General features: G+C 71.6%; 111 protein-coding genes, 2 tRNA genes, 5 pseudogenes and 1 riboswitch (2 of these 119 only partly in view). Of the genes and pseudogenes, 52 read left to right on the top strand and 66 right to left on the bottom strand.

Annotated elements, in window-relative coordinates; translation table 11 throughout:
* From LN251_RS20280 to LN251_RS20255, 6 genes are all read right to left on the bottom strand, one after another.
* Positions 1-623 carry the 5' portion of an FxsB family cyclophane-forming radical SAM/SPASM peptide maturase gene (locus LN251_RS20280; protein WP_458245632.1) on the bottom strand. The gene continues 541 nt to the left of window position 1, outside the view, so only the first 623 of its 1,164 coding nucleotides appear in the window; it begins with the start codon at positions 621-623; the stop codon falls past the left edge of the window.
* Between the two features lie 145 nt (positions 624-768).
* Complete coding sequence (gene fxsA / locus LN251_RS20275) at positions 769-945, bottom strand: FxSxx-COOH cyclophane-containing RiPP peptide (protein ID WP_458245631.1); 177 nt, start codon at positions 943-945, stop codon at positions 769-771.
* A gap of 18 nt (positions 946-963) precedes the next feature.
* Positions 964-4,329, bottom strand: a complete 3,366-nt coding sequence (locus LN251_RS20270; RefSeq protein ID WP_458245630.1) for an SAV_2336 N-terminal domain-related protein — start codon at positions 4,327-4,329, stop codon at positions 964-966.
* 7 nt (positions 4,330-4,336) lie between these two features.
* Complete coding sequence (locus tag LN251_RS20265) at positions 4,337-5,362, bottom strand: AAA family ATPase (RefSeq protein ID WP_458245629.1); 1,026 nt, start codon at positions 5,360-5,362, stop codon at positions 4,337-4,339.
* Positions 5,363-5,474: 112 nt separating this feature from the next.
* On the bottom strand, positions 5,475-7,478 hold the full coding sequence (locus tag LN251_RS20260) for a VMAP-C domain-containing protein (RefSeq protein ID WP_458245628.1): 2,004 nt from the start codon (positions 7,476-7,478) through the stop codon (positions 5,475-5,477).
* Positions 7,479-7,546: 68 nt separating this feature from the next.
* Positions 7,547-8,038: a CU044_2847 family protein gene (locus LN251_RS20255; RefSeq protein WP_458245627.1), complete on the bottom strand. Its 492-nt coding sequence runs from the start codon at positions 8,036-8,038 to the stop codon at positions 7,547-7,549.
* 384 nt (positions 8,039-8,422) lie between these two features.
* On the opposite strand from LN251_RS20255, the gene LN251_RS20250 reads away from it, so the two are divergent.
* Positions 8,423-8,602, top strand: a complete 180-nt coding sequence (locus LN251_RS20250; protein ID WP_383677852.1) for a DUF6104 family protein — start codon at positions 8,423-8,425, stop codon at positions 8,600-8,602.
* A gap of 161 nt (positions 8,603-8,763) precedes the next feature.
* Here LN251_RS20250 and LN251_RS20245 read toward each other — a convergent pair whose 3' ends face one another.
* A complete protein-coding gene (locus LN251_RS20245; RefSeq protein ID WP_458245626.1) occupies positions 8,764-9,606 on the bottom strand; it encodes a hypothetical protein in 843 nt (280 codons plus the stop codon).
* Positions 9,607-9,752: 146 nt separating this feature from the next.
* Between LN251_RS20245 and LN251_RS20240 the strand changes: the two genes are divergently transcribed.
* Both LN251_RS20240 and LN251_RS20235 read left to right on the top strand, forming a co-directional pair.
* On the top strand, positions 9,753-10,775 hold the full coding sequence (locus LN251_RS20240; RefSeq protein WP_458245625.1) for a DUF4097 family beta strand repeat-containing protein: 1,023 nt from the start codon (positions 9,753-9,755) through the stop codon (positions 10,773-10,775).
* A gap of 1 nt (position 10,776) precedes the next feature.
* Complete coding sequence (locus LN251_RS20235; RefSeq protein WP_458245624.1) at positions 10,777-11,835, top strand: helix-turn-helix transcriptional regulator; 1,059 nt, start codon at positions 10,777-10,779, stop codon at positions 11,833-11,835.
* Positions 11,836-12,061: 226 nt separating this feature from the next.
* On the opposite strand, the gene LN251_RS20230 is transcribed toward LN251_RS20235, so the two are convergent.
* The 4 genes from LN251_RS20230 to LN251_RS20215 form a co-directional block, all read right to left on the bottom strand.
* Positions 12,062-12,634, bottom strand: coding sequence for a Clp protease N-terminal domain-containing protein (locus LN251_RS20230; RefSeq protein WP_458245623.1), 573 nt, complete (start codon positions 12,632-12,634; stop codon positions 12,062-12,064).
* Positions 12,634-12,843 (bottom strand): helix-turn-helix domain-containing protein, encoded by a 210-nt coding sequence (locus tag LN251_RS20225; protein WP_016437953.1) that lies wholly within the window; start codon positions 12,841-12,843, stop codon positions 12,634-12,636. Before LN251_RS20225 ends, LN251_RS20230 begins: the two co-directional genes overlap by 1 nt.
* Positions 12,844-12,953: 110 nt before the next feature.
* Positions 12,954-13,919 (bottom strand): zinc-binding dehydrogenase, encoded by a 966-nt coding sequence (locus tag LN251_RS20220; protein WP_458245622.1) that lies wholly within the window; start codon positions 13,917-13,919, stop codon positions 12,954-12,956.
* A gap of 186 nt (positions 13,920-14,105) precedes the next feature.
* Entirely contained in the window at positions 14,106-15,329 is a 1,224-nt protein-coding gene (locus LN251_RS20215) for an NAD(P)-dependent malic enzyme (protein ID WP_458245621.1), read from the bottom strand.
* Positions 15,330-15,899: 570 nt separating this feature from the next.
* Here LN251_RS20215 and LN251_RS20210 point away from each other — a divergent pair.
* Genes LN251_RS20210 through LN251_RS20200 form a run of 3 tightly spaced genes read left to right on the top strand, consistent with a single transcriptional unit; the run spans position 15,900 to position 18,621 of the window.
* Positions 15,900-16,862 carry an ABC transporter substrate-binding protein gene (locus LN251_RS20210; protein ID WP_458245620.1) on the top strand — a complete coding sequence of 321 codons (963 nt, stop codon included), beginning with the start codon at positions 15,900-15,902 and terminating at the stop codon, positions 16,860-16,862.
* 32 nt (positions 16,863-16,894) lie between these two features.
* Positions 16,895-17,824 carry an amino acid ABC transporter permease gene (locus LN251_RS20205; RefSeq protein ID WP_404161503.1) on the top strand — a complete coding sequence of 310 codons (930 nt, stop codon included), beginning with the start codon at positions 16,895-16,897 and terminating at the stop codon, positions 17,822-17,824.
* Positions 17,821-18,621 carry an amino acid ABC transporter ATP-binding protein gene (locus LN251_RS20200; protein ID WP_458245619.1) on the top strand — a complete coding sequence of 267 codons (801 nt, stop codon included), beginning with the start codon at positions 17,821-17,823 and terminating at the stop codon, positions 18,619-18,621. Before LN251_RS20205 ends, LN251_RS20200 begins: the two co-directional genes overlap by 4 nt.
* A gap of 199 nt (positions 18,622-18,820) precedes the next feature.
* On the opposite strand, the gene LN251_RS20195 is transcribed toward LN251_RS20200, so the two are convergent.
* Positions 18,821-19,603 (bottom strand): class I SAM-dependent methyltransferase, encoded by a 783-nt coding sequence (locus LN251_RS20195; RefSeq protein ID WP_458245618.1) that lies wholly within the window; start codon positions 19,601-19,603, stop codon positions 18,821-18,823.
* Positions 19,604-19,702: 99 nt separating this feature from the next.
* Between LN251_RS20195 and LN251_RS20190 the strand changes: the two genes are divergently transcribed.
* Positions 19,703-20,332 (top strand): CGNR zinc finger domain-containing protein, encoded by a 630-nt coding sequence (locus tag LN251_RS20190; protein WP_458245617.1) that lies wholly within the window; start codon positions 19,703-19,705, stop codon positions 20,330-20,332.
* On the opposite strand, the gene sodX is transcribed toward LN251_RS20190, so the two are convergent.
* The gene (gene sodX / locus LN251_RS20185; RefSeq protein WP_058928182.1) at positions 20,236-20,670 is read right to left on the bottom strand and encodes a nickel-type superoxide dismutase maturation protease; all 435 of its coding nucleotides are present in this window, start codon (positions 20,668-20,670) and stop codon (positions 20,236-20,238) included. The two genes, LN251_RS20190 and sodX, sit on opposite strands and share 97 nt — an antisense overlap.
* Positions 20,671-20,815: 145 nt before the next feature.
* Here sodX and sodN point away from each other — a divergent pair, with 145 nt between their 5' ends.
* Positions 20,816-21,211 (top strand): superoxide dismutase, Ni, encoded by a 396-nt coding sequence (gene sodN / locus LN251_RS20180; protein WP_023546844.1) that lies wholly within the window; start codon positions 20,816-20,818, stop codon positions 21,209-21,211.
* A 204-nt stretch (positions 21,212-21,415) separates the two neighbouring features.
* On the opposite strand, the pseudogene LN251_RS20175 reads toward sodN, so the two are convergent.
* Positions 21,416-21,616: pseudogene (locus tag LN251_RS20175) on the bottom strand (inorganic phosphate transporter); the annotation flags it as partial.
* 17 nt (positions 21,617-21,633) lie between these two features.
* Between LN251_RS20175 and LN251_RS20170 the strand changes: the two are divergent.
* A complete protein-coding gene (locus tag LN251_RS20170; protein WP_458245616.1) occupies positions 21,634-22,026 on the top strand; it encodes a helix-turn-helix transcriptional regulator in 393 nt (130 codons plus the stop codon).
* A 27-nt stretch (positions 22,027-22,053) separates the two neighbouring features.
* The gene (locus tag LN251_RS20165) at positions 22,054-22,467 is read left to right on the top strand and encodes a VOC family protein (RefSeq protein WP_458245615.1); all 414 of its coding nucleotides are present in this window, start codon (positions 22,054-22,056) and stop codon (positions 22,465-22,467) included.
* On the opposite strand, the gene LN251_RS20160 is transcribed toward LN251_RS20165, so the two are convergent.
* The 6 genes and pseudogenes from LN251_RS20160 to LN251_RS20135 form a co-directional block, all read right to left on the bottom strand.
* On the bottom strand, positions 22,448-22,684 hold the full coding sequence (locus tag LN251_RS20160; protein ID WP_458245614.1) for a hypothetical protein: 237 nt from the start codon (positions 22,682-22,684) through the stop codon (positions 22,448-22,450). The two genes, LN251_RS20165 and LN251_RS20160, sit on opposite strands and share 20 nt — an antisense overlap.
* Positions 22,681-22,998: a DUF952 domain-containing protein gene (locus tag LN251_RS20155; RefSeq protein WP_458245613.1), complete on the bottom strand. Its 318-nt coding sequence runs from the start codon at positions 22,996-22,998 to the stop codon at positions 22,681-22,683. Before LN251_RS20155 ends, LN251_RS20160 begins: the two co-directional genes overlap by 4 nt.
* Positions 22,999-23,062: 64 nt before the next feature.
* Positions 23,063-23,257: a hypothetical protein gene (locus LN251_RS20150; protein ID WP_458245612.1), complete on the bottom strand. Its 195-nt coding sequence runs from the start codon at positions 23,255-23,257 to the stop codon at positions 23,063-23,065.
* 79 nt (positions 23,258-23,336) lie between these two features.
* Positions 23,337-23,929: pseudogene (locus LN251_RS20145) on the bottom strand (GNAT family N-acetyltransferase).
* A gap of 199 nt (positions 23,930-24,128) precedes the next feature.
* Complete coding sequence (locus LN251_RS20140) at positions 24,129-25,247, bottom strand: family 2 encapsulin nanocompartment cargo protein polyprenyl transferase (protein WP_458245611.1); 1,119 nt, start codon at positions 25,245-25,247, stop codon at positions 24,129-24,131.
* Between the two features lie 112 nt (positions 25,248-25,359).
* A complete protein-coding gene (locus tag LN251_RS20135) occupies positions 25,360-26,766 on the bottom strand; it encodes a family 2B encapsulin nanocompartment shell protein (protein WP_458245610.1) in 1,407 nt (468 codons plus the stop codon).
* A 294-nt stretch (positions 26,767-27,060) separates the two neighbouring features.
* Here LN251_RS20135 and LN251_RS20130 point away from each other — a divergent pair, with 294 nt between their 5' ends.
* Together LN251_RS20130 and LN251_RS20125 are read left to right on the top strand one after the other, a co-directional pair.
* On the top strand, positions 27,061-27,651 hold the full coding sequence (locus LN251_RS20130) for an N-acetylmuramoyl-L-alanine amidase (RefSeq protein ID WP_458245609.1): 591 nt from the start codon (positions 27,061-27,063) through the stop codon (positions 27,649-27,651).
* A 22-nt stretch (positions 27,652-27,673) separates the two neighbouring features.
* Complete coding sequence (locus LN251_RS20125; RefSeq protein ID WP_458245608.1) at positions 27,674-28,570, top strand: 1-aminocyclopropane-1-carboxylate deaminase/D-cysteine desulfhydrase; 897 nt, start codon at positions 27,674-27,676, stop codon at positions 28,568-28,570.
* Here the strand turns inward: LN251_RS20125 and LN251_RS20120 are convergent.
* Positions 28,567-30,171, bottom strand: coding sequence for a Na+/H+ antiporter (locus tag LN251_RS20120; protein WP_450710726.1), 1,605 nt, complete (start codon positions 30,169-30,171; stop codon positions 28,567-28,569). The two genes, LN251_RS20125 and LN251_RS20120, sit on opposite strands and share 4 nt — an antisense overlap.
* Positions 30,172-30,257: 86 nt before the next feature.
* Here LN251_RS20120 and LN251_RS20115 point away from each other — a divergent pair, with 86 nt between their 5' ends.
* The 3 genes from LN251_RS20115 to LN251_RS20105 all read left to right on the top strand — a co-directional run bounded on the left by LN251_RS20115 (position 30,258) and on the right by LN251_RS20105 (position 32,340).
* Positions 30,258-30,518, top strand: a complete 261-nt coding sequence (locus tag LN251_RS20115; protein WP_142142397.1) for a UBP-type zinc finger domain-containing protein — start codon at positions 30,258-30,260, stop codon at positions 30,516-30,518.
* A 269-nt stretch (positions 30,519-30,787) separates the two neighbouring features.
* Entirely contained in the window at positions 30,788-31,201 is a 414-nt protein-coding gene (locus tag LN251_RS20110) for an ATP-binding protein (protein WP_004925829.1), read from the top strand.
* Positions 31,198-32,340 carry an RNA polymerase sigma factor SigF gene (locus LN251_RS20105; protein ID WP_458245607.1) on the top strand — a complete coding sequence of 381 codons (1,143 nt, stop codon included), beginning with the start codon at positions 31,198-31,200 and terminating at the stop codon, positions 32,338-32,340. The genes LN251_RS20110 and LN251_RS20105 overlap by 4 nt, the downstream gene beginning before the upstream one ends.
* Positions 32,341-32,367: 27 nt before the next feature.
* Here LN251_RS20105 and LN251_RS20100 read toward each other — a convergent pair whose 3' ends face one another.
* Complete coding sequence (locus LN251_RS20100; protein WP_458245606.1) at positions 32,368-32,817, bottom strand: hypothetical protein; 450 nt, start codon at positions 32,815-32,817, stop codon at positions 32,368-32,370.
* A gap of 140 nt (positions 32,818-32,957) precedes the next feature.
* Here LN251_RS20100 and LN251_RS20095 point away from each other — a divergent pair, with 140 nt between their 5' ends.
* On the top strand, positions 32,958-33,926 hold the full coding sequence (locus LN251_RS20095) for a diacylglycerol/lipid kinase family protein (RefSeq protein ID WP_458245605.1): 969 nt from the start codon (positions 32,958-32,960) through the stop codon (positions 33,924-33,926).
* A 319-nt stretch (positions 33,927-34,245) separates the two neighbouring features.
* Positions 34,246-34,503, top strand: a complete 258-nt coding sequence (locus LN251_RS20090) for a WhiB family transcriptional regulator (RefSeq protein WP_006142322.1) — start codon at positions 34,246-34,248, stop codon at positions 34,501-34,503.
* 232 nt (positions 34,504-34,735) lie between these two features.
* Here LN251_RS20090 and LN251_RS20085 read toward each other — a convergent pair whose 3' ends face one another.
* From LN251_RS20085 to LN251_RS20075, 3 genes are all read right to left on the bottom strand, one after another.
* On the bottom strand, positions 34,736-36,211 hold the full coding sequence (locus LN251_RS20085; protein ID WP_458245604.1) for a sensor histidine kinase: 1,476 nt from the start codon (positions 36,209-36,211) through the stop codon (positions 34,736-34,738).
* 363 nt (positions 36,212-36,574) lie between these two features.
* The gene (locus LN251_RS20080) at positions 36,575-37,207 is read right to left on the bottom strand and encodes a TetR/AcrR family transcriptional regulator (RefSeq protein WP_458245603.1); all 633 of its coding nucleotides are present in this window, start codon (positions 37,205-37,207) and stop codon (positions 36,575-36,577) included.
* Between the two features lie 85 nt (positions 37,208-37,292).
* Positions 37,293-38,363, bottom strand: a complete 1,071-nt coding sequence (locus LN251_RS20075) for an SIS domain-containing protein (RefSeq protein ID WP_458245602.1) — start codon at positions 38,361-38,363, stop codon at positions 37,293-37,295.
* 218 nt (positions 38,364-38,581) lie between these two features.
* Between LN251_RS20075 and nagB the strand changes: the two genes are divergently transcribed.
* Complete coding sequence (gene nagB, locus LN251_RS20070; RefSeq protein WP_458245601.1) at positions 38,582-39,367, top strand: glucosamine-6-phosphate deaminase; 786 nt, start codon at positions 38,582-38,584, stop codon at positions 39,365-39,367.
* A gap of 142 nt (positions 39,368-39,509) precedes the next feature.
* Here nagB and LN251_RS20065 read toward each other — a convergent pair whose 3' ends face one another.
* From LN251_RS20065 to LN251_RS20050, 4 genes are all read right to left on the bottom strand, one after another.
* Positions 39,510-40,997 (bottom strand): glycoside hydrolase family 3 protein, encoded by a 1,488-nt coding sequence (locus LN251_RS20065; RefSeq protein ID WP_458245600.1) that lies wholly within the window; start codon positions 40,995-40,997, stop codon positions 39,510-39,512.
* 9 nt (positions 40,998-41,006) lie between these two features.
* Positions 41,007-41,861: a carbohydrate ABC transporter permease gene (locus LN251_RS20060; RefSeq protein WP_458246758.1), complete on the bottom strand. Its 855-nt coding sequence runs from the start codon at positions 41,859-41,861 to the stop codon at positions 41,007-41,009.
* Positions 41,862-41,866: 5 nt separating this feature from the next.
* Positions 41,867-42,856 (bottom strand): carbohydrate ABC transporter permease, encoded by a 990-nt coding sequence (locus tag LN251_RS20055; protein ID WP_458245599.1) that lies wholly within the window; start codon positions 42,854-42,856, stop codon positions 41,867-41,869.
* Positions 42,857-42,929: 73 nt separating this feature from the next.
* Positions 42,930-44,210 carry an extracellular solute-binding protein gene (locus tag LN251_RS20050; protein WP_458245598.1) on the bottom strand — a complete coding sequence of 427 codons (1,281 nt, stop codon included), beginning with the start codon at positions 44,208-44,210 and terminating at the stop codon, positions 42,930-42,932.
* A gap of 308 nt (positions 44,211-44,518) precedes the next feature.
* On the opposite strand from LN251_RS20050, the gene LN251_RS20045 reads away from it, so the two are divergent.
* The 11 genes and pseudogenes from LN251_RS20045 to LN251_RS19995 all read left to right on the top strand — a co-directional run bounded on the left by LN251_RS20045 (position 44,519) and on the right by LN251_RS19995 (position 55,420).
* A complete protein-coding gene (locus LN251_RS20045) occupies positions 44,519-45,283 on the top strand; it encodes a GntR family transcriptional regulator (RefSeq protein ID WP_058923303.1) in 765 nt (254 codons plus the stop codon).
* A gap of 74 nt (positions 45,284-45,357) precedes the next feature.
* Positions 45,358-47,502, top strand: coding sequence for a carbon starvation CstA family protein (locus LN251_RS20040; protein WP_458245597.1), 2,145 nt, complete (start codon positions 45,358-45,360; stop codon positions 47,500-47,502).
* Positions 47,483-47,674: a YbdD/YjiX family protein gene (locus tag LN251_RS20035; RefSeq protein WP_200705408.1), complete on the top strand. Its 192-nt coding sequence runs from the start codon at positions 47,483-47,485 to the stop codon at positions 47,672-47,674. Before LN251_RS20040 ends, LN251_RS20035 begins: the two co-directional genes overlap by 20 nt.
* Before the next feature lie 135 nt (positions 47,675-47,809).
* The gene (locus LN251_RS20030) at positions 47,810-48,073 is read left to right on the top strand and encodes a DUF3311 domain-containing protein (protein WP_249839632.1); all 264 of its coding nucleotides are present in this window, start codon (positions 47,810-47,812) and stop codon (positions 48,071-48,073) included.
* A complete protein-coding gene (gene mctP / locus LN251_RS20025) occupies positions 48,070-49,707 on the top strand; it encodes a monocarboxylate uptake permease MctP (protein WP_249839633.1) in 1,638 nt (545 codons plus the stop codon). The genes LN251_RS20030 and mctP overlap by 4 nt, the downstream gene beginning before the upstream one ends.
* 83 nt (positions 49,708-49,790) lie before the next feature.
* Positions 49,791-50,292, top strand: a pseudogene (locus LN251_RS20020) (GNAT family N-acetyltransferase).
* Positions 50,293-50,354: 62 nt separating this feature from the next.
* A riboswitch (cobalamin riboswitch) is annotated at positions 50,355-50,483 on the top strand.
* Between the two features lie 122 nt (positions 50,484-50,605).
* Complete coding sequence (locus tag LN251_RS20015; protein ID WP_458245596.1) at positions 50,606-52,954, top strand: ribonucleoside-diphosphate reductase subunit alpha; 2,349 nt, start codon at positions 50,606-50,608, stop codon at positions 52,952-52,954.
* Between the two features lie 56 nt (positions 52,955-53,010).
* Positions 53,011-54,018 (top strand): ribonucleotide-diphosphate reductase subunit beta, encoded by a 1,008-nt coding sequence (locus LN251_RS20010; protein ID WP_458245595.1) that lies wholly within the window; start codon positions 53,011-53,013, stop codon positions 54,016-54,018.
* A gap of 26 nt (positions 54,019-54,044) precedes the next feature.
* Positions 54,045-54,638, top strand: coding sequence for a nucleotidyltransferase family protein (locus tag LN251_RS20005; protein ID WP_458245594.1), 594 nt, complete (start codon positions 54,045-54,047; stop codon positions 54,636-54,638).
* Positions 54,635-54,826 (top strand): annotated as a pseudogene (locus LN251_RS20000) (hypothetical protein); the annotation flags it as partial. The gene LN251_RS20005 and the pseudogene LN251_RS20000, both read left to right, overlap by 4 nt.
* 111 nt (positions 54,827-54,937) lie before the next feature.
* Complete coding sequence (locus tag LN251_RS19995; protein WP_458245593.1) at positions 54,938-55,420, top strand: hypothetical protein; 483 nt, start codon at positions 54,938-54,940, stop codon at positions 55,418-55,420.
* Here LN251_RS19995 and LN251_RS19990 read toward each other — a convergent pair.
* Positions 55,387-55,605 (bottom strand): hypothetical protein, encoded by a 219-nt coding sequence (locus LN251_RS19990; RefSeq protein ID WP_162494003.1) that lies wholly within the window; start codon positions 55,603-55,605, stop codon positions 55,387-55,389. The genes LN251_RS19995 and LN251_RS19990 overlap by 34 nt on opposite strands.
* A 93-nt stretch (positions 55,606-55,698) precedes the next feature.
* Here LN251_RS19990 and LN251_RS19985 point away from each other — a divergent pair, with 93 nt between their 5' ends.
* Entirely contained in the window at positions 55,699-56,664 is a 966-nt protein-coding gene (locus LN251_RS19985) for a GlxA family transcriptional regulator (protein WP_249839640.1), read from the top strand.
* A gap of 6 nt (positions 56,665-56,670) precedes the next feature.
* Here LN251_RS19985 and LN251_RS19980 read toward each other — a convergent pair whose 3' ends face one another.
* The 10 genes from LN251_RS19980 to LN251_RS19935 form a co-directional block, all read right to left on the bottom strand.
* Positions 56,671-58,047, bottom strand: coding sequence for a bifunctional albaflavenone monooxygenase/terpene synthase (locus LN251_RS19980; protein WP_458245592.1), 1,377 nt, complete (start codon positions 58,045-58,047; stop codon positions 56,671-56,673).
* Positions 58,044-59,093: an epi-isozizaene synthase gene (cyc1, locus tag LN251_RS19975; RefSeq protein ID WP_458246757.1), complete on the bottom strand. Its 1,050-nt coding sequence runs from the start codon at positions 59,091-59,093 to the stop codon at positions 58,044-58,046. Before cyc1 ends, LN251_RS19980 begins: the two co-directional genes overlap by 4 nt.
* Before the next feature lie 316 nt (positions 59,094-59,409).
* Positions 59,410-60,060: a peptide deformylase gene (gene def, locus LN251_RS19970; protein ID WP_458245591.1), complete on the bottom strand. Its 651-nt coding sequence runs from the start codon at positions 60,058-60,060 to the stop codon at positions 59,410-59,412.
* A 97-nt stretch (positions 60,061-60,157) separates the two neighbouring features.
* Positions 60,158-61,138: a tetratricopeptide repeat protein gene (locus LN251_RS19965; protein ID WP_058923317.1), complete on the bottom strand. Its 981-nt coding sequence runs from the start codon at positions 61,136-61,138 to the stop codon at positions 60,158-60,160.
* A gap of 110 nt (positions 61,139-61,248) precedes the next feature.
* Positions 61,249-62,556, bottom strand: coding sequence for an HD-GYP domain-containing protein (locus tag LN251_RS19960; protein WP_458245590.1), 1,308 nt, complete (start codon positions 62,554-62,556; stop codon positions 61,249-61,251).
* Positions 62,469-63,779, bottom strand: a complete 1,311-nt coding sequence (locus LN251_RS19955; protein ID WP_458245589.1) for an HD-GYP domain-containing protein — start codon at positions 63,777-63,779, stop codon at positions 62,469-62,471. Before LN251_RS19955 ends, LN251_RS19960 begins: the two co-directional genes overlap by 88 nt.
* A 167-nt stretch (positions 63,780-63,946) precedes the next feature.
* Complete coding sequence (rsrA, locus tag LN251_RS19950) at positions 63,947-64,258, bottom strand: mycothiol system anti-sigma-R factor (RefSeq protein ID WP_362993530.1); 312 nt, start codon at positions 64,256-64,258, stop codon at positions 63,947-63,949.
* Positions 64,255-64,938, bottom strand: a complete 684-nt coding sequence (gene sigR, locus LN251_RS19945) for an RNA polymerase sigma factor SigR (protein WP_058923321.1) — start codon at positions 64,936-64,938, stop codon at positions 64,255-64,257. Before sigR ends, rsrA begins: the two co-directional genes overlap by 4 nt.
* Before the next feature lie 258 nt (positions 64,939-65,196).
* Entirely contained in the window at positions 65,197-65,826 is a 630-nt protein-coding gene (locus LN251_RS19940; protein ID WP_458245588.1) for an alpha/beta hydrolase family protein, read from the bottom strand.
* Between the two features lies 1 nt (position 65,827).
* Entirely contained in the window at positions 65,828-66,646 is an 819-nt protein-coding gene (locus LN251_RS19935) for an SOS response-associated peptidase (protein WP_458245587.1), read from the bottom strand.
* A 170-nt stretch (positions 66,647-66,816) separates the two neighbouring features.
* Between LN251_RS19935 and LN251_RS19930 the strand changes: the two genes are divergently transcribed.
* The 6 genes and pseudogenes from LN251_RS19930 (at position 66,817) to LN251_RS19905 (ending at position 72,941) form a co-directional block, all read left to right on the top strand.
* Positions 66,817-68,130 (top strand): NAD(P)/FAD-dependent oxidoreductase, encoded by a 1,314-nt coding sequence (locus LN251_RS19930; protein WP_458245586.1) that lies wholly within the window; start codon positions 66,817-66,819, stop codon positions 68,128-68,130.
* Positions 68,127-68,885 (top strand): DUF1365 domain-containing protein, encoded by a 759-nt coding sequence (locus tag LN251_RS19925; RefSeq protein ID WP_458245585.1) that lies wholly within the window; start codon positions 68,127-68,129, stop codon positions 68,883-68,885. The genes LN251_RS19930 and LN251_RS19925 overlap by 4 nt, the downstream gene beginning before the upstream one ends.
* Complete coding sequence (locus LN251_RS19920) at positions 68,882-70,150, top strand: class I SAM-dependent methyltransferase (RefSeq protein ID WP_458245584.1); 1,269 nt, start codon at positions 68,882-68,884, stop codon at positions 70,148-70,150. The genes LN251_RS19925 and LN251_RS19920 overlap by 4 nt, the downstream gene beginning before the upstream one ends.
* Positions 70,147-71,462, top strand: a pseudogene (locus LN251_RS19915) (class I SAM-dependent methyltransferase). Before LN251_RS19920 ends, LN251_RS19915 begins: the two are co-directional and overlap by 4 nt.
* Entirely contained in the window at positions 71,459-72,271 is an 813-nt protein-coding gene (locus LN251_RS19910) for a DUF1295 domain-containing protein (RefSeq protein ID WP_458245583.1), read from the top strand. The pseudogene LN251_RS19915 and the gene LN251_RS19910 overlap by 4 nt, the downstream one beginning before the upstream one ends.
* 1 nt (position 72,272) lies before the next feature.
* Positions 72,273-72,941, top strand: a complete 669-nt coding sequence (locus LN251_RS19905; protein WP_458245582.1) for an alpha/beta fold hydrolase — start codon at positions 72,273-72,275, stop codon at positions 72,939-72,941.
* 332 nt (positions 72,942-73,273) lie between these two features.
* Here the strand turns inward: LN251_RS19905 and LN251_RS19900 are convergent, their stop codons facing one another.
* The 4 genes from LN251_RS19900 to LN251_RS19885 form a co-directional block, all read right to left on the bottom strand.
* On the bottom strand, positions 73,274-73,459 hold the full coding sequence (locus tag LN251_RS19900) for a hypothetical protein (RefSeq protein ID WP_063824556.1): 186 nt from the start codon (positions 73,457-73,459) through the stop codon (positions 73,274-73,276).
* Between the two features lie 45 nt (positions 73,460-73,504).
* Positions 73,505-74,017, bottom strand: a complete 513-nt coding sequence (locus LN251_RS19895) for an Asp23/Gls24 family envelope stress response protein (protein WP_458245581.1) — start codon at positions 74,015-74,017, stop codon at positions 73,505-73,507.
* Between the two features lie 129 nt (positions 74,018-74,146).
* On the bottom strand, positions 74,147-74,806 hold the full coding sequence (locus LN251_RS19890) for a fasciclin domain-containing protein (RefSeq protein ID WP_458246756.1): 660 nt from the start codon (positions 74,804-74,806) through the stop codon (positions 74,147-74,149).
* A gap of 76 nt (positions 74,807-74,882) precedes the next feature.
* Positions 74,883-76,481: a molybdopterin-dependent oxidoreductase gene (locus tag LN251_RS19885; protein WP_458245580.1), complete on the bottom strand. Its 1,599-nt coding sequence runs from the start codon at positions 76,479-76,481 to the stop codon at positions 74,883-74,885.
* Between the two features lie 249 nt (positions 76,482-76,730).
* Between LN251_RS19885 and LN251_RS19880 the strand changes: the two genes are divergently transcribed.
* From LN251_RS19880 to LN251_RS19870, 3 genes are read left to right on the top strand one after another with little or no spacing between them, the layout of a single operon-like run.
* Positions 76,731-77,315, top strand: a complete 585-nt coding sequence (locus tag LN251_RS19880) for an RNA polymerase sigma factor (protein WP_458245579.1) — start codon at positions 76,731-76,733, stop codon at positions 77,313-77,315.
* Positions 77,312-77,944 (top strand): Asp23/Gls24 family envelope stress response protein, encoded by a 633-nt coding sequence (locus LN251_RS19875; protein WP_458245578.1) that lies wholly within the window; start codon positions 77,312-77,314, stop codon positions 77,942-77,944. The genes LN251_RS19880 and LN251_RS19875 overlap by 4 nt, the downstream gene beginning before the upstream one ends.
* Positions 77,941-78,285 carry an Asp23/Gls24 family envelope stress response protein gene (locus LN251_RS19870; RefSeq protein WP_458245577.1) on the top strand — a complete coding sequence of 115 codons (345 nt, stop codon included), beginning with the start codon at positions 77,941-77,943 and terminating at the stop codon, positions 78,283-78,285. Before LN251_RS19875 ends, LN251_RS19870 begins: the two co-directional genes overlap by 4 nt.
* A 30-nt stretch (positions 78,286-78,315) precedes the next feature.
* Here LN251_RS19870 and LN251_RS19865 read toward each other — a convergent pair whose 3' ends face one another.
* Together LN251_RS19865 and LN251_RS19860 are read right to left on the bottom strand one after the other, a co-directional pair.
* Positions 78,316-79,068: an anti-sigma factor gene (locus tag LN251_RS19865; protein ID WP_458245576.1), complete on the bottom strand. Its 753-nt coding sequence runs from the start codon at positions 79,066-79,068 to the stop codon at positions 78,316-78,318.
* Positions 79,065-79,649: a sigma-70 family RNA polymerase sigma factor gene (locus tag LN251_RS19860; protein WP_058923340.1), complete on the bottom strand. Its 585-nt coding sequence runs from the start codon at positions 79,647-79,649 to the stop codon at positions 79,065-79,067. Before LN251_RS19860 ends, LN251_RS19865 begins: the two co-directional genes overlap by 4 nt.
* 302 nt (positions 79,650-79,951) lie before the next feature.
* Here LN251_RS19860 and LN251_RS19855 point away from each other — a divergent pair, with 302 nt between their 5' ends.
* The 4 genes from LN251_RS19855 (at position 79,952) to LN251_RS19840 (ending at position 83,536) form a co-directional block, all read left to right on the top strand.
* Positions 79,952-80,671 carry a M50 family metallopeptidase gene (locus LN251_RS19855; RefSeq protein ID WP_458245575.1) on the top strand — a complete coding sequence of 240 codons (720 nt, stop codon included), beginning with the start codon at positions 79,952-79,954 and terminating at the stop codon, positions 80,669-80,671.
* Positions 80,672-80,795: 124 nt separating this feature from the next.
* Complete coding sequence (gene aroA, locus LN251_RS19850) at positions 80,796-82,112, top strand: 3-phosphoshikimate 1-carboxyvinyltransferase (RefSeq protein ID WP_458245574.1); 1,317 nt, start codon at positions 80,796-80,798, stop codon at positions 82,110-82,112.
* A 13-nt stretch (positions 82,113-82,125) separates the two neighbouring features.
* Positions 82,126-83,136 (top strand): ribosome small subunit-dependent GTPase A, encoded by a 1,011-nt coding sequence (rsgA, locus tag LN251_RS19845; protein ID WP_458245573.1) that lies wholly within the window; start codon positions 82,126-82,128, stop codon positions 83,134-83,136.
* Between the two features lie 76 nt (positions 83,137-83,212).
* Entirely contained in the window at positions 83,213-83,536 is a 324-nt protein-coding gene (locus tag LN251_RS19840; protein ID WP_058923344.1) for a DMT family transporter, read from the top strand.
* A 32-nt stretch (positions 83,537-83,568) separates the two neighbouring features.
* Here the strand turns inward: LN251_RS19840 and LN251_RS19835 are convergent, their stop codons facing one another.
* Positions 83,569-84,174 carry a TetR/AcrR family transcriptional regulator gene (locus LN251_RS19835; protein ID WP_458245572.1) on the bottom strand — a complete coding sequence of 202 codons (606 nt, stop codon included), beginning with the start codon at positions 84,172-84,174 and terminating at the stop codon, positions 83,569-83,571.
* A 165-nt stretch (positions 84,175-84,339) separates the two neighbouring features.
* Between LN251_RS19835 and hisN the strand changes: the two genes are divergently transcribed.
* From hisN to LN251_RS19820, 3 genes are all read left to right on the top strand, one after another.
* Positions 84,340-85,140: a histidinol-phosphatase gene (gene hisN / locus LN251_RS19830; RefSeq protein WP_058923345.1), complete on the top strand. Its 801-nt coding sequence runs from the start codon at positions 84,340-84,342 to the stop codon at positions 85,138-85,140.
* A gap of 159 nt (positions 85,141-85,299) precedes the next feature.
* Entirely contained in the window at positions 85,300-85,698 is a 399-nt protein-coding gene (locus LN251_RS19825) for a CBS domain-containing protein (RefSeq protein ID WP_058923346.1), read from the top strand.
* A 69-nt stretch (positions 85,699-85,767) separates the two neighbouring features.
* On the top strand, positions 85,768-86,181 hold the full coding sequence (locus tag LN251_RS19820) for a Fur family transcriptional regulator (protein WP_058923347.1): 414 nt from the start codon (positions 85,768-85,770) through the stop codon (positions 86,179-86,181).
* A gap of 97 nt (positions 86,182-86,278) precedes the next feature.
* On the opposite strand, the gene LN251_RS19815 is transcribed toward LN251_RS19820, so the two are convergent.
* From LN251_RS19815 to LN251_RS19800, 4 genes are all read right to left on the bottom strand, one after another.
* Positions 86,279-86,352: transfer RNA gene (locus LN251_RS19815), tRNA-Met, on the bottom strand.
* A 196-nt stretch (positions 86,353-86,548) separates the two neighbouring features.
* Positions 86,549-88,366 carry a tetratricopeptide repeat protein gene (locus LN251_RS19810; protein WP_458245571.1) on the bottom strand — a complete coding sequence of 606 codons (1,818 nt, stop codon included), beginning with the start codon at positions 88,364-88,366 and terminating at the stop codon, positions 86,549-86,551.
* A gap of 205 nt (positions 88,367-88,571) precedes the next feature.
* Positions 88,572-88,645, bottom strand: a tRNA-Met gene (locus tag LN251_RS19805).
* A gap of 42 nt (positions 88,646-88,687) precedes the next feature.
* Positions 88,688-91,657, bottom strand: a complete 2,970-nt coding sequence (locus LN251_RS19800; RefSeq protein WP_458245570.1) for a UPF0182 family membrane protein — start codon at positions 91,655-91,657, stop codon at positions 88,688-88,690.
* A 142-nt stretch (positions 91,658-91,799) separates the two neighbouring features.
* On the opposite strand from LN251_RS19800, the gene LN251_RS19795 reads away from it, so the two are divergent.
* Positions 91,800-92,342: a PPA1309 family protein gene (locus LN251_RS19795; RefSeq protein WP_458245569.1), complete on the top strand. Its 543-nt coding sequence runs from the start codon at positions 91,800-91,802 to the stop codon at positions 92,340-92,342.
* 117 nt (positions 92,343-92,459) lie between these two features.
* On the opposite strand, the gene LN251_RS19790 is transcribed toward LN251_RS19795, so the two are convergent.
* The 4 genes from LN251_RS19790 to LN251_RS19775 form a co-directional block, all read right to left on the bottom strand.
* Positions 92,460-93,557 carry a YlbL family protein gene (locus LN251_RS19790; RefSeq protein ID WP_458245568.1) on the bottom strand — a complete coding sequence of 366 codons (1,098 nt, stop codon included), beginning with the start codon at positions 93,555-93,557 and terminating at the stop codon, positions 92,460-92,462.
* Positions 93,558-93,609: 52 nt separating this feature from the next.
* Entirely contained in the window at positions 93,610-93,774 is a 165-nt protein-coding gene (locus LN251_RS19785; protein WP_200702410.1) for a hypothetical protein, read from the bottom strand.
* A 139-nt stretch (positions 93,775-93,913) separates the two neighbouring features.
* Positions 93,914-94,375, bottom strand: a complete 462-nt coding sequence (locus LN251_RS19780; RefSeq protein WP_058923353.1) for a molybdenum cofactor biosynthesis protein MoaE — start codon at positions 94,373-94,375, stop codon at positions 93,914-93,916.
* A 121-nt stretch (positions 94,376-94,496) separates the two neighbouring features.
* A complete protein-coding gene (locus LN251_RS19775) occupies positions 94,497-95,609 on the bottom strand; it encodes an SDR family oxidoreductase (RefSeq protein WP_383678253.1) in 1,113 nt (370 codons plus the stop codon).
* Between the two features lie 191 nt (positions 95,610-95,800).
* On the opposite strand from LN251_RS19775, the gene LN251_RS19770 reads away from it, so the two are divergent.
* Both LN251_RS19770 and LN251_RS19765 read left to right on the top strand, forming a co-directional pair.
* Entirely contained in the window at positions 95,801-97,225 is a 1,425-nt protein-coding gene (locus LN251_RS19770; RefSeq protein WP_058923355.1) for a zinc-dependent metalloprotease, read from the top strand.
* On the top strand, positions 97,222-97,743 hold the full coding sequence (locus LN251_RS19765) for an NUDIX hydrolase (RefSeq protein WP_458245567.1): 522 nt from the start codon (positions 97,222-97,224) through the stop codon (positions 97,741-97,743). The genes LN251_RS19770 and LN251_RS19765 overlap by 4 nt, the downstream gene beginning before the upstream one ends.
* A gap of 44 nt (positions 97,744-97,787) precedes the next feature.
* On the opposite strand, the gene LN251_RS19760 is transcribed toward LN251_RS19765, so the two are convergent.
* The 4 genes from LN251_RS19760 to LN251_RS19745 form a co-directional block, all read right to left on the bottom strand.
* Positions 97,788-98,543 (bottom strand): AIM24 family protein, encoded by a 756-nt coding sequence (locus tag LN251_RS19760; protein ID WP_458245566.1) that lies wholly within the window; start codon positions 98,541-98,543, stop codon positions 97,788-97,790.
* 18 nt (positions 98,544-98,561) lie between these two features.
* The gene (locus tag LN251_RS19755; protein ID WP_058923358.1) at positions 98,562-99,242 is read right to left on the bottom strand and encodes an AIM24 family protein; all 681 of its coding nucleotides are present in this window, start codon (positions 99,240-99,242) and stop codon (positions 98,562-98,564) included.
* Positions 99,243-99,253: 11 nt separating this feature from the next.
* The gene (locus tag LN251_RS19750) at positions 99,254-100,924 is read right to left on the bottom strand and encodes a TerD family protein (protein WP_458245565.1); all 1,671 of its coding nucleotides are present in this window, start codon (positions 100,922-100,924) and stop codon (positions 99,254-99,256) included.
* Positions 100,925-101,047: 123 nt separating this feature from the next.
* The gene (locus tag LN251_RS19745; RefSeq protein WP_058923360.1) at positions 101,048-101,644 is read right to left on the bottom strand and encodes a M48 metallopeptidase family protein; all 597 of its coding nucleotides are present in this window, start codon (positions 101,642-101,644) and stop codon (positions 101,048-101,050) included.
* A 284-nt stretch (positions 101,645-101,928) separates the two neighbouring features.
* Between LN251_RS19745 and LN251_RS19740 the strand changes: the two genes are divergently transcribed.
* Both LN251_RS19740 and LN251_RS19735 read left to right on the top strand, forming a co-directional pair.
* A complete protein-coding gene (locus tag LN251_RS19740; RefSeq protein WP_458245564.1) occupies positions 101,929-103,140 on the top strand; it encodes a TOMM precursor leader peptide-binding protein in 1,212 nt (403 codons plus the stop codon).
* Positions 103,133-104,497, top strand: coding sequence for an ABC1 kinase family protein (locus tag LN251_RS19735; RefSeq protein ID WP_458245563.1), 1,365 nt, complete (start codon positions 103,133-103,135; stop codon positions 104,495-104,497). The genes LN251_RS19740 and LN251_RS19735 overlap by 8 nt, the downstream gene beginning before the upstream one ends.
* Before the next feature lies 1 nt (position 104,498).
* On the opposite strand, the gene LN251_RS19730 is transcribed toward LN251_RS19735, so the two are convergent.
* From LN251_RS19730 to LN251_RS19710, 5 genes are all read right to left on the bottom strand, one after another.
* Positions 104,499-104,708 carry a hypothetical protein gene (locus LN251_RS19730; RefSeq protein WP_458245562.1) on the bottom strand — a complete coding sequence of 70 codons (210 nt, stop codon included), beginning with the start codon at positions 104,706-104,708 and terminating at the stop codon, positions 104,499-104,501.
* A gap of 131 nt (positions 104,709-104,839) precedes the next feature.
* Complete coding sequence (locus tag LN251_RS19725) at positions 104,840-105,166, bottom strand: hypothetical protein (protein WP_362991593.1); 327 nt, start codon at positions 105,164-105,166, stop codon at positions 104,840-104,842.
* The gene (locus LN251_RS19720; protein WP_030038270.1) at positions 105,163-105,531 is read right to left on the bottom strand and encodes a WhiB family transcriptional regulator; all 369 of its coding nucleotides are present in this window, start codon (positions 105,529-105,531) and stop codon (positions 105,163-105,165) included. The genes LN251_RS19725 and LN251_RS19720 overlap by 4 nt, the downstream gene beginning before the upstream one ends.
* Before the next feature lie 178 nt (positions 105,532-105,709).
* A complete protein-coding gene (locus LN251_RS19715) occupies positions 105,710-106,030 on the bottom strand; it encodes a hypothetical protein (protein WP_458245561.1) in 321 nt (106 codons plus the stop codon).
* A 164-nt stretch (positions 106,031-106,194) separates the two neighbouring features.
* Positions 106,195-108,393: an ATP-dependent DNA helicase UvrD2 gene (locus tag LN251_RS19710; protein WP_458245560.1), complete on the bottom strand. Its 2,199-nt coding sequence runs from the start codon at positions 108,391-108,393 to the stop codon at positions 106,195-106,197.
* A 247-nt stretch (positions 108,394-108,640) separates the two neighbouring features.
* Here LN251_RS19710 and LN251_RS19705 point away from each other — a divergent pair, with 247 nt between their 5' ends.
* A complete protein-coding gene (locus tag LN251_RS19705) occupies positions 108,641-108,883 on the top strand; it encodes a mycoredoxin (protein ID WP_058923365.1) in 243 nt (80 codons plus the stop codon).
* Between the two features lie 85 nt (positions 108,884-108,968).
* Here LN251_RS19705 and nudC read toward each other — a convergent pair whose 3' ends face one another.
* Both nudC and LN251_RS19695 read right to left on the bottom strand, forming a co-directional pair.
* Positions 108,969-109,910 carry an NAD(+) diphosphatase gene (gene nudC, locus LN251_RS19700; protein ID WP_458245559.1) on the bottom strand — a complete coding sequence of 314 codons (942 nt, stop codon included), beginning with the start codon at positions 109,908-109,910 and terminating at the stop codon, positions 108,969-108,971.
* 156 nt (positions 109,911-110,066) lie between these two features.
* A protein-coding gene (locus tag LN251_RS19695; RefSeq protein ID WP_458245558.1) for a dipeptidase crosses the window boundary here: on the bottom strand, positions 110,067-110,890 show its 3' portion. The gene runs 580 nt beyond the window's last position; the window shows 824 of its 1,404 coding nt (coding positions 581-1,404); the start codon falls outside the window, past its right edge; its stop codon occupies positions 110,067-110,069.

Raw genomic sequence — 110,890 nt, 5'->3', positions numbered from 1 at the left:
TTGCCGTGCGGCAGCAGCAGGTCCAGGGCGGGTGGGCGCAGCTCCAGCAGCGACTCGTACGTCTGCACGGCGTCCACCGTCGGGTCCACGACGGTGAGAATGCCTGCGTACGCCTCGGGGAAACGCTCGGCGAGGAGCCGCACACCGCGTTCGGCCGCGGGCCAGGAGGGGCGTCCGGCACGGTCGACGCGACGCGCGTTGTGCGCGGCGGTGCCACCGTCGAGGCTGATGCCGACACGGACGCCGGCGTCGGCGAGGACGGCGAGCCGCCCGGTGGTGAGCAGCGTGGCGTTGGTCTGGACGATGGCGTGGACCGCGCAGCCGTGGGGCACCCGGTCGCGGACGAGGGCGGCGAAGCGGGCCAGCGTGTCGGCTCCGGCGAGCAGGGGTTCGCCACCGTGCAGGACCAGAGAGAGGGCGGGCAGGGCGTACGCGCGCGCGTGTTCGGCGATGCGGTGCGCGGTGCGCTCCAGGACGGCGGTCGAAGCCCGCGCGGGGCGGGTGCGCCACGTGGTGTCGGGGCCCTCGTAGAGATAGCAGTAGGTGCAGGCCAGATTGCAACGGCCGTGCACCTTGACGACGAACTGCCGGAAGGGGTGTGGGGAAGCCGCCCGTTCAGACACTCCAGCACCCCCATGCCGTGGAGTCCGCGCCGACTGTGGCAGACATTCCCGCGCCTTCCCGCGAAGCGGTCCGGCGCACACGCCACCCAATCAAGAATGACCGATTCGATCGATGTTTCGACCGAAACAGTCACTCATCGATCGGTCAGAGGGCGCTGCCGAATCCCCACAGCATCTCGGCGGGCCACGCGGCCCGCTCCGTCAGCTCGTCCAGTACCTCACGCAGCACCGGATGCTCCACACGGCCCAACTCCTCCAGATCCAGCGCCAGGAGATCCGGAAGCGGCTCCCGCTCCCCCTCGGCGTCGACGCGCACGTCCATGACCAAGCCCCTCTCCCCTCAACCTGCCCCGGACAGCCGTTCGGCGGTCTCCTGCGGCGTGGGCCCGCCGGACACCACACTGCCCTCGGGCAGTCTCGCCCACTCCGCCCGAGCCGCCCGGTAGGCCTCGCGCGCCGCCCGTGGCCGAGCGGCCGCCTCATAGGACATACCCCGCCAGTGGTGGGCCTGCGCACGCAACTGCACGGCCTCCTGCCGCCGCCGATCCGTCTCGGCCACGCCCTCCGCCTCGCGCGCCGCCTCCGCCGCGTCCCGGAAGGCGTCGACCGCCAGATCCAGCCGCGCCGGGCGGCGCAGACTGCGGAAGGCCTCGTACTGGACCTCGCCGAGGTCGAGCAGACAGTGCGCCGCGAGCAGCGGCTCGTCCGCGTCGGCGGCGGCGAGCCCGAAGAGGTGCTCGGCCTCGCGCAGATCGACCCGGTCGCCGCGGGAGCGGTAGCGCAGCATCAGGGCGCGGCCCAGCAGCAGCAGCCGACGGGCGGCCCAGCGGCTCCCCGACGGAGTCTCCATCCGGCAGTCCCGCAGCACGCGTATCGCCCGGGACACGAAGTACGGGGCGCGGGGGGCGCTTTCCGTACCCGCGAGCCGCAGCAGAACCTCCCCCCACTCGGCGAGCACGTCGGCGTGCGCGGGTGCGTCACGCGACATGCGCTGCGCGGCCTGGTCGAAACGATCGGCGGCCAGTTCGAGATCGGCGTTGTCCCCCGACTCCGCGTACCGGGCCACAGCGACCCGCCCGGCACGGGTGAGCACGGCGGCACGCTGGCCCTGCTCCCGGACGGCGGCCAGCGCCTCGTCCACCCGGCTCCTGGCCTCCTGGAGCGGGCCGCCGGCGCCGAGCAGCGCGTCGACGAGGTCGAGCAGCACAGCCACTCGCTCGCGGACGGCGTCCGCGCCGTCCGGTTCGGGCAGGGTCTCCAACGCGCTGCGCAGCGATCGCGCGGCCTGCTCGGCGTAGAGCCCGGACTGGACAGGGTCCACCGTGGCCCCGGAAAGCCGCAGCAGTATCCGGCCGTGGGCCAGCGGCAGTCCGGTCGGACGGCTGCGGCGGTCGGGCCAGACGTCGGCGAACGCCTCCAGCATGCCTACGGCGCCCTGCAGCAGCGCACTGTCGCCGCCCAGCCGCCATTGCGTCTCAAGACCTCGCACCCGCTCCAGGGTGAGCGTCAGGGCCTCGTCCTCGTCGAGTCCCGGGGCGGCGCAGGCGACGGCGTACTCCCGGTCGGCTCGGCTGAGCAGATCCAGCGCTCCCGGCAGGTCTCCGCGCCGTTTGCGGTCGGCGGCGGCGGCCCGCAGCACCCGCGCCAGAACTCCCCGCTCCCGCAGCGCGTGCGGATGCGCCACCGCCCGCTCCGCCGCCGTCTCCGCCTCGCGCAGCAGTTCCGGACCGCCCTGGACCTCCCACAGCCGCAGGACACAACGGGCGTACTCGGCCCAGAGCTCGAAGTCCCGGCCGGCGGGGCGTTCGTGTTCGGCGGCGCCGCGCAGGAGTTGTACGGCGTCGATGAGGTCCTGCACCATGCCCTCGCGGTCGAAGCGCTCGGCGAGCGCGCGGGCACGGGTGACGGCGGGATGGGCGGGGCGGTCCGCGGCGGGGTCGGCGCGCTCCCGGCTGCCGTAGAGCGCGAACTGTTCGGGCAGCGGCATGAAGCGCTCCAGGACACGGGCGGCGACCTCGGCGAAGGGCTGGGGGACGAGCGTCGTACCGTTGTCGCCGTTCTCCGTTCGGTAGCCGCCGGGGGCGTAGGGGCGTCCGGTTCCCTGGTCGCCGAGCTGGGCGAGGGCGAGGGCCGGGAAGTTGGGGCCGCCCTTGCCGAAGCGGGCCTCGATGTACTCGGAGCAGTGCTTGAGAACCAGCATGGCCTCGTCCTGGCCAAGTGGCGCGAGGAGCGACTCGCGGACGCCCGGCGCGAACTCGTACCACTGGTCGTCGTCCCTGCCATGGTCCTCCAGCGCCCGCGAGACCAGGCCGCTGAGCAGGACCTCGGCGAGTTCGGAGGGTCCGGAGTCGGGCAGCATGGTGCGTTGCACCAGCTGCATCACCGGCAGGCAGAGCGGGGCAGCCGCCAGGTAGACGGCGAGGCGGCCGGCGGCCGCGGAGGCGGTGGAGCGGAAGCGGCTGACGAGCTCCAGGACGGAGGGCCGCCGGCCCGGGCGGCCGGCGGCCGCGGACGGCTGGTCGGCGCGCACCCAGCCCACGGCCCCGTCCACGGGCCCGGCGCCGGCTCCCGACAGCAACCGCGCCCAGGCGCCGAGGGGCACCGGCTCGGGCGGCAGCACAGGCACCGGCAGCGCCCCGCGGCGGCCCCGGGCGGCGGGCCCGGTCTGGGTGCGCACGCGCAGCGCGGCGGCGCCGCCCAAGGTCTCGCCGCGCTGCAACTCGCCGTAGGTGACCGGAAACCTGGTGCGGTTCCACATGCGCTGCGGCAGCGGCTGCAGCACGGCGGCGGGTGCCTGCCGGGCGAGGTGATGAAGCAACCGGTGAGCGTGGCCGCTGTGCCAGAGCGGGCCCGCGCAGTCGCTGACGAGGAGGGTGATCTGGCGGCCGGAGGGATCGCTCAGCCGGTCGGCGGAGTGCAGCGGGGCGGCGTGCGGCTCGGGGCTGCGGCTGACGGCCGGTTCTCCGTCCGGCCCTTCGTGCACATAGCTGACCTGGATGTCCCAGAAGGCGCCCAACTGTCCGAAGACCTGTTCCAGTTCGGCGAACATCCGGTCCCACACCCGCATCGACGACGAGGCGTCCATGACCAGTTGCAGCCGAGCGTCGGCCCGGGTCACCGCTCGGAACACCGGCAGCACGAGCCCGCCGGCTCTGGCGCTCCGCTCGGCGGTCTCCGTCTCGTCCAGCACCGAGCGCAGTGGCGGGGCCGCGCTGCGGTAGCCCTGCAACGGCCGCAGGGCGCGCTGGAGTTCGAGCGGGGCGGGAAAGGCAGGGGCCGCGGGCACCCCGACGGGCAGCGGTGTCGTCCGGCCGGACCCGGCGAGGCTGCCGTCCCGGGGCACGGGGTACAGGGCCACGCGCCTGTCACCGGTCTGGTCGAACAGCTGTGGCTCGGGCAGGGCGGGTTGGCGCCGCTGCCGGGCCGGCGGCGGGGCGAGCTCGGCGGGGACGGCCGGTGCCGGGCGGGAAGGTGTGCCGGGGGCGGATGCCTCCGGCTCCTCGGTGCCGGTGGTGGACCGTGCCCACCGCGCCAGCCAGAGCGCGTCGCACAGCCCCTTCGCGTCGGGATCGAGGCCGATCCCCCGCAGCCGGGCGATCAGTTCGGCGATGGGGTCGCCCCCGGGCGCGGCGGTCTCCCCGGTCCCGGGCCCGGCGTCGGGCGTACCGGGAGCCCCGGGATTACGACCCACCGCCTCCTCGGGCATCACCGGGTCACCTCGGGCGGTCGAGCCGCTGGATGAGCAGGTCGGCGAGACGGTCGCGACTCGGCGGGACGGCCGCGTCGGTGAGGTAGATCGCGTTCAACAGCTGGTCGGCGGCAAGCAGTTCGCTGCGCGAGCGCTCCAGAAAGCGGTTGATGAGGTCGTCGCCGGCGCGGGCAGCCTCGCCGCCGAGGTGGGCACGGACGAAGGTGGCGAGCCGGTTGTGGTCGGGTCGGCCGAGTTCGAGGTGGATGCAGCGGCGCATCAGCGGGGCCGGAAAGTCGCGTTCGCCGTTGCTGGTCAGGACCACGAACGGGAAGGCGCGGCAGCGCACCCGGCCGTCACGGACGCGCACCTTGGCGCCGTCGGCGGTGAGGACCTCCGCCTCGCCGTCCGGTAACCGGTCGGCCACCCGCTCCAGTTCCGGTATCGCGAACTCGCCCTCCTCCAGCACGTTGAGCAGGTCATTGGGCAGATCGATGTCGCTCTTGTCCAGTTCGTCGATGAGCAGGACGCGCGGGGTGTCGGAGGGCAGCAGGGCGGTGCCGAGCGGTCCGAGCCGGATGTAGCTGCCGATGCCCTCGACCGCGCCCGGGGAGCCGGCCGCGGAGCCGTAGCCGCCCTGCGCGGCGATCTGCACGTCCTGGAGGCGGGCGATGGCGTCGTAGTGGTAGAGCCCGTCCTGCAGGGTCGAGCGGCTGACGATGGACCAGCGCAGCACGTTGCCCAGCCCCAGCTCGTACGCCACCGAGTGGGCCAGCGTGCTCTTGCCCGCACCGGGGCTTCCGGTGACGAGCAGGGGACGGCGCAGATAGAGCGCCGCGTTGATCATCTCCAGCTCCTCGGCGCCGGGCCTGTGCAGCTCCGCCAGATGCCGGTGGGCTCCGAGCCTGCGGTCCTCGGAGCCGTCGCCGGCGCCCCGTGCCGCGTCCCGGCTGGAGAAGTCGCGCCAGGGCGGCGGGGCGGGCAGACGGTCGATCCCGTCGTGGGGTTCGCCGGCGCCACGGTAGATGAGCCACTCACTGGATTCGGTCATGGTCCGGTCCTCGTCGTCACTCGTCCAGCACGGCAGCCGCCTCGACGTGCATCACGGTATCGATCCTCCGCAGGCCTGGTAAGAGGCCGGTCGGACCCTGGGCCGGGTTGCGTCAAGGCGCCTCCAGCAGGTCACCGGTGCCGGGCAGGGGCTGCAGCGGATCGTCGTAGAACAGGGTGATCCCGTGGGCCCAGAAGGCCTCCGTGCGGCTCGCGAGCAGGCTCGCCCGCAGCTCGTGAACCCGCTCGGGCAGGTGCTCGGCGCCGCGTTCGTCGGCGACCGTGATGGCCGCGCCGCGGTGGAACTCCCCGCAGACGGCGTCCCGTCGGTCCCTGCCACGGCGCCACAGGGCCACGCCGAAGCCGCCGAGCACGATCCGGGCGAGGGCGGCCACGTCGTCCTCGTAGCGCTCCTCACCGTAACGGCACAACACCGGCACGGATTCGGGCGACAGGTCACGCAACACGCTGACATCCGGTACCTGTTGGGGCACCCCGTCACCGCAGTCCAGGACGTACGCCCGGGCACCGTGCGCGCGCAGCCAGCGCCAGCGGTCGAAGCGGTCCTCGTGGGGATCGATCCACGGGGCGAGCCCGTCGGCGTCCTCGGCGGGCAGCCGGTCACGGTCGACGCACCGCAGCACGAGCGGACCGCGCGCGCCCAACGGCGGCTCTTCCGGTCCCAGTTGCCAGGTGTCCACCGGCAGATCCAGCCGGGTGTGGGGCAGTGCGACCTGCAACACGGCGGGCCGGCCGCGCTCGTCGCACTGCCGGAAGGCCTCCGTCAGCGGGGAGGCGAGCCGGGACGGCAGCTCGCTCGTCGCGGTCCGCTCGCCCTCCCCCACACCCTCCACCGCGCCCCCGGGACGGGTCACGGAGACCCGCCAGTCCCAGCGTTCGCGCTCCCAGCCCCGCTCCACCAGCTCCAGCAGCACGACCGACCGCGGTCCGCGCCGCGGAACTATCCCGGCGGGCGCGGCCGTGGGCGGCCGGCGCAGCCGCAGCAGGTCGGCGCGCAGCCGCACGAGCCGCCGCAGCGGGATCTGCCCTCCCCTGGCCTGCCGCGCCCAGTCCCACAGCGCGGTCTCCGCATCAGCCGTGCCGGGCCGGTCGAACGGCCGCTCGGCGTACGCGACGCGCACCGCGTACTCGAGTACGAGCCCCCACGCGCCGTCGTCGCGCGCGTTCTCGTACAGTGCCCCAAGCCCGTCCCGCCAGGCGCGCGGCGCGGGCAGCGGGGTGCTTGCCTGCAGGTCCGGAAGGGACTCCAGGATGTCGAGCAGGCCGCGCGTGCTGACCGGCGGCGGGAGGTCGGCGAGCCGGCCCAGCAGCTGGATCCGCTCGCCCGGGGTGAGGGTGCGGCCCGGCCGCGCGTCCAGCCTGCTCTGTACGTCGGCCCAGCTCGGCCCGCCGGAGTCGGACTGCTGCCGATCCCGGTGGTAGCGGTCGTGGGCGTGGAAGATCGCCTGGTAGTGGTCCTCGTGCTCGGCTTGGACGCCCTCCTCGGGCACCGGCAGCCGGCGCAGCTGCTCGATGCCGGTGGAGGTGCCGCCACTGCCGTGGTCCGCGCGCGACTTCAGTACGCCGATGACCTCGCCGCGGGCCGGGTCGACCACCGGGCCGCCCGAGACACCGTAGGGCAGGTCGTTGTGACCGAGACGCATCTGGACACCGTCGGACCAACCACCGACCGTTCCCTGCACGGTGAGGGTGCCGTCCAGGAGCTGCAGCCGGCCGCCCAGCACGGTCCAGCCCGCGTAGAACACCTTGCCCTCGGCGTAGTAGGCCGCCGGCCGCTCGGACACGTACACGCACGCGTGGTCGACAGGTGCGCGGAGCTGGACGATGGCGAGGTCGGGGGCGGGCCAGTTACCAGGTGCCGTGTCGTCGACGTGGTCCGGGAGCGTGGCGACCACCTCGGCGGGAACGGTCGAGCTGCCCCGGCCCGGACCGTCCTCGTAGACCACCGCCATCTCGCCCCCTTCCCCGCCGCGAACCACGTGTGCGCAGGTCAGAACCCAGTTCGGGGCGATGAAGAAGCCGCTCCCGAGAAAGCTTCCGGGCTCGTCGAGGGAATACCCGACATCTGTGCGATGGATGCGCACGGTGGCAGCCATGACGAGGTCACGGAGCGCACGGTGGGCGGCATCCCGCTCGCTCGATGCGCCCCCCTCGTGCCCGTCCGTCATGCCCCGGCCCCGGCGGCACCGGCGTCGGCGCCCCCGTGCGCCGGGGCGCCGGTGGACGCGCCCGCACCCGGGCCGGCCTGCGAGCCGGGCGCCGGGTCCGCGCTCGTGCGGGCCACCGGGGCCGCCGGGGCGCCTGGGTCGGGCGGGCCACCGTTCCAGGTGAGGGTGACCTTGATACCCGCCTTGGCCTCTCCGTCCGCGAGCAGTCCGACGACCTTCCCGGCCTTCGCGGTCAGCTCGACGCCGAACTCGACGCTCACCTCGTCCGGCCGCACCGCGCGCAGCGGTTCGGCGAGCGACCGCGCGACACCGGTGACCAGTGCGTGCAGGCTCTCGACGCTCGCCTCCACGCGGTCCGCGAACCCGGTGTCCGTGAACGACAACTCGCCCCGCGGTGCGGCCAGTTCCCCGGCCCCGGATATCCGGGCCCACACAGGCGTCCCGTCCGGCAGCGCGATCCGCGCGACCCGCGTCACTTCCTGCTCCATGGCGCTCCCCCGCGTCACGGTGCGCGCACCCCGCCCGACCTGCCCGGACGGCGCGCCCCCCGCACCCTGTTCTGTATCCGGCCTCCCCCGCGGCAAGGCGGCAGCGCGTCTCCCCACGGGGAAGGGGTCCTTCCCGCGAAGGGCACTCCCTACCCTTCACGCGCCGCGATCAGTGCCGGTTCCCCGGACGGCACCGGTCACGGCGGCCCTGCCGACCACCGATACCGGACCGCGTACCAGGCCGTGACGCGCCATTCACCCCAAGGCCCGCAGCCCTCGCACGGCCTGTCCGCCCGGCGCGCGGAGCCTATCCTTGTCCCTGTCCAAAGGTCCCTCCCGCGAACGGGGAGCCCGCCTTTCGATCGAACCCACGGAGCACGATCCATGTACTTCACCGACCGCGGCATCGAGGAACTGGAGAAGCGGCGCGGCGAGGAGGAGTTCACCTTCGAGTGGCTCGCCGAGCAGCTGCGGACGTTCGTCGACCTCAACCCGGACTTCGAGGTTCCGGTGGAGCGCCTGGCGACGTGGCTGGCCCGCCTGGACGACGAGGACGACGAGTAGGCGCCTGCGGCGCTTCGAGGGCGGGCTGGGGGCTCTGGGGCGCGCGCTGCCTGCCGTGGTCCTTGGAGGACCGGTCCTTGGACCCCTGCGCCTTGCTGAGCCGCCCCGCTCCGCGTGACCGCGGCCGTCGGCGACGACGGATGCGCGGCCCCGTCAACCCGTCAGTCCCGCGGCCGCACCACCTCGTACGCCAGCCCCAGCGCCCCGTGCGCCAGCAGAAGCGCCCCCGCCGCGGCCCAGCCGGCGCTGTGCCGCCGTGCGCCCAGGACGGCGAGGGGAAGACCGGCCGTCAGCTGGGCGAGGGCCAGGGCGCGGGACTGGGGTGTGCCGGCCCAGGGGCGCCAGCGACTCAGGCGCCCGTCGCTGTCGACGACGTCCAGTTCCGCCCGTACCGCCTCCCGCCATCCCGGCCACTCCACCGGACGGGTGTCCAGCTGCTCCTGAGCGGCCTGCCGCAGGCGGTCGGCGGGCTCACCGGGGTCGAGACCGGCCGGCAGAGCGACTCCCGCGCGTGTGAGGACGGCGAGCAGGGCGCGCAGACGGGCCGTGGCGTCGAGGGCGGGGTCGGGTTCGGTGAGTGCGTCGAGGGCCTGTACGTCCAGGACCGGGTCGAGGCCCAGGCGGGCCGCGAAGGTGCGCATCGCCTCGCCCTCGCCGGCCGGCGTGCCGTTGGCCAGCCAGACATAGCCGACGGGGCGGCGGAAGCCGGACGCGAGGGTGAAACCGGCACGGTCGGCGTCCCACCACAGGGCCAGTACGGGCCACGGGGCGCCGACGGCGAGAGCGGTGGCCCAGCCGGTCAGGACCCGGTCGACGGGTTCGCCGCCGTCCCGCCAGGGCCGCCCCTCGGGCACGAGGACGCTCCAGGAGTCTCCGGCTCCGGCTCCGGCAAGCAGCATGGGTTCACGCAGCAGCCGGGCGGCGAAGGCGACGGAATCGGGCTCGGCCCGGCAGAGCAGCAGGGCTCCGGCGGCGGCACCACTGCGAGAAGTTCCCGTCGACATGGTCACAAACTAGGACAACTCCCCCCTCCGGTCGATTCCGGCGCGGGTGCCGTCGCCGGAAAGAGTGTCTTGACTTTCCGTGTCCGCGATATATCGTGAAATGAAGAAGACGCGATATGGCGCGTTGCGACGGGGAGGTCAGCACCATGCCCGAGTGGTCCGTCTCAGAGCCGCGGAAACTCACGTTCGACGAGCCCGTGCGAGAGCTCCACGTACGCATCGTCAACGGAACGGTGAACGTGGTGGGCACCGACGAAGGTTCCGCCCGCTTGGAGGTCTCCGACATCGAGGGGCCGCCCCTGGTGGTCACGCAGCAGCACGGCACGCTCACCGTGGCCTACGAGGACCTGCCCTGGAAGGGGTTCCTCAAATGGCTCGACCGCAAGGGATGGCGGCGCAGCGCCGTGGTCTCCCTCGCCGTACCGGCCGACACCCGTCTCGAGGTGGGCGTGGTCGGCGCCGCGGCCGTGGTCTCCGGGCTGGAGGGGCGCGCGGAGGTCAAGGGGGTCACCGGGGACACGACCCTGGTGGGCCTCACGGGCCCGGTGCGCGCCGACACCGTGTCGGGAAACGTGGAGGCGCAGGCCCTGCGCGGGGACCTCCGCTTCAACTCCGTCTCCGGGGACCTGACCGTCGTCGAGGCGGGCTCCTCGGTCAAGGCGGACTCGGTCAGCGGCTCGATGATCGTCGACCTCGACCCGGCGAGTCGGCCGACCGACATCAGCCTCACCAGCGTCTCCGGCGAGATCGCCATCCGGCTGCCCCATCCGGCGGACGCGAGGGTGGAGGCGAACACCGCGAGCGGGTCGGTCTCCAACGCCTTCGAGGACCTGCGGGTCAGCGGCCAGTGGGGTGCCAAGCGCATCACCGGCCGGCTCGGCTCGGGCAGCGGCAGCCTCAAGGCGACGACGGTCTCGGGCTCGATCGCCCTGCTGCGCCGCCCCCCGATCGAGGACGAGCCCTGGGACGTCGACCCGGAGGACATCGGCCCGGTCGTCGAGGACCCGGCGCCGGGCGGCTCGGGGACGGAGGCCACGCCCACGGGCGCTCCGGCAGACACCCCGGCGGACGGACCGCACGGCGACTCGGGGGACAATTCCGTTTCCGGCCAGGGCGGTGGCGCGAGCGACGCCCCGGCCGACGGCACGACCGACAAGAAGGTGCTCTGACATGCCCCCCGTCTTCGCCCACGGCCGCCTCCGTCTCTACCTGCTGAAACTGCTGGACGAGGCGCCCCGCCACGGCTACGAGGTGATCCGGCTCCTGGAGGAGCGGTTCCAGGGGCTGTACGCACCGTCGGCCGGCACCGTCTACCCCCGCCTGGCCAAGCTGGAGGCCGAGGGCCTGGTCACCCACACCACCGAGGGCGGCCGCAAGGTGTACGCCATCACGGACGCGGGCCGCGCCGAACTGGCCGACCGCTCCGGCGAACTGGCCGACCTGGAGCTGGAGATCCGCGAGTCGGTCGCCGAACTCGCCGCCGAGATCCGGGCCGACGTGCGCGGCGCCGCGGGCGACCTGCGGCGCGAGATGCGGGCGGCGGCCACGGAGGCCCGGCGGGACGGGGGCGCCAAGGACCACGGCGAGCGGGACGGCGCGTCGCAGGACTTCGGGGACTACGACGAGAAGGAGGCCTGGCGCGCCGCCAAGGAGGAGATGCGGCGGGTCAAGCAGGAGTGGAAGGAACAGGCGCGGCGGGCCAAGGACGAGAGCCGGCGGGCCCGCGAGGAGGCCCAGCGGGCCCGGCGCCAGGCCAAGGAGGCCCAGGAGCGGGCCCGGGCCCAGGCCCAGGAGGAGCTGCAGCGCATCGGCCGGCGCGTGCAGGAGCAGGTACAGGACCACTTCGCGCGCGGCGACTGGCCGACGGGGGTGCGCGAGGGACTGACGGAACTGGCCAAGGAGTTCGGGGACTTCGGGAAGGACTTCGGCAAGGAGTTCGGGAAGGACTTCGGGTTCGGCCGGAACGGCGCCGGTACCTCGGCACCCCGGCCTGAGTACTCACAGACGCCCGAGGACTTCCCCGCCGACTACGAGCCGGCCTGGGCGCACGAGGACGCCACCGGCGATCCGTCCCGCGACCTCGACCGTCTCCTGGACCGCTTCCGCGACGACATCCGCGACGCGGCCAGGGACCACGGGGTCACGGAGGACCAACTCCGCGAGGCCCGCCGCCACCTGTCGACGGCGGCGGCCCACATCGGGGCGATGCTGCGCGGCCCCAGGGTCTGAGCACCGGAGGTCTGAGCACCGGAGGTCTGAGCACTGGAGGCCTGAGCACCGGAGGACCGCTCCCCGCGTCCGCGGACGCCGCAGCCGGCGTCGTCCGCACCACCGCCGGAGGAAGCGGCCCTCCGCACGCCGGGGCACGAGAAGGGCACCACGCACCACGCAGCCCCCTCCGCATCCGCCCTCGCCCCTCCCCTATCCCTCCCCTCCCCTATCCCTCCCCTCCCCCTCAGCCGGCCTTCGCTCGCCCCTCGCCGCCTCCGTACAGGACCCGCGTCAGCGAGTCGTGGGTCACCCCGTGGTCGGCGAGGACCTCTGCCGCCACACCGCCGCCTGTCGTCAGGGCGAGCAGCAGGTGCTCGTCGCCGATGTGCCGGTCGCCGTGGGCGACCGCGGTGCGCAGCGACCTCTCCAGGACACCCTTGGCGTCGCGGCCGAAGGCACGGCGGCCCGACCACCAGCCCTTGTCCCCTCGGTCGCCGGACATGGCCCCGACGCCGTGCACCTCCTCGACGCGGGCGACGATCTCCGCCACGTCGATGCCCAGCCCGGCAAGGGCGTCGGCATCGGCCCGGGAGAGTCCGGCGCGCCGTCGGCCCTCGGCCACCGCGTCCCGTACGGACTCCTTCCTCGCACCGGTCACTCCCAGCGAGGCCAGCGCGAAGGAGGCCCGGCTGCCTTCCCGTTCCAGCACCGCGAGCAGGAGGTGGTCGGCGTCGACCGTCCGCTCTCCCGCCCGTTCCACGTGCTCCACCGCGCCTCGCACCACCGCACGGGCGTCCTTCGTGAACCGTTCGAACATCAATGCCTCCCGTACTTCTTGTGCACGGCCTGCCTGCTGACGCCGAGTTCCGCGGCGATCTCCTGCCACGACCAGCCCTGATTGCGCGCACTGCGCACCTGTACCGCCTCCAACTGCTCCAGCAGGCGGCGAAGTGCGGCCACGGCGCGCAGTCCGACCCGTGGATCGCGGTCACCGGCCCGCTCGGCGAGATCCGTTGCTTCGGTCATACTGTCAACTTACGTTGACAAACCCTCGCCGTCAACCACGGTTGACAAACGCGGACGGCCGACCCGGAGAACGGGTCGGCCGCAGGCACGGACGAAGTACGGGACGGAGGTCAGTCGTTGGTGAGGACGACCTTTCCGAACAGCTCCCCGGACTCCATCCGCTCGAAGCCCTCACGCGCGCGGTCCATCGGCAGCACCTCGTCGATGACGGGACGGACGCCGGTCGCGGCGCAGAAGGAGAGCAGGTCCTCCAGTTCGTCCTTGGTGCCCATCGTGGAGCCGACGACCTTGAGTTCGAGGAAGAAGATGCGGGTGAGCTCAGCGTGCGAGGGCCGGTCGCCGCTGGTGGCGCCGGAGATGACGAGCGTGCCGCCGGGACGCAGGGACTTGACGGAGTGCGACCAGGTCGCGGCGCCGACGGTCTCGATGACGGCGTCGACCCGCTGCGGCAGCCGGGCCCCCGACTCCACCGCCTCCACGGCCCCGAGCTCCAGGGCCCGCTTCCGCTTGGCCTCGTCGCGGCTGGTGGCGAAGACCCGCAGCCCGGCGGCCTTGCCCAGCACGATCGCGGCCGTGGCGACACCGCCGCCGGCGCCCTGCACCAGCACCGAGTCCCCGGGCCGGACACCCGCGTTGGTGAAGAGCATCCGGTACGCCGTGAGCCACGCGGTCGGCAGACAGGCGGCCTCCGCGAAGGAGAGCTCCTTGGGCTTGGGCAGGACGTTCCAGGTCGGCACGGCGACCTGCTCGGCGAAGGTCCCCTGGTAGCGCTCGGTGAGGATGGAACGGGGCTCCCTGGGCCCGACCCCGTGCCCGCTCTGGCCGATGACCGAGTGCAGCACGACCTCGTTGCCGTCCTCGTCGATGCCGGCGGCGTCGCAGCCGAGGATCATCGGCAGTCGCTCCTCGGGCAGACCCACGCCCCGGAGCGACCAGAGGTCGTGGTGGTTGAGGGAGGCGGCCTTGACGTTGACGGTGCTCCAGCCGGGCCGGGCCTCGGGGGCGGGGCGGTCCCCGAGTTCGAGGCCGTTCAGCGGCTGGTCGCGGTCGATTCGGGCGGCGTAGACGGCGAACATGACCTTGACGATAGGCGGCGACCCGCACCGACGGAACCGTGCCGCCCTGTGACACATGCCCTCTTGCACCGGCCGGTCCGAGCACCGGGGCTCGTTCACTCGACCGGCCGAGCGGCCGGGTAAAGAAATGACCCCGCCCTGGCGGACGGGGTCATTCGACCGATGCGACGACCGGCGGCAGGGATGTCAGCGCCGGGCGACGCCCTCCGCACGGGCAGCGGCCGCGACCGCGGCCGTGACGGCAGGGGCGACGCGCTCGTCGAACGGCGAGGGGATGACGTAGTCCGCGGCGAGGTCGTCCCCGACCACGCCCGCCAGCGCCTCAGCGGCGGCGATCTTCATACCCTCGGTGATCCGGGAGGCCCGCACCTGCAGCGCGCCCGCGAAGATGCCCGGGAACGCCAGCACGTTGTTGATCTGGTTCGGGAAGTCGGACCGCCCGGTGGCCACGACGGCGGCGTACTTGTGCGCGACGTCGGGGTGGACCTCGGGATTCGGGTTGGCCATGGCGAACACGAACGCGCCCTCGGCCATCGAGGCGACGGCTGCCTCGGCGACCGTACCGCCGGAGACGCCGATGAAGACGTCCGCGCCCGCCAGCGCGTCCTCCAGCGAACCGCTGATGCCGGCCTTGTTGGTGAAGCCCGCGAGCTCCCGCTTGACCGGCGTGAGGTCCTCGCGGTCGGCGGACACGACACCCTTGCGGTCGGCCACGGCCACGTCGCCGATGCCGGCCTCGACCAGCATCCTGGCGATGGCGACACCGGCCGCACCGGCGCCGGAGATGACGGCCCGCAGGTCGGCGAGGCCCTTGCCGGTCAGCCGCGCGGCGTTCCTGAGGGCCGCCAGCGTCACGACCGCGGTGCCGTGCTGGTCGTCGTGGAAGACCGGGATGTCGACCCGCTCCTGCAGCTTGCGCTCGATCTCGAAGCACCGGGGTGCCGAGATGTCCTCCAGGTTGACGCCACCGAAGGAGGGCGCGAGCCGGACCACGGTCTCGACGATCTCGTCCACATCGGTGCAGTTCAAAGCGATCGGAACGGCGTCCACGCCGCCGAACTGCTTGAACAGGATGGCCTTGCCCTCCATGACCGGGAGGGAGGCCTCGGGGCCGATGTCCCCGAGTCCGAGCACGGCGGTGCCGTCGGTGACGACGGCCACCACGGACGACTTCCACGTGTAGTCGTGGACCAGTTCCGGCTGCTCGGCGATCGCGGTGCACACGCGCGCCACGCCGGGTGTGTATGCGAGGGACAGGTCGTCCTTGTCACGGACCGGCACGGTGGCCTGCACGGCCATCTTGCCGCCGCGGTGCAGCGCGAACGCCGGATCGAAGGAATCGAGGGGCTCCGCCCCGCCGTCCTGGTCCGTACTGCTGTCGCTGCGAGGATTGACGATCTCCGCTGCCACTTTGTTTTACCCCTTAAATCTTCAATGGTTGAGGGTGGCCACTCCTGGTGAGAAGTGGGCGGGACCGCGCATGGCCCGATCTATTGATGCGTACGGGTCATACGCGACGGGCGCGCCGCACACGCGCCACGAGCCCCGGATGAGGGGTGTAAAGAACCTTCTTACCGGACGGACCCGTCGAGGACGAGTCCATTAAGTGCAAGGTCACACCACCGCGCCGGAAGGTCACATCTGGGTGACGAGAATCGTCCCGAAATATAGGGACAGACCCTCGACCAGCGCCTGACGACCGGTCGAACAGTGATCAACACCTCGTCACCTCGGTCCGCACCCTGAGATCAGCCGGAGATCTTCCGGCCTAAATGGCGGATTTCAGGAGATGATCCCGTCATCTTGTCCGGACCTGGTCGGGTTCGGGGGTCACCCGTTATCCGATTTTGACATCTCCAGCCCCCTGAACGGCTCCGTCCGAATGGCAAGATGCCGTAAACCCGCGAGGTCGCGACACCCGATGGTGTGTGTTGTCGTCGACCCATCGGCATCTCCACCCATCAGCCGGAGGAACCCAAGATGACCGCAAGCTCCACCCGTCGTGCGACCGCCACGCACCACCGTCTGGCCGCGGCCGGTGCGATCGCGGTCGCGGGCGCCCTGATTCTCACCGGCTGCGGTGACCAGACCGACAAGGGCGGCAGCAGCTCGGGATCGGCGTCCTCGTCGAACGCGCCGCTCGCGAGCAAGCTCCCCTCCGACATCCGCAAGGCGGGCGTCATCAAGGTCGGCTCCGACATCGCCTACCCGCCGGTCGAGTACATGGAGAACGGCAAGGCCGTCGGCATCGACCCCGACATCGCGGCCGCCCTCGGCAAGCAGCTGGGCGTGCAGTTCCAGTTCGAGAACGGCAAGTTCGACAACCTGATCGTCGGCCTGCAGGCCAAGCGGTTCCAGGTGCTCATGTCGGCGATGAACGACACCAAGGACCGCCAGAACGGCATCGACTCCGACACCGGCAAGAAGGTCGGCAACGGCGTCGACTTCGTCGACTACTTCACCGCGGGCACCTCGATCCTGGTCCAGAAGGGCAACCCGAAGGGCATCAAGTCGCTCGACGACCTGTGCGGCAAGGTCGTGGCCCTGCAGAAGGGCACCACGTCCGAGGGCATCGCCAAGGCGCAGAGCAAGAAGTGCACCAAGGACGGCAAGAAGGCCATCAACCTTCAGACCTTCGACACCGACCCCGAGGCGCTGCTCCGTCTGAAGCAGGGCGCGTCCGTCGCCGACCTGAACGACTTCCCGGTCGCGGCCTACAACGCGAAGACCTCCGGTGGCGGCAAGGACTTCGAGGTCGTCGGCGACCAGATCGAGGCGGGTCCCTACGGCATCGCGGTCAGCAAGACGGACACCCAGCTGCGGGACGCCATCCAGGCCGCCATGAACGCGATCATCAAGAACGGCGACTACCAGAAGATCATGCAGAAGTGGAACGTCACGCAGGGCGCGGTCACCGAGTCGAAGATCAACGGCGGCTCCTGAACAGCTTCTGGCACCACTGAAGGGCTGTCATTGTGACTGACACCGTCGACAAGATTCCGGCGCCATCGGTGCCGCCGGAGCAGATCAAGGCCATACCGGTGCGGCACTACGGCCGCTGGGTGTCCGGCGTCGTGGTCATCGGCATCGTGGCGCTGATCGGTATCGCGTTCTCCAACGCGAACATCAACTACAGCGTCATCCCGGACTACCTCTTCGATCCGGGCATCGTGTCCGGCGCGTGGACCACGCTCTACATCTCCGTGCTGGCCATGGTGCTCGGCGTCGCCCTCGGCGTCGTCCTGGCTGTGATGCGGCTGTCGTCGAACCCGGTCACCAGCACCGTGTCCTGGTTCTACATCTGGTTCTTCCGCGGCACGCCGGTCCTGGTCCAGCTGCTGCTCTGGTACAACATCTCGCTCGTCTTCCCCATCCTGAACCTGGGGTTCTACAAGAACGAGATGAACCAGGTGATGACGCCGGTCCTCACCGCCCTGCTGGGTCTCGGCCTGAACGAGGCCGCGTACATGTCGGAGATCGTCCGGGCCGGCATCCAGTCGGTCGACGAGGGGCAGACGGAGGCGTCGCACGCGCTGGGCATGACCCAGGGCCAGACGCTGCGCCGGGTGATCCTCCCGCAGGCCATGCGGGTCATCATCCCGCCGACCGGCAACGAGTTCATCAACATGCTGAAGACCTCGTCGCTTGCCTACGCGGTCCAGCTGCCCGAGCTGATCAAGAAGGCCACCGACATCTCCAGCACCTCGCTGGCGGTCGTCGAGATGTACTTCGTGGCCTGCATCTGGTACCTGTTCCTGACCACGATCTTCAGCATCGTGCAGTACTACATCGAACGCCGGTACGCCCGTGGCTCGACGCGCAACCTGCCGCCGACCCCGTTCCAGCGGCTGAAGAAGAACCTCCGCATGTTCGGTTCGTTCCGTCGCCCGGAGGTGGCCCGATGACCCGTCTCAGCAAGGACATCCCGACGTCCGGCAGCGGCGCGCCGATGGTGAAGGCCGAGGGCGTGCACAAGTCCTTCGGGCTGGCGCACATCCTCAAGGGCATCGACCTGGAGGTGAACCCGCGCGAGGTGTTCTGCCTGATCGGTCCGTCCGGTTCGGGCAAGTCCACCTTCCTGCGGTGCATCAACCACCTGGAGCAGATCAGCGCCGGCCGGCTGTACGTCGACGGCCAGCTGGTCGGCTACCGGCAGAGCGGCGACAAGCTCTACGAGCTGAAGGAGAAGGAGGTGGCGGCGCAGCGGCGGGACATCGGCATGGTCTTCCAGCGCTTCAACCTCTTCCCCCACATGACGGCGCTGGAGAACGTCATGGAGGCGCCGGTCCAGGTCAAGCGCGAGTCCAAGGCCGTCGCCCGGGAGCGGGCCCAGCGGCTGCTGGACCGCGTCGGCCTCGGCGACAAGACGAGGCAGTACCCCAGCCAGCTCTCCGGTGGCCAGCAGCAGCGCGTCGCCATCGCCCGGGCACTGGCGATGGAGCCGAAGCTGATGCTCTTCGACGAGCCGACCTCGGCTCTGGACCCCGAGCTCGTCGGCGAGGTGCTCGACGTCATGCGGGACCTGGCGGAGGACGGCATGACGATGATCGTCGTCACGCACGAGATGGGCTTCGCCCGTGAGGTCGGCGACTCGCTGGTCTTCATGGACGACGGTGTCGTGGTCGAGGCAGGCCATCCCCGTGAGGTCCTGACCAGCCCGCAGCACGAGCGCACCAAGTCGTTCCTGTCGAAGGTTCTCTGAACCGCGGGCATCGAAAAGGCCGGGTGCGGAAGGAACTGTTCCTTCCGCACCCGGCCTTTCGTTCCCGCTCAGTGAAGGTAGGTCGTCCAGCCCTGGCCGGGATGCAGTCGAGACGGGCGCGCGCCTTGCGGCCGCAAGGGTTCTTGGTGGAATTCACCGTGTAGGACCTGCCGCTAGGAAGGCCACTGCGCCCTGCCATTCACCTCAACGCCAGCATCAAAGTGTCCGAAGGCGAGCACCACACCGCCCGGGCCTCTGCGAAGCCCTTCTCGCGCAGCGTGCTCGCGTGCCAGGCGGCGGAGGGCATCTCGCCGTCCGCGTGGGCGCCGTAGATCTCGAAGCGGCGGGCCGTCGGGGCGGCGAGTACCGGGTCCTCGGCGGCCTGGGCCCACCACTCGGCCCAGTCGAGGGCGCCCCCGCTCTGCGCGCGGCCCATGCGGGCGTGGCGCTGGATGCGCTCGGCCACGTTGATGCGGGGGGTGGTGTCGTCGGGCATGTGGTCGGCGTTCATGAACACGCCGCCGTGCCGGACGAGTCCGGCCAGCCGGCCGTAGAGGCCGTCCAGGGCGTCGGTGCGCAGCCAGTGCAGGGCGGTGGCGGTGAGGACCGCGTCGTAGGTGTCGTACGGCAGCAGCGCGGGCCAGTGCGGGTCCTTGAGGTCGGCCTCGACGAGGACCACCCGCTCGTCGCCCTCGAAGGTGCCGCGCGCGATGGTGAGCAGGGCCGGGTCGAGGTCGATCCCGGTGCTGGTGGCGTTCGGGAAGCGGTCGAGCAGTCGGGCGGTGATGCTGCCGGTGCCGCAGGCGAGGTCGAGGACGCGCGGCTCGGTGCCGACGAAGGCCTCCACCATGTCGAGCATGACGCGGAACCGCTCCTCGCGGTCCGGCATGTACCACTCCTGCTGCCGGTCCCAGGACCGCTGGTACCGCAGCGCCCATGCGCGGTTGCCCGTGTCCGTCGCGTTCGTCGCGTCCGTCGTCATCGCTGCCCCTCCGCCGTCGACGGTCGTAATACCCTGGAAGCACGATCATCTGTTACCGACCGCACCCACGACCATAGAGCGCCTGCGTAAGGACCACAAGTGGAACTGGCCTATTACTCGGACTATGCCGTACGGCTCGTCAACAGCGAGGAGCCGAAGCGGGGCAAGGACGCGCTCACCTCGGTGGAGGCGGTGCGGGATCTCTTCGGCACCAACAAGGAGGCGGGCCGGCGCGCGACGGACGCGGACGTCACGCGTTTCCGTTCGGTCCGGGCCCGGCTGCGGGCGGTGTTCGAGGCGGCCGACGCCGGTGACGAGACGCTGGCGGTGAATCTGCTGAACTCACTGCTCCTGGAGTTCCCGGTCAGCCCCCAGATCTCGGGGCACAACTTCCGGGACGACGACGGCCGGCCCCTGTGGCACATGCACCTGGCGGACCACCCGTCGAACGCGACCGCGGGCTACGCGGCCATCGCGGCGATGGGCCTGGCGTTCCATCTGACCGAGTACGGCGTCGACCGGCTGGGGCTGTGCGAGGCCGCGCCGTGCCGCAACGCCTACCTCGACACCTCGACGAACCGCTCCCGCCGCTACTGCTCCGACCGCTGCGCCACCCGGGCGAACGTGGCCGCCTACCGGGCCCGCAAACGCCTGGAGGCCGACCGGTCGGAGACCACGGGCCACGCGGCCGACAGCGCCCAGCGGGCGAGCGCGAGCGGCGAGCGCTGACCGGCCTTCAGCGGCCGGTACCGGAAGCGGACCCGGCCCAGGACCAGATCCTCCGGGACGGTCCCGTAGTCCGTGCTGTCGCCGCCGGCGTAGGGGTTGTCGCCGAGCACCCACCAGCCGCCCTCGCGGCGCTCGGCGGCCCGCTTGACGACCAGCAGGTCCTGCTGGAAGGGATGCCTCAGTACGACGACGTCACCGGGCCGGATCCGGGCGCCGTACTGCACCACGAGGCGGTCCCCGTGGTGGAGCGTGGGCACCATGGACGGTCCGGTCACTTCCGCCACCCCGAAGGGCAGCAGCGCCCGTCCGCGCTCGACGTCCTGCGACAGCTCCGGCATCGCCGGCACCTCCCCGGTCCGATCCTCCACCAGTCTCAGTCTGACCCTGGACTTTTGTCCTAAGCCCATGGGGGCACTCGCGAAATAGCCTCTCCCAGGGAGTAATGTCGCACCTGAGAAGACGATCACGAGGAAGGAACGCTTCATGCTTTCCCGCCTGTTTGCCCCCAAGGTCAAGGTCAGCGCGCACTGCGACCTGCCCTGCGGCGTGTACGACCCGGCCCAGGCCCGCATCGAGGCGGAGTCCGTGAAGGCCGTCCAGGAGAAGATGGCCGGCAACGACGACCCGCACTTCCAGGCGCGCGCCACCGTCATCAAGGAGCAGCGTGCCGAGCTTGCGAAGCACCACGTCTCCGTGCTCTGGAGCGACTACTTCAAGCCCCCGCACTTCGAGAAGTACCCGGAGCTGCACCAGCTGGTCAACGACGCTCTGAAGGCCCTGTCGGCCGCCAAGGCGTCCACCGACCCGGCCACCGGCCAGAAGGCCCTGGACTACATCGCCCAGATCGACAAGATCTTCTGGGAGACCAAGAAGGCCTGACGAACGCCTCGTTCGCGGGGACCGGCGATCGGTGCACCATCGCGGGTCCACGGGCTTCCCGAAGGGGTCCGACCGGTTCTCCGGTCGGACCCCTTCGGCGTTCCCCGGCCCGACCGAGCCCGTCGTCGTCCTCGCCCGCCACCAACAGGCCCGCCGCCGCGCCCACGATCCGCGGGTCGGGGCGGCCGACGACCTCGTCGACGATCCCCCCGAGATCGTCCTGGCGACCTCCGTCGACAGGAAGGCCCCGACGATGTTGAGGACTCCGCTGATCAGGACCGCGGTCCTGGGTTCGAGCGCGCCGGTGGCGATGGAGGTGGCCCTCGCGTTCGCCGTGGCGTGGAATCCGCTGGTGAAGTCGAAGGCGAGAGCCGTGTCCGCTTCCGGCGCCCGGCCGGTGAGGATCGTGCGATGCTGACGTGATGAACCGTGAGGACCTGGTGCGGCTGCGCAGGGCGCGCGACCGCATGGACCGCGAGTACGCCGAACCCCTCGACGTGGCCACCCTCGCGCGCACCGCCCTGATGTCGCCGGGCCACTTCCAGCGCAGCTTCCGCGAGGCCTACGGCGAGACCCCGTACGGCTATCTGATGACCCGTCGTGTCGAGCGCGCCAAGATCATGCTGCGCCGCGGCGACCTCACCGTCACCGAGGTCTGCATGGCGGTCGGCTGTACCTCGCTCGGCTCCTTCAGCGCCCGCTTCACCGAGCTGGTCGGCGAGACGCCCAGCTCCTACCGGGCCCGCTCGCACGAGGAGAGCGCGGAGATCCCGCCCTGCGTGGTGCGCGCGTACACGCGTCCACGACGGACCTGACAGCGGCCAGGACATTAGGTTGGAACCATGGACCTGAAACTGCACAACTGTTTCATCGCCGTCGACGACCACGACAAGGCGATCGCCTTCTACTGCGACGTCCTCGGCCTGGAGATCCGCAACGACGTCAAGTACGAGGGCATGCGGTGGACGACCGTCGGGCCGCCGCTGCAGCCCGACGTGTCGATCGTCCTGGAGCCGCCCGCGGCCAACCCCGACCTCTCGCCCGCCGACCGTGACGTGATGGAGCAGCTGCTGGCCAAGGGCGTGCTGCGCGGGGTCAACTTCACCACCGAGGACTGCGACGCCCTCTTCGCCCGCGTCTCGGCGTCCGGCGCCGAGGTGATCCAGGAACCGACGGACATGCCGTACGGGGTCCGCGACTGCGCGTTCCGCGACCCGGCGGGAAACATGCTGCGGTTCATGGAACGGAAGAGCTGACCGTCGCCCAGGCACACCCGAGGATGGTGCGGCCCTCCTCTTCCGGGCAGTCGCTGGGCGCGGGCCGCTCGGAGGGGGGCGCGTTCTCCCAGCGGGCGGGGGGCGGCGGCGCGGCGGAGTCCTGCAGCCACAGGGTGAGCAGTCCTCCGGCGACCACCGCGACGGCCCACGCGATCATCGCCCACCGCCACAGACGGCGGCGCGATAAGCCGGTCATGCCCAGGGCTCCACATCCACCACGGCGGCCACCGGTATCGGCCCGTACACGTGCGGGAACGCCTCCCCGCCGGGCCTGTCCGTCTCGTACTGCACGGGCACGTCGAGACGGTCGGGGTCGATGACCAGGACCACCAGATCGTCGAGGCCGGCGAAGAAGCGGCGGGCCGTGGCCGGGAGCTGGGCGCGGGTGGAGCAGTGGATGAAGCCCTCCTGCGCGAGGGTGCGGCCGCGCGTGGACGTCTCGTACGTTCCCCTCGCACGGGCGGCCTCCCACAGGGAGCGCTCGGTGATGTGGACGATGTGCTCGCTCATGGGGTCACGGTACGGCGCGTCGCGCGGCCCGAGGGCGCCTGCCCGCGATGGTCGGCACGGGTTCTCAGGATTCTTCGGCAGCCGTCCCGCCGGGCGCCCCGCGGGGCTCGGCGCCGCCGGGGACGTACGCCGCGCACTCGGGATTGTGGCAGGGGCCCGGTGTCCACAGCGGGACCCAGGCGCCGAGCGTCTTGTGCCGCTTGACGACGGTCTCCACGGGCTGTCCGCAGACGGGACAGACCTGGTCCGAGCTGTCCATGCCCTCAGGGTAGGCCGGTCACCGCTTGCGCGCGCAGCACCGCACGGTCGGTCACCCGCCCGCCCTGGGCGCCGGGTGGTCAGGGGGTACGGGGGTCGCGCCACATCGGCCACATGCTGGGGCCGTCGGGAAGGGCCAGGGGGCGCGGGCGGGCTCGAAGCCGAGGCGCTCGTACAGGGCGCGGCTGCGGGCGCTGCTGGCCTCCAGGTAGGCGGGGCGGCCGTCGCGGTCGCAGCGGTCGAGGACACGCCGGATCAGCGCGGTGCCCAGGCCCTCGCCCTGCCGCCCGGGCGCCACGCCGATCATCCACAGGTACTCGTGGGCGCGGCCCGCCGGATGGATCTCCGCCGTCAGCCGGCCGATCAGTTCGACGCGCTCGTTGTCCGGGTCGACGGCGGCCCGCAGCTGCTTCGCGCCGCCGTCGTCGCCGTGCGCGTCGGCGGGCACGGGCAGCCACAGCGCGCACGCGCTGCCGTCCTCGGTGACGTCGATCCGCCCCTCGGCGAGCACGATCCCGGTGAAGGCGGCCATCAGCCGGTGGTGCGTCGTACGGCGGTACTCCTCCCCGGGGAAGACCCAGCCGCTGACCGGATCGTCCTGGAAGGCCTCGTCCAGCAGCCGGACGACCATGTCGTGGTCGCTCTCGCCCGCCGTCCGGATCGCCACGGTCATGCGTCGCCCCTTCGTCTCAACCGCCCTTGCACGCACGGGGGTTGAGCCTATCCGGAACGTCGGGGAGCGCAACGGGAAAGAACGGGGCCCGCACACCGTGGGGATGTGCGGGACCCGTCGTCCGGGGCCCCCGGCGGCCGTACGGGGTCAGGAGCCGTACGGCCGGGCCGGTGGGCCCCGGGGTCTTCGTGCGGGACGGTCAGCCGGTGCGCCGGGTCACGAACTCCGCCAGCGCCAGCAGCCCGCCCGCCGCCTCCGGGCCGGGGACCGCGCGGGACAGCTCGTCCATCGCACGGGCCATCCGGTCGGCGGCCTCCACCTGCGCCCAGTCCCGCCCTCCGGCCCGCTCGACGGCGAGGGCGGTGCGCGCCATGTCCTCCTTGTCGTACGGCGCCTCGTACAACGCGGCCAGTTCGGCGGCCGCGGGTGTGCCCGAGGTCAGGGCGGCGACCACCGGCAGGGACTTCTTGCGGGCGGCCAGGTCGGCGCCGGCCGGCTTGCCGGTGCGGTCCGGGTCGCCCCATATGCCGATGACGTCGTCGATGAGCTGGAAGGCGAGCCCGGCCTGGCGGCCGAACGCGTCCAGCGCTTCGACGTCCTCCTGCCCGGCGCCCGCGAACAGCGCGCCGAGCGCACAGGCGCACCCCAGCAGCGCGCCCGTCTTGGCCTCGGCCATGGTCAGCACCTCGTCGAGGCCGACCTCGCCGGGCCGGCGCCGCTCCAGTGCCGTGTCCGTGTGCTGTCCGGCGCACAGTTCGACGACACAGGCAGCGAGCCGGGCCGCGGCCGCGGAAGCCGCCGGGTGCGGGTCCTCGGCGAGCAGCTTCAGGGCCAGGGCCTGCAGGGCGTCCCCGGCGAGGATCGCGTCGGCGTCGCCGAACACGGTCCACGCGGTGGGCCGGTGGCGGCGGGTGGTGTCGCGGTCCATCACGTCGTCGTGCAGCAGCGTGAAGTTGTGCACCAGTTCCACCGCGGCCGCCGCCCGTACGGCCGCCCCGGCCGCCGCCGGTCCGCCGAGCGCGGTGGCCGCGGTGAGGACGAGCGCGGGCCGTATCGCCTTGCCGGCGTTGCCGGTCGACGGTGTCCCGTCGGCGCGCTCCCAGCCGAAGTGGTAGAGCGCGATACGGCGCATCGAACCGGGCAACGACTCGATGGCGGCGCGCAGCTCGGGGTCGACCGACGCCCGGGTGCGCTCCAGGATCACCGTCGCCTCGTGGCCGTCGAGCGTCATCGGCCCCGCGGGGCGGTACCCCGCCGGGGCACGGTCTCCCGCGTCGTCGGCGCGGTGCTTCGTCTCCGCCAGGAACTCGGCGGTCATGGTCTCCCCCTCGGTCGGTCCGCGGACGGCGGCGTCTGAACTCCGGCCGGGCACATACGACCGAGGTCTACCCGCCCCGCCGGGCGAGGACACTGCTTGCAGGGGGCGAACGTCACCTCCAGCGGCCGATCTCGACGTTCTCCAGGACACCGAGGGCGTCCGGGACGAGGACGGCGGCCGAGTAGTAGGCCGTCACCAGGTACTTGATGATCGCCTGTTCGTTGATGCCCATGAAGCGCACGGACAGGCTGGGCTCGATCTCGTCCGGGATGCCGGCCTGCTGCAGGCCGACGACGCCCTGCTCGGCCTCGCCGGTACGCATCGCGATGATGGAGCTGGTCCGCGCCTCGGTGACGGGGATCTTGTTGCAGGGGTAGATCGGCACACCCCGCCAGGTGGGGATGCGGTTGCCGCCCACCTCGATGGTCTCGGGGACCAGTCCGCGCTTGTTGAACTCACGGCCGATCGCGGAGATCGCGCGCGGGTGCGCCAGCATGAACTTGGTGCCGCGCCGCCGGCTGAGCAGTTCGTCCAGGTCGTCGGGGCTGGGCACACCGTCGTGCGGCTGCAGCCGCTGGTCGTACTCGCAGTTGTGCAGCAGCCCGAACTCCCGGTTGTTGACCAGCTCGTGCTCTTGGCGCTCCTTCAACGCCTCGACGGTCAGCCTCAGTTGCTGCTCGGTCTGGTTCATCGGCTGGTTGTAGAGGTCGGCCACGCGTGTGTGGATGCGCAGCACGGTCTGGGCGACGCTCAGTTCGTACTCGCGGGGCCTGGCCTCGTAGTCGACGAAGGTGTGCGGGATGTCCGGCTCGCCGGAGTGGCCGGCCGCGAGCTCGATCGCCTTCTCGCCGTACCTGTTGGTGTCCTGCTCGGGGACCGAGCGCTGCCGCCGGAGGTGTTCGCTCAGGGACTCGGCGCGCTCCGCGACCTGGTCGACGTCCTGCCGGGACAGGACCAGCACGGTGCAGGCGGTGGCCGCGCGGGCCGTGTACTCCCAGATGGCGTCGGGGTCCAGCAGCGCGGACTCGCCGAGGTAGGAGCCGTCGCCGAGCACGCCGAGGACCGCGTCGTCGCCGTAGGGGCCCGTGCCGACCTTCTCGACCCTGCCGTGCGCCAGCAGGAAGACCTCCCCCGTCCGGCTGCCGAAGGAGGCGATCAGCGATCCGGGCGCGTACTCCTGCTGCCGGCAGCGCTGGGCGAGTTCGGTCAGCACCTCCTCGTCCTCGTAGGAGCGCAGCGCGGGCAGCTCACCCAGTTCGGCGGGGATGACCTCGACGCGGTCGCCCGTCTTCACGAACGTGATGCGGCCGTCCCCCACGGCGTAGGTCAGTCGCCGGTTCACCCGGTACGTGCCGCCCTGCACGTTCACCCACGGCAGCATGCGCAGCAGCCAGCGGGAGCTGATCTCCTGCATCTGCGGCGCGGACTTGGTCGTGGTGGCCAGGTTCCGCGCGGCGGCGGTGCCGAGACTCTGCTGCGGCCTGCCCTGCTCCGTACGGACCTCTTCGCCTACCGACATATGAGAATTGCCCTCCCGGTCATGGACGGCGGCCGAGCCGCGCACCCACCGATCTGCGTTGACCAGCCTTTCATCACGGAGCGTGTCGGTGCTATTACCCGAAAGAGCGGGAATGGATCATGAGCGGCCTGGGCAGATGCGCGGTCCGCGTACAGCCGGGCCGGGAGTGTCGGGTGTCCGAAAAGCGCCCCCTCGCCGCGAGCACGATGTGTAATCGACCGCGCACTGTCGGTAAAAGAGCGACACGAGGAGGCCGCAACCGGCGGCCGTCAGCACGGCACGAAGGAGGCGGTCATGGCCTCACCCATGTCCGCGGGCAGTTTTCTCGACGCTCTGCGGGCGGAGGGCGTCACCGTCGTCGAGGTCGGCGACTGGGCGCATCACAACCGCAACCACAAGGGCCCGTGGGGACCGGTCCACGGCGTGATGATCCACCACACGGCGTCGAGCGGCAGCGAGCGGACGGTGGAGATGTGCCGGGACGGCTACGAGGGCCTGCCCGGTCCGCTGTGCCACGGCGTGATCACCAAGGACGGCACGGTCCACCTGGTCGGCTACGGCCGCGCCAACCACGCGGGCCTCGGCGACGGCGACGTGCTGCGCGCGGTGATCGCCGAGAAGGCGCTGCCGCCGGACAACGAGGCCGACACGGACGGCAACCGGTACTTCTACGGCTTCGAGTGCGAGAACCTCGGCGACGGCCACGACCCCTGGCCGCAGGCCCAGCTGGACGCCATCGAGAAGGCGGCGGCCGCGGTGTGCCGGCACCACGGGTGGACGGAGCGGTCGGTGATCGGGCACCGGGAGTGGCAGCCGGGAAAGGTCGATCCGAAGGGGTTCACGATGACCTGGCTCCGGGAGCGGATCCGCGAGCGCCTGAAGTGACGTACCAGGTCACAATGGTCGGGTGACCGGCCCCGACACCCTGCGCCCCCGCCTCCCCTCCCCCGTGCAGGAGCTGTCGGACCCGCGCTTCCACGGCCTGCGCCTCCTCCTCAAGCGCGACGACCTCATTCACCCGGATCTGGTCGGCAACAAGTGGCGCAAGCTCGAGCCGAACCTGCGCGCCGCGGCCGGCCGGACGCTGGTCACCTTCGGCGGGGCGTACTCCAACCACCTGCGGGCCACGGCCGCGGCCGGCCGCCTCCTCGGGCTGCCGACCGTCGGCGTGGTCCGCGGCCAGGAGCTCGCGGGCCGGCCCCTCAACCCCTCCCTGGCCCGGTGCGCGGCCGACGGCATGCGGCTGCACTTCGTGGACCGGTCGACGTACCGCCGCAAGACCGAGCCGGACACCCTCGCGCGCGTGCTGCGCGCGGCGGGCGCCGAGGACGCGTACGTCGTCCCGGAGGGCGGCAGCAACGCGGCGGCGGTACGCGGCTGCCGGGCCCTGGGCGAGGAACTGGGCGACCGGGCCGACGTCGTGGGCGTGGCCTGCGGCACCGGCGGCACCCTGGCCGGACTCGCCGCCGGACTCCCGCCCGGCCGGCGTGCCCTCGGCATACCGGTCCTCAAGGGCGGCTTCCTCACCACTGACATACGGCGCCTCCAGCAGGAGGCGTTCGGCGGCCCGCGCGGCACCTGGCACCTCGACGACCGCTTCCACTTCGGCGGCTACGCGCGCGTGCCCGCGGAACTCGACGCCTTCGCCGAGGACTTCGAGCAGCGCCACGCGGTGCCGGTGGAACGGCTGTATGTCGCCAAGTTGCTGTACGGACTCGTCGCCCTGGCACAGGAGGGAGCGTTCCCGCGCGGGACGACCGTGGCGGCCGTGGTGACGGGGCGCCCCTTCCCTCAGGCGTCCTAGGCCCCGTCCACCGCCTCCCGGTAGGCCGCCGCCTCCTCCAGGTCCAGACGGCGCAGCAGGGTGCGCAGCATCTCGTCGTCGATGTAGCGGCCGTCGCGGAGGCGGACGAACATCGCGCGCTCGGCGCCGATCATCTCCCTGGACAGGCGGCGGTAGGTGTCGTCGACGGACTCGCCGGTGATCGGGTTGGTCTGGCCGAGGCGTTCCCAGACGGCGTTGCGGCGGCGCTCCAGGCTCTGGCGGAGACGGTCGGCGAGGGGCGGCGGGAGGGTGTTGCGCTCGTCGGTGAGGAGCTCGTCGAGGCGCTGCTCGGCGACCCGGGAGGCCTGCGCCTGGGCGTTGGCCTCGGCGAGGGTCTCGGCCTGGGCGTCCCGGCCGGGGAACTTCAGCAGGCGGATCAACGGGGCCAGGGTGAGGCCCTGGACGACCAGGGTGCCGATGACGGTGGTGAAGGTCAGGAAGAGGATGAGATTGCGCTGAGGGAACGGTTCGCCGCCGTGCACGGTGAGCGGGATGGAGAAGGCGATGGCCAGCGAGACCACGCCCCGCATCGCGGCCCAGGAGGTGACGATCGGCCCTCTCCAGGTGGGGTTGTCCTCGCGTTCCCTGATCCGCGCCGACACCATCCGAGGCACGAAGGTCCCCGGGTAGACCCAGACGAACCGGGCCGCGACGACCACCAGGAAGAGGGCGATCGCGTACCAGGCGGCGTCCACGCCCTCGTACTCCCCGAGGCCCCTGAGCACGACCGGCAGCTGCAGCCCGATCAGCGCGAACACCGCCGACTCCAGGACGAACGCGACCACCTTCCACACCGCCTCCTCCTGGAGACGGGTGGCGAAGTCGACCTCCCACGCGCGGTGTCCGATGTAGAGGGCGACGACCACGACCGCAAGGACGCCGGAGGCGTGCACCTGCTCGGCCACGGCGTAGGCGACGAACGGGATCAGCAGGGACATCGTGTTCTGCAGGAGCGCCTCCTTCACGTGCGTGCGCAGCCAGTGGATCGGCAGCATCAGCACCAGGCCGACGGCGACGCCGCCCACGGCCGCGAGCAGGAACTCGCCGATCCCGCCGATCCAGGACGCACCCTCGCCGACGGCGGCCGCGACGGCGACCCGGTAGGCGGTGATCGCGGTGGCGTCGTTCAGCAGGGACTCGCCCTGCAGGATCGTGGTGATCCGGGAGGGCAGCCCGACCCGGCGGGCGACCGCCGCCGCGGCGACCGCGTCCGTCGGCGCCACGACCGCGCCGAGCGCCAGCGCCGCGGGCAGGGGCAGCCCGGGCACGATCTGGTAGGCGGCCCAGCCGACGACGAAGGTCGCGAAGAGCACGTACCCGACGGACAGCAGGGCCACCGGCCGCATCGAGGCACGCAGATCGAGGTACGAGCTCTCGACGCCCTCCTTGTGCAGCAGCGGGGGCAGCACCAGCGGCAGCACGATCTCAGGGTCGAGGGTGTAGTCCGGCATGCCCGGGATGCCGGACACCACCAGCCCCACGGCGACGAGCACCAGGGGCGCGGGCACCGGGGTCCGCCGGGCCGCCGCCGCGACCGCGGTACTGCCCGCCACCAGCAACAGCAGTGGCATCACGTCCATGGCCCTCGCCCGCCCTCGTTCATCGTCGTCCGCCCGCCCTCGATTTTCCGCGCGGCCGTCCGCGCGGCCGTCGTAACCTGGCAATCATGAAACAGTGCACGCACGCCGACGCGCTGCCGCACCCGGAACCCGAGCCGCTGAGCGAGACGTGTCCGGAGTGCCTGCGGGACGGCACGCACCCGGTACAGCTTCGGCTGTGCCTCACCTGCGGCCACGTCGGCTGCTGCGACTCCTCGCCCGGCCGGCACGCCACGGAGCACCACAAGGACTCCGACCACCCGATCATGCGGACGTTCGAGCCCGGGGAGAACTGGCGTTGGTGCTTCGTGGACCACGTTCTCGTGTGACCCTGGAGGACCGGGGACGGGCAACGTTCCGGACGGTTCGACCGTCTGACGTCTGGGTACGTCAACCCGGCGCGCGTTCTTCCCATTTGGAGCCGCAGACCCCTAGACACGGAGCGTGTCCACAGTTTTACTGTGAGTGACGGCAAGGGGTCGGGGTCCCGGGGACAGGAAAGTTGAGAGCGCGATAGCGTCACCGCTGAAGCACATGTCGCGTTACCCCGGGGGGCGACCCTCGGCCCTGTAAAGCTTGTACCACCATGGAGGTGAGGGTGTCCCAGATCGCAGGCGAGCCCGCGACCCAGGACTTCGTCGAAGTCCGGCTGCCGGCCGCGGGTGCCTACCTGTCGGTGCTGCGTACGGCCACGGCCGGTCTCGCGGCCCGTTTGGACTTCACCCTCGACGAGATCGAGGACCTGCGCATCGCGGTGGACGAGGCCTGCGCGATCCTGCTCCAGCAGGCCGTGCCCGGCTCGGTGCTCAGCTGTGTCTTCCGCCTCGTCGACGACTCTCTCGAGGTCACCGTCTCGGCCCCGACCACGGACGGTCACGCCCCCTCGCGGGACACCTTCGCCTGGACCGTCCTGTCCGCTCTCGCAGGCAAGGTCTCCTCCGCCGTGGACGAGGACAAAACCGTTTCGATCAGCCTCTACAAACAGCGCGGCGCGGGACCCGGGCCGGCGTGAGGACAGGGGACGGGCCGGTGCGTGACGAAGAGCGCGGCACAAGGGAGCTGCCGGCCGAGGGCACGGGCGGATCCCGCGGCACGGGCGATGCAGTCCAGGGCATGGCGGGCATTCCCGAGCAGGCCCGGCCGCACCCGGAGGAGACCTCCCCCGCGGCCGGTCTCCTGGACGACGGGCAGCGGGATCGGGAAGGTGTCGCGCCGGGTACGCCCGCGGACGGGCCGCCGGGGATCTCCCCGGCCCGCCCGGCGGCGAGGGCTCGGCGACGGACAACGGGCGGGACGATGAGCGAGCACGAGCGAGACGACCAGCAGGACGCGCAGAGCGTGCCGCGGGCCACGCAGCACGACGCACAGAGCGTGCCGCGGGCCACGCAGCACGACGCACAGGACCGCAGCGGGGCGCGCGCCATGTTCGTCGAACTGCGGGGACTGCAGGACGGCAGCCCGGAGTACGCGGAACTGCGCAACCGGCTGGTCCGGATGCACCTGCCGCTCGTCGAGCACCTCGCGCGCCGCTTCCGCAACCGCGGCGAGCCGCTGGACGACCTCACCCAGGTCGCCACCATCGGTCTGATCAAGTCCGTCGACCGTTTCGACCCGGACCGCGGCGTGGAGTTCTCCACGTACGCGACGCCCACGGTCGTCGGCGAGATCAAGCGTCACTTCCGCGACAAGGGCTGGGCGGTCCGCGTGCCGCGCCGCCTGCAGGAGCTGCGCCTGGCGCTGACCACGGCGACCGCGGAGCTCTCCCAGCTGCACGGCCGCTCGCCCACGGTCCACGAGCTCGCCGAGAAGCTCGCCATCTCGGAGGAGGAGGTCCTGGAGGGCCTGGAGTCCGCCAACGCGTACTCCACGCTGTCCCTGGACGTCCCCGACACCGACGACGAGTCCCCGGCGGTCGCGGACACCCTGGGCGCGGAGGACGAGGCGCTGGAGGGCGTCGAGTACCGCGAGTCCCTCAAGCCGCTGCTGGAGGACCTGCCGCCCCGGGAGAAGCGCATCCTGCTGCTGCGCTTCTTCGGCAACATGACCCAGTCGCAGATCGCGCAGGAGGTCGGCATCTCACAGATGCACGTCTCGCGCCTGCTCGCCCGCACGCTGGCCCAGCTGCGGGAGAAGCTCCTGGTGGAGGAGTAGACCGGCGGTCGCTACGGCGTCGTAGGACTACCGCCCGCCGTCCTGTGCGCGGCCCGGACCCTTGATCCCGAGGGCCTGGGTCGTCGCCGGATTGACCAGCAGCACCAGGGAGGCGACGGCGACGACCGCCAGCGCGATCCCCGCCGGAATGGCCACGCTGTCGGCCTGCAGCAGGTTGTACGCCACCGGCAGCGCCATGATCTGCGTGATGACGGCCGGGCCCCGGCTCCAGCTCTTGCGCTTGAGCAGCCCGCGGGCGGCCAGCAGCGGCAGCAGGGCGAGGACGATCAGGGTGATGCCGCCGGTGACGGCGGCCCCGCGGTCGTGCGGGGAGCCCGCCAGGCCCTCCGCGAGCATCCAGACGCCGCCGACGACCAGCGCCAGCCCCTCCAGCGCCGCGAGCGCGGCCGCGTAGGTCAGGCGGCGGGGTCGGGGGCCGCTGTCTTCCTCGGTGGCGGGCGTCTGCTCAGTGGTCACCTCTGAAGGGTAGCCCCGGGGACGCGGGCCCCCACGGCGAGGTTGAGGGTGCCGCCCGTGGTGAGCCTCACGCCCCGGCCTCTTACCTGATCCACACCTCGCCCTGTGCCCGGTACCACCCAGTAGGTACGCTGCAACCCATGCGTGCACTTCTCGTGGTCAACCCGGCAGCCACCACCACAAGCGCACGTAGGCGCGATGTCCTGATCCACGCCCTGGCGAGCGAGATGAAGCTCGAAGTGGTCACCACGGAGTACCGCGGCCACGCGCGCGACCTCGGCCGGCAGGCCGCGGACAGCGACGACATCGACCTCGTGGTCGCCCTCGGCGGCGACGGCACGGTCAACGAGGTCGTCAACGGCCTCCTCCACGCCGGGCCCAACCCCGACGGGCTTCCCCGCCTCGCCGTGGTCCCCGGCGGCTCCACGAATGTCTTCGCCCGCGCGCTGGGGCTGCCCAACGACGCCGTCGACGCGACCGGCGCGCTGCTGGACGCGCTGTACCAGGGCAGCGAGCGCACGGTCGGCATGGGCCTCGCGGCGGGCACGCCGGGCACCGAGGACGAGGCGGTGCCCGCCCGCTGGTTCACCTTCTGCGCGGGGCTCGGCTTCGACGCGGGTGTGGTGGGCCGGGTGGAACAGCAGCGCGAACAGGGCAGGAAGTCCACGCACGCCCTTTATCTGCGCCAGGTGGTACGGCAGTACTTGCAGGAGCCGAACAAGCGGCACGGCACGATCACCTTGGAGCGGCCCGGTGAGGATCCGGTGACCGATCTCGTGCTCTCCATAATCTGCAACACCTCGCCGTGGACGTATCTGGGTAATCGTCCGGTGTACGCGGCGCCTAAGGCTTCGTTCGATACCGGGCTCGACGTACTCGGCCTCAGCCGTATGTCCACGGTGGCGGTTGCCCGGTATGCCACACAGTTGCTCACTTCGTCCGCCGACCGCGGACCCCATGGCCGGCACGTGGCATCCCTGCATGACCTGGACCGGTTCACCTTGCATTCGAAGGTGCCGCTCCCCCTCCAGATGGACGGCGACCACCTCGGACTGCGCACGAGCGTGACGTTCACAGGCGTACGCCGTGCACTGCGTGTGATTGTGTGAGCAGAAGAGGCCAAAGTCCTTTCACTCGAACGTTTAGGCCAGGGTCCACCCCATGGAAGTACGGCTGTGACCTAGTCGACACCGAGGAATCAAAAAAAACTTTCCAGAAGGGGTTGTATCCGCCGCTGAGGTTTGCGAGTCTCTACGTGGCGATCGGGACAGCCCGCAACACCGGCATCCACAGATCACCGGAACCCCTCTTCGATTAACAGGACCCGCGCCGGGGAACTGGCGGTAGGCCCTTCACTTGTTGAGGGATTCGTGAAAGCGTTCACATTCACAAGCAACTTGCACGTAATACCAAGGAGAGGTAGCAGCCATGGACTGGCGTCACAACGCCGTTTGCCGCGAGGAAGACCCCGAGCTCTTCTTCCCCATCGGCAACACCGGTCCTGCGCTGCTGCAGATCGAGGAAGCCAAGGCCGTCTGCCGTCGCTGCCCCGTCATGGATCAGTGTCTGCAGTGGGCGCTCGAGTCCGGTCAGGACTCCGGCGTCTGGGGTGGTCTCAGCGAGGACGAGCGTCGCGCGATGAAGCGCCGTGCCGCCCGCAACCGGGCCCGTCAGGCCTCCGCCTGACAACACCCGCCCCGCAAACAGCCTGAGCTTGGCGGCGCGTACAGCGAGTACGCATCTCCCGCCCCCGAGCCGCAGCGCGCAGTACCCCCGATGCGCAGCACAAGCTGGCAACGAGCATTCGAGCCCCGGACCCGGGACAGGGTCCGGGGCTTCTTGCTGTGACGTCCTTCGAAGGCGGATCGCCCGCGACCGGCGGACCCCCGAGCCGGGGGCCCTGCGCCCGGGGGCCGTTCTACTTGCCGGCCCGCACCGGCACGTCGAGGATGACCCGGGTGCCCCGCTCGGGAGCCGGGACCATGTCGAACGTGCCGCCCAACTCCCCTTCCACCAGCGTCCGTACGATCTGGAGGCCGAGGTTGCCCGCGGTGTGAGGGTCGAAGCCGTCGGGTAGACCGACACCGTCGTCCTGGACGGTGACCAGCAGGCGGGCCTCTTTCGTGGTGCCCCCGCGCACGGCCGAGACCTCGACCGTGCCGGTGTCGCCCTCACGGAAACCGTGTTCGAGGGCGTTCTGCAGGATCTCGGTGAGCACCATGGACAGCGGGGTGGCGACCTCCGCGTCCAGGATCCCGAACCGGCCGGTGCGCCGGCCGGTGACCTTGCCCGGCGAGATCTCCGCGACCATGGCCAGCACCCGGTCGGCGATCTCGTCGAACTCCACACGCTCGTCCAGGTTCTGAGACAGCGTCTCGTGCACGATCGCGATGGAGCCGACCCGCCGCACCGCCTCCTCCAGCGCCTCGCGGCCGCGCTCGGAGCCGATGCGCCGGGCCTGGAGGCGAAGGAGGGCGGCGACGGTCTGGAGGTTGTTCTTCACCCGGTGGTGGATCTCCCGGATGGTCGCGTCCTTGGTGATCAACTCGCGTTCGCGGCGGCGCAGTTCGGTGACGTCGCGGAGCAGGACGAGTGAACCGATGCGGGTGCCCTTGGGTTTGAGCGGGATCGCGCGGAACTGGATGACGCCGTCGTGCGCCTCGATCTCGAACTCGCGCGGCGCCCAGCCGCTGGCCACCTTCGACAGTGCCTCGTCCACCGGGCCGCGCGTCGGGGCGAGTTCGGCGGTGGTCCGGCCCAGGTGCTGGCCGACGAGGTCGGAGGCGAGGCCCATGCGGTGGTACGCGGACAGCGCGTTCGGCGAGGCGTACTGGACGATGCCGTCCGCGTCGAGCCGGATCAGGCCGTCGCCGACGCGCGGGGCGGCGTCCATGTCCATCTGCTGGTTGGCGAAGGGGAAGGCGCCGGCCGCGATCATCTGCGCGAGGTCGGAGGCGCTCTGGAGGTAGGTCAGCTCCAGGCGGCTCGGGGTGCGCACGGTCAGCAGGTTGGTGTTGCGGGCGATGACGCCGAGGACGCGCCCCTCGCGTCGCACCGGGATCGACTCGACCCGGACCGGGACCTCCTCGCGCCACTCCGGGTCGCCCTCGCGCACGATCCGGCCCTCGTCCAGGGCGGCGTCCAGCATGGGGCGGCGGCCGCGCGGGACGAGGTGGCCGACCATGTCGTCCTGGTAGGAGGTGGGGCCGGTGTTGGGCCGCATCTGGGCCACGGACACGTACCGGGTGCCGTCGCTGGTGGGGACCCACAGGACGAGGTCGGCGAAGGAGAGGTCGGAGAGCAGCTGCCACTCCGAGACCAGCAGATGGAGCCACTCGAGGTCGGAGTCGTCGAGCGCGGTGTGCTGGCGGACCAGTTCGTTCATGGAGGGCACATGTGCGAGCGTACCTGGCGGTATGTGCGGCCCAGAAACACCCGCGGGCCGCGGCGCCTGGGAGGGACCCTCAACCCTCCCGGCACCGCAGCCCGGAGCAGTATCGGCCGCGGGGTGTGCGGTCCCGGTGTCGGCCGAAGGGTGAGGAGCCGGGGCAGTCAGGGCAGAGAGCTCCGGTTCCTCGGTCCGTCTTCCTGTGCGGGGAAGACGGAAGCCTGTTCGTGCTGCTGCGCAGTGTTTCAATTGTGGACTAGACCACACGGGGTGTCCATGCGTTGGAGGCTGTTCGTTGTTGTTATTTTCGCGACCGCTCCAACTGTTCGGACGCCCTAGCATCCATCACGCAGCCTAGCCTGTGTGGGTTCATGTGCGGGGCCAGATGGCCATGGCAATTTCCGCGAGCGCCTCCAGTTCCTCCCGGCTCGCCCCGTCCCGCGCCTGTTGCGACATGCCCTGGATCATCGCCCCGGTGTGCCGGGCGAGGGCACGGGCGTCGACACCGGCGGGCATCTCCCCCGCCGCCGCGTCCGCCTCGATACGGCCGCGGATCGCGGCGATGGTGGCGTTGCGCCGCTCGCGCAGGGACTGCTCGACCTCGGGGGTCGTGCAGTTGGCCGCCGCGTGGACGACGAGACAGCCGTGCGGGCGGCCGGGGGCCGTGTACTCGGCGGCGGCCTCGCGCAGCACCCGCGCCACGGCCGCCCGCGCGCTGGGCTCCTCGGCCAGGGCGCGGTCGACGAAGGAGCCGTAGCGGGCGTCGTAGACGGACACGACCTCGTCGAACAGCGCGCGCTTGTCGCCGAAGGCGGCGTACAGACTGGGGGCGCCGATGCCCATGACGCGGGTCAGGTCGGAGACGGAAGTGCCCTCGTAGCCGTGCTCCCAGAAGGCCATGACGGCCTTCTCCAGCGCGGTCTCCCGGTCGAACGAACGGGGGCGCCCGCGCGGCCTGGTCGCGGTCGGCGCCTTCGCCCTCGGGTCCTCACTGCCCACCATGGCGTGAATTGTATAGGGGCCGCTAGAGAAATGACCGAGCGCTGCCGTACGGTCTTGCGGCTCCCGCGGGGCGGTGCCGGCCGGGTCAGTGGGTCTCCGTCACCTTCGCCAGGGCGCGGGGGGCGTCCGGGTCCTGGCCACGGGCGATGGTGACCTCGTAGGCCAGCAGCTGCAGCGGGATGATCTCCAGGATCGGCTGGACCTCCTCGGCCACGCCCTCGGTGGGCAGGACGAAGCCGGCCGAGGCCTGCTCGACCTGGTGGGCGGGGCCGACGACGAAGAGGTCGGCGCCCCGGCCGCGCAGCCGGTCGAGGACGGGCTGGAGGGCCTCGCCGCCCTTGCCGTCGGTCACGACCGCGATCACCGGGGAGACGTTGTCGACCATGGCGAGCGGACCGTGCAGGAGGTCGGCACCGGAGTAGGAGAGCGCCGGGATGTAGCTGGTCTCCATCAGCTTCAGGGCGGCTTCCTTGGCCGTGGGGTAGCCGTAGCCGCGCGAGGTGATGACCATGCGCTCGGCGAAGCGGTAGCGGGCGGCGAGGGCGCGGAGCTCGTCCTGGCGGGCGAGCAGTTGCTCGGCGAGGTCGGGCAGCGGCTTCGCGGCTGCGCCGTCGCCGCCGCGCAGGCCCTCGACGAAGAGGTAGAGGGCGAGGAGGGAGGCCGTGTAGGTCTTGGTCGCGGGCAGGGCCTTCTCCGGTCCGGCCATGACGTCGACGTGGTACTCGGAGACGCCGGCCAGCGGGGAGTCGGGGTTGTTGGTGACGGCGAGGGTGATCGCGCCGGCTTCGCGGGCGGCCCTGGTGGAGGCGACCAGGTCCGGTGAGCCGCCGGACTGGCTGACGGTGACCACCAGGACGTCGGTGAGGTCCGGGCGGGCGCCGTAGGCCGTGGTGGTGGACATCGAGGTGAGGCCGCAGGGCAGGCCGAGGCGGATCTCGAGGAGGTACTTGGCGTAGAGGGCGGCGTTGTCGGAGGTGCCGCGGGCGGTCAGCAGGACGAAGCGGGGACGGCGGGCGGCGATCGCCTGGGCCACCTGCCGGATGGCGGGGGCGCCCTCGTCCAGGAGGCGGCGCAGCACGGCCGGCTGCTCGGCCATCTCGCGGGCCATGGTCCGGCCCGGGACGTCGACGGGGGGCTCCGGTGTCGTGGCGGTCATGGTCGGTTCCTCCTGGCTCGGTCCGCGGGGCAGCGCCCATCCCACTCCCCCAGGGTGAATCATGCCTGGCCCCCGGGTGGAATCGGGGTGCCACGGGTGTACCTCCGGTGCCGCCGGCTCCCCTGGGCCGCAGAGGTCGCCTCTGTTAGATTGGTCTAAACCACCTGACCCTTCCAGGTACCGGTTGAGTCCCCCTCTTTCAGATCGGCAGGCCCAGCGTGGAAGTTGTCATCGTTCCGGACGCCAAGGCGGGCGGCGAACTCGTCGCCGAGGCCATGGCGCGGCTCCTGCGGCGCAAGCCGGACGCGCTGCTCGGCGTGGCCACCGGCTCGACCCCGCTGCCCGTCTATCAGGCGCTGGCCGCCAAGGTGGCCGCCGGCGCGGTGGACACCTCACTGGCCCGGGTGGCGCAGCTCGACGAGTACGTGGGGCTGCCGGCCGAGCATCCCGAGTCGTACCGGTCCGTGCTGCGGCGCGAGGTGCTGGAGCCGCTGGGCATCGGGGTGGACGCGTTCATGGGGCCCGACGGGACGGCCGAGGACATCCCGGGGGCCTGCGAGGCGTACGACACGGCGCTGGCGGAGGCCGGGTGCGTGGACCTGCAGCTGCTCGGGATCGGGACGGACGGGCACATCGGCTTCAACGAGCCGTGTTCCTCGCTCGCCTCGCGGACGCGGATCAAGACGCTGACCGAGCAGACGCGGATCGACAACGCGCGGTTCTTCGGGGGCGACATCGAGCAGGTGCCGCATCACGTCATCACCCAGGGCATCGGGACGATCCTCGACGCCCGGCACGTCGTGCTGCTCGCCACGGGCGAGGGCAAGGCGGACGCGGTCGCCGCGAGCGTGGAGGGGCCGCTGGCCTCGGTGTGCCCGGCGTCGGCACTGCAGTTGCATCCGCACGCGACGGTCGTGGTGGACGAGGACGCGGCGTCCAAGTTGAAGCTGGCGCACTATTTCCGGCACACCTATGTCAACAAGCCGGACTGGCAGGGGATTTAGGGCGGCTTCGGCTGCCGGGTGCCGTGGTTCTCGGGCTGCGGGTCGTGGATGGCCGGTCGCGCAGTTCCCCGCGCCCCTTCGGGGGCGCGACACAGGCGCCGGTTCCCTGTCCAGGGAACCGGCGCCTTCGGCGTCGTAACGGCTAGGCGCCTGCGACGATCTCCGCTGCCGCGCGGCCGCAGACCCTGGCGGCGCCGTGGGTGGCGATGTGGAGGGCGCCGCGCGGGGGTGCCTGGGGCAGGCCCATCTCGATCACGACCGTGTCGGGGCGGCTTCTGAGGATGGTGTCCAGGGCCGCCGCCATCCAGGGGTGGCGGTGTTCGTCCCGGACCACGGCGACGATGCGGCGCGGGCCCGCGGCGGCCAGGGTGGCCAGGCCCGCGTCCGCGCCGGAGAACGTGCCCGTCTCCGTGCCCGGCAGGAGGCGGAACAGCTCCGCCGCCACCCCCCAGGGGGTCTCGTCGCCGACCGCGATGTTGGCCACCGGGGTGAGGGCGGCGACGTAGGGCGGGTCGGTGAGCGGGGTGAAGGCGTCCGCGCCGGTCAGGCGCAGCGCCCGGCGTGCCGCGCGCAGGCCGACCTCGGTGTCCGGGGCGGGCTGCGGGCGGGCCGCCTTGGCGGTGCTCGTCCAGCCGGCCAGGGACCTGACCCGGTCCGCCGCCTCGGCCAGGCGGGCCTCGGGGAGTTCACCGGCGCGGACGGCCGCGACGAGGGCGTCCCGCAGGCGCCGTACCGTCTCGTCGTCGGCGAGGCCGCCGCCCACGCAGATCGCGTCGGCGCCGGCGGCGATCGCGAGGACGCTGCCGCGTTCGATGCCGTAGGTGCCGGCGATCGCCCGCATCTCCATGCCGTCGGTGACGATCAGGCCGTCGTAGCCGAGTTCGCGGCGCAGGAGGCCGGTGAGAATGCGGTGGGAGAGGGTCGCCGGGCGGTCCGGGTCCAGGGCGGGGACCAGGATGTGGGCGCTCATCACGGCGCGGGTGCCGGCGGTGATCGCCGCGCGGAACGGGGCCAGTTCGCGTGCGGACAGCACGTCGGCGGGGACGTCGATGTGCGGGAGCGCGTGGTGGGAGTCGACGGCCGTGTCGCCGTGGCCCGGGAAGTGCTTGGTGCAGGCCGCCACTCCGGCCGACTGCAGGCCGGTGACGTAGGCGGCGGTGTGGCGGGCGACCAGGGCGGGTTCGGCGCCGAAGGAGCGGACGCCGATCACCGGGTTGGCGGGGTTGGAGTTGACGTCGGCGGAGGGGGCCCAGTTGAGGTTGACGCCGCAGGCGGCGAGGCGGCGGCCGAGTTCGGCGGCCACCTCGCGCGTGAGGTCGGCGTCGTCCACCGCGCCGAGGGCGTTGTTGCCGGGGAAGGAGGACCCGGTCCGCACCTCCAGCCGGGTCACGTCGCCGCCCTCCTCGTCGATGGCGACGAGGACGTCGTCCCGCTCGGCGCGCAACTGCGCGGTCAGGGCCGACAGTTGCTCGGCGGAGGCGATGTTGCGGCCGAACAGGCCGACGGAGGCGAGGCCCTCCCCGAGGCGCCGCAGCAGCCAGTCGGGGGCCCTGGTGCCGGTGAACCCGGGTTGCAGGACCGTCAGGGCGTCGCGCGTCAGGGTGTCTGTGCCGCTGGCGAATGTCGTCATCGGGGGGCGTTATCCCTTCACTGCGCCCGCGGTCAGGCCCGCGGCCATCTTGCGCTGGACGAGGAGGAACAGCACGACGATCGGCACGGCCATCATCGTGGCGCCGGCCATCATCGGGGCGTATTCGGTGCCGTGCTTGGTGGTGAAGTTGCCGAGCCACACGGTGGCCGTCTGGTGCTCCTGGCTGAGCAGCATCAGGGCGTAGAGGTACTCGTTCCACGCCTGGATGAAGCCGTAGACGGAGGTGGCGACCATGCCGGGGGCGAGGAGCGGGAAGACCACGCGGACGAAGGCGGCGGTGCGGGAGCAGCCGTCGACCATGGCCGCCTCCTCCAGTTCCCGGGGGATGTTGACGATGAAGCCGCGCAGCGTCCACACCGTGAAGGGGAGGATGAAGGTCAGATACGTGATGATCAGGCCGGTGAGCTTGTCGTACTGGTGCAGGTCGTTCAGGAGCAGGAAGACCGGGATGATCATGGCGACCAGCGGGACCATCTGGACGGCGAGGATGCCGACGATGACGATCTTGCGACCGCGGAAGGCGAACCGGGAGATGGCGAGCGCGGCCAGCATGCCGACGACGATGCCGATGGCCACGACCGAGAGGGAGACGACGAGGCTGCGGCCGACCGGGCCCCAGAAGTCCGCGATGTCCAGCGCCCGGCTGAAGTTGGAGAGCGTGAAGCCGGTCGGGAACAGGCTCGGGTCGGGGTCGATGGTGTCCTTGGCCGGCTTGATCGCCGTGTTGAGCATCCAGTAGACGGGGAAGCCGGCGGTGAGGAAGACGAGAAGGCCGAGGAGGTTCCAGCCGAGCTTGGACCTGCGGCGCCGCGAGCCGCCGCCCGCGGTCGCCACGGCGTTCATGATGGTCATTCGACCTCTCCGATCTTCAGCATCTGGCGCATGTACACCGCGACCACGCCGAGCAGCAGCACCACGGTGATCAGGGCGATCGCCGAGCCCTGCGCGTAGTCGTTGACCACGAAGGCCCGGTCGTAGGAGTAGGTGGTCAGCAGCTGGAACTCCTGCTCGGGATGGCCGTTGCGCATCACGAAGACCTGCGGGAAGACGCCCATGTCCCAGATGACCGACAGGGTCGTGAGCATCACGATGATCGGCTTGAGGATGGGCAGGGTGACGTACCGGAACACGCCCCAGGAGCCCGCGCCGTCGAGCCGCGCGGCCTCTTCCAGTTCGGCCGGGACCTGGGTGAGGCCGGCGCTGAGGGTGATGACGACGAAGGGGACCGCTCCCCACACCACCAGCAGCATGATCACGGCGAGGCCCTGGGGTCCGCTGGCGAACCAGTTGTGGCCGATCAGGTCCACGCCGGGCAGCTTGCTCAGCAGCGCGTTGAGGATGCCGTAGTCGGCGTCGAACAGCCACTTGAAGACCGTGGTGGCGACGATGATCGGCATGCCCCAGCTGGCCACCAGCGCGATGTTGACCAGCGTCTTCACCCAGCCGGAGACCCGCTGCAGCAGCAGGGCGATCAGCATGCCGAGCACCATCGTGAACACGACCGAGCCGGCCGCGAACACGATGGTGCGCAGGACCACCTGCCAGAACTCGCCGTCGCCCAGCACCCCGCTGAAGTTGTGGAAGCCGACCCAGTCGGCCGGCTGGAAGCCCCACAGCTGGGACTGCCCGAACTTCTGGAAGGAGAGGGTGACCAGGCGGACCAGCGGATAGCCGAGGACCACCGCCAGGATCAGCAGACAGGGCGCGAGCAGCAGCCAGGGCGTGGACGCGCCGCCCGAAGTCCCGACTCTGCGGGCGGCCTTGGCGACCGGCGGTGGTGGCGGCGCCTGCCGCGGCGGCGGCACCTTGGCAGGGGTGGTGGTGTCTGCGGCACTCATCGCGCGCTCCTCAGCGGTCCCTCAGGTCGTACGGACAGGCGGGGTTCCGCCGGGACGGAACCCCGCTCGCAGGTCACTTGGTGTTGATGACCTTGTCGATGGCGCTGTCCGCGTCCTTCGCGGCGGCCTCGACCGACTTCTTGCCGGTGCCGATGTTCTGCAGCATCGTCTGCAGGACCTGGGCCTTCTCGACCTGGCCCCAGCCGGGCGCCATGGGGACGAACCAGTTGGACTCGGCCGCGGTGGCCGGGACCGCCGTGGCGGGGTCGTTCTTCAGGGTCGCGAGATCGGTCTTGTTGTTGGGCAGGTTGCCCTTGGCCATCAGGCCCTTCTGACCGGACGGGCCGGTGAAGGCGTTGATCCACTCGGCGGCGACGCCCTGCGCCTTGGACTTGACCGGGACGGCGAGGTCCGAACCGCCCAGGAAGACGGGCATGTTCTTGCCGGACGGACCGGGCATCACGAAGTTCTCGAGGTTGTCCTTGAGCTTGCCGGTCTTGTCGTTCTTCGGGTCTGCGGAGGTCGCGCCCTCCCACGCGGCGCCGAAGATCATGCCGGACTTGCCCTGGCCGTAGACGATGTAACGGTCGGACTCGTCCTTGGTCTTGTCGCCGTGCATGTACTTGTCGACGACGTTCTTGAACTCGGTCAGGCCCTTGATCGACTCGGGCGAGGAGAGGTTGGCCTTCCACTGGCCGCCCTCCTCCTTGGCTATGGAGCCGCCGGCGTCGTAGACGAAGGACATGGCCGCGTACCAGTCACGGGTGGGCTGGTACCAGGCGGAGAACTTGTTCCCCTCCTTCTTCTGCACCTTGTCGAGGGCGGCGGTCAGTTCGGCGTACGTCTTCGGAGCGGACTTCACGCCGACCGAGGCGAAGAGGTCCTTGCGCCAGTTGGCGACGCGGCCGCCGGCGTAGTACGGGACGCCGTAGGTCTTGCCCTGGTACGTCACCGACGCCTTGAGGCCGTCGAGCCAGGCCGAGGAATTGTCGAACTTCGAGGCGTCGACCGGGGCGAAGGCGCCCTTGACCATGTAGCCGAGCATCTCGGTGTTGCCCATCTCGACCACGTCCGGCACCTTGTCGGTGGCGAGGACCGCGTCGAGCTTGGTGTTCTTGTCCGGCCAGCCGTAGTACTCGTGCTTGATCTTGATGCCGGGGTGCTTCTTCTGCACGGCCGCGTCGGCCGCCTTCACCAGGTTCGGCCAGTTGTTCTGGGCGTCGACGGTGAGCCAGACGGTCAGCTCCTTGGCGTCGGTGCCGGACGTCGAGCCCTTGTTGTCGCTGCCCCCACACGCGGCGACCGAGACCATCATGCCCGCGATACCGATCGCGGCTGCCAGCTTGCGCTTCACGCCACCCTCCTCAGGGATGCCCACACCTCCCCGCCCATGCGCCGGGACCTGAACCAATGGTGTAGACCAGTACCCGGAGCTTGGACCAGACCAGGAAGCCTGTCAAGGGTGCTCGAAACCGCCCTGACCAGCCGTTATGCGACCTACATATGCAGGAACCTTTAAGTAAGAAACCAGCGAAAAGAGCATCGGCGGAGTAGTCTCGTCCGCTAGACCACTTGGCCCTGTGGACTAGACCAACAAAGACGGCGACGGTATACAGAAGGGATCACGAAGTGACCCGCATCCGTCAGCCGGGAAGGCAGAGCATGAGCAGCGACGTCAGCAGTGCGGAGACCGAGGGCGGGGCAGGCGTCCGCACCGCGCGCGTGCCCAAGTACTACCGCCTCAAGAAGCATCTGCTCGACATGACGGAGACGCAGTCGCCCGGCACCCCCGTACCGCCCGAGCGCACCCTCGCCGCCGAGTTCGACACCTCCCGCACGACCGTGCGCCAGGCGCTGCAGGAGCTGGTGGTCGAGGGCCGGCTGGAACGCATCCAGGGCAAGGGCACCTTCGTGGCCAAGCCGAAGGTCTCCCAGGCCCTCCAGCTCACCTCCTACACCGAGGACATGCGCGCCCAGGGTCTGGAGCCGACCTCGCAGCTGCTGGACATCGGCTACATCACCGCCGACGACCGCCTCGCCGAGCTGCTCGACATCACCGCCGGCGGCCGGGTGCTGCGCATCGAGCGGCTGCGCATGGCCAACGGCGAGCCGATGGCCATCGAGACCACCCACCTCAGCGCCAAGCGCTTCCCCGCCCTGCGCAGGTCCCTCGTCAAGTACACGTCGCTCTACACGGCGTTGGCCGAGGTCTACGACGTCCACCTCGCCGAGGCCGAGGAGACCATCGAGACCTCGCTGGCCACCCCGCGCGAGGCGGGCCTGCTCGGCACCGACGTGGGCCTGCCGATGCTGATGCTCTCCCGGCACTCCTTCGACAAGGACGGCGAGCCGGTGGAGTGGGTCCGCTCGGTGTACCGGGGCGACCGGTACAAGTTCGTGGCACGGCTGAAGAGGCCGATGGAGTAGCGCACTTGGTGTAGCGCAACCGCCGCCGCTGCTCTACGGTCCTCCCGACTCCGTCTGGACGGGAGGACCGCCTCGTGCGTACCGCGAACGTCCGAACCATCGTCGTCTGGACCCTCGTCGCGCTGGTCGGCGCGGCGGGCTGGTCCGTCCTCGCCCTCGCCCGGGGCGAGAACGTCTCCGCCGCCTGGATGGTGGCGGCCGCCCTGGGCAGTTACGCGATCGGCTACCGCTTCTACGCGAAGTTCATCGCCAACCGGGTCCTGAAGGTCGACGGCACCCGCGCCACCCCGGCCGAACGCCTCGACAACGGCATCGACTTCCACCCCACCGACCGCCGGGTCCTGCTCGGCCACCACTTCGCCGCGATCGCGGGCGCCGGTCCGCTGGTAGGGCCGGTACTGGCCGCGCAGATGGGGTATCTGCCCGGCACCGTCTGGATCATCGCGGGGGTGATCTTCGCCGGGGCGGTGCAGGACATGGTGGTGCTCTTCTTCTCCACCCGTCGGGACGGCCGTTCGCTCGGCCAGATGGCCCGCGAGGAGATCGGCCCCTTCGGCGGCGCGGCGGCCCTGATCGCCGCCTTCGCCATCATGATCATCCTGCTCGGGGTGCTGGCGCTGGTCGTCGTCAACGCCCTCGCCGCCTCGCCGTGGGGGACCTTCTCCCTCGCGATGACGATTCCCATCGCCCTGCTGATGGGCTTCTACCTGCGCGTCCTGCGGCCCGGCCGAGTCGCCGAGGTCTCCCTGATCGGCGTCGCGCTGCTGCTGCTCGCGCTGGTCGCGGGCCGCTGGGTGGCCGAGTCGTCGTGGGCGGACACGTTCACACTCGCGCCCTCGACGCTGGTGATCTGGCTGGTGGCGTACGGCTTCATCGCCTCGATCCTGCCGGTCTGGATGCTGCTGGCGCCCCGCGACTACCTCTCCACCTTCATGAAGATCGGCACGATCGCGCTGCTCGCGCTGGGGGTGGTGATCGCCCTGCCGACGCTGAGGATGGATGCGGTGACCGGCTTCGCCACCCGCGGCGACGGCCCGGTCTTCGCCGGCTCCCTCTTCCCGTTCGTCTTCATCACCATCGCCTGCGGCGCCCTGTCGGGCTTCCACTCGCTCATCTCCTCCGGCACGACGCCGAAGATGATCCAGAAGGAGACGCAGGTCCGCATGATCGGCTACGGCTCCATGCTGATGGAGTCGTCGGTGGCGATCATGGCGCTGGTCGCGGCGAGCATCATCGACCCGGGGGTGTACTTCGCGATGAACGCGCCGGCCGGTGTCATCGGCACGACGGTGCAGAACGCCTCGCAGGTGGTGAGCGGTTGGGGTTACCACATCTCCCCCGCGGACCTCGCGCACGCCGCGAGGAACGTCCAGGAGTCCTCCCTGCTCTCCCGCACCGGCGGCGCGCCCACGCTCGCCGTCGGCGTCTCGGAAATCTTCGCCAAGGTCACCGGCGGCAGCCTCCGGGCCTTCTGGTACCACTTCGCGATCATGTTCGAGGCGCTGTTCATCCTGACCGCGCTGGACGCCGGCACCCGCGTGGGCCGCTTCATGCTGCAGGACATGCTGGGCAATGTCATACGGCCGTTCAGGAACATCGGCTGGAAGCCCGGGCTGGTCCTCACCAGCGGTGTCGTGTGCGCCCTGTGGGGTTACTTCCTGTGGGTCGGCGTCCATGAGCCGCTCGGCGGGATCAACCAGCTCTTCCCGATCTTCGGCATCTCCAACCAGTTGCTGGCCGCCGTCGCCCTGGCCGTCTGCACCACGCTGCTGGTGAAGTCCGGCCGGCTGAAGTGGGCCTGGATCACGGCCGTCCCGCTCGCCTGGGACGCCACGGTCACCCTCACCGCCAGCTGGCAGAAGGTGTTCTCCGGTGACCCCAAGGTCGGCTTCTTCAAGCAGCGTTCGGTCTTCCAGGACGCGATCGACGCCGGGAAGGTGCTGCCGCCCGCCAAGACCATGGACGACATGCACACCGTGGTCGTCAACTCCACGGTGGACGGCGTCCTGTCGGCGGTGCTCGCCCTGCTGATCGTCGTCGTGATCGCGGACGCGCTGCGGGTGTGCGTACGGCACGTCCGCCGGCCCGCGCTGTCCACGCTCAGCGAGTCGCCGTACGTCGAGTCGAGGATCACCGCGCCGGCGGGCCTGATCCCGACCCGCGCGGAGCGGGAGGAGGAGCGCCGTGCGGTCGTCGGCACTGCTGCGCCGGGCGATTAGGGGCGTGCGCTGGTATGTACGGGAGCTGACAGACGAGTCGGCGTACGAGCGGTACGTGGCGCACGTGCGCAGAACGCACCCGGACGCGGCGGTGCCCTCCCGGCGCGAGTTCGAGCGCATGCGGACGGACCGTCAGGAGGAGGACCCGCGCCAGGGCTTCCGTTGCTGCTGACACCGATGTCGGGCCTTCACGGAATCGACATGCCGATATGCTGACTAGGTCTTCCGCTCCCGTGACGGCGTGACCTAGATTGCCTGCGCATTACACACGTGATCACAGGTGATCGTGAGGGGACGGAGCCGCCGTATGTCCGATGTGCCTGAAGTGAGACCTCCGGTGGTGACCCCGGTCCGGGTGGTCATCGCCGTCTGCCTGATCGCGCCCTTCGTGGCGATGCTGTGGGTCGGTTCCTACGCCAAGACGGACCCGGCGTTCATCGGCATCCCGTTCTTCTACTGGTACCAGATGCTGTGGGTGCTGATCTCCACCGCGCTGACCATGACCGCGTACAAGCTGTGGCAGCGCGACCAGCGCTCCCGTGGCGTGCACAAGGGCGGTGAGGCGAAGTGAAGGACGGTGTGAACGGCGTCGCGCTCGGCGTCTTCGTCTTCTTCTTCGTGGCCGTCACGGTCATGGGCTTCCTGGCCGCGCGCTGGCGCCGGGCCGAGACCGAGCACTCGCTGGACGAGTGGGGCCTGGGCGGCCGGTCGTTCGGCACCTGGATCACCTGGTTCCTGCTCGGCGGCGACCTGTACACCGCGTACACCTTCGTCGCGGTGCCGGCGGCGATCTACGCGGCGGGCGCGGCCGGCTTCTTCGCGGTGCCGTACACGATCCTCGTCTACCCGCTGATCTTCACCTTCCTGCCCCGGCTGTGGTCGGTCTCGCACCGCCACGGGTACGTCACCACCTCGGATTTCGTGCGCGGGCGGTTCGGCTCGAAGGGGCTGTCGCTGGCCGTCGCGCTGACCGGCATCCTCGCGACGATGCCGTACATCGCGCTCCAACTGGTCGGCATCCAGGCGGTGCTGGACGTGATGGGCGTCGGCGGCGGCGAGAACACCAACTGGTTCGTCAAGGACCTGCCGCTGCTGATCGCCTTCGGCGTGCTGGCCGCGTACACCTACTCGTCCGGTCTGCGGGCCCCCGCGCTGATCGCGTTCGTGAAAGACACGCTGATCTACATCGTCATCGCGGTGGCGATCATCTACATCCCGATCAAGCTGGGCGGCTTCGACGACATCTTCGCCAAGGCCGGCCAGGCGTTCAGCCAGACCAACCCGGTGACGGGCAAGCCGCGCGGCGCGCTGGCCCCGGCGGAGGCGACCCAGTGGACGTACGCCACCCTGGCGCTGGGCTCCGCGCTCGCCCTGTTCATGTATCCCCACTCGATCACCGCCACGCTCTCCTCCAAGAACCGTGACGTCATCCGCCGCAACACCACGATCCTGCCGCTGTACTCGCTGATGCTGGGTCTGCTGGCGCTGCTCGGCTTCATGGCCATCGCGGCCGGAGTCAAGGTCACCAACGGCCAGTTGGCGATCCCGCAGCTGTTCGAGGACATGTTCCCGAGCTGGTTCGCGGGCGTGGCCTTCGCGGCGATCGGCATCGGCGCGCTCGTCCCGGCGGCCATCATGTCCATCGCGGCCGCGAACCTGTTCACCCGCAACATCTACAAGGACTTCATCAAGCCGGACGCGACGCCGGCGCAGGAGACCAAGGTCTCCAAGCTGGTGTCCCTGCTGGTGAAGGTCGGCGCGCTCGTCTTCGTGCTGACCATGGACAAGACGGTCGCCATCAACTTCCAGCTGCTGGGCGGCATCTGGATCCTGCAGACCTTCCCGTCCCTGGTCGGCGGCCTGTTCACGCGCTGGTTCCACCGCTGGGCGCTGCTCGCCGGCTGGGCGGTCGGCATGGTCTACGGCACCCTCGCCGCCTACGGCGTCGCCTCGCCGACCAACCCTTCGCAGAAGCACTTCGGCGGCTCCAACGCGGAGATCCCGGGCATCGGCGAGATGGGCTACATCGGTCTGACGGCGTTCGTGCTCAACGTGGTCGTGACGGTGGTCCTGACCTTCGCCCTGAAGGCGCTGAAGGCGCCGGACGGCGTCGACGAGACCAGGCCGGAGGACTACACGGCGGACGCGGGCGACGCGGGCGTCCAGGTGGAGCTGCCGCCGGCCACGGCGGGAACCTCGCACTAGGCACCACCGGTTGCCGCGAGTTCGGCGGGCCGTCGGAGGAATCCGGCGGCCCGTCGTCGTATTCGTCCGGCAGACTCGGCCCCATGGACATCGTGGTCAGGCCGGTGGAACCCGGCGAGTTCGGTGCCCTCGGCGAGATCACCGCCGGGGGCCTACGTCCAGGACGGCCTGCTGGCCTTCGGGGAGAGCGACTGGTACCTGGAGGAGCTGCGCGACGTCGCCAAGCGCGCGGCGGCCGCCGAGGTCCTGGTGGCCGTCCGCGACGGCCACCTCCTCGGCGGCGTCACCTTCGTCCCCGCAGGCGGCCCGATGGCCGACCTCGCCCGCCCCGGGGAGGCCGAGATCCGCATGCTGGCCGTGGCCGGCGCGGCCCGCGGCCAGGGCGTCGGCGAGGCCCTCGTGCGGGCCTGCGTCGACCGCGCGAGGGCCGCGCAGTGCACCGGCGTGGTCCTGTGCACCCAGCCCACGATGCGTGCCGCGCACCGCATCTACGAACGCCTCGGCTTCGTCCGCGCGCCCGGCCGCGACTGGCGTCCGATCCCCGGTGACGCGTTCACGCTCCTCGCCTACGAGTTGGCGCTCTGACACGCTCCGAAGTCGCCACGACACAACATATGGGGGCGGTGTTCCCGCCCGGCACAAGATGTATGCTCATGCTCGCTGTCGCCGCAGGGGAATCCGGTGCGAATCCGGAACTGTCCCGCAACGGTGTACTCATGCGCGTTCGTCCGCGTATGGGCGTCAGTCCGAGGACCTGCCGACAGTGCGCCCTGGCCGCCGTGGCCCGGGTGCCATGACGTCCGGGCCTCGTGGAATGGGCCGGTGGACGCGACGCCGCGTGCGCTCGTGAGCTGCCCCCTGCCCGCAAGGCCCCGTGCCGAGCGAGGGAGAGCCCCACGTGACCATCGCGCCAGCCGATCCGGCTTCAGCGGCGACGGAGACCGACGGTCCCGGAACCGCACTGCTGCGGACCCTGACCGAGCTCACCGCCGACCTTCCCGACGCCGACCCCGGCCGGGTCGCCGCCGCGGCGCTGCGCGGCCGGTCGGCGCACGCCGACGAGGCGGAGCTGCGCGAGCTGGCCACCGAGGCGGCGGCGGGCCTGATCTCCGAGGACCCCGACTACAGCAGGCTGGCCGCCCGGCTGCTGACCGTCTCCATCGCCGCCGAGGCCGCCTCGCAGGGCGTCACGTCGTTCACCGGGTCCGTCGCGGTAGGGCACCGCGAGGGCCTCATCGCCGACCGCACCGCCGAGTTCGTACGCGTCCACGGCGACCGCCTAGACGCGCTCATCGACCGCCGGGCGGACGACCGGTTCGGCTACTTCGGCCTGCGCACCCTGCACAGCCGCTACCTGCTGCGGCACCCGATCACCCGCAAGGTGGTCGAGACGCCCCAGCACTTCATGCTGCGGGTGGCCGCCGGGCTCGCCGAGGACGACAGCGTCCGCGCCCTGGACGAAGTCGCCGCCCTCTACGGCCTGATGAGCCGCCTGGACTACCTGCCCTCCTCCCCCACCCTGTTCAACTCCGGCACCCGCCACCCGCAGATGTCGTCCTGCTACCTCCTCGACTCCCCCGAGGACGAGCTGGACTCCATCTACGAGCGCTACCTCCAGGTCGCCCGCCTCTCCAAGCACGCCGGGGGCATCGGCATCGCCTACTCCCGCATCCGCGGCCGGGGTTCGCTGATCCGCGGCACCAACGGCCACTCCAACGGCATCGTCCCGTTCCTGAAGACCCTCGACGCCTCGGTCGCCGCCGTGAACCAGGGCGGCCGGCGCAAGGGCGCGGCCGCGGTCTACCTGGAGACCTGGCACTCCGACATCGAGGAGTTCCTGGAGCTGCGCGACAACACCGGCGAGGACGCCCGCCGTACGCACAACCTGAACCTCGCGCACTGGGTCCCGGACGAGTTCATGCGCCGGGTCGACGCCGACGAGCGGTGGTCGCTGTTCTCCCCGGCGGACGTGCCGGAGCTGGTGGACCTGTGGGGCGAGGAGTTCGACGCCGCCTACCGCAAGGCGGAGGCCGCGGGCCTCGCGAGGAAGACGCTCCCCGCCCGGGACCTGTACGGCCGCATGATGCGCACCCTCGCGCAGACCGGCAACGGCTGGATGACCTTCAAGGACGCGGCCAACCGCACCGCCAACCAGACCGCCGAACCGGGCCACGTCGTGCACTCCTCCAACCTCTGCACGGAGATCCTGGAGGTCACCGACGACGGGGAGACGGCGGTGTGCAACCTGGGTTCGGTGAACCTCGGGGCGTTCGTCCGCGACGGCGACATGGACTGGGAGCGGCTGGACGAGACGGTCCGCACGGCCGTCACCTTCCTGGACCGCGTGGTCGACATCAACTTCTACCCGACCGAGCAGGCGGGCCGTTCCAACGCCCGCTGGCGCCCGGTGGGCCTGGGCGCGATGGGTCTGCAGGACGTCTTCTTCAAGCTGCGCCTGCCCTTCGACTCGCCCGAGGCCAGGCGGCTGTCGACGCAGATCGCCGAGCGGATCATGCTCGCCGCGTACGAGGCGTCCGCCGACCTCGCCGAGCGGAGCGGACCGCTGCCTGCCTGGGAGAAGACCCGTACGGCTCGCGGTGTCCTGCACCCCGACCACTACGACGTGGAACCGGCCTGGCCCGAACGCTGGGCCGCCCTGCGCGAGCGCGTCGCGGCCGTCGGGCTGCGCAACGCCCTGCTCCTCGCGATCGCCCCGACCGCCACCATCGCCTCGATCGCCGGCGTCTACGAGTGCATCGAGCCACAGGTGTCGAACCTGTTCAAGCGCGAGACGCTGTCCGGCGAGTTCCTCCAGGTCAACTCGTACCTGGTGCGGGAGCTGAAGGAGCTGGGCGTCTGGGACGCCCGGACCCGCGAGGCGCTGCGCGAGGCCAGCGGCTCGGTGCAGGACTTCGCCTGGATCCCGCAGGAGGTCAGGGCGCTGTACCGCACCGCCTGGGAGATCCCGCAGCGCGGCCTGATCGACATGGCCGCGGCGCGCACCCCGTACCTGGACCAGTCGCAGTCCCTGAACCTCTTCCTGGAGACGCCGACCATCGGGAAGCTCTCCTCGATGTACGTCTACGCCTGGAAGAAGGGCCTGAAGACGACGTACTACCTGCGCTCGCGCCCGGCGACGAGGATCGCCCGCGCCGCGCAGGCCGCCGTCCCCGTCCAGCAGGCCGCCGACCCCGAAGCGGTCGCCTGCTCCCTGGAAAACCCCGAGTCCTGCGAGGCCTGCCAGTAATTCCCGCCCGCCACCCGACCACCACCCCTGGAGGACGGCGCTCCGCGCCGACAGCGATGACTGACCAGAACCTTCTCGACCCCGGCTTCGAGCTCACTCTGCGCCCCATGCGCTACCCCGACTTCTACGAGCGCTACCGGGACGCCATCAAGAACACCTGGACCGTGGAGGAGGTCGATCTCCACTCGGACGTCGCCGACCTCGCGAAGCTGACGCCCGCCGAGCAGCACCTGATCGGGCGCCTGGTCGCGTTCTTCGCGACGGGCGACTCGATCGTGGCGAACAACCTGGTGCTGACGCTGTACAAGCACATCAACTCCCCCGAGGCGCGCCTGTATCTGTCGCGCCAGCTGTTCGAGGAGGCCGTGCACGTCCAGTTCTACCTGACCCTGCTGGACACCTACCTGCCCGATCCGGACGACCGCGCGGCGGCCTTCGCGGCGGTGGAGAACATCCCCTCGATCCGCGAGAAGGCGGAGTTCTGCTTCCGGTGGATGGACTCGGTGGAGAAGCTGGACCGCCTGGAGTCCCGGGCCGACCGCCGCCGCTTCCTGCTCAACCTGATCTGCTTCGCGGCCTGCATCGAGGGCCTGTTCTTCTACGGCGCCTTCGCCTACGTCTACTGGTTCCGCAGCCGGGGCCTGCTGCACGGCCTGGCCACCGGCACCAACTGGGTGTTCCGCGACGAGACGATGCACATGTCCTTCGCCTTCGACGTGGTCGACACCGTCCGCAAGGAGGAGCCGGACCTCTTCGACGACGCACTCCGGCAGCAGGTCACCGACATGCTGCACGAGGCCGTGGAGGCGGAGCTGCAGTTCGCCCGCGACCTGTGCGGCGACGGACTGCCCGGCATGAACACCGAGTCCATGCGCCAGTACCTGGAGTGCGTCGCCGACCAGCGCCTGGTCCGCCTCGGCTTCGCCCCCGTGTACGGCTCGGAGAACCCCTTCTCCTTCATGGAACTCCAGGGCGTGCAGGAGCTGACCAACTTCTTCGAGCGGCGGCCGTCGGCCTACCAGGTGGCGGTCGAGGGCACGGTCGATCTCGACGAGGACTTCTGACGCGGCACGTGTGATAAGCCTGCGGGGTGATCGGCCGTCTTCCGCTCGATGAGCAACTCGACGCCCTGCGGGCGGTGTTGTCCCGCAACAGCGTGCTGACCCAGGTGCTGGAGCGGGGCGCGACGATGGGGCTGCCCGGCTGGTACCTCACCGCCGGGCGCCTCTTCCAGACCGTCTGGAACGTCGTCACCGGCCGCCCGCCCACCGAGGGCATCAAGGACTACGACGTCTTCTACTTCGACGCCGGCGACCTGTCCTGGGAGGCCGAGGACGCGGTGATCGGGGCCGGCCGGGAGGTCTTCGCCGGTCTCCCGGCCGAGGTGGAGATCCGCAACGAGGCGCGGGTGCACCTGTGGTACGAGCAGAAGTTCGGGGTGCCGTGTCCGCCGTACGCGTCCAGTGAGGCGGCGATCGACGGCTTCGCCGCGACCACCTGCTGTCTGGGCGTGCGACTGGAGGCCGGCGGGCGCTGGCGGGTGTACGCGCCGCACGGGCTGTCGGACGTGTTCGGCCTCGTCCTGCGCCCCAACCCGGTGCTCGCCCCGCGCTCGGTCTACGAGGCCAAGGCCGCACGGTGGCGGGAGCAGTGGCCGGAACTGACCGTCCTGGAATGGCCCTGACGGTCACCGCCGGTTCGACCACCCCGGCGACGTACTCGAACCTGAACGCCGCCTCCGGATACGCGCAGAAGTCCTTCAACCTGAGCTCGTACGCGGGCTCGACCGTCACCCTGAAGTTCAGCGGTGTCGAGGACTCCTCGCTGCAGACCAGCTTCGTCGTCGACGACAACGTGGTCACCACGAGCTGAGCACCGCCTGACCCCGAAGCCCCGGCCGCCGCCTTCGCGGCCGGGGCTTCGGCCTGCCGGGGAGTGGATCCGAACATGTGGGTGACACGTCAAAAGGGAGAGGAGGCCCCCATGCGTCGATCGATCCCCCACACGGCCCTTGCCGTCACCGCGCTCGCCCTCGCCCTCGCCGGCTGCGGCGGACAGACAGACAGCGGCAAGGGCGGCGACAGCGGCACCGTCTCGTCCTCCCCCACACCCGCTCCGACCACCACACCCACACCTTCGGCGAGTACCACCGGCTGCGCGCCCGCCGCCACGCTGGACGTCCACGACAGCGGCCGTACGGTCTGCCTGTCGGTGGGCGACACGATCCGGATCAGCCTGGACGGGACCGCCAAGCGGCCCTGGAAGCCGGTCACCGCCGACGGCTCCGGGCTGCAGGCCGTCAACAGCGGCTTCGTGCTGCAGCCCGGCGACGCCAGCGCCGCGTTCAAGGCCATGTCCGACGGCAGGACCCGGCTGCGGTCCACGCGGCCGCTGTGCGCCACGCAGACCGGCCGGGTCTCGTGCCTGGGGATTCAGGAGTGGTGGGTCACCGTGGTGGTGAAGTAGCGCGGGCGCGCCTCGCGCGGCCCCGGTCCGGCGCCCGCCTCCCGGCGCGCGCGGTCGGCCTCGCGGATCTGCCGGTCGGCACGACGGTCGCGCGCGATGCCGAGCACGGACGGCAGGACCAGGAGAACGAGGATTGCGAGAACGGTCAGCATGCCGATCAGTCCTTCGATGTGTGCCGTATCCATGGACACCACTGTCGCGCCGTTGACTCCTTACCAACAGTGGCAGGACTGCCGTAAGCCCTCGAAAAACTGCCAAGGACGCGGCACACTGGACGCATGCTGCAGAACGTCGCCGCCGTCGTGCTGGACGGTGTGAACCCCTTCGAACTGGCCGTCGTCTGCGAGGTCTTCGGCACCGACCGCAGCGACGACGGACTGCCCGTGTACGACTTCGCGGTCGCCTCGGCCGAGGGACCGGTCCTCGGCACGCGCTCCGGCTTCTCCCTGCACGTCGAGCACGGGCTGGAGCGGCTGGAGGAGGCGGACCTGATCGCCGTGCCGGCCGGGGCGCGCTTCGAGACGCGCGCGTTCCCGCCTGAGCTGCTCGACGCGCTGCGCCGGGGCGTGGACCGCGGCGCCCGGGTGCTCAGCGTCTGTTCCGGTGTCTTCGTGCTGGCCGCGGCCGGGCTGCTGGACGACCGGCGCTGCGCCGTGCACTGGCACCACGCGGACGAGCTGGCGCGAGCCTACCCGCGGCTGACGGTGGAGCCGGACGTCCTCTACGTCGACGAGGACCCGGTGATCACCTCGGCCGGGACGGCCGCCGGCATCGACGCCTGTCTGCATCTGGTGCGCAAGGAGCAGGGGCCGGAGGTCGCCAACAAGATCGCCCGGCGGATGGTCGTGCCGCCGCACCGCGACGGCGGGCAGGCGCAGTACATCGAGCGCCCGCTGCCGAAGAAGGCGTGCGACACCGTCGGCGAGGTCCTGGCGTGGATGGAGCGGCACCTCGACGAAGAGGTCACCGTCGAGCAGCTCGCCGAGCGCGCCCACATGTCGCCGCGCACCTTCGCCCGCCGCTTCCAGCAGGAGACGGGCACGACCCCGTACCGCTGGATCCTGCGCCAGCGCGTGCTGCTGGCGCAGCGGCTGCTGGAAGCGACGGACGAGACGGTGGACGCGATCGCCGGACGGACGGGCTTCGGCAACGCGGCCGCGCTGCGCCACCAGTTCGTCCAGGCGATCGGGACCACCCCCCAGGCCTACCGGCGCACTTTCAGGGGCCCTGAGGCGGCCGCCTGACCCCGCTCAGCGCGCCACAGGCCGCAGCCTCAGCCCGCGTGGACGCAGCGTGATGCCGATGCGGGTGCGGGCGTCGGAGTCCGGCGTCTGCTCCAGCCGGAAGGCGCGCGCCACCTCCGCGGTGACGAGCGTCAGCTCGGCCATCGAGAAGTGGTCGGCCGGGCACTTGCGGTTGCCGACGCTGAACGGGCTCATCGCGTGCTTCGGCACCTCGGCGGACCGCCCGGGCAGCCAGCGGTCGGGGTCGAACTCCGCGTGCCGCTCGAACGACCGCGCGTCGCGCTGGATCGCGTACGGGCTGTACACGATGTCGGCACCGGCCGGAATTCGGTAACCGCCCAGCGCTGTGTCCCTCACCGCGCGCCTGGTCAATATCCATACCGACGGATGCAGCCGCATTGTCTCGACCACCACATTCGCGGTGTACGTCAGCTTCCGTACGTCCTCGAATGCGAGCGGCCCCTCGCCGGCGACGCTATTCGCCTCGTTCCGGATCTTGTCGGCCAGATCCGGGTGCTCGGTGAGCACCAGGAGCAGTGACATGACCATCGAGCCGATGGATTCGTCGCCGGCGGTCAGCATGGCGACGACCTGGTCGTGGATCTCCTGCTCCCCGATGGGATCGCCATTCCCGTCCCGCGCCTCCAGCAAAGCCGTGAGCAAATCGTTCGGCTTTTGACCGGTTGCCCGGCGCTCGGCGACGATCTCGTCCACCAGGAGGTGCAGATCGGCCAGTGCCCGATTGAATTCGCGGTTGGCCGGAAGCGGCACCCGATAAAGCGGTCCGAGAGGAACGACCATGCGCTGGTACATACCTCGGAACAGGGTGGCGAGCGCACCGGAGATGCGTTCGGCGCGGGCCTCGTTGCAGGTGTCGTGCATCAGACAGCGCACCGAGATCCGCACGGCCAGCCGGAACGCCTCGGTGGTGGCGTCGACGCTCTCGCGGGAGCGCCAGCGGGCCACCAGCGCGCGGACCTCCTCCTCCATGACGGGGCCGTAGCGGGGGATGGCGTCGAGCCGGAAGGCGGGCTGGATCGTGCGCCGCTGGCGCCGGTGCTGCGGCCCGTTGGCGGTGGCCACGCCCTCCTTGCCGAGCAGGCTCTCCAGGGACTCCCACAGCGGTCCGGCGATGATGTAGTCGGGGCTGAGGGCGATGGCTCCGGTCAGTTCGGGGACGGTGACGGCGTACACCGTCTTGGGGCCGAGGCGCAGGCGTACGACGTCTCCCTGGTCGCGCAGCCCCGCCAGGAAGGCGAGCGGGTCACGGACCAGCTTCCAGCCGTGGCCGAGCAGCGGCAGCGCGCCGCCGGCGAGCGGTGGCTCACCCGCTTTCGTCTCCGTGTGCGTCCGGGGTTCGGGGGTGACGGATTCGACGGTCATTTCTCACCTGCCGCTTCGTTGTCGACGTACGGGGGTGTGGACCGGTCGTCCCAGCTGTCGACCATGTAACGGCCGGACTCGTGGTGGAACCAGTAGACGGTGGAGAACCAGTTCCGCATATTGCCGACGCAGGCCCGTACCGCGAGGCTCAGTTCTTTTCCGCGCACGGTGCCGTCGGCGAGGTCGTCGGCGAATCGCAGGGCGTGGCGTTCGACGAATATGAATTCGTTGATGCATTTCTCCACGCGCCGCCGCACTTCGGCGATCGCCTCTTCCAGGGTCAGCCCCTCGTGTTTGATGAGACTGATGCCGAGATTGTGGACCTCGTCGCCCGCTATTTCCTTGGGCAGCGAACACAGGTCGTTGTACCAGGCGGCGAATTCCTGACTCAGCAGGGCCGCCCGCCGATAGGCCGGGTGTTTCCGTACGGCGTCCGGGAGTTCACACCCGGCGGCGGCCTCCAGAAGGTCGGTCCAGATCCAGTGCGCGAAGGTGAGCCGGCGGAGTTCCAGATATTCCTCGACCACCGGGACGACTCCCTCGGTGCGGTTGCGGAACTCGCGGTCGTACGCCTCGATGACCGCATGGAAGTGCCGCGCGAAGCGGGCGTTCCAGGTGCCCGGCAGGAACGAGTACAGGCGCACCATGCTGTCCGCGAAGGCCGCGACCAGCGGGTCCCGGTGGCGCAGGTACTCCTGCGGGGAGTCGAGCGCCGCGTGCAGGCCGAGCCGGAGCCGGCGCCAGGCCTCCGGGCGGCGGTGGACGATGTCCCGGTCGTGCCGGTCGTCCCAGACGAAGAACCACGCGCTGTAGTCGGCTATCGCCTGAAGGACCTCGTCCGGGGCGCCCAGGTAGTACCCCGCCATGAGGTCGGTGTAGCAAAGTCGGTCGGCATATTCCTTCACCTTGTGCGCCGGCATGAGCTGTTTTCGCAGCAGCCAGGTGCGCGTTGTCTCCTGGAGCCGAGGCCAATACGGGTGCAGGCGCCGGGGAAACGCTGCCTCGATCACCGGAAGGGACAGTGATGGTGGGACCGCGGTCGGCATCGCGGTCGACGTGGTGCTGTGTGGGAAAGCAGGCACGAACAAGCCCCTCTCAGCCGCCAGTTTCGCACGCCCCTCGCACTGTGCCGGGCGTGCGCCGTTGCGTATCCCCGCACTGACTATTCAGCACCACAACTGACCGATCTGGGAACGCATTTGCTTCATTCACTACCCCACAGTGCCGGGATCCTCCCCTTGCGCGACGTGTTTCCGATCGATACGGGCGTGGCTCCGATCGGACGTGCGAGGGACACACGAACGGCGCCTGTTCTTCGTGTGGTTGACGAACAGACGCCGTGCGCAAGGGGTTTGTGGGCCGTCAGTCGTTCGCGACCACCGGGTAGCGGGGCTCGTTCTCGGCCATCTGCCGCAGTGCGTCCTTGCGTTCGCGCTTGGAGAGGCGGTCGATGTACAGGTAGCCGTACAGGTGGTCGGTCTCGTGCTGCAAACAGCGAGCGAAGTAACCGGTGCCGCGGACCTTGATCGGGTTGCCCTTCTCGTCCTGCCCGGTCACCTCGGCGTAGTCCGGGCGGGCCAGCGGCGCGTACGCGGTCGGCACGGACAGGCAGCCCTCGTTGCTGTCGTCCAGCCGGCGCTGGTCCGCGGGCAGGTCGACCAGCTTGGGGTTGCACACGACACCGACGTGCCGCGTGCCCTCGTCGTCCCCGCAGTCGTAGACGAAGACCTTCAGGTCGACGCCGATCTGGTTGGCGGCCAGGCCCACGCCCTCGGCGGTGCGCTGCGAGGCGAACATGTCCGCGACCAGCTGCTGCAGCTCCGCACCGAAGTCGGTGACGTCCTTGCACTCCTTGTGCAGCACCGGATTCCCGACGACCGTGATGGGCCGCGAGGTCCCGGCCGCACGCCAGGCCGACTCGCGCTCCTCGCAGTCCTGGGTGTCGATGACGAAACCCTCGTCGTCCACGGGAAGCACGCCCGCGTGCTGCTGATCGGTGTCCTGCTGCGCCATGACCGACGTATGCCTTCCTAGAAACCATGGGGATGCTGCTAGTACAGGGTAAGGGGGCGCGCGACCAGCCCCCACGGACCCGCGGACGGCGACGGTCTCAACAGACCTCTTCGAGATCCCGCCAGTCCCTCGACTCCGGACTGTCGGCGACCCACCCGTCCAGCAACCCCCGTACCAGCGACGCCGGCGCAGCCACCCCGCACTCCCGCTCCGGCACCCACAACTGCCCGTCGGTCCGGTGCCCCAGCGGCCCGGGGTGCCCCGGCTCACTGTGGTCGTGCGGATCGAGATGCTCCCCGTCGCCCTCGTCGGACGGCATCCGCGACTCCGAACACATCCGGCACAGCAACCGCACCGACGACGACCAGTCCTCCGCGGCGAACCCCGCGTCCGCGGCCAGCTGCTCCAGCGCGTCCCGGTCGGCCTCGGTCGCCGCCTCCAGCAGCACCACCCAGGTCGGCACCGGCGAGGGCGCCCACAGCTCGATCTCGTCGAAGACGGGGTAGGCGTGCCCGGCCGCCGTGGTGCGCTCGCCGTGGGGCACTCCGTCGTGCAGGACGACCTCGCCCCAGCGCCGGCCGGACGACGGCAGCGGGATCGACAGCACCTCGATCCGGGCGGGGTCCAGCCGCCGCCCCCAGACCACCTCGGCCTCGCCCTCCGGTGACAGCCGTACGGCCGCGCTGCCGAGCTCCATGCCGACGGGCTCGCCGCCCGCCGCGACCGCGCCCGGCACCCGCAGTCCGTAGGCCTGCCAGGCCCGCCGGGCCAGCGGCCAGTCCTGCAGGGCGGTGGCCGCGATGCCGACGTTCCACCAGTCGGGCGCGCCGGTCTCCTTGTCGAGCAGGGCGACGGCGCGCAGGCCGGCCGCGCGGGCCTGCTCCCAGTCGTGCCGGAACTTGTGCAGCAGGGCGAGGTTGAACCAGGACTCCGACAGCCAGGGCTCCAGATCGGCTGCTCGCGTCAGCAGCGCGCCCGCGTCCTCGTACCGGCCGTCGCCGATGAGCGTGAACGCGCGATCGGTGGCCTGCCGCCAGGAGGCGGAGGGCCGGTGTCGTCCCTTGCCGAAGATCCTCACGATTCCCGCCTGCCAGTTCCGTGGAGTGGGCCGGCCCGGAGTCTGCCCCCGGACACCCTCTCATTCGCATCCAACCATGTGGGGCTGGAAGGGCGCTCATTACCCATGGGTTACCCAGCCGAGGGGAGCGTCAGACAGTCCCGTGCCAGGACCCGGGCCAGGGATTCGACCACCTCGGGCGCGTAGTCCCCGGCCGTGGCCAGCCGCAGTTCCTCCAGCGCCCGCAGGGGTCCGCCGGGGCCGGCGTCGCGCACCTTCTCGTCGTAGGCGTTCACGGTCCGCACGATCCGCGCGGCCACCGGCTGCTCCCGGTAGGGGTCGGCCTGCCGCTCCACCACGACGGCGACCGCGGAGTCCACCCCGGTCTGCCGTACGACCGCTCCGCCGAGCAGGGCGATCCGGCGCTGTTCGGCTCCGGGGAGGTCGGCGGTGGCGCCCGCCGGGACCGGGTCGACCAGGCTGAGCTGGCCGATGTCGTGCATGAGGGCCGCGGATTCCAGTACGGCCAGCTCGGGCCGGGTCAGCCCCAGCTCGCGGCCGACGGCCCGGCTGAGCTCGGCCACGCGCCGGGCGTGCCCGGCGGGGGTGTATCCGGCGATCTCGGTGGCGCGGGCCAGGGAGGCGATGGTCTGGCGGTAGGTGGTGCGGACCGCCGCGTACCGCTTGAAGGACAGCTGGGTCAGCAGCAGGGGCAGCGAGAAGACCGGCAGCGCCCACAGTCCGACGACGGCCACCGCGAGGGCCATCACCGCGCCGGTCGCGCACACGGCGGAGCCGATGCCGAGCAGTCCGCGCAGCTCGTCCCGGAGGAGGGGGCCGAAGGGCCAGCCGGTGCGGGAGTGTGCGAGGGCGGCGGCGAGGACGCAGTCGCACAGGGCGGTGAGGGTGAGGAGCGCGAGCAGCGCGAGGGCGTAGGCGGGGCCGCCCCACTCCTCGAACACGCCCTGGTCGTAGAGGGGGTGGAAGCAGACGGCGGTGAAGCCGACGGTCAGCACGCGGCGGGCGAGGTGGTCCGTCATCGGCCCCCGGCCGCGCGCGGTGTGCGGGACGCCGCCGAGCAGGGAGGCGGCGAGGACGACGGTCACGACCTGGGTGACACCGTGGTGGGAGGGCTGCCCGGCGTCCGCGCCGAGCAGCGCGTACGCCAGGGCGCCGGCGGCCCCGAGCGGCGCGGCCTCCCGGACCCGGGCGCCGGTCCAGCGGCCCAGCTCGCCGACGCAGACGAGCAGGCCGAAGGCGAGGGCGGTGGAGCGTTCCTCCAGGCCGGTCCAGAGGGTGACGGCGAGGCAGGTGCCGGCGAGGAGGGCGGCGGACGCGTGGATGAGCGCCTTCACGGGCGGGCCCCGGAGCGGTCGGCGGCCTCCTGCGCGGGGACGAACGGTTGCGGTTCCTCGCCGGCGGTGACCACCGGATGCCATCCCTCCCGCCCCAGTGCCCGGACCAGCGCCGTCACCATCCGCGGGTCGAACTGGGCCCCGGCGCACCGCTTCAGTTCCTCCAGCGCGGCCGGCACCGGCCGGGCCCGCCGGTAGGAACGGGTGGAGGTCATGGCGTCGAAGGCGTCGGCGACCGCGACGACCCGGGCGGACTCCGGGATCTGGGTGCCGACCAGGCCGTAGGGGTAGCCGCTGCCGTCCAGCCGCTCGTGGTGATGGAGCACGGCCGCGCGGGCCTCCCCCAGGAACCCGATCCCGCGCACCATCTCGTGCCCGTACTCGGGATGCAGCTCGATGACCCGCCGCTCCTCGGGGGTCAGCGGCCCGTCCTTGCGCAACAGCCGGGTGGGGACGCCGAGTTTGCCCACGTCGTGCAGGATCCCGGCGAACCGGAGGACCTCGACGCGCTCGTCGCCCAGGCCCAGCTCCCGCGCGATCATCATCGACGCCTGGCCGACCCGCTCGCTGTGCCCGCGGGTGTAGCCGTCCTTGATGTCGACGGCCTGGACCAGTGCCCGGATGGTCGCCTGGTGCGCGGCCCGCTCCCGGTGGTACTGCGCGAACACCCACCAGGACACGCACATGGGCAGCAGCACGAGCAGCGCGGCGACCGGGCCGTACGGGCTGCGCCACAGCACGGCCATCATCAGCCCGGCCAGCCCGTGGACGGCGACCGGGGCGAGGGAGCGGACGAACAGCCCGCGCCAGGCGCGGCGCGCCGGAACGCGTTCTCCGAGCGCGAGGATGCCGCCGTCCAGGGCGGTGAGCGCCAGGCAGAAGGCGAGGACCGCGGCCCCGGCGGGGACGAGGGCGTAGGGGAAGTGGGAGCCGGCGACCGCGTCCCGGCCGCCCAGCGCCGTGTGCACCGAGCCCGCGGCCCGGACGCCGATCATCAGGTGCGCCGCGCGCCAGACCCGCCGCAGCGCGTACGGCCGTTGCTCGACCCGGGAGAGCAGCGCCCCCGGCAGCGGGACCAGCGCGGCGGCGGCCGGCGGCAGCAGGAAGGCACCGGCGAGGAGCACGGGGTAGAAGGTGCCGGCGAAGCGCCAGCGGGCGGCGGCCCGCTCGCACCCCGCGTACACGACGGCGAGCAGCACGACCGCCCACCAGAGTGCGGGCGTCCGCGGCAGCCGAGCCGCACAGAGCAGGGCGCCCAGGACGACGCAGGCGACATACGCGCGGGCCCGCGCCGGAACCGCCTCCATCACACCCCTCCCCGGCCGAGCCTCCTCTGGGCGACGAGCCTAGGGCGGGGCAGGGGGACGCGTGGGCCTATGAAAGGGTGATTAGCACGTTCGAGTGACCGAACACTCTTGTGCCGCGCGTCAGTTCGAGGGGGACTCGGTCGTGCACCGGCCCACGCCCCGGGCCGTCACGACTCCTGAGGAGTCGCCGGAGCCGCCGCGACGTCGTGCTCGGGGACCGCCTGGCCGGAGCGGATCAGATCGATCCGCCCCAGCACCTTGGCGCGCAGGTCGGTGGGCACGTCGTCATGCCCGCAGCAGCGCTTGACGAGCTTCTTCACGGCCTGCTCCAGGCCGTACTTCTCCAGGCACGGCGAGCACTCCTTGAAGTGCCGCTTGAACTTGTCGCGATCGACTTCCGGCATCTCGCTGTCGAGAAACTCGTACAGATGGTCGAGGACCTCACTGCAGTCAGTCTCGTGCGGCTCTCCGCAGCTCATGAGCCCGAGCCTTTCGCTTCGTTCGACTCTCCGGCGCCGGCCGGGACCAGCCCGCGCTCACGGGCGTAGTCCTCGAGCATCCCGCGCAGCTGGCGGCGGCCCCGGTGCAGCCGGGACATCACCGTACCGATGGGTGTCCCCATGATGTCCGCGATCTCCTTGTACGCAAAGCCCTCTACGTCGGCGAGGTAGACGGCGATGCGGAACTCCTCGGGGATCGCCTGGAGCGCTTCCTTCACGTCCGAGTCCGGCAGGTGGTCGAGCGCCTGCGACTCCGCGGAGCGCAGACCCGTCGACATGTGCGACTCGGCGCGGGCGAGCTGCCAGTCCTCGATCTCCTCCGCGGCACTGCGCTGGGGCTCGCGCTGCTTCTTGCGGTAGGAGTTGATGAAGGTGTTCGTGAGAATCCGGTACAGCCACGCCTTGAGGTTGGTGCCCTCACGGAACTGGTGGAAGGACGCGTACGCCTTGGCGTACGTCTCCTGCACCAGGTCCTCCGCGTCGGCCGGGTTGCGCGTCATGCGCAGGGCGGCCGAGTACATCTGGTCGAGGAATTCGAGCGCGTCCCGTTCGAAGCGCGCGCTGCGCTCCGAGGTCGACTCCGCGCTGACGCCCTGGCCCTCGGGCTGCTCCGCCTGGCCGTTGTCGGTCCCTGCGTCGATCCCAGTGACCGGACCCACCTCCTCAAAGTTCCGGGCAGCACCGAGACCGGTACCACCGGAATTGGAGGATAGACGACGACCCGTCCCCGCCGCCCCCCGAACAGGGGTGGTCTTGGCCGCGTGCAGCACCGTCCAGTCCAGGTCAGCGCTGCGCTCACGGCTCGGGCAGATGGTCGAACCCATGCGGCGGACTTCCTCTCCGACGACGATCGGTGCTGGTGGCTCAGCACTTCTGTCCGCCACAACAGAGCTAGGGACCGCAACATTCCCGGCCCATCACCCGAGTGACCGGGCCCACTCCACCACCGCGCGCGTGACGATCGCCACGGCCTGCTCCTGCGTGATGTCCGCCCTCTTCGGCACCACGAAGCCGTGATCGGCGTACGGCACCTCGACCAGGCGGTGATCGCCGTCGGGGAACTCCTCCGGCCTGCCGAAGGGGTCGTTCCCGCCCTGGACGACGAGCGTGGGCACCCCGGCTCCGAGCAGTTCCGCCGCCCGGGACCGCTCCGGCCGGCCGGGCGGGTGCAGCGGGAAGCTCAGCGCCAGCACGGCACGGGCGCCGAGCTCGACGGCCGTACGGCAGGCGACCCGGGCCCCGGCGCTGCGGCCGCCGGAGATCACCGGCGGCCCGGCCTTGCGCAGCGCCGGCCACACGCCCCGCCACCCGGTGTCGAGCGTCTTCGGGGCCGGCGCCACCTTCTTCCCCGCCACCCGCCAGGGCTGCTCCACGAGGGCGACGCTCACGCCGTGGCCCGGGAGGGCCGCGGCCAGCGCCTGGAGGTCCCGGGCCTCGATGCCGCCGCCCGCTCCGTGGCTGACGGCCAGCACGAGCCGGGCACGGTCCGCGGGGTGCCAGGTGATGCGGGCGTCGCCCGCCTCGGTAGCGATGATCTCGGTCGTCACGTCAGAAGAGTGTGCCCTCTTCGGGGCCGTCCAGCTCCTTCAGCAGCTCCGGGCCGTTGTTGCGGACGTTGCTGACGGCCGTGGAGACCGGGTAGGCGCGCATCAGGCCGGGCGGGGGCGGGGCGAGGAGCGAGCGGAGGTCCTCGGGGTCGGTGCGGGACGGGTCCAGCCAGCCGTCCCAGCGGTCCGGTGTGAGCATCAGGGGCATGCGGGGGTGGATCTCGGCCAGGGAGTGCGGGCCCTCGGCCGGGGAGACGGCGAGGGGGGTGGTCTCGGCCTCCGTGGTGATCACCGAGCAGGTGACCCACCAGGCCTGCGGGTGGTCGTCGGGGAGGGTCTTGTCGCGCCAGAACTCGTACAGGCCGGCCATCGCGAAGACCGAGCCGTCGGCGGGCAGCACGAAGTACGGCTGCTTGCGCGGCCGCTTCTTGCGGCCCTCGACCTCCAGGTCCCGCTCCTGGCTGCCGGTGACCCACTCGTAGTAGCCGTCGGCGGGGATGATGCAGCGGCGCGAGGAGAAGGCCCGCCGGTAGGACGGCTTCTCGTGGACGGTCTCCGCGCGGGCGTTGATCATCCGCGCGGCGCCCTCGGGCGACTTCGACCAGGACGGCACCAGGCCCCACTTGAGCCGGCGCAGCTGGCGCACGGGGCGCGGGTCCTCGACGTCCTTGAGCGGGCGGTCCAGGACGGCGTGGACCTCCTTGGTGGGGGCGACGTTGTAGTCCGGCGCGAACGTCTCCTCGGGCTCCTCCGCCTTCTCTATCCCGAAGATCCCGGCGAGATCCTCCGGCCGTCGACTCGCCGCGTACCGTCCGCACATCCCGAAACCGTCCCTCCCGACCTGCCCCACCGGCGTCACGCACCTGCCACCTTACGGAAAAGCACGGCCCCGACGGCCCGGACTCCCCCGCCCCGCGAATCCGCCAATCCGCGGCACCACCTGCTCCGGATTACACCCGGATCGCGGATCACCGGAGCGGGAGGCAAGAGATGGAGCGGACGTCGGCGGACGCCCGGCACGGCTCGCGGGGCGGGTCGCCACACCGGGGACGGACGGCCGTGGTGGGCTCCGGCGTGGCGGGACTGACCGCGGCCCACATCCTGGGCCGCAGCCGTCGCGTCACCCTGTACGAGGCCGACGCGCGGCTCGGCGGGCACGCGCACACCCACGAGCTGGTCTCGGCCCTCGACGGCCGGATGCACCGGGTGGACTCCGGGTTCATCGTGCACAACCGCCGTACCTACCCGCGTCTGCTGCGGCTCTTCGACGAACTCGGCGTCGCCACGCAGGAGTCGGAGATGAGCATGTCGGTGCGGTGCGAGGGGTGCGGGCTGGAGTACGCCGGTGCCCGCGGCCCGGCGGGCCTGTTCGCGCGGCCGGGCAACCTGCTGCGCGGCCCGTACCTGCGGCTGCTGGCCGAGGTGCCGGTCTTCCACCGGGCGGCCCGGCGGCTGCTGGACGCCGGTGGCGGCGACTCGCTCACCCTGGGCGCGTTCCTGGAGCGGGAGGGCTTCTCCGCCTACTTCCGCAGCCACTTCATGACGCCGCTGGTGTCGGCGGTGTGGTCGTGCGACGCCGGCACGGCCCTGCGCTACCCGGCCGCCTACCTGTTCCGCTTCCTGGCCCACCACGGACTGCTCTCGGTGAGCGGCTCCCCGACGTGGCGCACGGTCAGCGGCGGTTCGCGCGAGTACGTCGACCGCATCGCCAAGCAGATCGCCGACGTGCGCACCGGCACGCCCGTGCGGGCGGTGCGGCGGCACGCCGACGGGGCCGACGTCACGGCCGAGGACGGCACGACCGAGTCGTACGACGCGGTGGTGATCGCGGTCCACCCGGACCAGGCGCTCCGCCTGCTGGCCGACGCGACCGAGCGGGAACGGCAGGTGCTGGGCGCCTTCCGCTACTCCCGCAACACCACCCTCCTGCACACCGACACCGAGGTGCTGCCGCGGGCCCGGGGGGCCCGCGCTTCCTGGAACTACCTGATGCCGTCGTGCTCGGCCGGCGCCGACAAGGTGCGGGTCAGCTACGACATGAACCGGCTGCAACGCCTGGACGCCGCCGAGACGTTCGTGGTCACGCTGGGCGGCGAGGACCGGGTCGCCCCGGACCGGGTGCTGGCCCGCATGGTGTACGAACACCCCGTCTACACCCCGGAGTCGGTGGCCGCGCAGCGACGGCTGCCCGAACTCGCCAGTGACGTCTGCTCGTTCGCGGGCGCCTACCACGGCTGGGGGTTTCACGAGGACGGCTGCCGCTCGGGTGTGGAGGCGGCGGCGGCGCTGGGAGTGCGCTGGTGAACGGCGCGACAGACACCCCGGAGGACGCCGTACCCGCCCTGTACTCCTGCTCGATCGCCCATGTGCGGACCGCTCCGCGGCGGTACGTGCTGCGGCACCGCACCTACCTGTGGCTCATCGACCCCGACCGCCCGCCCCGGCTGCCGCGCCCGCTGCGGGTGCTCGCCCGGTTCGACCCGCGCGACCACTTCACCGGTGACGCGACCTCGATCCGGGCCGGTCTGGACGCCTTCCTCGCCGGGCACGGCATCGGGCTGGACGGCGGGCGGGTGCTGATGCTCACCCACGCGCGGGTGTTCGGCCACGTCTTCAACCCGCTGACCCTGTACTGGTGCCACGGCCCCGCGGGAGACCTGCGCTGCGTCGTCGCCGAGGTGCACAACACCTACGGCGGCCGCCACTGCTACCTGCTGCGCCCGGACGCGGCCGGGAGCGCGCGCACGGCGAAGGAGTTCTACGTCTCGCCGTTCTTCCCGGTCGACGGCGCCTACCGCATGCGGCTGCCCCGGCCGGGACCCCGGCTGGACCTGACCGTGCACCTCGACCGCGAGGGCGGCCGGGCCTTCACGGCGACCGTACGCGGCAGCCGGCGCGCGGCGAACGTCCGCACCCTGCTGCGGCTGGCCCTGCGCCACCCCTGGTCCACCCTCGCCGTGACGGCCGCGATCCGCGCCCACGGCATACGCCTCTACCTGCGGGGACTGCCCGTCCAGCCCCGCCCCCGTCACCACCGCGAGCCGGAGAAAGCCACATGAGGACAGCAGAACGACCTACCGTCCCCCTCGGACCCACCGCCGTGGACCCGGCCCGCTGGCCCGACGTGGCCGCCGTGCCCGCCGCCTCCCGGGCCCGCAGCGCCGTCACCGCCGCCGTCGTCCGGCACGCCCTGCGCGAGCTGCCGCTGCGGGTCCGCCTCGCGGGCGGGGAGAGCCTAGGCCAGGGCGGGCCGCTGCTGGAGGTCCACGACCCGGCCGCCTTCCACGCCCGCATCGGCACCGGCGGCCTGGTCGGGTTCGGCGAGTCCTACATGGCGGGCGAGTGGGACGCGCCCGACCTGGTCGCCGCCCTCACCGTGCTCGCCGCGCACACCGCCGACCTCGTCCCGGCCCCGCTGCAGCGGCTGCGCCGCCTTTGGGCGCCCCGGCAGCCGCAGGAGGAGCGGAACACCCCCGACGGCTCCCGCGCCAACATCAGCCGCCACTACGACCTGTCCAACGAGCTGTTCGCGCTCTTCCTCGACGACACCCTCAGCTACTCCTCGGCCGTCTTCCGGGGCTTCCCCGCGAGCTGGGACCGGCTCGCGACGGCCCAGCAGCGCAAGATCGACCGGCTGCTCGACCTGGCCGACGTGCGGGCGGGCACCCGGCTGCTGGAGATCGGCACCGGCTGGGGCGAACTGGCCCTCAGGGCCGCCGCCCGCGGCGCCCGGGTCACCTCGCTCACCCTCTCCCGGGAACAGCGCGCCCTCGCCCTGGAGCGGGTGCGGGCGGCCGGCCTGCAGGACCGCGTCCGCGTCGAGCTGTGCGACTACCGCGAGGCGCGCGGCGAGTACGACGCCGTCGTCAGCGTGGAGATGATCGAGGCGGTCGGCGACGACTTCTGGCCGGTGTACTTCCGGGTCCTGGAGGAGCGGCTGGCGCCGGGCGGGCGGGTGGCACTGCAGGCCATCACCATGCCGCACGAGCGGATGCTCGCCACCCGCTCCGACTTCACCTGGATCCACAAGTACGTCTTCCCCGGCGGCCGCATCCCCTCCACGCGGGCGGTCGAGGAGACCGTCCGGGAGCACACCGGGCTGCGCCTCGCCCGCCGTGACGCCTTCGGCGCCCACTACGCGGAGACGCTGCGGCTGTGGCGCGAGCGGTTCGGCGAGCGGGCGCGGGAGGTCGAGGCACTCGGCTTCGACGAGACCTTCCGCCGGCTGTGGACCTTCTACCTGGCCTACTCCGAGGCCGGGTTCCGCTCCGGCTACCTCGACGTCCAGCAGTACCTGTTCACCAAGGAGAACCCGGCCCGATGACCACCACCCCCAGCACCGCCGCCCGGCCCGGCGCGGCCCACCGGCTCGCCGCCCTCGCGGGGGACGTCCTCGGCGGCCCGCTGCCCTTGCGGCTGCGCGCCTGGGACGGCAGCGAGACCGGCCCGGCCGGCGCCCCCGTGGTCGTCCTGCGCTCCCGCCGCGCCCTGCGCCGCCTGCTGTGGCAGCCCGGCGAGCTGGGCCTCGCGCAGGCCTACGTGACCGGCGAGGTCGACATCGAGGGCGACCTCGCCGAGGGCCTGCGGACGATGTGGGCGTCCGCCCGCGAGCGGGGCCCGCGCCCGCCGCGGCTCACGCCCGCCGACCGGGCCCGCGCGCTCGCCACGGCCGTACGCCTCGGGGTCGTGGGCCCTCCGCCGCCCGCTCCCGCCTCCCAGGCGCGGCTGCGCGGCGGCCTGCACAGCCGGGCCCGCGACCGGGCCGCCATCAGCCACCACTACGACCTGTCCAACGACTTCTACGCCCTGCTCCTCGACGAGACCATGGCCTACTCCTGCGGCTACTGGGCGAGCGAGAAGCCCGGCTTCGCCGCCGCCGACGCCCAGCGGGCCAAGCTGGAGCTGATCTGCCGCAAGCTGGACCTCGTGCCCGGCGCCCGGCTGCTGGACATCGGCTGCGGCTGGGGCTCGCTCACCCTGCACGCCGCCGAACGGCACGGGGCACAGGTCACCGCCGTCACGCTGGCCCGGGAACAGGCGGCGTACGTCCGCGAGCGGGTGCGCGAGCGCGGCCTGAGCGAACGGGTGCGGGTGGTGTGCCAGGACTACCGGGACAGCGAGGGCGGCGCGTACGACGCCGTCGCCACGGTCGAGATGGGCGAGCACGTCGGTGACGCCGAGTACCCGGCGTTCGCCGCCTCCCTGCACCGGCTGGTGCGGCCGGCCGGGCGGGTGCTGGTGCAGCAGATGTCGCGCGGCCCCGGCGCTCCGGGCGGCGGGCCGTTCATCGAGGCGTACATCGCCCCGGACATGCACATGCGGCCGCTGGGCGAGACGGTGGCGCTGCTGGAGGAGGCGGGGCTGGAGGTCCGGCACACCGAGTCGCTGCGCGAGCACTACGCCCGCTCGGTCGGCGCCTGGCACCGCACCCTGGAGGAGCGCTGGGAGGCGTTCGTGCGGCTGGTGGGCGAGGAGACGGCGCGGGTGTGGCGGCTGTACCTCGTCGGCGCGACGCTCGCCTTCGAGGAGGGCCGCATGGGCGTCGACCAGATCCTGAGCGTGCGCCCCGGGCCCGGTGGCGACGGCGGCCTGCGGCGACCACCCACGGCTGGTACGAGGGGCTGGAGAAGCCGTGAGCGGGTTCCCCTGGGGCGCGTTCGCGCTCAACCTCGCCTGGGCCGCCGCGGCGGCCCTCGCGGTCATGCTGGTCACCTTCGCTGTGGCGGTGCGCGTCGGCGTGCACCGGATCGTGGACGTGGCCTGGGGGATCGGGTTCACCGCGGTGGCCGTCACGAGCCTGGCCGCGTCCGCCGGGCACGGGGACCCGGTACGGCGGCTGCTGGTCACGGCCCTGACGGCGGTGTGGGGGCTCCGGTTGGCCGTCCACATCGCCCGCCGCGGCCGGGGACACGGCGAGGACCCGCGCTACGAGGCGATGCTGGCGAAGGCGCCCGGCAGCCGGAACGCCTACGCCCTGCGGATGGTCTACCTGCTGCAGGGCGCCCTGGTGTGGCTGGTGTCCCTGCCCGTGCAGGCCGCCATGTACGTCCCCGGTGCGCCGTCGGCGCTCGCCTGGGCCGGCGCCGCTCTGTGGGCGGTCGGCCTCGGCTTCGAGGCGGTCGGGGACGCGCAGCTGGCCCGGTTCAAGGCCGATCCCGCCAACCGGGGCGCGCTGATGGACCGCGGGTTGTGGGCGTGGACCCGGCACCCCAACTACTTCGGTGACTTCTGCGTCTGGTGGGGTCTGTTCCTCGTCGCGTGCGACTCCCCGGCGGCGGCCGCCGTGTCCGTGGTGTCCCCCGTGGTGATGAGCCTGCTGCTGACCAGGGGCAGCGGGAAGCGGCTGCTGGAGCGGCACATGGCCGACCGGCCCGGCTTCGCCGAGTACAAGGCGCGCACCAGCGGTTTCTTCCCGCTGCCGCCCCGGCAGAGGGCTGGTGCCTGACATGACGGCCCATCTGGTGCCCCTGCGCCGTCCGGCCCGGCCGCGGGCGGCCGTCCTCGTCCTGCACGGCGGGCGGGCGTCGAGCGAGAGCCCCGCCCGGCCCTGGCAGCTCGCCGCGCTCCGCATGGACCCGTTCGTCCGGGCGGTGGCCGCCGCGTCGGCCGACCGGGACGTCCTGGTGGCCCGGGTGCGCTACCGGCTGCGCGGCTGGAACGGCGAGCGCGCCGACCCGGTACGGGACGTCCGCCGGGCGCTGGGCGAGCTGTCCGGCCCGCTCCCCGTGGTGCTGCTCGGCCACTCCATGGGCGGCCGGGCGGCCCTGCGCGCCGCCGGGCACCCGTGGGTGCGGGGCGTGGTGGGCCTCGCGCCGTGGTGGCCGGCCGGCGAGCCGGTGGCGCAGCTGGCGGGCCGGTACGTCGTCGCGCTGCACGGTGACCGGGACCGCGTCACCTCCCTCTCGGAGACGGCCGACTGCGTCCGCCGGGCGCGGGGCACGGCGGCACGAGCGGGACTGGCCGTGGTCGGGGGCGGCGACCACGCGATGCTGAACCGGCCCCGCCTGTGGCACCGCACCGCCTCCGCCGTGGTCGCCCACCTGCTCGACCCGGACGGCACACCGGACCCGCTGCCCGCGGCGTCCTACGGCACGGGCGGCTTCCCCCTGCTGTGAGCGCCCGGCGGCCACCGGGAGGGCCTCCCGGGCCGGCACCGCGGAGGCCGCCGACGGCGTGAGGGACGTGACGCCGATGCGGGTCAGGGGTACGTCGAGTCCCGTCAGCCGTCTGGTGCGCTCCGTGACGTGGGACTGGACGTGCCGCACGGTGTCGGCCAGCGGGGCCGGATAGGGCAGGGTCAGCTTGAGGGAGACCTCGGCGCTCGTGCCCCGTACCGACGCCGTCGAGCCCACCACCCGGCCGGCCCGCGCCTCGGTGGCCGCCCGCTCGGCGATCCTGCGTACCGCCCGCTGCGAGACGGTGGTGGTCCCCCGTTCCGCGGCCGCGGTCATCGGCGGCTCCGCTCGAACGCGTCCCGGACGTCCCGGACGCTGCCACCGCTCTCGGCCCACCGGCCCAGCGCCCAGCCGAGGCCGCCGAGCGCTGCCACGAGCAGGAAGGCGCCGAACCCGCCGAAGTAGCCGGCGAACGCGAGAGCCATGCCCGCGATCATCCCCATGAACGCCGTGCTCATCCCTGGTCCCCTTTCACCCGGATCCACCGCTTCGCCTCGACGCCGCTACTCCACGCGGACCCCGGCCGTGGTCTCGGGCTCCTCTTCCTCGGGCAGCCGCACGTCGTTGACGGTGATGTTCACCTCGACGACCTCCAGCCCGGTGATCCGCTCGACCGCGGAGATGACGTTCTCCCGCACGTCTCGGGAGACGTCCGTGATGGCGACGCCGTACTCGACGACGAGGTCGAGGTCGATGGCGGTCTGCCGCTCGCCCACCTCGACCTTGACGCCGCGGCCGATGTTGGGGCGCCCGCCGGGGACGCGGTCGCGCACCGCGCCCATGGTGCGGGACAGGCCGCCGCCCATGTCGTGGACGCCGGGGATCTCGCGGGCCGCGATGCCCGCCACCTTCACGACGACCACGTCGGCGATCGACGTGCGGCCGCGGTCGGCGGCCGGCTGGTCGGCGCCCGTCGCGCCGCCGGACACGGCCGTCGTCTTCGCCGGTGCCCCGCCCGTGCGCGGCGTGGACACGTCCTTGGCGGTGAGTGCGGTCTGGGGGGTCTGCGTGGTCATGGCGCGTTCCTTTCCTGGCCGTCTGTGGTCTCACTTCGTTGGACCCGCCGCGGCCGGCCCTGTGACGCGGAAAACGGAAAAAGGGGCCGAACACCACCGCGCGAGTGGTGCCCGGCCCCTGAGGAGGCGTCAGCTGGTCGGCATCAGGACCGAGTCGACGATGTAGACGGTGGCGTTGGCGGTCTTGACGTTGCCGCAGACGACCTTGGCGGAGTCGTCGACGGTGTAGGACTCGCCGGAGCCGGCGGTGGTGAGCCTGGACTTCTCCAGCGTCTCGTAGGAGCCCTTCTCCAGGTCCGCGGGGGTCAGCTGCTTGCCGACGACGTGGTAGGTGAGGATCTTCGTCAGTTGGGCCTTGTCGTTGAGGACCTTGTCGAGGGTGGCCTTGGGGATCTTGGCGAAGGCGTCGTTGGTCGGGGCGAACACCGTGATGTTCTGGGCGTTGTTGAGGGTGTCGACCAGCCCGGCCTTCTTCACCGCGGCCACCAGCGTGGACAGCGCGGGGTTGTTGGAGGCGGCGGTGGCGACCGGGTCCTGCGCCATGCCGTCGAAGGAACCGGCACCGTCCTTCGGCACCGCCGAGCAGGCCGCTCCGAAGGGCTTGTCCGCCGAGGTGGTGCTGCCCGCGCCGGTCATGCCGTCGTCCGACGCGGAGGCAGAGGCGGACGCCTTCGAGGAGGAGTCGGACTTGGCGGAGTCGCTGCCGCTGTCGGAGCAGGCGCTCAGGGCCAGCGGCAGGACGGCCGCGGCGGCCAGGGTGACGGCGGTACGGCGGATACGGGTGTTCATCATGTTTCTCCTGTCGGGTCCCGCGGCGAGAGCCGCGGTCGTACGGGGATTCGGGAAGGTGGTCTGCGGGGACGGGTCAGCCGACGGTCACGACCACGGAGTGCCATCCACTGGCGCCGTCCGGGACGGTCCGGGTGCGTTCGTCGGTCTGGAGCCGTCCGGTGCGGTCGGTGGCGCGCACCGTGAGGGTGTGGCTGCCCTTGGTGGCCTGCCAGGGGAAGGACCACTGGCGCCAGGTGTCGCGGCTGTCCTCGGCGGCGAGCCGGGCCTCCCGCCAGGGCCCGTCGTCGACACGGACCTCGACCTTGTCGATGCCGCGGTGCTGGGCCCAGGCGACCCCGGCGACCATGACGGTGCCGGTCTTCGGCCGGGCGAAGGGCTTGGGGGTGTCGATCCGTGACTGGGTCTTGACGGGCGCCTTGCGGGCCCAGCCGCGCTTGACCCAGTAGGGGTCGTAGGCGTCGAAGGTGGTGAGTTCGATGTCCTCGATCCACTTGCAGGCGGAGACGAAGCCGTAGAGGCCGGGCACCACCATGCGGACGGGGAAGCCGTGGGCGAAGGGCAGCGGCTCGCCGTTCATGCCGACCGCGAGGAGGGCGTCGCGGCCGTCCATGACGTCCTCGACGGGGCTGCCGATGGTCATGCCGTCCACCGAGCGCGCGACCAGCTGGTCGGCCGGGCCGCCCTTCGAGGGAGGCCTGACCCCGCACTCGGCCAGCAGGTCGGCCAGGCGTACGCCGATCCAGCGGGCGTTGCCGACGTAGGGGCCGCCGACCTCGTTCGACACGCAGGTGAGGGTGATGTCCCGTTCGATCAGCTCGCGCCGCAGCAGGTCGTCGTAGGTGAGCGTGCGGGACCGGGTGACGCCCTTGCCGTGGATGCGCAGCCGCCAGGAGGTGGCGTCGACCTTCGGCACCACCAGCGCGGTGTCGACCCGGTAGAAGGAGCCGTTCGGCGTGGTGAAGGGGCTGATGCCGGGGATCCGCAGCGCCGCGCCCCGGGGTACGGCGGCAGCCGGGGAGGCGGGGGCGGGCAGCCTCACGTCGCGGCGGGAGGCCACCGCGTCCCGGCCGGCGGCGCCGCCCAGCGACCGGCCCAGCGCGCCGGCGCCGGCCGAGGCCAGGGCGGCGGCCGTCGCGGTGATCACGAACCCGCGCCGGTCCCACCCCGGGTCGTCGGAGGCCGCCGCCGGCGCGGCCGTGACCGGAGGCCCGGGTGTGAGGCGGCCCGCGAGGACGTAGAGCACCGCCGCGCCGACGACGGCCCCGACGACCGAGGGCAGCGCGTCCGCGGCGCCGCCGGAGTCGGGACGGGTGGTCGCCGCGGCGGCGCCGACGACGCCGAACAGCAGCACTCCGAGGGCGGCGGTGCGCCGGAAACGCAGTGCGGCAATTCCCAGAAACAGCGCGAAAAGCGTCAGTACCGCGAGAATTCCCAGCTGCAGAACGAGTTTGTCGTCGGTGCCGAAACGGCGGATCGCCCAGTCCTTCACGGCGGCGGGCGTGCGGTCGATCGCCGCGCCGCCCACCGCCACGACGGGACCGGCCTGCGGCCTGACCAGACCGGCCACCGCCTCGGCGAACGCGAGCGCCGCGAAGCCGGCCAGCACACCGCTGATGGCTCCCAGCGCCACCGCGGCGGGCCGGATTCGGCGTTCCTTCTCGTTCTCGGTCACGTGGGGAATCCGGGCCCCGAGCCCGCCCGGATTGGCCGTACCCCCGATCTGATGAATTCTTTTTTCCGACCAATCCGAGCCCGAACCGGCTACGGATGAAGAAAAAGCAAACGCACTTCCGCTCCCGGATCGCCCGCCCGCTTCCCCCGCCCCGGGCATCCGCCCGGGCCCCGGCCAGGGAAGTGCTCCGTAACAACGAGGGCCCGGCGCTGTCCAACCTTCGGAAGAACGGACGAGAGGAGCCGCCCCGTGGCGGGGTCCCGCACCCAGAGCACACCAGCGGCCGGCCGGGCAGGTTCCGACGACGCCCTGCTGGCGGTCCGCGCCGCCGAAGGCGACGAGGACGCCTTCGCCCTGCTGGTGCGGCGCCATGCCCCGGCGCTGCTGCGGCTGGCGACGAGTCTGCTCGGCAACCGGGCCGAGGCGGAGGACGCCGTGCAGGACGCGTTCCTCAGCGCCTGGCGGCGGCTGCCGGAGTTCCAGGGCCGCTCCGCGTTCGGCACCTGGATGTACCGCATCGTCACCAACCGCTGCCTGAACGTGCTGCGGGCCCGCAAGCCGGTGACCCCGCTGGACGCGGCGGGCGACCTGCCCGCCGCCGAGCACACCGCGTCCCCGGCCCGCATCACCGAGGCCCGCGACGCGGTCCGGGAGCTGCGGGAGGCCCTCGGCGGGCTGTCGCCCGAGCAGCGGGCCTGCTGGGTGCTGCGGGAACTGGACGGCCGGTCCTACGAGTTCATCGCGGACACGGTCGGAATCAGCCAGGATGCCGTCCGGGCCCGGGTCTTCCGCGCACGCCGTTGTCTGACACAAGCACTGGGGGCCTGGCCATGACCGCTCACACCGACCCGCCGAACAGCGCCGTCACTCCGGGGGACGACGACGAACTCCTGCCGTGCGGACGGCTGTTGTCGCACACCTGGCGGGCCCGGGAGGAACAGGCCGACGACGCCCACGGACGGTCCTGCCCGTACTGCCGGCAGGCCGTCGGGGAACTCGACCGCCTGGAGTCCGCGGTGCGCGGCCTGCGCGACGACACGGCGGACGCCGCCGGTCGGGACGCCGAGCCGCTGACGCGGCGCGTCATGGACGTCGTACGCCTCGAACTGCGTCCCGGCCGTCCGCTGCCCCTGGGGGAGCCCGCGGAGGACCTGTGGGTCATGGAGGCGGTCGCGGCGCGGGTGCTGCGCGCCGCCGCCGAGACCGTCCCGGGCGTCCGGGCCGGCTCCTGCCGCCTCCTCGACGGCGGCGAGGACGGCACGCCGGAGGGCGCCGTCGAGGCCCGTCTCGACATCCACGCCCCGGTCGACGTCTTCCTGCCGGAGGTCGCCGACCAGGTGCGCCGGCGGGTGCGGGAGGCGGCGGACCGCGAGCTGGGCATGCCGCTGGCGGCCGTGGACATCCGTGTCATCGATCTCGTCGCCGCACCGGCAGACGACGACCAGGAAGGCCCTACCCCATGACCGTGCCCATCGCGCACACGACGCTCGTCGAGGAGGCCGCCGCGGCGGCGGAGGGCGTGCCCGGGGTGGCCTTCCTCAAGCCGGGGCTGGCCGAGCGGCTGCGCTCGGCGCTGTCCCGTCCGGCGCCGCCCGCGGGCAGGGCCCGGCCGGCGGGGGTGCGGATGACCGCGGACGGTGACGACGGCTCCTGGCACGTGGAGATCCAGGTCGTCGTGGCCCGGCAGGCCAGGGCGGTGGACGTGGCCCGGGCAGTCCGCGACCGGGTCCGGGACCGCCTGGCCGCCCTGACGCCGACCCGCCCCGCACCGGCCGTCACGGTGACGGTCACGGGCCGCGTCTGACGGCAGGGAGGCGGTTCCTCGGCCGGCCGGTCAGCTCGGGAAGGACAGGAGTGCGACCGGCGTGGAGGTGGGCTGCTTCGAGCCGCCGCCGGGTTCGACGGTGATGCCCATGCCCGACGCTCCGTCGACCGCTCCCTGCAGCAGGACGGTCTGCTCGGCGCGGTGGGAGTCCATGAGGCCGGCCGAGCGCATGGTGCCGTTGTCGTCGAACCACAGCTGGTAGACCTTGCCGCTGGGCGGCGCGGCCATCCCGGAGACGGCGAAGACGGCGCGGTCCCGGGTGCGGGAGACCACGACGGTTCCGGTGGCGCCGCCGGTCAGTTCGGCGGCTCGCGTCCTGGCGTCGGGCGCGGTCAGCACGGCGGCGATGTCGTCCGTCGCCTGCGTGGCACGGCGCGCCCGGTCCTGGGCGTCCTGCGCCTGCTGGTGCTGCCAGAGGGCGGTGCCGCCCAGCGCCGTGGCGGCCGCGAGGCAGGCCGCCAGCGCCCAGCGGGAGACCGTACGGGTCCGCGGCCCGGTCCGGGTGACCAGGGTCCTGGCCGGTTCGCCCGGGCTGTCCTGGCGGACGGTGCCGATGCGCCGCAGCACCTGCTCGCGCATCGCGGGCGCGGGCGTCGCGGCGGCGGCGAGTCCCAGCCGGGCGGCGGTGGCGCGCAGTTCGGCCGTCTCCTGCGCGCACGCCTCGCAGCCCGTGAGGTGGCGCTCGAACGCGGCGCTCTCCTCGTCCGAGAGGGCATGCAGGGCGTAGGCGCCCGTCAGCCGGTGCAGGTCGGTGGTCGTCATGCGGTCACCCCCAGGCAGTCGCGCAGCCGGATGAGTCCGTCGCGCAGGCGGGTCTTGACGGTGCCCAGCGGAAGGGCGAGTGCCTCCGACACCTCTCGGTAGGTCAGGCCCCGGTAGTAGGCGAGGGTGACGGCCTGGTGCTGGATCTCGGTCAGGGTGCGCAGACAGCGCCGCACCTGTTCCCGCTCCAGCCGGGCCTCGACGTGCTCGACCACCTCGTCGTACTCGGGCACCCGTTCCAGCAGGGACGCCTTGTGGTCCCGGGCCGCCGCGGCCTCGACCGAGCGCACCCGGTCCACGGCCCGGCGGTGCGCCAGCGTGAGGATCCAGTTCATGGCCGTGCCCCGGTCGGGCCGGTAGCGCGGAGCGGTCCGCCACACCTCCACCAGCACCTCCTGAGCCACTTCCTCCGACTGCGCCCGGTCCCGGACGACGGCCCGGACGACTCCCAGGACTCCGCTCGCGACGGCGTCGTAGACGGCGGCGAACGCGTCCTCGTCGCCCAGGGCCACGCGGCGGACCAGTTCCTGCAGATCGGGCTCATGTGCAGGATTTCTGCCGATCTGTACCGCTTCCTTCACCGAGGGCCTCCGTGGTCGGGACATGTCCGGGCGTAATCCGTTCCCGACGGGACACCGGATTGGTTGCGGCGGAGGGGAAAAATGCGCAGGTGGCGGCCGGACCCGGCGAGAGCACAGGTGTCCCCCAGGGGGCGCACAGGCGGCACGGGTAGAGCAGAGGCCGGACGACTTCACGGTCCCACCGGCCGTGACCTGCGCGTTCGCCGTCAGGAACGATCCCTGCCGGGCGGGCGTCTCAGGTACCGTCCGCACCTACGCGCAACCGCCGGATCCGCCGACACCCATGGGAGCCACGCCCGCCAATGGACAGCACCGCAGCCTCGCTCGCCTCTCTGTGGGACCGCGTCTTCGGCACCCAGCCCGACCCCGACCTGTGGGTGGTCCTCGCGACCCTCGTCGCGGCGCTCGCCGTCACCCTCCCGCACGGCGTCTGGCGCATCGCGCGCAACGCCATCACCATCGCCCACGAGGGCGGCCACGGCCTGGTCGCCCTGCTCACCGGGCGTCAGCTGACCGGGATACGGCTGCACTCGGACACCAGCGGCCTGACCCTCTCGCGCGGCAAGCCGCACGGCATCGGCATGATCCTGACCGCGGCCGCGGGCTACACCGCGCCCTCGCTGCTCGGCCTGGGCGGTGCGGCCCTGCTGGGCGCGGGCCACATCACGCTGCTGCTGTGGGTGGCGACGGCCCTGCTCGTCGCCATGCTGATCATGATCCGCAACGCCTACGGCGCGCTCACGGTCGTCCTCACCGGCGGGATGTTCCTGCTGGTGTCGTGGCTGGCGGGACCGCAGGTGCAGGCGGCCTTCGCGTACGCGGTGGTGTGGTTCCTGCTGGTGGGCGGCGTCCGTCCGGCGTTCGAGCTGCAGGCCAAGCGGATGCGGGGCGGCGCGGGCGACTCGGACGCCGACCAGCTCTCCCGGCTGACGCACGTGCCGGCGGGGATGTGGCTGTTCCTGTTCCACGCGGTGTCGCTGTGCTCGCTGATCGGCGGCGGGCGCTGGCTGCTGGCGATGTGACCGGCGCTCCCTGCGGCCCGTGTGCGCGCATATATGCACGGCAATTCCCATGCCGTTCTTTCACCATGATTTCGCCGCATTTGATCAAGATCTCCGGTCACGCCCAGCCACTAAAGTGGGGCGCATGACCGTTAACCCCGCACACACCGCCCTCTGGCCCGCCCCGCACGCGAGCGGAGCCGTCGACGCGACGGTCCACGTGCCCGGGTCCAAGTCGGTCACCAACCGCGCCCTGGTGCTGGCCGCCCTCGCCTCCGAGCCCGGCTGGCTGCGCCGCCCCCTGCGCTCGCGCGACACCCTGCTGATGGCCGGCGCCCTGCGCGCCATGGGCGTCGGCATCGAGGAGGGGGTCGGCCCGGACGGCACGGGCGAGGTCTGGCGGGTGCTGCCCACGGGCCTGCGCGGCCCGGCCACGGTCGACGTCGGCAACGCCGGCACCGTGATGCGCTTCCTGCCGCCGGTGGCCGCCCTCGCCGACGGCCCCGTGCGCTTCGACGGCGACCCGCGGTCGTACGAGCGCCCGCTGCACGGCGTCATCGACGCCCTGCGCGTCCTGGGCGCCCGGATCGACGACGACGGCCGCGGCGCGCTGCCGCTGACCGTGCACGGCGGCGGGGCGCTGGACGGCGGCCCGGTGGAGGTCGACGCCTCCTCGTCCTCGCAGTTCGTCAGCGCCCTGCTGCTGTCCGGCCCGCGGTTCAACCAGGGCGTGGAGGTCCGGCACATCGGCTCCTCGCTGCCCTCCCTGCCGCACATCCGCATGACCGTGGACATGCTGCGCACCGTCGGCGCCCAGGTGGACACCCCGGAGGCGGGCGGCGAGCCGAACGTGTGGCGGGTGACGCCGGGCGCGCTGCTCGGCCGGGACCTGACCATCGAGCCGGACCTGTCCAACGCCCAGCCGTTCCTCGCCGCCGCCCTGGTCACCGGCGGCAAGGTCGTCGTGCCCGCCTGGCCCGCGCACACCACCCAGCCCGGCGACAGGCTGCGGGAGATCTTCACCGAAATGGGCGGTTCCTGCGAACTCACCGAGTACGGGCTGGAGTTCACCGGTTCGGGTGCCATTCACGGTATCGATGTGGACCTCGGCGAGGTCGGCGAGCTGACCCCGGGCATCGCGGCGGTCGCGGCCCTCGCGGACTCCCCCTCGACCCTGCGCGGGGTGGCCCACCTGCGCCTGCACGAGACGGACCGGCTGGCCGCGCTCACCAAGGAGATCAACGAGCTCGGCGGCGACGTCACGGAGACGGCCGACGGCCTGCACATCCGCCCGCGCCGCCTGCACGGCGGGATCTTCCACACGTACGAGGACCACCGCATGGCGACGGCCGGCGCGATCATCGGCCTCGCGGTAGACGGCGTACAGATCGAGAACGTGGCGACGACGGCGAAGACCCTGCCGGACTTCCCCGAGCTGTGGACCGGGATGCTCGGGGCGTAGGGACGTAAGGGAGATGCGCCGCTACGGCAAGCACACCGACGAGGACGACATCCGCGTCCGCCCGGGCCGCAAGGGCACCCGGCCCCGTACGAACATCCGTCCCGCCCACGAGGACGCGGCCGAGGGCATGGTCCTCACCGTCGACCGCGGCCGGCTGACCTGTCTGGTCGACGGCCGGCCCGTGCTGGCGATGAAGGCCCGCGAACTGGGCCGCAAGGCGGCGGTGGTCGGCGACCGGGTGGCCATCGTCGGCGACCTCTCCGGCAAGAAGGACACCCTCGCGCGGATCGTCCGCATCGAGAAGCGCACGTCCGTGCTGCGCCGCACGGCGGACGACGACGACCCCTACGAGCGCGTGGTCGTGGCCAACGCCGACCAGCTCGCCGTCGTCACGGCCCTGGCCGACCCCGAGCCCCGCCCCCGCCTGATCGACCGCTGCCTGGTCGCGGCGTACGACGGCGGGCTGGAGCCGCTGCTCGTCCTGACCAAGTCGGACCTGTCCCCGCCCGACAAGCTCCTGGAGCTCTACGGCGACCTGGACATCCCGTACGTGGTCACCAGCCGCGAGGAGCTGGAGAACGGCGACGCCGCGGATCGGGTGCGCGAGCAGCTCGACGGCAAGGTCACGGCGTTCGTCGGCCACTCGGGCGTGGGCAAGACGACCCTGGTGAACGCGCTGGTCCCGCAGGACCGCCGCCGTCTGACGGGGCACGTCAACGCGGTCACCGGCCGCGGCCGCCACACCACGACCTCCGCCCTCGCCCTGCCCCTCGCCGGGGACGGCGGCTGGGTGATCGACACCCCGGGCGTCCGTTCCTTCGGCCTCGCGCACGTCGACCCCTCCCGGGTCATCCACGCCTTCCCGGACCTCGAACCCGGCACGGAGGGCTGCCCGCGCGCCTGCAGTCACGACGAGCCGGACTGCGCGCTGGACCAGTGGGTGGCCGAGGGCCACGCGGATCCGGCGAGGCTGTACTCACTGCGCCGGCTGCTGGCCACCAGGGAGCGCACGGAGGGCGACTGACCACCGCGTTGTTTGCCTGTACGCCCGCTCGGTAAGTGCATAATCGCACCGAGCGGACATACGGGGAGGACAGCACATGGCATGGCTGCTGGTAGTGGTGGCCGGAATGCTCGAGACGGGTTTCGCCGTGTGCCTCAAGCTCTCGCACGGTTTCACGCGCCTGTGGCCCACGATCGCGTTCTGCGTCTTCGCCCTGGGCAGCTTCGGCCTGCTGACCCTCTCCCTGCGCAAGCTCGACGTCGGCCCCGCCTACGCCGTGTGGACCGGCATCGGCGCGGCGGGCACCGCGATCTACGGCATGATCTTCCTCGGCGACCTGGTCTCCACCCTGAAGATCGTGTCGATCAGCCTGGTGATCGTGGGGGTCATCGGCCTGCAGCTGTCGGGCTCGACGCACTAGACCGCGACCGTCCGATCCCGCCCGGGGCCGGCTCACACCGGCTGCCGGGGCAGAGCCGTGCGCACCAGTTCCCCCACGCCGTCGACGGGCGGCGCGGCCACGCAGGACAGCGCCAGCCTGACCACCAGTTCGCAGGTGCGGGCCAGCTCCGTGGTGTCCGTCCGGTGCGCGCCGGGTCCCGCGAGCACCGCCACGGCCCGGTCGCGGACGATCGCCACGAAGTCGCCGGGCGAGGGCAGCGGGCCGTCGGCCCGGCGCTGGGCAGGCACGGCGGAGGAGGACGGCACGGCGGACAGCGTCGGCGACGGCAGCCGCTCGCTCCAGCAGCCGGTCAGCATGGCCCGTACCAGCGCGTTCTCCTGGGCGGCCGACGCCGTCCACTCGGCGGTCGCGGTCAGCCGCTCGCGGGCGTCGGAGTGGGTGCCGAGCGCCCGCTCCACTCCCGCGAGATAGCCGTCCGCCTCCCTTCTGACCAAGGCCCGGGCGAGCCCCTCCTTGCTGCCGAACTCGTTGTAGAGGGTCTGCCGGGACACTCCGGCCGCCGCGGCCACGTCCACCATCCGTACGGCGGACCACGGCCGGCGCGCCAGCGCCGTGTAGGCGGCGTCCAGTAGGGATTCCCGCGCTGCAGGCATCATCGCCTCCCTGGGGCGGAGCGACTCTGCGCCCAGATTTGACGCGTGCACAGGCACTGTCAAGGGTTCGCGGAAGCACGCGGGAGCGCCCTTCGGCCACCAGGAGCGGTCAGACCGTAATCAGGCCCGTATGGCCCCTCGCGCACCTCGCCGGATAGCGTTCGTCCCATGCCGGACTACCTCGACGACCTCCGATTCGCCCATGTCCTCGCGGACGCCGCGGACGCGGCGACCATGGGCCGCTTCAAGGCCCTCGACCTGAAGGTCGAGACCAAACCGGACATGACTCCGGTGAGCGAGGCGGACAAGGCCGCCGAGGAGCTGATCCGCGGCCAGCTGCAGCGCGCCCGCCCGCGCGACGCGATCCTCGGCGAGGAGTACGGCGTCGAGGGCACGGGCCCGAGGCGCTGGGTGATCGACCCGATCGACGGCACCAAGAACTACGTGCGCGGCGTCCCGGTGTGGGCCACGCTGATCTCCCTGATGGAGGCCGGCGAGACCGGTTTCGAGCCGGTGGTCGGCGTGGTCTCCGCGCCCGCGCTCGGCCGGCGTTGGTGGGCCGCGCAGGGGCACGGCGCGTTCACCGGCCGCAGCCTCTCCTCCGCCTCCCGCCTGCACGTCTCCCGCGTCTCGAAGCTGCCGGACGCCTCCTTCGCCTACTCCTCGCTGTCCGGCTGGGAGGAGCAGGGCCGCCTCGACGGCTTCCTGGACCTGACCCGCGAGGTGTGGCGCACGCGCGCGTACGGCGACTTCTGGCCGTACATGCTGGTCGCCGAGGGCGCCGTGGACATCTGCGCCGAGCCCGAGCTCTCCCTGTGGGACATGGCCGCGAACGCGGTCATCGTGACGGAGGCCGGCGGCACCTTCACGGGCCTCGACGGCCGCCCGGGCCCGCACAGCGGCAACGCGGCCGCGTCGAACGGCCTGCTGCACGACGAGTTGCTGGGGTACCTGAACCAGCGCTACTGAGGCTCCCACGTCACCACAGATGAGCGCGTACGCCCTCAATCGGCCGCACGCGCCCTCTTGTTGACCCCCGCTTTACCTGTCACTCTGAGAGTCCCCCCACTTGTGAACTTGTGAATCCGGGAACTATCTCCCGGGTTCCCTAGGAGGTGGCTCAAGTCCATGCTCGTCCGTGACGCCATGAGCACAGTCGTCCTCACCATCGGCCCCGCACACACCCTCCGTCAGGCGGCCGCCCTGATGGCCGCACGCCGCGTCGGCGCGGCCGTGGTCCTCGACCCGGACGCGGGCGGGATCGGGATCCTCACCGAACGCGACATCCTCAACTCGGTGGGCCTCGGCCAGAACCCGGACGCGGAGCACGCCTCCGCCCACACCACCACCGACGTGGTCTTCGCCGCCCCGTCCTGGACCCTGGAGGAGGCCGCCCGCGCCATGGCGCACGGCGGGTTCCGTCACCTGATCGTCCTCGACCGCGACGAGGCCGTCGGGATCGTCTCGGTGCGCGACATCATCCGCTGCTGGGCGCCCGCCCGCGAGCACGTGGCCCTTCTGCACTGACCACAACCCTGGACGAAGTCTAAAGTCACATTCATTCGCGTCCTGGTCCCCTTCTGTTAGGCTGGCCGTATGAGTGACCTTCTGGAACGGCTGCGCGGACGCGGATGGCGGATGACCGCGCAGCGGCGCGTCGTGGCCGAGGTTCTCGACGGCGAGCACGTGCATCTGACGGCCGACGAGGTCCACTCACGGGCCGTCGCGAAGCTGCCGGAGATCTCCCGGGCGACCGTCTACAACACGCTGGGCGAGCTGGTCTCGCTCGGCGAGGTGCTCGAGGTCGCGACGGACAAGCGCGCCAAGCGCTACGACCCGAACGCGCACCGCCCGCACCACCACCTGGTCTGCGCCCGATGCGGCGCGATCAAGGACGTCCACCCGACGGGCAACCCCCTGGCCGACCTCCCGGACTCGGAACGCTTCGGCTTCACGGTCTCCGACGTGGAGGTCACCTACCGGGGCGTCTGCCCGAACTGCGCGGCATAAGGGCCGGCGGGCCCCTCGCGGGCCCGCACGCCGAACATCCCGTACGCAAACACAGAGGGCCGGAGTCCATTTCTGGATTCCGGCCCTCTGTCTTCAGTAGCGGGGACAGGATTTGAACCTGCGACCTCTGGGTTATGAGCCCAGCGAGCTACCGAGCTGCTCCACCCCGCGGCGATGAACAGAACACTACGTGAGGGAAGAGGCCAGAAGCAAATCGCTTCACCACCGGCAGCTTTTCCAGCCTCGCCCACCCATCCAGCCCGTCCGGCACTGGAGGACAAGGCCGCCCCATCCCGGCCCGTCCGGCGTTTGAGGACGAGGCCGTCCAGGCCGAAGCGGGGGCCGGGGGGCGGCAGCCCCCAGAAGGTCAAGCCGACAGCTCCTCCCGCAACGCGTCCCGCAGCCGCGCCGCCCGCTCCGTGACCTCCGCCGGCCCGAGGGACACGGCCCGGTCCGCCCACCGCTGCCCCTCCGCCAGCTCACCCCGACGCGCGTAGACCAGGGCCAGCCGCAACGCCGCCCGACCGTGCCCGGCGTCGGCCGCCCGCGTCCACCACACCGCCGCTTCCGGCTCGCTGCCCTCCCGGGCCAGCAGCAGCCCCAGGTTGAAGGCGCCGTTGCGGGACCCGGCCTCGGCCGCCTCGCGGTACCACCGGGCCGCCTCCACCACGTCCCCGCGGGCCGCCGCCATCATGCCCACCCGCACCTGCGCCCGCCGGTGGCCCTGGGAGGCCGCCCGCTCGTACCACTCCTCGCACTCGGTCTTCTCGTGCAGCACCTCGCCCAGCTCGTGCGCCGGCTCCGGGGGCCGCCGCGCGTCGAGCACGGTGGCCAGCCGGTACGCCGCCTCGGCGCTCCCGCCCCCGGCCGCGCAGCGCAGGTGCCGCTCCGCCTCGAGCTCGTCCCCGTCCCGCAGCCGCGCGATCCCCACCTGCAGCGCCGCCTCGGTGTGCCCGGCGGCGGCGGCACGCTCGTACCACCGCAGCGCGGCCTCGTCCTCGTCCCGCCCGGCGTGCAGGATGCCCAGGTTGAACGCGGCGTCCACGCTGCCGGCCTCCGCTGCCTTGGAGAACCACGGCTCGGCCCCGGTCGTGTCGCCGCCCTGGAGCAGCAGGATGGCCAGCGCGTTCGCCGCCTCCCGGTGCCCCGCGTAGGCGGCCCGCCGGTACCACTGCTCGGCCTGCGCGGTCCGCCCCTGCTCGGCGCAGAGAAGCCCCAGGTTGTACGCGCCGTTGTCGTCCCCGGCGTCCATGGCCGCGCGGTACCACCGCTCGGCGGTCTGCGTCTCGCCGCGCTCGGCGTGCAGCGCGCCGAGCGCGTTGGCCGCGTTGCCGTCCCCGTCCTGCGCGGCTCTCAGCCACCAGACGGCGGCGCTCTCGGTGTCGCCGGCGTCGCGCAGCAGGAAGCCGAGTGCGCAGGCGGCCCGTGCCTCGCCGTCCTTGGCGGAGGTCAGGTACCAGCGCCCGGCCTCCTTGAGCTCCCCCCGCTTCTCCAGGATCGCCCCGAGGTGCAGCGCGGCCCGCCGGTGCCCGCGCGCGGCGGCCTGCCGGTAGTACTGCTCGGCCTCGGCGTGCAGCTCGACACCGTTGTCGGGCCCGCCCTCCTCCGAGCAGGCCGCCCTGCGGTCGAGCGCGCGCGCCAGCCGGTACGCCGCCTCACGGTGGCCCCGCTCGGCCGCGGCCCGCATCCACGTTCCGGCCGCGGCGTCCCCGCGGTGCTCCAGCAGGTCGGCGAGCGCGTACGCCCCCAGGGCGTGCCCCTGCTCGGCGGACTGGCGCAGCCAGTACTCGGCGGCCGGCTCGTCCCCGCGCTCGCGGTGATGGCGGCCCAGCGCGTGCGCGGCCGCGGCCGACCCGGCGACGGCGGCGATCCGCCACCATCCGGCAGCCTCGTCGGCGTAGCCGCGCTGGTGCAGCAGGACGCCCAGGTTGTTGGCGGCGGCGCGGTCACCGGCCGCGGTGGCGGCACGCAGATGGGGTTCGGCGCCGTCGAGGTCCCCACGGCGCAGCAGCATGGCCCCGAGAACACTCATCGCCTCGACGTCGCCGGCTTCGGCGGCGAGCCGCTGACGCAGTTCCTCGGCAGCCTCTTCCGCGGCCTCCCCGGCGTCGGTCCCGCCCGGTTGGGAAGGCTGCACAAATCGCCCTGTCTCGAACAGAGTTGCCTTGTCCCCCATAACGTCCATCGTCGCACCACCTGCAACCTGGGTACACCTGGTATACCGCAGCCATTGAGGTCACTTCAGCGTTTTGTCGACATGCCCACAGAGAGACAAGTCAAACACAGATCCCCCAACTCCCCACCGCGCCACGTACACCCTGTGCTCGGCACACGCGTTCGCACACGTCGAAGGCCCGGATCCGTTGATGGATCCGGGCCTTCGACTGCAGTAGCGGGGACAGGATTTGAACCTGCGACCTCTGGGTTATGAGCCCAGCGAGCTACCGAGCTGCTCCACCCCGCGTCGTTGTTCTGCAACCGTATCACGACGCGGGGTGGCCTTTGATCAGCCGCTGCCCGGACTGCCGCTCGGGCTGGGACTGCCGCTGGGGCTCGGACTGCTGCTGCTCTTGTTGCCGCCGCCGCTGCCGCCGGAGGTCTTGCCGGCCTTGGACTGCGCCTCCTCGGCCCTCTTCAGCGCGTCCTCGAGGTCCTTCTGCGCCTCGCCGTACGCCTTCCAGTCGCCCTTCTTCAGGGCCGTCTGGCCGGCGTCGAAGGCCTTCTGGGCGTCGTCGAGGGCCTGTTGGACCGTCGGGTTGCTGGACGTCGGCGGCTTGGTGGTCCCCTGGTCGGGCGGCGTGGTGGTCGAACTCTCCGCCCCGAAGACCTTGTTGAGCGCCTGGTCGAGGGTGTCCTCGAAGGCGGTCTTGTCGCCGTAGCTGACCAGCACCTTGCGCAGCAGTGGGTACTTCAGTCCACCACCGCGTACGTAGACCGGCTCCACGTAGAGCAGTCCTCCGTCGAGCGGCACCGTGAGCAGGTTGCCGTACTCGATGTCGGAGTCACCGCCCTTGAGCAACTTGATCGACTCGGCGATGTCCTGTTCGGAGTTGAACTGGCTCTGCACCTGTTTGGGCCCGTCGACCGTCGTACTGGTCGGCAGCTTCAGGATTCTGATCTTTCCGTAGTCGCTGGAGTCCGCCTGGGCGTCGACCGACATGAACGCACTCAGGTTGTCACGGCCGTTGGGCGTGAACGTCGTCGTCAGCGAGAACGCCTGCGACGCCTGGTCGGGCATCTTCATGCTCAGGTAGTACGGCGGCACCGCGTTGCCCGACTTGTTGGTCGGGTCGTCCGGCACCTGCCACACCTCGCTGCCGGTGAGGAAGGTGGTCGGGTTGGTGACGTGGTAGCGGGTCAGCAGCTCGCGCTGGACCTTGAACAGGTCCTGCGGGTACCGCAGATGCGCCAGCAGCGACTTGGAGATGGCGCTCTTGGACTCGACCGTGCCCGGGAATGCCTTCATCCAGGTCTTCAGGACCGGGTCCTGGGTGTCCCACTGATAGAGCTTGACCTCGCCGGTGTAGGCGTCGACGGTCGCCTTCACCGAGTTGCGGATGTAGTTGACCTGGTTCTGCTGGGCCACCACCGCGCGCGAGTTGTTGGTCGCGGTCAGCGAGTCGGCCGTCGTGTCACCGAGGGTCGTACGGGACGCGTACGGGTAGCCGTTCGTCGTCGTGTACGCGTCGACGATCCACTGGATACGGCCGTCGACCACCGCCGGATAGGCGTCGCCGTCGATGGTCAGCCAGGGCGCCACCGCCTCGACGCGCTCCTTGGGCGTGCGGTTGTACAGAATCCGCGAACCCTCGCCGATGGCGCCGGAGTAGAGGATCTGCGGCTCGCTGAACGCCACCGCGTACGCCGCCCGGTTGATCGGGTTGGCGAGGTTGACGCCGCTCTTGCCCTGGTAGCTGGTGGTCTTCTCACCGCTGTCGTCGGAGTAGTCGATCTCCTTCTGGGGACCGCCGACGATCGAGTAGGTGGTGGTCTTCTCGCCGTAGTAGACCTGCTGCTCGTACGTCCCCAGGTCACCCCGGGAGGGCAGGTCGGACTCGGTGAAGACCGGCTGGCCGTTGGGGTCGGCCGCGGTGCCCTTGGCCGCCACCACGCCGTAGCCGTGGGTGTAGCGGAAGTGGTCGTTGATCCAGTTGTTCTTCGGGATGCCGTTGAGGTTCAGCTCCCGCAGACCGATGACCGTGTCCTGGACCTTGCCGTCCTTGGTGTAGCGGTCGACGTCCAGGTTGGTCGGGAACGCGTAGTAGTTCCTGATCTGCTGCAGCTGCTGGAACGTCGGCGAGACGATGTTCGGGTCCAGGATGCGGATGCTCGCCGTGGAGTCGACGTCGTCGCGCAGCGTCGCCTTGTCCTGGGTCTTGCTGGTGCCCGAGTAGTCGCTGACCTTGGTGCCGTCGATGCCGTAGGCCTCGCGCGTCGCCTTGAGGTTCTTCTGGACGTACGGGGCTTCCTTGGCCTGCTCGTTCGGCTGGACCTGGAACTTCTGCACGATCGCCGGGTAGAGCCCGCCGATCAGGATGGCGGAGAGCACCATCAGGCCGAAGCCGATCACCGGCAGCTGCCAGGTGCGCCGCCACAGGGTGGCGAAGAACAGCAGGGCGCAGATGACGGCGATGCAGAACAGGATGGTCTTCGCCGGCAGGTAGGCGTTCGCGTCGACGTACCTCAGACCGGTCCAGTTGTCCGTGGCCTTGAAGTCGCTGGACTTCACCGCCAGGCCGTACCGGTCGAGCCAGTACGCGACCGCCTTCAGCGCGACGAAGACGCCGAGCAGCACCGACAGGTGCCCGGTCGCGGCCGCGGTGGCCCGCGCGCCCGGGGAGGTGATCCTGAGCCCGCCGTACAGGTAGTGGGTCAGCGCGGCGGCGATCAGCGCGAGGATCGTGGCGGCGAAGCCGAAGCCCAGCAGGAAGCGGTACCAGGGCAGGTCGAAGGCGTAGAAGGAGACGTCGAGGTGGAACTGCGGGTCCTTCTGGTGGAAGGGCACGCCGTTGACCCACATCAACCAGGTCCGCCACTGGCTGGACGCCGAGGCGCCGGCGATCAGGCCCACCAGGGAGGTGATCGCGAGCAGCAGCCACCTCTTGTAGGGCGCGATGCCCATGCGGTAGCGGTCGAGGCTCTGCTGCTCCATCGACATGGCGCTCAACGGCGGCCGCAGCCGGTGCGCGAGCCAGATGTTGACGCCGACCGCGAGGGCCATCAGCAGACCGAAGACGAAGAACAGGCCGATCTTGGTCCACAGGGTGGTGGTGAACACGGACGAGTAGTGCACCGACCGGTACCAGAGCCAGTCCGTCCAGAAGCCCGCGAACATGGTGAACGCCATGCCGAGCACGGCAAGGACGCCCAGTGTCATGAGCAGGGTCCGGACGCGCCGGGACGGGCGGCCCACTCTGATCCGTGGCCCCGTCGGGCCTCCGCCGCGGTCCGGCATCTGGAAAGCCAAGGTGCGCACCTCGAAGTCGCTGTCGGTCCGTCAGGCCCGCGGTTTCACGGGCCTGCCGTGGCCCCCCGTGATCGTGGGCCCACACCTATGCAACTTACTCACCGTTTACTCGGTTCCCGATTCCGGCCATGAACGAGGCAGGATTGTGACCATGTCCAACACCCCCATGGCGGCGAACCCGCTCACCCGGGCCGTTCTCGAGATCGACGAGTACGCCTCCGGCCTCGGCTGGGACCAGCCCGCCCGCCTCTTCGCCCTCGTAGACACCGCTCGGCTGCGAACCCAGGAACCCGCCCTCGCGGCCCAGCTCGGCCTGGAGGAGGAGCAGGAGTCCGCCGCTCTCACCCCGATCGAGCAGGACGAGATCCCGGCGGGCAGGCCGCTGGACGAGTTCCTCGCCACGATCGCGTGGCCCGACGCGGTCGTCGGGTGCGCGCTGACGGTGGAGCGGCTGATGCTGCCGCCGTCGGCCGAGGCGTCCGTACCGGAGGGGCTGAACGAGAAGAAGCTCGCGCAGTGGGTCGCCGAGCACCCCGACCGCCAGGAGGTCCGGATGACGGTCGCGGTGCTGCGTGACGGCACCCGCGAATCGGCCCTTCGGCTGCGCGAGAAGGACACGCCCACGGAGGTCCTCACGGGCGGCGACCTGGTGCCGGGCCTGGCCGAGGCCCTGTCGGCGACCTTCGAGGACTGAGCTCCTCCGGACCGGAATCCTCCGGGTTTGGCTTCTCCGGAGCGAGCTCCTCCGGTACGGCGACGGGGGCGCCCCGCATGAGCGAGGGCGCCCCCGTCCGTGTCCGGGGCCCGTGCGTCAGCCCTTGGCCGTGCACTTCGGCAGGGCGGCGGTGTCGCCGCTGCGGATGTCCTTGAGCGCCGACAGGGCGTCCTTGATGGTGTTCACCTTGACGAGCCTGAGTCCGCCGGGGGTGTCCTTGGCGGCGGCCGCGCAGTTCTCGGCCGGGGTCAGGAAGTACCGGGCGCCCTTGTCGCGCGCGCCGACCGTCTTCATCTCGATGCCACCGATCGGGCCGACCTTGCCGTTGTCGTCGATCGTGCCGGTGCCGGCCACGAACCTGCCGCCGGTGAGGCTGCCCGGGGTGAGCTTGTCGTAGATGCCGAGCGCGAACATCAGTCCGGCGCTGGGGCCGCCGACGTCGGCGAGCTTGATGTCGATGGTGAACGGGAAGGTGTGGTCGGTCCCGGCGGAGATCCCGACGATGGCCCGCTTCGCCCCGCTGTCGTCGGACGTGGCGGTCGTGATCGTGATCTTCTCGGTCTTCGTCGCCGTCCTGTGCGCCTTCTCGGCGGCGGCCTGCTCCTTGGCCGGCACGATCGTGAAGACCACGTTCTCGCCCGGCTTGTGCTTGGTCACCAGCTTGGCGACGTCGGCCGGCTCCTTGACCACGGTGCCGTCGACGGCCTTGATGACGTCCCCGGCGTGCAGCCTGCCCTCGGCGGGCGAGTCCTTCACCACCGTGGAGACGATCACCCAGGACGTCACCGGGACGCCGAGCTGCTTGAGCGCCGCCACCTTGGCGCTCTCCTGCGACTGGCTGAACTCCTCGGCGTTCTCCTGGGTCGACTGCTCCTCGGTCTTGCCGTCCGGGTAGAGCGTGTCGTGCGGCACGACCTTGTTGTCGTGCGCGAGCCACCCGTACACGGCCTCGACGAGGTTCATCCGGTAGTCGGCGCTGGTGACCCGCACCGTGGTCATGTTCAGGTTCCCGCTGGTGGCGTACGTCCTGCGCCCGGAGATCTGCAACACCGGCTCGCCGTCGTGGTTCCCCAACGTGTTCACCGTCGGGCCCGGTGACATCTCCGAGTACGGCACGGGGATGAAGACTCCCGCGCACAGGAGCGCGATCAGCATCAGGGTGGAGGCGAGCATCGTCGCGGTGCGGCGTGGCATGCCACGACAGTACGGGACGTGTCTGTCGGAGGGCCGTCAGCCCCACCCTCTGTCATGTACCGGAGTGGGACTTCTCCATGGCCTCACGGAAGCGGGCGTACCCGTCGAGCTCCGGTCCGTCGCCGCGCACCTTGCGGGTGCGGTTGGCCCAACTGCCCCACAGACCGGCGCCGATCGCTGCCACCAGCGGAATCAACAACCACACGAGCGCACCCATGCCGACCTCCCATCCCCGGTGAGCGATCGCGAACTGACTGATCAGCAGATTAACCGCCGCCACTGACAACGCTCATGCCAGGGGTGCGGTTACGCAACCCGGGGCCGACGTAGGGAGTCAGCGGACTCCCTACGGGTGCTCAGCAGGCGCCGACCCATTCCTCCGTACCGTCGGAGAAGGTCTGGTGCTTCCAGATCGGCACCTCGTGCTTGAGGTCGTCGATCAGCTTCCGGCAGGCGTCGAAGGCCTCGCCCCGGTGCGGACACGACACGGCGACCACGACGGCCAGATCCCCGACCGCGAGGTCCCCGACGCGGTGCACCGCCGCCAGGGCCCGCACGGGATACTCCGCGACGACCTTCTCGGCGATCCGCCGCATCTCCGCCTCGGCACTGGGGTGGCACGAGTAGCCGAGCCGGTCGACGTCCGTTCCGCCGTCGTGGTTGCGCACGGTGCCCACGAACAGCGCGGTCCCGCCGGCGGCGTCGTCCCCGACGGCCCGGAAGACCTCGTCGACCGACAGGGGCGTCTCGCGCACGCCGATGAGCTTGACGGGATCGTCCGCGGCCCGCTCGCCGGGGTGATCGTGGGTGTCTGCCATGCGTCCATCGTGCCTCACGCCCGTGACAACACGGAATACGACGTTCACCAGGCACATGCGCGTGCGGTTCGGCGACTCCTACAGGGCCGCGGCGCCGAGCCGGTCGGTCCGGCCGGGCCGGTCAGATCCGGCGCCGGGCCTTGCGGGCCCGCCGTACCACGGCCGCCGCGCCCAGCAGGGCCACCGTCGCCCCCGCGGCACCCGCCGCGGTCGCGTCCTTGCGTCCCAGCCGCCGCCCGGCGACGGTGTGCCGCCCGGAGACCTCCTCCAGCAGCTCCGCGAGCACCTCCTCGTTGGTCCACTGCGGCCGCCACCCGGCGTCGTGCAGCCGGCTGCCGCTCACCACCCAGGGGTACATCGTGTAGGCGAGGTCCCCGGCCGGCGACGGCGTCAGCCCGATCCGGTGCAGCCGGGCCGCCGCGCCGAGCGCCACGGCCGACGGCAGCTCCATCCGCCGGATCCCGCTGAGCTCCTCGACCTCCTCCTGCTCCAGCCACCCCTCGCAGCCCACGGCGAGCTCGCCCTCGACCTTCTCCAGGACGGCGTACTCCAGGGCGCTGCACAGGTCCTCGACGTGGCAGAACTGCCAGGCCGGCCGCGACCCGGCCACGACCAGCAGCCGGGGCGACTCGAAATACCGGGTGAGCGCGGTGTCGGTGCCTCCCACCAGCACGGCCGGACGCACGACGGTGACGTTCAGTCCGGGGTGCGCCCGGGGCGCGCGCCGTGCGAGCCGCTCGACCTCTAGCAGGTCGCCCACACCGGTGGCCTCGGCCGTGGCCCGCAGCTCGGCGTCCTCCGAGAGGGGCAGCTCGTTGTCCGGCAGCGCCCCGTAGACCATCGAGGACGTGCACAGCACGACCCGGTGCACCCCGGCCGCGGCGGCGGCCGTGAGCACGGTCTGCGTCCCCCGGACGTTGTAGGCCGTCCGGGCGGCGGCGTCGGTCTCGAGGTCGAGGTCGAGCGCCAGATGGACCACGACGTCGGCACCGCGCAGCTTGTCGGCGATGGCGGGGTCGCGCACGTCGAGGATGTGCCACTGGGCCGCCGCGCACTCGCCGCGCCGCTCGTCGATGGCGATGACCTGCTTGATCGCGTCGGACGCGGCCAGCCGCTCGGTGAGCAGCGCGCCGACACCGGTCGCGGCGCCGGTGACCGCGACGACGGGCCCGCGTACAGTCGGGGGGGTTGACTCGTTTCGCGCTGCGCGAACCTGCGGATCTGGGGAACTCACCGGGCGTCTCCAGCGGTTGTCTTCAGTAAGAACGCGAGTGACGCGTCCGTACCAGGTGGCATCCATCCTGCCGCAGGCCACGAGTCGGCGAAGCACCGAGGCCCGAACCGCCCGTGGTGTCTACGCTGGGTGGTGTCATCGGGCAGCCGCGCCGTCGGGGACACCGGCGGCCTTACCAGCCGAGGAATCCCGTGAGCGACACCCCATTCGGATTCGGCCTTCCGCCGGAGGAGCCGGACGACGGCGACGAGGGCAAGAAGAAGGACCAGCAGAGCGGTGGTGGTCAGGACCCGGCCAACCCGTTCGGTTTCGGGCTGTCCGGCGCCGGCGGCTTCGGCGGCCCCGGCGGTGACAACCCGCTCGCCGCCATGTTCGGTTCCCTGAACCCCACCGACCTGGGCGCCGCCTTCCAGCAGCTGGGCCAGATGCTCTCGTACGAGGGCGGCCCGGTGAACTGGGACATGGCGAAGCAGATCGCCCGCCAGACCGTCTCGCAGGGCACCGCGGACGGCGTGAAGGACGCGAGCGTGGGCCCCGCCGAGCGCAACGCCGTCCAGGAGGCCGTCCGCCTGGCCGACCTGTGGCTGGACGACGTGACGTCCCTGCCGTCCGGCGCCGGCACCGCGGTGGCGTGGTCGCGCGCGGAGTGGGTGGAGGCGACCCTGCCCGCGTGGCAGGAGCTCGTCGACCCGGTCGCCGAGCGTGTCGGCACCGCGATGGGCGACGTCCTGCCGGAGGAGATGCAGGCCATGGCGGGCCCGCTGATCGGCATGATGCGCTCGATGGGCGGCGCCATGTTCGGCACGCAGATCGGGCAGGCCGTGGGCGTGCTCGCGGGCGAGGTCGTCGGCTCCACCGACATCGGCCTGCCGCTGAGCCCGGCCGGCAAGGCGGCGCTGCTGCCGGTGAACATCGAGACCTTCGGCAAGGACCTGGGCGTGCCGAAGGAGGAGGTGCGGCTGTACCTGGCCCTGCGCGAGGCCGCCCACCAGCGCCTCTTCGCGCACGTGCCGTGGCTGCGCTCGCACCTGTACGGCGCGGTCGACGGCTACGCCCGCGGGATCAAGGTCGACACCGCCAAGCTGGAGGACGTCGTCGGCCAGTTCGACCCGCAGAACCCGGAGCAGCTGCAGGACGCCCTGCAGCAGGGCATGTTCCAGCCGGAGGACACGCCCGAGCAGAAGGCGGCCCTGGCCCGCCTGGAGACCGCTCTGGCGCTCGTCGAGGGCTGGGTGGACGCGGTGGTGCACGCGGCCGCGAAGCCGCGTCTGTCGTCCGCCGACGCGCTGCGCGAGACCCTGCGCCGCCGCCGCGCCTCGGGCGGTCCTGCGGAGCAGACGTTCGCCACGCTGATCGGCCTGGAGCTGCGCCCGCGCCGCCTGCGCGACGCCTCCCGCCTGTGGGCCTCGCTCACCGACGCGCGCGGCATCGACGGCCGCGACGCCCTGTGGTCCCACCCGGACATGCTGCCCACAGCCTCCGACCTGGACGACCCGGACGGCTTCGTGCACCGCGAGCAGCTGGACTTCTCCGAGCTGGACAAGATGCTGGGCGAGGCGGCGGACAAGCCCGACCTGCGCAAGAAGGACGACGACAAGGGCGACGACACCGAGTGAGCCTGTACGACGACGCGGTCCTCGTCCTGAAGGGGTACGAGGGCCAGGAAGAGCTGCGCCAGGCCTACCTCGACCATCTGGCGGCCCACCCGGACGGCATGTGGAAGTCCTGCGGGGCCGGCCACCTCACGGCGAGCGCCCTGGTGATCGACCCCTCGCGGGGGCGTGTGCTGCTCACCCTGCACCGGAAGCTGCGGATGTGGCTGCAGATGGGCGGGCACTGCGAGCCCGGGGACGCCTCGCTGGAGGCGGCGGCGCTGCGCGAGGCCACCGAGGAGTCGGGCATCACCGGGCTCGCGCTGCTGCCGGGCGGCCCGGTCCGGCTCGACCGGCACCCGATCCCGGCCCCCTGTCACTGGCACCTCGACGTGCAGTACGCCGTCCTGGCGCCCCCTGGAGCGGTCCAGGAGATCAGTGACGAGTCCCTCGACCTGCGCTGGTTCGGCTACGACGAGGTGGCGGACGTGGCCGACGAGTCGGTCGTACGACTGCTGGAGGAGACCCGCGCCAGGCTCTGAACGGGTGAGGGGTGACCACCTTCGGCGATCACCCCTGACCGGTTCTAGCTCCAGACGTTGCCCTGGTTCTGGGCCCGCACCCCGTGCTGGCCCATGCCGTACTGGGCGGCGAGGCCCTGCCCGACTTGGGCGTTCTGCGGCGGCAGCAGTTCACTCGGCTGGACCAGCGCGAAGCCGCTGCCCATGAAGCTGAGCTCCCAGCCCTCACCGGTGTTGCCGCGGCGGCGCCACACCCCGGAGGAGTGCGTCTGGGCCTGCATCTGCACCCGCAGACCGGTGGACCAGGCGACGATCGCGTCGGCGTCGCAGTTGACGTACTTGTCGGGTGTGACCTGCAGCATCAGCGGCGCGCCCGAGGTCATCAGCGCGACCTTGCCGCGGCCGGTGATGTTCAGCTGGTACTTCCCGGAGCCGGAGATGCCGTAGAGGCTGTCGACGGCGATGACCTCGTGGTGCAGCGAGGAGTCCATCGCGAGCACGTAGCTGCTGTCGACGGTCAGGCCGTCCTGGTCCACGTCCACCACATGGATGTGCTGGGCGAGGTTGGCGAAGTACACCGTGCCCTGCCCGTGGCAGCGCATGAGGCTCAGGCCCTCGCCGGTGTAGGCACGCGCGCGTGCCTGGTTGTTGCTCTGGTATTCCGCGTCGAACTCGACGAGCCCCTGGTAGGCGACCATCGTGCCCTTGCGGGCCAGGATGTCGTCGTGGCCCTGCAGGCTGACGCGCAGCAGCTGCTTGTTCTGCAGGCTGTAGCGCTCCTGGGACTGGGAGTCGTTGTGGGCGAAAAGCGAACTCTGCATGGCGTTTCTGGCTCCCCCTCAGCCCCGGAACCGCAGGCGGTCGGTGCTGTCCTCGCTGGGCTGGACGACGACGATGCCCTGACCGGAGAAGCCCATCTGGTAGGCCTCGCCGCTGCCGCGGCCGATCAGCGACTGCGCCTTGAAGCTGCGCTTGCCCTTCACCTTGAGGTTCGGGGACCAGGCGACGAGGGCGTCCGGGTCGACGTACGTCTCGTCCTCGCCACCACCGCAGTCCACGACGATCGGCGTGCCCCGGGAGGTCAGCGCGACCCAGCCCTGCCCGGAGATCTTCGTGTTCCACAGGCCCTGTCCGGCGAACTTCGCCAGCCCCTTGACCCGCTCGACGCCCCAGGTGAGGTGGGCGTCGAAGGCGAGCAGGTTGGTGGCGTTGACGGAGATGCCGTCGCCGTTGAGGTTGATGACGACGACGTTCGCGCCGTAGTCGGCGAGGTAGAGCAGTCCGTCGCCGGAGCACTTCATCAGGGGCGCGCCCTCGCCGGTGATCCAGTCGCGGGCGATCTGGCGCACGGCCGGCGGGTTGGGCTCGTACTGGATGAAGCCCTCGTAGGCGATCATCGAGCCCACGCGCGCGAGGAGGTCCTGCCCGCTCTGCATGGCGACCTTGAGCATGTGCTCGCCGTGGTTCTCCATGCGGGCGGTGACGGGTGCGGGGGCGAAGCCCGCGAGCGGCTGGTTCATGACGGGCTCCCTCAGACCTCGTACGGCTGGACGACGATGAAGTTGCCGGGGGCGCCCCGGAACTGCAGGTTCACGCTCTCGCCGGTGTCGCCCGGGTAGGCGTTGCGGCGCATCCGGACCTGGCTGGAGACGATCACCTGGGAGGCGGCCGACCAGGCGACCACGGCGTTGGCGTCGGCGAACGTCGTGGGCGTGACGGGCAGCACCACCGGCGTGCCGTGCGTCTTCACGACGAGGGTGCCGGTCCCCTGGAACTGCATCGTGAACAGCGCGCCCCCGGGGATGCCGTGCCCCTCGATGCGCCGGACCTCGTACTGCAGGGTCTCGTCGAAGGCGAGGACGTTCTCGGCGGAGACGCAGATCGCGTCGCCCTGGAGCTCGATGGGGTGCAGATGCGTGGCGTTCTCGGCGAGGAACACCTGGCCCTGGCCGGTGCAGCGCATCAGCTGCATCTCCTGGCCGGTGGCGTTGCCCACGATGCGGCCCGCGAAGCCGGCGCCCTTGTAGCTGAAGTCGACCTTGCCCTGGTAGAGCACCATGCTGCCCTGGCGGGCGAGCACGGGCTGGCCGCCCATGCCGAGGTCGACCCGGATGAGTTTCTTGTTCTGCTGCGTCCAGCGCTGACCGGTGGGCGTCTCCTTGAACACCGACAGCGCGGCGGACACACCGGCGCCCCCCTGGGGAGCGCCCTGCGGGACGCCGTAGCCGCCCGCCTGCTGGCCGGGGACCTGGCCGAAGGGCGGCTGCTGGCCGTAGCCGGGCGGCTGACCGTAACCGGGCGGCGGGGCGGGGGCCTGAGGCGCCTGCGGGTATCCGGGCGGCGGGGCGCCGTGGCCGGGGGGCTGGCCGTAGGGCTGCTGCTGGGGCGGCTGGCCGTACGGCGCCGGGACGGGGCCGGGCGGCGGCACCGTGGCGCCGCCGGGCGGGCTCATCGGCGCGACGATGGTGGGCGCGGCGTGCACGTTCGGCGCCGGCGCGGGCGTGGGCGCCGCGGGCGGGGGCGGGGTCGCGCCCGGGGGCGGGGCGAAGCCCTGGGCGGGCTGCGGCGCCGGTGCCGGGGCGGGAGGAGCGGCCGGGGCGGCGAACGCGGGCGGTGCGAAGCCGGGAGCTGCGCCGGAGGCCTGCGGCTGCTGGGGAGCCGCGGGGGCCTCCTCCTCCGCGACCTCGCCGCCGAAGTTCTTCAGCAGCGCCTCCAGACCGCCGTCGAAGCCCTGGCCGACGGCCGCGAAGCGCCACACGTCCTTCAGGTAGAAGTCGCCCAGCATCACGGCCCGCTCGGTGGTGAACTCCGAGCCGTTGAACGCGTACCGGGCCACCTCCTCGCCGCCCGCGACGATCCGCAGGTAGCCGGGTCCGACCTGCGACATCTGGCCGGCGCCGTCGATGGTCGCCGTGAAGGACAGCTTCTGGATCTGCGGCGGGACCCGGTCCAGCGTGATCCGGAAGGACTCGGTGTCGCCTGCCTGCGCACCCAGGAGCTGGATGGACTCCTCGGGGGACTTGGGCTGGTTGAAGAAGATGAAATAGCGGTCGTCCGAGAGCCGTTCGTCGGCGTCGAGACCGAAGCAGCTGATGTCGAACGTCAGCCCGGGTCCGCCGATCTGCACGCCTACGTACAGATCGGTGCCCGGGGTGAGGTCACTGATCTTGGCCTTGTGGCCGCGTTGGAATTCCCTGGCCATGCGTAACGACCGTCCCCCATCCCGAATGCGAGTGCGTCGCGCCAGGCTAACGGCTAACTCCGACATCGGAAGAAGCCGGTACAGACCCGGTACACAACCGCGTCCCGGCAGCGGGGGCGTCCGTCAGTCCTCGCGGACGCCCGGCAGATGCGGCAACCGTTCGGCGGCGACCACTCCTTCGAGGTAGCCGCGGGCCCGTTCGGTGCGCGGATAGGCCTCCAGGAGCCGCCAGAACCGGGGTCCGTGCCCGGGCACCAGCAGATGCGCCAGCTCATGGACGAGCACGTAGTCGATGACGTACTCGGGCATCCCCTGCAGCCGGTGCGACAGGCGGATGCTGCCCTCCGACGGGGTGCACGAGCCCCAGCGCGTGTTCTGGTTGGTGACCCAGCGCACCGAGGCGGGCCGCGCCCGGCCCTCGAAGTACTGGGCGGACAGCCGCTCGGCACGCTCGGCCAGCGCGTCGTCGCCGAGGATCCGTTTGCTCTCCTGGGCGGCCAGCTTGTCGAGCATGACGGTGACCCAGCGCTGCTCCTCAGCCTCGGACATCCGGGCAGGGATGAGCACGACGGTGCGATCGCCCTCGCGGTACGCGGAGACCGTCCGGCGTCGCCGGGCGCTCCTGCGGACCTCGATCGCGCTCGCCCCCGAGCCGCTCGGCGGCTGGCTCGTCGTGCTGCGCTGTGGCGTTCCGGCGCGGTGCAGTGGGTCGGCGGGCACGCCCCGACGTTACCCGCTGTACCTGGGGAAGTCCCGACTCCGGGACGGTTCCGTGCCGATCCCCCACCGAGCGTTTGATTCGTACGACGAATATCCACCGCCTGTGGACAACTTTCGGCACGCTCCGCCGGGCCCGGGCATGCTGGGTCTCAACCGCGGAGGCCGACCTGCCTCCGCCGGCGGACGGGATGTTCTCTCAGGGCTACGGGGGCCTGCCGATGAATGCGACAGATGCACTGATTGCCACGGATGCCGGGAATGTAACGGATGTGATCGCGCCGGTGATGAAGCACGCGCTCAGACGCGGCTGGCGTGATCTCAACACGGTGCAGTTCGGGATGGCCGCGGCGCACGCGCTGACGCTGGGCCCGATGGACTCCGCGACCGGCAGTTTCCTCGACCTGCTCGACGGCACGCGCGGCCTGCCGCTCCTGCGCGAGGAGGGGCGCCGCATGGACCTGCCCGACGGCCATGTCGACAAGCTGGTGTCCCGGCTGGCCGGAGCCGGTCTGCTGGACGACGCCAAAGGGGGCGGGCCGGCCGCCGACACCCTGCGCGGCAGGAAGGAGGTCCTGGACCGGCTGCGCCCCGACCTCGCCTCCCTGTCGGTGTTCAGCGCCGAACCGGGCGACGCGATCGGGCGCCTGGCCGCCCGGCGTTCCCTGCGCGTGCAGGTCCGGGGAGCGGGCCGGGTGGGAGCACTGCTGGCCTCGCTGCTGGCGGCGGCGGGCGTCGGCGAGGTCGACGTCCGCGACATCGGCCGGGTCGAGCGCTGGGACGTCTCGCCGGGTGGTCTGCCCCCGGAGTCCGTCGGCGCCCGCCGGGACGAGGCCGCCCGGCAGGCGGTACGCCGCTGCGCACCGGGCCGTCCGCCGCGCCGCGGCCCCGCGGAACCGTCCTCCGGCGGCGAGGCCGGATTCTCGCTGGTGGTCCTGGCCCCGCGCGACGACGTCGCCGTCCACGCCCCCGCGCCGTCCGCCGCCGAACCCCTCATCACTTCGGGTACGCCCCATCTGTACGCCGGTGTGGTGGAGGCGACCGGTGTCGTCGGCCCCCTCGTGCTGCCCGGCGAGACCGGCTGCGCGGGCTGTCTGCACGAGGGGCGCACCGACCGGGACCCGGCCTGGCCCCGCCTGGTAGCCCAGTGGCGGTCGGGTTCGGGCAGGTCACGGCAGGTGCGGCCGTGCGATGTGACACTGGCCACCACGGTCGCCGGACTGACGGCGGCCCACGCGCTCGCCTTTCTCGACGGCCGTCTCCCGGGAAGCGCCGGAGCTCGCTGGGAGGTCTCTCTACCCGCTCTGAGCTGGCATTCCCGACCGGTCTGGCCGCACCCGGCATGTCCGTGCGGAGCCGGGGAGAAGGTAAGTAAAGGGGGACACACCGATGAGGACGCGGAGCGGCACGCGACAATGAAGGGGCAACGGTCGCCGATGAAGTTGTGCCGTGAGGCAGAGGCGGCGCGGCCGGCAGGGACTTGGAGGGCGCATGTCTGATCTTCCCCGCAAGGCGGTCACCCGGACCGCCAAGCTCGCCGCGCTCCCACTCGGCTTCGCCGGGCGGGCCACCTGGGGCCTGGGCAAGCGGATCGTCGGCGAGTCGGCGGAGATCGTCGGCCGCGAGCTGCAGCAGCGTACGGCGGAGCAGTTGTTCAAGGTGCTGGGCGAGCTCAAGGGCGGTGCGATGAAGTTCGGGCAGGCTCTGTCCGTCTTCGAGTCCGCGCTCCCCGAGGAGGTCGCCGGCCCCTACCGTGCGGCGCTGACGAAGCTGCAGGAAGCGGCCCCGCCGATGCCGACGCGCACCGTGCACACGGTGCTCGCCGAGCGGCTCGGCGCTGACTGGCAGGAGCTGTTCCTGGAGTTCGAGGACAAGCCGGCAGCGGCGGCCTCGATCGGTCAGGTGCACCGGGGGGTCTGGCACGACGGCCGCGAGGTGGCGGTCAAGGTGCAGTACCCGGGAGCCGGCGACGCCCTCCTGTCCGATCTGAACCAGCTCAGCCGTTTCGCGCGTCTGCTGGGTCCGCTCATCCCCGGTATGGACGTCAAGCCGCTGATCACGGAACTCAGGGACCGCGTCTCGGAGGAGCTCGACTACGCCCTGGAGGCCCAGGCCCAGCGGACCCACGCCGAGGAGTTCACGGGCGACCCGGACGTGGTGGTGCCGGCAGTGGTCCACCAGTGCGACCAGATCCTGATCACCGAGTGGATGGACGGCATCCCGCTCTCGGAGATCATCGCCGACGGCACCCCGGAGCAGCGCGACCGCGCCGGCCAGCTCCTGGCCCGCTTCCTCTTCTCGGGGCCGGCCCGCACCGGTCTGCTGCACGCCGACCCGCACCCGGGCAACTTCCGTCTGCTGCCCGGCGACCCGGAGGGCGAGGGCGACTGGCGGCTGGGCGTGCTGGACTTCGGCACCGTCGACCGTCTCCCCGGAGGACTGCCCACCCCGATCGGCTACTCCCTGCGGATGACCCTCGACTCGGACGCGGAGGCCGTCTACGAGCTGCTGCGCGAGGAGGGTTTCGTCAAGGAGTCCATAGAGCTGGACCCCGCGGCGGTCCTCGACTACCTGCTGCCGATCATCGAACCGGCGCGGGCGGACGAGTTCACCTTCACCCGCGGCTGGATGCGCAGCCAGGCGGCCCGTATCGCCGACCCCCGCTCCCCCGCCTACCAGCTCGGCAAGCAGCTGAACCTGCCCCCCGCCTACCTGCTGATCCACCGGGTCACGCTGAGCACGATCGGCGTGCTGTGTCAGCTGGGAGCCACGGTGCGGCTGCGCGAGGAGCTGGAGGAGTGGCTGCCGGGGTTCGTCCTGGAGGACGAGGAGGACGAGCCGGCCGCGGAGGCCTGAGCTACCACCAGGCCGAGTCCAATCGGCCCTCGATCGCCCTGAGGTTCTCCCGCGAGCAGGCGTCGCAGTAATGCCGGCGGACGCCGTCCTCCACCGAGAAGGTCCAGGTGGGCGGCGATCCCTCGGCTCGGGCGCCGCAGCGTGCGCACACCACCGGCAGGGGCTCCGCCGCGGAGCCCGAGTCGTCACGGTTCCCGGGATGACTCGTCATCCGGCGACGATACCTCCGGCACCGGGCTCGGGCGGGCACAACGCACCGCGGGGGCCGGTCCGTTCGCACGGACCGGCCCCCGCGGGGAGCCGGCGCCCCCGGCTCGGGAGGCGCCTGCTTGGGACAGGCGGCTACTGCATGACCGCCATGGCGAGCGCGCGGCGAGCGCGCCGGGAGGCGAGCTCGGCACGGCGCTGCATCCGGCGGGCGGCCATCAGGCGCGCGGCCGGGCGTTCCCGCTCGGCCTCACGCAGCCGCTCGTGCATATGCGCACGTGCCAGGGCTTCTGGAATGAGTTGCATCTCTCGGGTCCTGTTCTGACGCGAACCGGTCACGCCGGTGCTGGTGGTGGAGTCTTCGATCGCGGAGCCGGTGGGCTCAGTGGTGGACGGCTTCATCGGGGCCTGCTTCTTGGGGTCGTGCGTGAGGGGACGGTCGATCGTGCCTGCGGTGTTCATGCCGTGACCGGGTTCTTGCGCGGGCGGCCACGCGGCCGCTTGCGGGCGACGACGACACCCTGGACGAACAGCTCGCCACCCCAGACGCCCCAGGGCTCACGCCGCTCCTTGGCGCCGGCGAGGCAGGCCTCGACCAGCGGGCAGGTGCGGCAGAGGGACTTGGCGTACTCGACGTCGGCCGGCGACTCGGCGAAGAAGACCTCCGGGTCGTAGGAACGGCAGGGGACGGGTACGCCGAGGTTCTCGATGGCGTCGTCGAGCGCGGTGAGCGCGGTGAGCGGGGTCAAGGTGGAGTCCTCCGTGAGGCCGGGCGGGGGGATCGTTTCGGAAGGCGGTACGGACGGGGCGTGCGCTTCGAGTTGCACGGGTCGTCTTCCTCGTCTGTTCGTTTCCGGCCCTGTTGGGCCGGGAGGCGGGTGGTACCGGGTTCTGCTGTTGTCCCGAGGCCCCTTCGCTCCGTCGTCCCCGGTGGGGGGACAAACAGAAGGGCCGCGGATCCCGGATGGGGTTCCGCGGCCCTGAAGGCGCCGGCCTGATCGGCTGTCAGGCTGGATCACTCCAGGGTTCTGGCCCACGGAAGGCCCACATCAGGTGGTGCTGCGTCTGCTTCCGGCTTCCGGCACCGGCCGCCGTAAAGGCATAGGCCTGCGCCTGTGCCTCTACTGCTTCCAGTGCCTTCGTCGGTCGCTCATTGCGCTCACGGATGGGAAGACCCGCGAGAGACACAGAGGACGCCGGACGCACGGCACGGATGCCGGACAGACCGGTGCCCGGGATCGAAGCGCCGAGCATGCACAGGGAGACGACGACCGAGCGATCGGTCATTTTGACGGTGCTGGTGGAGCTGCTGTTGATGCTGATCACTGGACTCGCCTCCTCTCGGCGCTTCGGGGACTGGGATGAACCAGTCCGACGGATATGCAAGTAGAGCACGGAATCAGGGCCTTCGAGAAGGCCTCTGTCCCCGTGGCTAAGAACCTATGGGGATTGCTGGGGCATGCGCAAACTATTTTTCCGACGAGTTCGCATCAGTCTTTCGCGCCGTCTCCCGCGAGGTCCTGGCCTGCGCAGAGGGCCAGTACATCCGCCCCGTAGCGGTTGAGCTTGCGCTGTCCGACCCCGGGGATGCGGGCCAGCTCGTGCTCGTCGTCCGGCACGGCCTCGGCGATGGCCACGAGCGTCTTGTCGGTGAAGACGCAGAAGGCGGGCTGTCCGCTGCGCCGCGCCTGGTCCGCGCGCCACTCGCGCAACCGCTCGTACAGACCCTCGTCCATGTCGGAGGGACAGTCCTCGCACCGCATCAGCTTCATCTCGCCGGCGTCGGTGAGGGTGCGCCCGCAGACCCGGCAGCGGGCTGGGGAGCGATGGGTGCGTCGCGGGGCGACGGTCTCCGCTCTGCTGGTGCGTCCGCGCTCGACGCCCCCCGCGCCCCCCGTCGCCCCGCGCCCGGGGGTGCCGGTGGAACCGGGGCGCAGGCCGTCCAGGAAGCGGCTGGGACGGCGGTTGGGGCGGCCGCCGGGCGAGCGGGACAGCGCCCAGGAGACGTGCAGGTGCTCACGGGCGCGGGTCACACCGACGTACAGGAGGCGGCGCTCCTCCTCGATCTGCTCGTCGGTCTTCGCATAGGTGATCGGCATCATGCCCTCGGCGACGCCGACCAGGAACACGACGTCCCACTCGAGGCCCTTGGCGGAGTGCAGCGAGGCCAGGGTGACGCCCTGCACGGTCGGGGCGTGCTGGGCGTTCGCCCTCTCGTCCAGCTCGGCGACGAGGTCGGCCAGCGTGGCGCCCCGCTCGGCGGCGGCGAAGTCGTGGGCCAGGTTCACCAGGGCGGCCAGGGACTCCCAGCGCTCCCTGACGGCGCCGGAGCCGGCCGGGGGCTCCGTCGTCCAGCCCTCTCCAGAGAGCACGGCACGCACCTGGGAGGGCAGGTCGACGGCGTCGTCCAGCCGGGAGTCGTTGCCGCCGAAGCGGGCCGCGCCCCTGAGGTTGACGATGGCTCTGCGCACCTCGGGCCGGTCGAAGAAGCGCTCGGCGCCGCGGAGCTGGTAGGGGACTCCGGCGTCGGCGAGGGCCTGCTCGTAGGTCTCCGACTGGGAGTTCGTGCGGAACAGGATCGCGATCTCGCTCGCCGGGACGCCCGCGGCGATGAGTTCGCGGATGCGGCGGGCGGCGCCCTCCGCCTCGGCGGGCTCGTCGGTGTACTCGGTGTAGCGGGGCTCGGGCCCCGCGGCCCGCTGCGAGACCAGTTCCAGGCGGTGGTCGGCGGCGCGTCCGCGGGCCTGGGCGAGGAGGCCGTTGGCGAGATGGACGACCTGCGGGGTGGAGCGGTAGTCGCGGACGAGCTTGACGACGGTGGCTCCGGGGTGGCGGGCGCGGAAGTCGAGAAGGTGGTCGGGGGTTGCTCCGGTGAACGAGTAGATCGTCTGGCTGGCGTCGCCGACGACGCACAGGTCGTCCCGGTCGCCGAGCCACAGTTCCAGCAGGCGCTGCTGGAGGGGGCTGACGTCCTGGTACTCGTCCACCACGAAGTGCTGGTACTGGGCGCGGACCTGCTCGGCGATGTCGTGCCGGTCCTGAAGGACGGCCACGGTCAGCAGCAGGACGTCCTCGAAGTCGATGACGGAGCGGTCCCGCTTGAGGTCCTCGTAGACGGAGTAGACCTGGGCGATCTCGGCGGGGTCGCGGGGGGACTCGCGGCCGGCCTTGGCGGCGGCCGCCGCGTAGTCGGCGGGGACGGTCTGGGTGACCTTGGACCACTCGATCTCACCGGTGACGTCCCGCAGCTCACCCCGGTCGAGGCGGATGCGGCAGGCGGCGGCCGCGTCCGCGACGAGCTGGATCTTGCGGTCGACGAGCCGGGGCATGGAACCACCGACCGCTTTCGGCCAGAAGTACTGCAGCTGGCGCAGGGCCGCCGAGTGGAAGGTGCGGGCCTGGACGCCGACGGCGCCGAGCCGGCGCAGCCGGCCGCGCATCTCGCCCGCGGCGCGGTTGGTGAAGGTGACGGCCAGCACGCTGGACGGCTGGAGGATGCCGGCCCGCACTCCGTAGGCGATGCGGTGGGTGATCGCCCGGGTCTTGCCCGTGCCGGCGCCCGCCAGCACGCACACCGGGCCGCGCAGGGCGGTGGCCACCTCGCGCTGCTCGGGGTCGAGCCCTTCGAGCACCGCGTCGGCCGAGTCCGGTACCGGCGGGAAGAGCGTGGAGTGCGTTGCTGCTGTCACACAGCCATGCTGCCAGGTCGCCGGAGACGGGTGCTCCGGTTGTCCACAGGCAGGCACCTCTTGTCGTACTAATGCGGCAGGCGTCGTGGATCGATGCGGCAGGCGTCGTGGATCGATGCGGCCGGCGTCGTGGATCGATGCGGCCGGCGTCACGTGGGGTCCGGTGCCGCGTGCGGGAATGGTGGCCCTTTCAAGTACGTTCCCTCTCTGCGAGCACCGACCCCCAGCAGCTGAGGAGCCGAGAGACATGCCGGGCACTGTGACGATGTACAGCACCACGTGGTGTGGCTACTGCCGTCGGCTGAAGAGCCAGATGGACCGCGAGGGCATCACGTACGACGAGATCAACATCGAGCAGGACCCGGAGTCCGCCGCTTTCGTGGAGAAGGCGAATGGCGGAAACCAGACGGTTCCGACCGTGCTGTTCCCGGACGGTTCGACGCTGACGAACCCGTCGCTGGCCCAGGTGAAGCAGAAGATCGGCGTGTGACACCCGGCACTGGCGTGCGGAAAGGCGATACCCGAGGTCGACTCGGGTATCGCCTTTTCGCTGCCCGCCCTGCGCCGGAAGGCCGTCACACGCTCCGCGTCGGCAGCGGCTTGCCGTACCAGAGCTCGATCAGGCGGGCAGCGATCGAGATGCCGTAGGGCGGGAGCACCTCGCCGGAGTCGAAGGCGGCGCCGAGTTCGTCGCGGGAGAACCAGCGGGCCTCGTGGATCTCGTCGCCGTCGACGTCGATCTCGACGGAGGTGGCGTGGGCCATGAAGCCGAGCATCAGGCTGGACGGGAACGGCCAGGGCTGGCTGGCGACGTACTCGACCTGGCCGACGCTGACGCCGGCCTCCTCGAAGACCTCGCGGCGCACCGCCTGCTCGATGGACTCGCCGGGCTCGACGAAACCGGCGAGCGTGGAGAAGCGGCCCTCGGGCCAGTGGACCTGACGGCCGAGGAGGATGCGGTCCTCGGTGTCGGTGACGGCCATGATCACGGCGGGGTCGGTGCGCGGGTAGTGCTCGGCGCCGCACGCCGGGCAGCGGCGGATGTGGCCGGCCGCGGCGATGACGGTGCGCTCGCCGCAGCGGGAGCAGAAGCGGTGCGTGCGCTGCCAGTTCTCCAGGCCGACGGCGTGCACCATCAGGCCCGCGTCCCGGGGTGAGAGCAGCAGACCGGCCTCGCGCAGGCCGGCCGGTCGCGCGGACTGGTCGATCCGGCCGGGCAGCGCGTCCTTCTGGAGGGCGAAGTAGCTGACGCCGTCCTCGTCGGTGCCCAGGAAGTAGCGGTGCGCCTCCGTCAGAGGAGCCTCGAAGGACGGGGTCATGACGAGTTCGGTGCGGCCGTCGGGCGTCTCGTCGATGAGGACCTGGCCGCCGGAGACCACGAAGCAGCGGGTCGTGGGGTGGCTCCACGCCGCCGCGAGCCAGGCCTCGTCGAGCCGGTGGTGGGCGGCGCGGTCGATGCCGCTCGGGGCGGTGAGCGAGATGGGGCGGTCGGCGGTGTGGTCGGTCCAGGTGGTCACGGGTGCTTCCAACTCCCCCTGTGGAACGGGTTGTTTCGGCGATCGGTTCGGCGGGTCGCAGTGCGGGAGGTGACCGGTTCCGGTGGGGCTGGGCGGTGCGGGGCGTTCCCTCCAGTGTGCCCCTGGCAGCCTGCCCGTCCGGGCGGCGCGGGACGCTCAGGGCGCATGACGCCAGGTCCGGGCGAGGTCGTCCCACAGGTACGCGGTGGTCTCGACGCCCTTGAGGAGCAGGTCGAGCTCGACCTTCTCGTTCGGCGCGTGCCAGCCGTCGGAGGGGACGGAGATGCCCAGGAAGAGCACCGGTGCGTCCAGGACCTCCTGGAGGTCGGCGGCCGGGCCCGAGCCGCCCTCGCGGGTGAAGCGGACCGGCTTGCCGAAGGCGCCGCCCATCGCGCGGACCACGGACTGCAGGGCGGGGTGGTCCAGCGGCGTCAGGCACGGGCGCGTGGCGGCACCGAACGTGATCTCGTGCCGGATCCCCGCGGGCACCTGGGCGGCGGCCCAGTCGCGGACGACCTTCTCGATGTGGGCGGGGTCCTGTCCCGCGACCATGCGGAAGGAGAGCTTCACCATCGCCGAGGACGGGATGATCGTCTTGCTGCCGGGGCCCTGGTAGCCGCCGCCGATGCCGTTGACCTCGGCGGTGGGGCGGGCCCAGATGCGTTCCAGGGTGGTGTGGCCGGCCTCGCCCCGGACGGCGTAGGACTTGGCGGTGCGCAGCCACTCCTGCTCGTCGAAGGGCAGTTCGGCGAGGAGCTCCCGCTCGCGGTCGGTGAGTTCTACGACGCCGTCGTAGAAGCCGGGGACGGCCACGCGTGCGTGCTCGTCATGCAGGGCCGCGACCAGACGGGCGGCCGCGGTGGCCGGGTTGGGGACGGCGCCGCCGAAGGACCCGGAGTGGATGTCCTGGTCGGGGCCGAAGAAGTGGATCTCGCACTCGGCGAGGCCGCGCATGCCGGTGCAGACGGTGGGGGTGTCCT

It is taken from the genome of Streptomyces sp. MAI_2237 (genome assembly GCF_054189285.1).
Note: the sequence above shows the minus strand (reverse complement) of the source record. Positions and strands in the feature narration are given on the sequence as shown.

Excerpts from the sequence above, each read along its gene's own strand:
- fxsA (WP_458245631.1), bottom strand. The coding sequence starts at position 945 with ATGGACGTGCGCGTCGACGCCGAGGGGGAGCGGGAGCCGCTTCCGGAT.
- LN251_RS20270 (WP_458245630.1), bottom strand. The coding sequence starts at position 4,329 with ATGCCCGAGGAGGCGGTGGGTCGTAATCCCGGGGCTCCCGGTACGCCC.
- LN251_RS20265 (WP_458245629.1), bottom strand. The coding sequence starts at position 5,362 with ATGACCGAATCCAGTGAGTGGCTCATCTACCGTGGCGCCGGCGAACCC.
- LN251_RS20260 (WP_458245628.1), bottom strand. The coding sequence starts at position 7,478 with ATGGCTGCCACCGTGCGCATCCATCGCACAGATGTCGGGTATTCCCTC.
- LN251_RS20255 (WP_458245627.1), bottom strand. The coding sequence starts at position 8,038 with ATGGAGCAGGAAGTGACGCGGGTCGCGCGGATCGCGCTGCCGGACGGG.
- LN251_RS20250 (WP_383677852.1), top strand. The coding sequence starts at position 8,423 with ATGTACTTCACCGACCGCGGCATCGAGGAACTGGAGAAGCGGCGCGGC.
- LN251_RS20245 (WP_458245626.1), bottom strand. The coding sequence starts at position 9,606 with ATGTCGACGGGAACTTCTCGCAGTGGTGCCGCCGCCGGAGCCCTGCTG.
- LN251_RS20240 (WP_458245625.1), top strand. The coding sequence starts at position 9,753 with ATGCCCGAGTGGTCCGTCTCAGAGCCGCGGAAACTCACGTTCGACGAG.
- LN251_RS20235 (WP_458245624.1), top strand. The coding sequence starts at position 10,777 with ATGCCCCCCGTCTTCGCCCACGGCCGCCTCCGTCTCTACCTGCTGAAA.
- LN251_RS20230 (WP_458245623.1), bottom strand. The coding sequence starts at position 12,634 with ATGTTCGAACGGTTCACGAAGGACGCCCGTGCGGTGGTGCGAGGCGCG.
- LN251_RS20225 (WP_016437953.1), bottom strand. The coding sequence starts at position 12,843 with ATGACCGAAGCAACGGATCTCGCCGAGCGGGCCGGTGACCGCGATCCA.
- LN251_RS20220 (WP_458245622.1), bottom strand. The coding sequence starts at position 13,919 with ATGTTCGCCGTCTACGCCGCCCGAATCGACCGCGACCAGCCGCTGAAC.
- LN251_RS20210 (WP_458245620.1), top strand. The coding sequence starts at position 15,900 with ATGACCGCAAGCTCCACCCGTCGTGCGACCGCCACGCACCACCGTCTG.
- LN251_RS20200 (WP_458245619.1), top strand. The coding sequence starts at position 17,821 with ATGACCCGTCTCAGCAAGGACATCCCGACGTCCGGCAGCGGCGCGCCG.
- LN251_RS20195 (WP_458245618.1), bottom strand. The coding sequence starts at position 19,603 with ATGACGACGGACGCGACGAACGCGACGGACACGGGCAACCGCGCATGG.
- sodX (WP_058928182.1), bottom strand. The coding sequence starts at position 20,670 with ATGCCGGAGCTGTCGCAGGACGTCGAGCGCGGACGGGCGCTGCTGCCC.
- sodN (WP_023546844.1), top strand. The coding sequence starts at position 20,816 with ATGCTTTCCCGCCTGTTTGCCCCCAAGGTCAAGGTCAGCGCGCACTGC.
- LN251_RS20170 (WP_458245616.1), top strand. The coding sequence starts at position 21,634 with ATGAACCGTGAGGACCTGGTGCGGCTGCGCAGGGCGCGCGACCGCATG.
- LN251_RS20165 (WP_458245615.1), top strand. The coding sequence starts at position 22,054 with ATGGACCTGAAACTGCACAACTGTTTCATCGCCGTCGACGACCACGAC.
- LN251_RS20160 (WP_458245614.1), bottom strand. The coding sequence starts at position 22,684 with ATGACCGGCTTATCGCGCCGCCGTCTGTGGCGGTGGGCGATGATCGCG.
- LN251_RS20155 (WP_458245613.1), bottom strand. The coding sequence starts at position 22,998 with ATGAGCGAGCACATCGTCCACATCACCGAGCGCTCCCTGTGGGAGGCC.
- LN251_RS20150 (WP_458245612.1), bottom strand. The coding sequence starts at position 23,257 with ATGGACAGCTCGGACCAGGTCTGTCCCGTCTGCGGACAGCCCGTGGAG.
- LN251_RS20140 (WP_458245611.1), bottom strand. The coding sequence starts at position 25,247 with ATGACCGCCGAGTTCCTGGCGGAGACGAAGCACCGCGCCGACGACGCG.
- LN251_RS20135 (WP_458245610.1), bottom strand. The coding sequence starts at position 26,766 with ATGTCGGTAGGCGAAGAGGTCCGTACGGAGCAGGGCAGGCCGCAGCAG.
- LN251_RS20130 (WP_458245609.1), top strand. The coding sequence starts at position 27,061 with ATGGCCTCACCCATGTCCGCGGGCAGTTTTCTCGACGCTCTGCGGGCG.
- LN251_RS20120 (WP_450710726.1), bottom strand. The coding sequence starts at position 30,171 with ATGGACGTGATGCCACTGCTGTTGCTGGTGGCGGGCAGTACCGCGGTC.
- LN251_RS20115 (WP_142142397.1), top strand. The coding sequence starts at position 30,258 with ATGAAACAGTGCACGCACGCCGACGCGCTGCCGCACCCGGAACCCGAG.
- LN251_RS20095 (WP_458245605.1), top strand. The coding sequence starts at position 32,958 with ATGCGTGCACTTCTCGTGGTCAACCCGGCAGCCACCACCACAAGCGCA.
- LN251_RS20090 (WP_006142322.1), top strand. The coding sequence starts at position 34,246 with ATGGACTGGCGTCACAACGCCGTTTGCCGCGAGGAAGACCCCGAGCTC.
- LN251_RS20080 (WP_458245603.1), bottom strand. The coding sequence starts at position 37,207 with ATGGTGGGCAGTGAGGACCCGAGGGCGAAGGCGCCGACCGCGACCAGG.
- LN251_RS20075 (WP_458245602.1), bottom strand. The coding sequence starts at position 38,363 with ATGACCGCCACGACACCGGAGCCCCCCGTCGACGTCCCGGGCCGGACC.
- LN251_RS20065 (WP_458245600.1), bottom strand. The coding sequence starts at position 40,997 with ATGACGACATTCGCCAGCGGCACAGACACCCTGACGCGCGACGCCCTG.
- LN251_RS20060 (WP_458246758.1), bottom strand. The coding sequence starts at position 41,861 with ATGAACGCCGTGGCGACCGCGGGCGGCGGCTCGCGGCGCCGCAGGTCC.
- LN251_RS20055 (WP_458245599.1), bottom strand. The coding sequence starts at position 42,856 with ATGAGTGCCGCAGACACCACCACCCCTGCCAAGGTGCCGCCGCCGCGG.
- LN251_RS20045 (WP_058923303.1), top strand. The coding sequence starts at position 44,519 with ATGAGCAGCGACGTCAGCAGTGCGGAGACCGAGGGCGGGGCAGGCGTC.
- LN251_RS20030 (WP_249839632.1), top strand. The coding sequence starts at position 47,810 with ATGTCCGATGTGCCTGAAGTGAGACCTCCGGTGGTGACCCCGGTCCGG.
- LN251_RS20010 (WP_458245595.1), top strand. The coding sequence starts at position 53,011 with ATGACTGACCAGAACCTTCTCGACCCCGGCTTCGAGCTCACTCTGCGC.
- LN251_RS19995 (WP_458245593.1), top strand. The coding sequence starts at position 54,938 with ATGCGTCGATCGATCCCCCACACGGCCCTTGCCGTCACCGCGCTCGCC.
- LN251_RS19990 (WP_162494003.1), bottom strand. The coding sequence starts at position 55,605 with ATGGATACGGCACACATCGAAGGACTGATCGGCATGCTGACCGTTCTC.
- LN251_RS19985 (WP_249839640.1), top strand. The coding sequence starts at position 55,699 with ATGCTGCAGAACGTCGCCGCCGTCGTGCTGGACGGTGTGAACCCCTTC.
- LN251_RS19980 (WP_458245592.1), bottom strand. The coding sequence starts at position 58,047 with ATGACCGTCGAATCCGTCACCCCCGAACCCCGGACGCACACGGAGACG.
- cyc1 (WP_458246757.1), bottom strand. The coding sequence starts at position 59,093 with ATGCCGACCGCGGTCCCACCATCACTGTCCCTTCCGGTGATCGAGGCA.
- def (WP_458245591.1), bottom strand. The coding sequence starts at position 60,060 with ATGGCGCAGCAGGACACCGATCAGCAGCACGCGGGCGTGCTTCCCGTG.
- LN251_RS19960 (WP_458245590.1), bottom strand. The coding sequence starts at position 62,556 with ATGGCATCCGGTGGTCACCGCCGGCGAGGAACCGCAACCGTTCGTCCC.
- LN251_RS19955 (WP_458245589.1), bottom strand. The coding sequence starts at position 63,779 with ATGGAGGCGGTTCCGGCGCGGGCCCGCGCGTATGTCGCCTGCGTCGTC.
- rsrA (WP_362993530.1), bottom strand. The coding sequence starts at position 64,258 with ATGAGCTGCGGAGAGCCGCACGAGACTGACTGCAGTGAGGTCCTCGAC.
- LN251_RS19935 (WP_458245587.1), bottom strand. The coding sequence starts at position 66,646 with ATGTGCGGACGGTACGCGGCGAGTCGACGGCCGGAGGATCTCGCCGGG.
- LN251_RS19930 (WP_458245586.1), top strand. The coding sequence starts at position 66,817 with ATGGAGCGGACGTCGGCGGACGCCCGGCACGGCTCGCGGGGCGGGTCG.
- LN251_RS19920 (WP_458245584.1), top strand. The coding sequence starts at position 68,882 with ATGAGGACAGCAGAACGACCTACCGTCCCCCTCGGACCCACCGCCGTG.
- LN251_RS19905 (WP_458245582.1), top strand. The coding sequence starts at position 72,273 with ATGACGGCCCATCTGGTGCCCCTGCGCCGTCCGGCCCGGCCGCGGGCG.
- LN251_RS19900 (WP_063824556.1), bottom strand. The coding sequence starts at position 73,459 with ATGAGCACGGCGTTCATGGGGATGATCGCGGGCATGGCTCTCGCGTTC.
- LN251_RS19895 (WP_458245581.1), bottom strand. The coding sequence starts at position 74,017 with ATGACCACGCAGACCCCCCAGACCGCACTCACCGCCAAGGACGTGTCC.
- LN251_RS19890 (WP_458246756.1), bottom strand. The coding sequence starts at position 74,806 with ATGAACACCCGTATCCGCCGTACCGCCGTCACCCTGGCCGCCGCGGCC.
- LN251_RS19875 (WP_458245578.1), top strand. The coding sequence starts at position 77,312 with ATGACCGCTCACACCGACCCGCCGAACAGCGCCGTCACTCCGGGGGAC.
- LN251_RS19870 (WP_458245577.1), top strand. The coding sequence starts at position 77,941 with ATGACCGTGCCCATCGCGCACACGACGCTCGTCGAGGAGGCCGCCGCG.
- LN251_RS19865 (WP_458245576.1), bottom strand. The coding sequence starts at position 79,068 with ATGACGACCACCGACCTGCACCGGCTGACGGGCGCCTACGCCCTGCAT.
- LN251_RS19855 (WP_458245575.1), top strand. The coding sequence starts at position 79,952 with ATGGACAGCACCGCAGCCTCGCTCGCCTCTCTGTGGGACCGCGTCTTC.
- aroA (WP_458245574.1), top strand. The coding sequence starts at position 80,796 with ATGACCGTTAACCCCGCACACACCGCCCTCTGGCCCGCCCCGCACGCG.
- rsgA (WP_458245573.1), top strand. The coding sequence starts at position 82,126 with ATGCGCCGCTACGGCAAGCACACCGACGAGGACGACATCCGCGTCCGC.
- LN251_RS19840 (WP_058923344.1), top strand. The coding sequence starts at position 83,213 with ATGGCATGGCTGCTGGTAGTGGTGGCCGGAATGCTCGAGACGGGTTTC.
- LN251_RS19835 (WP_458245572.1), bottom strand. The coding sequence starts at position 84,174 with ATGATGCCTGCAGCGCGGGAATCCCTACTGGACGCCGCCTACACGGCG.
- hisN (WP_058923345.1), top strand. The coding sequence starts at position 84,340 with ATGCCGGACTACCTCGACGACCTCCGATTCGCCCATGTCCTCGCGGAC.
- LN251_RS19825 (WP_058923346.1), top strand. The coding sequence starts at position 85,300 with ATGCTCGTCCGTGACGCCATGAGCACAGTCGTCCTCACCATCGGCCCC.
- LN251_RS19820 (WP_058923347.1), top strand. The coding sequence starts at position 85,768 with ATGAGTGACCTTCTGGAACGGCTGCGCGGACGCGGATGGCGGATGACC.
- LN251_RS19810 (WP_458245571.1), bottom strand. The coding sequence starts at position 88,366 with ATGGACGTTATGGGGGACAAGGCAACTCTGTTCGAGACAGGGCGATTT.
- LN251_RS19795 (WP_458245569.1), top strand. The coding sequence starts at position 91,800 with ATGTCCAACACCCCCATGGCGGCGAACCCGCTCACCCGGGCCGTTCTC.
- LN251_RS19790 (WP_458245568.1), bottom strand. The coding sequence starts at position 93,557 with ATGCCACGCCGCACCGCGACGATGCTCGCCTCCACCCTGATGCTGATC.
- LN251_RS19785 (WP_200702410.1), bottom strand. The coding sequence starts at position 93,774 with ATGGGTGCGCTCGTGTGGTTGTTGATTCCGCTGGTGGCAGCGATCGGC.
- LN251_RS19780 (WP_058923353.1), bottom strand. The coding sequence starts at position 94,375 with ATGGCAGACACCCACGATCACCCCGGCGAGCGGGCCGCGGACGATCCC.
- LN251_RS19760 (WP_458245566.1), bottom strand. The coding sequence starts at position 98,543 with ATGCAGAGTTCGCTTTTCGCCCACAACGACTCCCAGTCCCAGGAGCGC.
- LN251_RS19755 (WP_058923358.1), bottom strand. The coding sequence starts at position 99,242 with ATGAACCAGCCGCTCGCGGGCTTCGCCCCCGCACCCGTCACCGCCCGC.
- LN251_RS19750 (WP_458245565.1), bottom strand. The coding sequence starts at position 100,924 with ATGGCCAGGGAATTCCAACGCGGCCACAAGGCCAAGATCAGTGACCTC.
- LN251_RS19740 (WP_458245564.1), top strand. The coding sequence starts at position 101,929 with ATGAAGCACGCGCTCAGACGCGGCTGGCGTGATCTCAACACGGTGCAG.
- LN251_RS19735 (WP_458245563.1), top strand. The coding sequence starts at position 103,133 with ATGTCTGATCTTCCCCGCAAGGCGGTCACCCGGACCGCCAAGCTCGCC.
- LN251_RS19730 (WP_458245562.1), bottom strand. The coding sequence starts at position 104,708 with ATGACGAGTCATCCCGGGAACCGTGACGACTCGGGCTCCGCGGCGGAG.
- LN251_RS19725 (WP_362991593.1), bottom strand. The coding sequence starts at position 105,166 with ATGAACACCGCAGGCACGATCGACCGTCCCCTCACGCACGACCCCAAG.
- LN251_RS19705 (WP_058923365.1), top strand. The coding sequence starts at position 108,641 with ATGCCGGGCACTGTGACGATGTACAGCACCACGTGGTGTGGCTACTGC.